Below are 115343 nucleotides of genomic sequence, written 5' to 3'. Positions count from 1 at the left end.
GCCTCGTACAGCGCCACCGGGAAGCCGACGGCGCCGTTGAGCTCCGTCAGCTTGGGCATGTCGACGTCCACCAGCGTGACGCCCGCGGCGCGCAGCTTCGCGAGCGCGGCATCGGTGGCGGCGCGGGTGTCGGCATCCAGATTGGCATAGAAGGCCGGCACCACGCCCAGGCGCACGCGCTTCAGCTCGGCCGGCTTCACGGGCTTGCCGCCGGCGATCACGCGGTCCAGCAGTTCGACGTCGGGCATCGACAGCGCCATCGGCCCGGCGGTGTCGCGCGTGTGCGATATGGGCGCGATGCCCTGCTGCGGGTAGCGGCCCATGCTGGGCCGCAGCGACGCGCAGCCGTTGAAGGCGCAGGGAATGCGCACCGAGCCGCCGGTGTCGGTGCCCACGGCGGCCGGCACCATGCGCGCGCCCAGCGCCGCGCCGTTGCCCGACGAGGAGCCGCCCGCCACGCGGGTGGTGTCGTAGGCGTTGCGCACGCCTGGCTCGGTGCCGCTCTGGAAGGCCGGGTTGAAGCCGGTGACGCCGAAGGCCAGCTCGTGCATGTGGGTCTTGCCCAGCACCACCGCGCCTGCCGAGCGCAGCTTGGCCACCACGGGCGCATCGGCCTGGGGCACGAAGTCCTTGAGCGCCGGCGTGCCGGCAGTGGCCGGCAGGCCCTTGACCTGGATATTGTCCTTGATGGCCACCGGCAGGCCCGCCAGCGGCTTGCAGGCGCCACCCTTCCTGCGCGCCGCATCGGCGGCGCGCGCTGCCTTCAGCGCGCCCGCCTCGTCGAGGGTGATGAAGGCATTGAGCTCGGGGCGGGCCTTGGCCTGGGCGATGTAGGCCGTCACCAACTGCTCGCTGGTGAGCGTGCCGGCGCACAGTTGCCTGGCCGCCTCGCTGGCGGTCAGCGTCGAGAGGTCCGTGCCGGCCGGCTGGGCCTGGGCGGCAGCGGCGAGACACAGGCCGAGCAGGGACAGGGCGAAGGTGGGTCTGGAGATGGGCATGGCAAGGGCTCGAAGCGAAGAGACCGCCATGCTGCGCCGTCGGCGCCCGCCTGTCTGTCATTCAAAGCGATGACAGCAGGGTCAAGTGCTTGCGCCCTTAGGCGGGTGCAGCGCCACCCGCCAGCAGCGCGCGCAGCACCTGTGCATCGGCCGGCTTGTAGAGCAGCGGGTAGCCGGCCAGCTCGACCTCGGTGCGGTTGGCGCTGTCCGTGTCGCCGGTGAAGATGACCACCTGGCGCACCTTGCCCACCGCATGCAGCGCCTGGGCGGCCGCCAGCCCCGACAGCCCGCCGCCCAGGCGCAGGTCGCCCAGCAGCAGGTCGAACTCGCCGGGCAGCTGCCAGGCCTCGTGCGGATGCGCGGCCAGCGCCACGTCGTGGCCCCAGCCGCTCAGCAGGGCATGCATGGCCTGGCGCACGGGCGCCTCGTCGTCCAGCACCAGCACGCGGCGCGACACGCCGTCGACCGCCTCCACGCGCACGGCCCCGGCTTCCGCCTCGGCCATCTGCGCGGCGGGCAGCGTCAGGCTGAAGGTGCTGCCGCGGCCCGGCGCCGAGCGCAGCGCGATATGCGAATGCAGCATGCGCGCCATGCTGGCCACCAGCGACAGGCCCAGGCCCAGCCCGCGGCTGCGGTCGCGGCCCGGGTTGTCGGCCTGGAAGAAGGGCTCGAACACCTGCTCGCGCAGCGCGTCCGCGATGCCGATGCCCGAGTCGCGCACCTCGATGCGCCAGCCGTCGCCGCCCTCTTCCGAGCGCGCACGGCGCACCGTCACCAGCACCGTACCGCCATGCGTGTACTTGATGGCGTTGTCGACCAGATTGGCCAGCAGGCGCGAGAGCACGCGGGCATCGGCCAGCGCCACCGCCCGGGTGGGCCGGAAACGCAGGCGCAGCTTCTTGGCGGCGGCGTCGGCGGCAAAGCGCTTGTGCAGGGCCTGCAGCAGCGGCGCCAGCGGCACCGGGCGCAGCTGCACCTGCGAGCCCTCGCCGTCGGCCTGCGCGATGTCCAGCAGCGCGTCCACCGAGGTGCGCAGGGCATCCACGCTGGCCTGCATGAACTGCAGGGTCTGCGCCTGCGGCGGCTGCCTGGGGCTGAGCGAGGCCACGAACATGGCCAGCGCGTGCATGGGCTGGCGCAGGTCGTGGTTGGCAGCGGCGAAGATGCGCGCGCGCTGCGCGGCCAGCTGCGCCACGTGGTCGAGCTGGCGCGACAGCGCATCGGCCAGGCGGGCGTTCTCGAAGCCGCTCTCGATGGAGCGCACCAGCAGCCGGTTCTGCTTGCGCGTGTGGTGCAGGGTGGCGATGAGCTGCCACAGCGCCAGGCAGCCCATGAGCGTGGGCAGCGTGCCGCCTTCCAGCAGCAGGCGAGCGGCCAGGCTCAGGTAGCCCGGCACCGCGAACAGCACCGCCGAGCGCCACCACTGGGCCAGCGCGGCGGCCGAGGCGCTGGTCATGGTGCTGATGAAGAAGTACATCAGCAGGATCAGCGGCAGGCTGCCGCTGGGGAAGAACAGCCACGGCGCCAGCGCCCACACCACGCCCGGGAAGAGCATGCGCGTCTCCAACCGGCTGCGGGTGACGAAGGCCTGCTCCACCCCATAGCCCTGCGGCTGCTCGCGCTGCAGGTGGAAATACATGTGCAGCTGCATCGCATGCACCAGCACCGCCCACACCAGCGTGCCCTTGTCGCCAGTCAGCACCAGGAAGGTGATCCAGAAGATGGCGGCGGTGAAGGCCGCGGTGAAAGGCGTATCGCGCGTGTCCAGGACGTAGGTGCGCGCCAGCGTCTGGTCGACCAGCGGGTTGGGGTGGGGGGTGTCGGCCCAGATCCGGCGAAGGGCGGCGAGTGTCCCGGTAGATGGCGCGTTGGCTTCAGGCATGCGGCAGGCGGATTGTGCACAAGCCGGACGACGGCTGCCGTCGCACGGGTGTCGCCGCCAGCCTTCAGGGCGCCCGGCGCGGGCCGGGCTTGTCAGGACGCGGCCGTTCCTGCGAGGCGATCGAGCCAGCGCCGCTCGGAAACGATGGCGATGGGGTGCCCGGCCTGCTGCAGGCTCAGGGCGTCCCTGATCGTCTGCCCCAGGGGGGTCTCGCTCCAGTCGGGCGCCACCTTGGAGCCCACGACGAGGAAACGGACGTTCGGGCCGACCATCGCGGCCGGCCATCCGCCGGCGCGCTCCAGCAGGCGCTCGCAGGCCGGCTTCGTTCCATGCAGGAAATCGCCCGCCAGGCACACCAGCGAGTCGCGCAACTGGATGTCGGTGGCGTTGTCGAACAGGAGGGCGAGCCCGGCCGCGCCGTCCTGCTCGTCGAGGGCGAGTTCGCCGGAGGCCAGTTGCCGGAGCGTGGCCACCAGGTAGTCGCGCTCGTCGGGGCTCACATGGCCGTCCGCCAGCACGGCCTCGATCGCGCCGCTGACGGCGTTGCCGGGCCATACCAGCGCGACGTCCGGGTTCTCCGCGAGCCAGGCCCGGAGGAACTCGATCTCCAGGTCGTGGAGGTCGCCGTCCGCAACCATGGCTTCAACGATGCCCATCAGCTTCTCGATCGCTTGTCTCACGGCTGGCTCTCCTTGAATCGCTGGCCTCGGAACGCAGTGGTGGACTGCGAAGTTGGGGAGGCAATGTACCAGCAGGGCGTGCCGCGGCGCCTTCGATCCTCCCGGGGGCGGGTTGGCGGGGAAGCAGCACGAAGCGCAGAATCCCCGTCTTCCCAGGAGGCATGCGATGACCCAGCATCCATCCGCAGAGTCCGTGAAGGCGGAACTCGGCCGACTCGTTTCAGAGTTCTTCGGCGCCGTGTCGTTCGAAGAGGGTGGGGCCCCGGCCTACGGCCGCATCCGCTCGCTCTTCATCGAGCAGGGCCTGCTGATCAAGAACGTCTCGCCCGTACCCGAGATCTCGACCATCCAGTCATTCATCGAGCCAAGGGAAGCCATGGTTCGCAAGGGCGAGTTGACCCGCTTCCTGGAAGAGGAGCTTTCCGAGGTGACGCAGGTGTTCGGCAACGTGGCGCAGCGCTTCAGCGCGTACTCGAAGGGCGGCACCATGAACGGCAAGTCCTTCACCGCCCGCGGGATGGTCTGCACGCAGTTCATCCTCACGCCCGCGGGCTGGAGGATGAGCTCGATGGCGTGGGACGATGAAAGGCCGGGCCTCTCGCTGCCAGCCGCGTAGGACGCCCGAAGGGGCTTCGGGGTCGCAGGGGCGGCGCGGCCCGGGCCCGTTCGCTTACAGCGCCCGCTGGATCAACAGTTTCTGGATGTCCGAAGTGCCTTCGTAGATCTGGCACACCCGCACGTCGCGGTAGATGCGCTCCAGCGGGAAGTCGTTGACGTAGCCGTAGCCGCCCAGGGTCTGGATGGCGGCGCTGCACACGCGCTCGGCCATCTCGCTGGCGAAGAGCTTGGCCATGGCCGCTTCCTTCAGGCAGGGCTGCCCGGCATCGCGCAGCGAGGCGGCATGCCAGATGAGCTGGCGCGCGGCCTCGATCTGCGTGGCGCAATCGGCCAGGCGGAAGCCCACGGCCTGCTGGTCGAAGATGCTGCCGCCAAAAGCCTGGCGCTCCTTGGCGTACTGCACCGCGAACTCGAAGGCGCTGCGAGCCATGCCCACGCTCTGCGCGGCGATGCCGATGCGCCCACCCTCCAGCGCGCCCAGGGCGATCTTGTAGCCCTCGCCTTCCTGGCCGATCAGGTTCTCGTGCGGGATGCGGCAACCGTCGAAATTGATCTGCGCGGTGTCGCTGCTGTGCTGGCCCAGCTTGTCCTCCAGGCGCGCCACGTTGTAGCCGGGCGCGTCGGTGGGCACGATGAAGGCGCTCATGCCGCGCTTGCCGGCCGCCTTGTCGGTCACCGCGATGACGATGGCCACCTGGCCGTTCTTGCCGCTGGTGATGAACTGCTTGACGCCGTCGATGACGTAGCCCTCGCCGTCCTTGCGGGCGGTGGTGCGCAGGCTCGATGCATCGCTGCCCGCCTGCGGCTCGGTGAGGCAGAAGGCGCCGAGCATCCTGCCCTGCGCCAGCGGCTGCAGCCACTGCTTCTTCTGCTGCGCATTGCCGTAGCGCATGAGAATGGCGTTGACCGGGCAGTTGGTCACGCTGATGGCGGTGCTGGTGCCGCCGTCGCCGGCGGCGATCTCCTCCAGCACCAGCGCCAGCGTGAGGTAGTCCAGGCCGGCGCCGCCGTCTTCCTCGGGCACGCAGATGCCGTAGGCGCCCAGTTCGGCGAGGCCGGCGTGCGCCTCCTTCGGGAAGAGGTGCTCGCGGTCCCAGCGCGCGGCGTGGGGCCAGAGCTGCTCCTGCGAAAAGGCGCGCACGGCGTCGCGGATGGCTTCCTGGTCGGGGGTCAGCAGCATGGCTTGTCTCTCGGGTCTTGGTTTTCTTGTTCGCGCTCAGGCCGAAGGGGCCTGCTCGCTGTCCAGCTGGGCGCGGTAGCGCACCAGCATCTCGTCCTGGGTCTCGGTCGCCACGACGGCGCCGATCTGGTCGCGCAGCATCTGGCCCATGCTGGGCATGGCGTCCCGCGGACTCCACGTTCCAGGCTGCCAGAGCTGCGAGCGCATGAAGGCCTTGGCGCAGTGCAGGTAGGCCTCGCGCACCGCGATCTCGATCACCAGCTTGGGACGCTGGCGCTCGTGCGCGAACGCGTCGCGGAAAGCCGGCTCTTCGCGAAGCCGCGCCGTGCCGTTGACGCGCAGCGTCTCGTCCATGCCGGGGATCATGAAGATCAGCGAAGCGCGCGGATCGGCCAGCAGGTTCTCCAACGTGTCCAGCCGGTTGTTGCCACCCGCGTCGGGCAGCAGCAGCGTGGCGCCGTCGTCCGCGACCTTCACGAAGCCGGGCGCGCCGCCGCGCGGCGAGGCGTCGAGCAGCGCACCGCCCTGCCCGCCGGTGGCGATCACGCAGAAAGGCGAGCGCGCAACGAAGCGCTGCCCATGCGTATCCAGGCGCTGAAGCTGCTTGCGCGCCGCGCGCTCGCCGGGAGCGGCGTACAGCGCGCGCAATTGGCCGAGGCTTTCGATCACTTGCTCAGACCAGCTCGATCGCCACGGCCGTGCCTTCCCCGCCGCCGATGCACAGCGTGGCCACGCCGCGCTTCTTGCCGCGGTTCTGCAGCGCGTGGATGAGCGTGACCATGATGCGCGCGCCGCTCGCGCCGATGGGATGGCCCAGCGCGCAGGCGCCGCCGTGCACGTTGACGATGTCGTGCGACACGCCCAGCTCCTTCATCAGCGCCATGGGCACCACGGCGAAGGCCTCGTTCACTTCCCACAGGTCCACGTCCTTCACGCCCCAGCCGGTCTTGGCGAAGAGCTTGTGCGTGGCGCCCACCGGCGCGGTGGAGAACCACTCGGGCTGCTGCGCATGCGTGGCATGGCCGACCAGGCGGGCGATGGGCCTGGCGCCCAGCTTCTTCGCGGTGGACTCGGTCATCATCACCAGCGCCGCGGCGCCGTCGTTGATGGACGAGCTGGAGGCGGCGGTGATGGTGCCGCCATCCTTCTTGAAGGCCGGCTTGAGCGTGGGGATCTTGTCCAGCTTGACCTTGCCAGGGCCTTCGTCGATGGCGACGATGGTCTCGCCCGAGCGGCCCTTCACGGTGACGGGCGTGATCTCTGCCTTGAAGAGGCCATCCTTGGTGGCGTGCTGCGCGCGCTGCACGCTGGCGATGGCGAAGGCGTCCTGCTCCTCGCGGGTGAAGCTGTACTTGGCGGCGCAATCCTCGCCGAAGGTGCCCATGCTGCGGCCGGGCTGGTAGGCGTCCTCCAGGCCGTCGAGCATCATGTGGTCGAAGATGCGGTCGTGGCCCATGCGGTAGCCGCCGCGGCCCTTGAGCATCAGGTATGGCGCGTTGGTCATGCTCTCCATGCCACCGGCGACCATCACCTCGTGCGTGCCCGCCAGCAGCAGGTCGTGCGCCAGCATCGCGGCCTTCATGGCCGAGCCGCACATCTTGCTGAGCGTGACCGCGCCCGCGCTGTCGGCCAGGCCGCCCTTGTAGGCGGCCTGGCGCGCCGGCGCCTGGCCCTGGCCGGCCATCAGGCAGTTGCCGAACAGCACCTCACCCACGGCGTCGGGCGCGATGCCGGCGCGCTCGACCGCCGCCTTGATGGCCGCGCCGCCCAGGTCGTGCGCGGAGAGCGAGCTGAAGTCGCCCTGAAAGCTGCCCATGGGGGTGCGGGCCGCACCGACGATGACGATGGATTCGGACATGAGGATCTCCTTGGAAATGAAGGTGTGGATCAGAAATAGGGGACGTGGCCGTCGTGCTGCAGGCGCTGCGCCTCGTCGTAGGGAAAGACGTCGAACATGTGGCCGGCCTTGATGCGCTCCTTGTGGCTTTGCCAGAAGGCCGCATCGAGCAGGTCGGCGTGGTGCGCCATGAAGGCCTTGCGCACCCGGTCGTTGCCCAGCAAAAAGGGCTCGAAGGTCTCGGGAAAGACGTCCTTGGGGCCGACCGAATACCAGACCTCGCCGCTCATCTCTTCTTCCTCGTTGCGCGGCTGCGGCACCTTGCGGAAGTTGCAGTCGGTGAGGTATTCGATCTCGTCGTAGTCGTAGAAGACCACCTTGCCGCCGCGCGTGACGCCGAAGTTCTTCCACAGCATGTCGCCGGGAAAGATGTTGGCCGCGACCATGTCCTTGATGGCATTGCCGTACTCGACCACCGCGCGCTCCAGCTGCTGCTGCGCATGCCCTGCCTGCGCCTCGCTCTCTGCATGCTCGATCTGGTCGAAGGTTTCCTGCAGGTAGATGTTCAGCGGGATCATGCGCCGCTCGATGTAGACGTGCTTGAGCACCACCTCCATCTCACCGTTGCCGTCACGGTCTCCGATGCTCAGCTGGCTGGGCGCGAACTTCTCGATCTCCTCGATCAGGTCGGGCTCGAAGCGGTCCAGCGGAAAGCCCACGTCGCTGTACTCCAGCGTGTCGGCCATGCGGCCCACGCGGTCGTGCTGCTTGACCAGCAGGTACTTGCCCTTGATCTGCTCGCGCGTGGTTTCCTTCTGCGGCGGGTAGTAGTCCTTGATGAGCTTGAACACGAAGGGAAAGGACGGCAGGTCGAACACGAGCATCACCATGCCCTTGATGCCCGGCGCGATGCGGAATTTGTCGCTGGAGTAGTTCAGGTGCGAGAGGAAGTCGCGGTAGAAAAGCGTCTTGCCCTGCTTGGCCAGGCCCAGCGCGTTGTAGATCTCGGCGCGTGGCTTGCGCGGCATGAGCGAGCGCAGGAACTGCACGTAGGCCGAGGGCACCTCCATGTCGATCATGAAATAGGCCCGTGCGAAGCTGAAGAGCATCTGCAGGTCGTCCTCGCCGAAGAGCACCGCGTCGACATAGAACTGGCCCTTGGCGTCGTGCAGCACGGGCAGCGCAACCGGCAGTTCCACGAAGCCGTTGATGAGCTTGCCCACCACGTAGGCGCCCTTGTTGCGGTAGAACAGGCCCGAGAGCACCTGCAGCTGGAAGTTGGCCCGCAGCTTCACCTGGTGGAAGCGCCCCCGCATGGCAGCGGCCACGCGGCGCGCGTCGCGGTGCAGGTCGGCCCACTTGCCCAGCAGGCCGAAGTCCTCCAGCATGCGCACGATGGTGTCGTCCAGCGTGTCCTGCGCCGGGTAGTAGGCGCGGTAGGTGGGCGCGTCGCGCGGCTCGATGTACTCGGTGCTGATGGCCGGGCGAACGAAGATGAAGTCGTTCTGGAAGTAGGCCCGGTGCAGGATCTTGGTGGTGACCGAGTTGAAGAAGGTCTCGGCCAGCTCGGGCTGGTGGTGGTTCACCAGGAGGCCGATGAAGTGCAGCTTGACCTGGTGCCACACCTCCATGGGCTGTTCGCCCGCCTTGAATTCCTTTTCCAGCCGCGCCACCGCCTCGTGCACCCGCAGGTCGTAGAACTCGATGCGCTCGCGCTGCGCCCGCTGCTGGCCGTGCCAGTCGGCCGTCTCGAAGCGGTGCTTGGCGCGGGCCGACTCGGCCCGGAACAACCGGTAGTGGCGGTTAAAGCCATCGGCCATCGCCTTGGCCACGGCATAGGCCAGCGGTGAGTCGAGGCGCTGCGGGAACATGGGTGGGCCGTCGCGCTGGTGCCGCGGGATCAGGCCGCCGGGCTCCACTTGGCTCGGATGCGTTCCACCGCCGACTGGTAGACGCCGTCGAGTTCCTCGGTGCTGCCCACCGTCATGCCCAGGTCGTTGAGCAGGCCGTCGTGCACACCGAAGGCCCAGCCGTGGATGCGCACCTTCTGGCCGCGGCTCCATGCGTCGAGCATGACGGTGCTCACGCAGACGTTCACAGCCTGCTCCACCACGTTGAGCTCGCACAGCGCGTCGGCGCGGTTGGCCTCGGGCAGGCCCTCGAGCAGCGGGCGGTGGCGGTCGCGCACGTCCTGGATGTGGCGGATCCAGTTGTCGGCCAGTCCCACGCGGATGTTGTCCAGCGCCGCCTTGACGCCTGCGCAGCCGTAGTGGCCCACCACCATGATGTGCTCGACCTTGAGCAGGTCGACCGCGAACTGGATGGTCGACAGCGCGTTCAGGTCCGAGTGCACCACCACGTTGGCCACGTTGCGGTGCACGAACACCTCGCCCGGCTCCAGGCCGGTGATCTGGTTGGCCGGCACGCGGCTGTCGGAGCAGCCGATCCACATGTACTTGGGCGTCTGCTGCTTGACCAGGCTGGTGAAGAAGCCGGGACGGTCGCGCTCGATCTGCGCCGCCCAGGTGCGGTTGTGGGCAAAGAGGTCGTTGAGGCTGTTTGGCATGGTGCGTGGGATGGTGGGTGGGGTGATGGGAAGTCAGGCCGCGGCCGCGGTGCCTCGCCGGGCCTTGGCCAGGGAGGCGCGGGCCTTGCGCTCGTGTTCGCGCACCTCTTCGAGGTTGGCCTGCACCTCGGTGAGCTGCGCTTCCAGCTGCTGGCGGTGGTCGCCGAGTACCTGCAGGAACTTCTCCAACTGCGGGACGGTGTCGCGCGGGCTGTCGTACATGTTCAGGATGTCCTTGGCCTCGACCAGGCTCAGGCCCAGGCGCTTGGCGCGCAGGGTGAGCAGCAGGCGCGCGCGGTCGCGGCCGCTGTAGACGCGCACGCGGCCGCCGGGGCCGGCGCGCTCGGGCGAGAGCAGGCCCATGTCCTCGTAGAAGCGGATCGCGCGGGTGGTAAGGTCGAACTCCTGCGCGAGCTCGCTGATGGTGTAGGTTGGCGCGGACATGTATCCGAATGCGTTTGGAGTGCCGTTGCCCGGGTGACAGCGCGAATCCGCGAGTCTCCCTACAATGGGCAAATCACATCTGACGTTTACGTAAACGTCAATCGTACATGAATCCTCTAGAACGCGAACTGCATTACCCCTTCGGCGACGAACTTCCCGAACCCGGCAGCACGATGGAAGTGGCGCCCGGCGTTCGCTGGGTGCGCATGGTGCTGCCCTTCGCGCTGAACCACATCAACCTCTGGCTGGTGCGCGACGAGATCGACGGCCGCCAGGGCTGGTCGGTGGTGGACTGCTGCATTTCCCGCGAGGAGGCACGCACGCAGTGGGAGCAGGTCTTCGAGACGCAGCTGCAGGGCCTGCCGATCCTGCGCGTGATCGTCACCCACATGCACCCCGACCACATCGGCCTGGCCGACTGGATGTGCACGCGCTGGAACGCGCCGCTGTGGATCAGCGCCACCGACTACAACGTGGCCCGCGTGCTGGTCAGCATGGGCGACAACGCCGCCGGCGGCGAGGCGGCGGCCGACTTCTTCGTCGCCCACGGCCTCTCGGACCCGGACTCGATCGCCAAGATCCGCGCCCGCACCAGCTACTACGCGAACATGGTGCCCAGCGTGCCCAGGAACTACGTCCGCATGATGGATGGCGACGAATTCCCGATCGGCGGGCGGATGTGGCGCTGCATCTCCGGCTACGGCCATGCGCCCGAGCACATCTCGCTGTACTGCGAGGAACTGAACGTGCTGCTGGGCGGCGACATGATGCTGCCGCGCATCTCCAGCAACGTGAGCGTGCACGCGGGCGAGACGGAATCCAATCCGCTGCGCCTGTTCCTGCAGAGCCTGCGCCGCTTCAACGAGCTGCCGGCCACCGTGCTGGGCCTGCCGGCGCACGGCAAGCCCTTCACCGGCGTGCACACCCGCGTGCGCCAGCTCGAAGACCACCACCGCGACCACCTGGCCGCGCTCATGGAAGCGTGCAGCCAGCGCGCGCTCACCGCGGCCGAGGCGCTGCCGGTGCTCTTCAAGCGCGAGCTCGACCTGCACCAGATGACTTTCGCCATGGGCGAGACGGTGGCGCACCTGCACTACCTGTGGTTTGCGGGCAAGCTGCGCCGCAACCTGGGCGAAGACGGCGTCTACCGCTTCGGCCTGCCCGGCCAGGCCTGACCCCTTCCACGTGAACGAGGCGACGGCCCGCACGCTCGAGCAGTTGCGCAGCGGCGCGCTGGCCGGCGCGACGCGCATCGATCTGTCGGGCGGGCTCACGGAGCTGCCACCCGAGCTCTTCGCGCTGGGCGACACGCTGGAAGCGCTCAATCTGTCGGGCAATGCGCTGGCCGATCTGCCGGACGACCTCGCCCGCCTGCGCAGGCTGCGCATCGTCTTCTGCTCCGACAACCGCTTCACCCACGTGCCCAAGGTGCTTGGCACCTTGCCCGCGCTGGAGATGGTGGGCTTCAAGAGCAACCGCATCCGTGAGCTGAGCGGCGCGTCGCTGCCGCCGCGGCTGCGCTGGCTGATCCTCACCGCCAACGAACTCGCGGACCTGCCGGATGAACTGGGCCGTCGCCCGCGGCTGCAGAAGCTGATGCTGGCGGGCAACCGGCTGTCGAAGTTGCCCCCATCGATGGCCGCCTGCGAGCGGCTGGAATTGCTGCGCATCGCCAGCAACCGCTTCGAGGAACTGCCGGACTGGCTCCTGGAATTGCCGCGACTGTCCTGGCTCGCCTTCGCGGGCAACCCGGTTGCAGAGGCCAGCGAGGACCGCGCGGTGCAGAGCCATCCGGTGCCGGACATCCCCTGGCAGGCGCTGCAGCTGCACGAGGTGCTGGGCCAGGGCGCCTCGGGCGTGATCCATCGCGCCTCCTGGCAGGGGCAGCGCGAGGTGGCGGTGAAGCTCTTCAAGGGCGAGATCACCAGCGACGGCTCGCCGCTTTCGGAGATGGATGCCTGCATCGCAGCGGGCGCGCATCCCGCGCTGATCGCAGTGCGCGGCCGCATCGCCGGCCATCCGGCGGGCACGCCGGGGCTCGTGCTGGACCTGGTCGATCCGCGCTTTCGCAACCTGGCCGGCCCGCCCAGCTTCGAAAGCTGCACCCGCGACGTCTACGAGCCCGCGCTGCAATTCGAAGGCGCCGGCGTGCTGGCGATGGCCGGCGGCATCGCCTCGGCGGTGGCGCAACTGCATGCGCGCGGCATCCTGCATGGCGACCTCTATGGGCACAACATCCTGTGGGACGGCCGGCAGCAGGCCTTGCTCGGCGACTTCGGCGCGGCGTCCTTCTTCGCGCCCGGGTCTGCGCAGGGCCAGGGCCTGATGCGCATCGAGGCGCGCGCGTTCGGATGCCTGCTGGAGGAGCTGGTCGAGCGCTGCGGCGATCTGACCGCGGATCAACGCGAAGGCCTGCTGCGGCTGCAGTCGCGCTGCCTGGACGCCGACCCGCGCCAGCGCCCCGGCTTCGACGAGATCGCGGGCAGCCTACAGACGCTGCAGCCCTGAGCGGCGCGCTGGAACCTTGGTGACGCGGGGCTGCCGCACGCGGTCTTAAAGTCTGCGGCTGCATTTCCTACACACGGAGACTTCCCATGGACACCCGCAACCTCTTCTCGCTGCAAGGCCGCACCGCCCTCATCACCGGCGGCTCGCGCGGCATCGGCCGCATGATCGCCGAAGGCTTCCTGGCGCAGGGCGCCCGCGTCTACATCTCGGCGCGCAAGGCCGAGGCCTGCGACGAGACGGCCAAGGAACTCTCGGCATTCGGCCACTGCGTGTCGCTGCCGGCGGACGTCTCCACGCTGGAAGGCGCCAAGGCCCTGGTCGAGGCGTACGCGAAGCACGAGAAGTCGCTGGACATCCTGGTGAACAACGCCGGCGCCGCCTGGGGCGCGCCCTATGCCGAGTTCCCCGAAAGCGGCTGGGACAAGGTGGTGGACCTGAACCTGAAGGCGCCCTTCTTCCTCACCCAGGCGCTCACGCCCATGCTGAAGTCGGCCGCCGCGGCCGGCCCGCTGGCCAAGGTGATCAACATCGCCTCCATCGACGGCGTGTCGGTGAACCCGCAGGAAACCTACTCCTACGCCGCCAGCAAGGCCGGCCTGATCCACCTGACCCGCCGCATGGCGCTGCACCTGGCCAAGGAAGGCGTGGCGGTGAGCGCCATCGCCCCGGGCGCCTTCGCCTCCAGCATGAACAAGGACGCGCGCGACCACGCCGACGAAGTGAAGCAGCGCATTCCGGCCGGCCGCATCGGCACGCCCGAGGACATGGCCGGCGCGGCCATCTTCCTGGCCTCGCGCGCCGGCGACTACGTGGTGGGCTCGACCCTGATCGTGGACGGCGGCGTGACGCACGCGCGCGGCTGAACCTTCGAGCAACCGCATGCGAAGATCGGCTCCCCGCCGATCGAGGAGACCCGCATGACCGACGCCACCGACTTCAGCGCCGAAGGCGGCTGCACTTGCGCACAGGTGCGCTATCGGCTCGCCTCGCGGCCGCTGTTCGTCAACTGCTGCCACTGCCGCTGGTGCCAGCGCGAGAGCGGCTCGGCCTTCGCGATCAACGCGATGATCGAGGCAGAGCGGGTCGAGTTGCTGGCCGGTGCGCCGGAAATGGTCGACACGCCCTCGCTCAGCGGCAAGGGCCAGAAGATCTGGCGCTGCCCGAATTGCCGCGTGGCCGTGTGGAGCAACTACGCGGGCTCGGGCGAGGCGGTGCGCTTCGTGCGGGTGGGCACGCTGGACGACCCCGACCTGCTGCCGCCGGACATCCACATCTTCACCGGGTCGAAGCAGCCCTGGGTGCAGCTGCCGCCGGACACGCCGGCGGTGCCGGAGTACTACAAGGCCTCGGCGCTGTGGCCGCAGGAAAGCCTGGAGCGGCGCGCGGTGCTGATCGCCCGCGCGAAGAAGCCCTGAAGTCCTGAAGCGCTGAAGCGCTGAAGCCTTGGAGCCCCGAGGGGCCTCAGGCCTGCTGGCTGGCAGGGCGCCCGCCGCGCTGCAGCAGCGCACGCAGGCGCCGCCACAGCCAAATGAGCGGCTCGGCCGGCTCCACCAGCATCAACTGCGTGTCGCCGGGGGAGGACGCGGCAGCAGCCTCCATTTCCAGCCAGCCGCCGTCTTCCAGCAGCAGCCACTCGCCTTCGCCCAGGCGCTGTGGGGCGCGGTACACGCTGCCGCCCAGCCAGCGGGCCGGGCCCAGGAGCCGCACCGAGCCGGCCAGCACCTGCACGGCCGTGCCGGCACGAACGGGGATGTGCATCGCCTCGCCCGCGCTCAGGCGCATGGGGCGGTAGGTGGCGTCGGGATCGAAGATCGTCGTCATGGTGGCACCTCTCGGATTGCGTGTGGATGGATGGAAAGTGCCTTCATCGTAGAAAAGGTGCCGATCAAAAAACAGGCACAAGGCAGGGCTATCTGATGCGATGCAGTTGGGGCGGTCGAAGCCCTGTTATGGTCGTTTTTGCGCTCAACTGCATCTGGCCGGCGCACGCGCCGCGCGCGACCATCACGGCGACCACACCATGGAAACGCAGCCCACCGCTCCCCTGTACAAGCGCCTCGCGGCGCACTACCTGGACGCGATCCGCGCCGGCACGCTGGCGCGTGGTGCGCGCATGCCCTCGCTGCGCAAGCTGATGCAGCAGCACGCCATCAGCCTGTCGACCGCAATGCAGTTGTGTCGCGAGCTGGAAAGCGCCGGCTGGCTGGAGGCGCGCGACCGCTCCGGCTACTTCGTGCGCACGCCGGCGCGCGCCAGCATCGCGCCGCTGAACGAGCCGGCCAGCATGGCGCCCGACCCGGCGCAGTACGTGGGCATCCACGCGCGGGTATCGGCCTTCGTGTCGAACCGGCGCAACCAGACGGTGAAGGTCAACTTCTCCATCGCCCGTGCCGCGCCGCAGCTCTACCCCGGCGAAGCGCTGCGCACCGCCATCACCAAGGGCCTGCGCCAGCGGCCCGAGCTGCTGACCACCGCACCTCAGCAGCGCGGCGAGGTGGGCTTCCGCTCGGTGGTGGCGCGGCGGGCGCTGGCCCATGGCATGTCGCTGGCGCCGGACGACATCCTGGTCACCAACGGCTGCATCGAGGCGCTGAACCTGGCGCTGCGCGCGGTGGCCAATGCGGGCGACACCATCGCAGTGGAGTCGCCCACCTTCTACGGACTGCTGCAGGTGCTGGAAAGCCTGGGCCTGCGCGCGCTGGAGATTCCCACCAGCCCGCAGACCGGCATCTCGCTGGAAGCGCTGGAGCTGGCGGCCGACACCTACGGCGACATCAAGGCCGTGGTGGTGGTGCCGCACCTGCAGAACCCGCTGGGCAGCTGCATGCCCGATGCACACAAGGAGCGGCTGGTGCAGCTGTGCGATGCGCGCGACATCGCGCTGATCGAGGACGACACCTACACCGCCCTCGTCGACGGCGACGCGCCGATGCGCGCCATCAAGTCCTGGGACCGCAGCGGACGGGTGATCCATTGCGCCTCGCTGCACAAGATCCTGGCGCCGGGCCTGCGGCTGGGCTGGATGGCCGCCGGCCGCTGGCAGGCGCGCGTGGAGATGCTCAAGTACGCCCAGACCCGCAACAACGAGAGCCTGCCCCAACTGGGCGCCGGCGAGTTCATGGCCACAGGCGCCTACGACCGGCACCTGCGCCGCCTGCGCACGACCCTGGCGACGCAGCGCGAACAGACGGCCGAGGCCATCGCCCGCTACTTTCCGCCGGGCACGCGCATGAACGTGCCGCCGGGCGGGCTGCAGCTGTGGGTGGAGCTGCCTGAGGGACTGTCGGGCAACCGGCTGTGCGAGGCGGCGCTGGCCGAGCACATCCTGATCGCGCCGGGTTCGCTGTTCTCCAACTCGAACCGCTTCGACCGCTTCCTGCGCCTGAACTGCGGCTGGCCCTATACCGAGGACGTGGATGCGGCGCTGCGCCGGCTGGGCGAGATTGCCAACGCGCAGCTGAAGGCGCAGCCGGCGCTGGAGTCGGCCGTGCCTGCCGACCTCAGGACCAGCGCGGCATCTGCTCTTCCTTGAGCTGGCGCCGCAGCTGGTGGTAGTCGGGCACCACGCTTTCCACCGTTTCCCAGAAGCGCGGGCTGTGGTCCATCACCCGCAGGTGCGACAGCTCGTGCGCCACCACGTAGTCGATGACCGGCATTCGGAAGTGCACCAGCCGCCAGTGCAGGCGGATGTTGCCGTCGGCGCTGGCGCTGCCCCAGCGCGTGCTGGCGTTGGACAGCGAAAGCTTGTTCCAGCGCACGCCCAGGCGAGGCGCGAAGTGCTCCAGCCGCTCGGTGAAGATGCGGCGCGCCTGGCGCATCAGCCAGGCCTGCGCCGCGTCGCGCACCTGCGTGCTGCTGGCGTTGCCGGCCAATGCGAGGCGCAGCACCTTCTCGCCGGTGCCAGGAAGGCCCGGGTCCAGGATGGCGCCGCCGCTATCGGTGAAACCGTGGGAGGGGTCCAGGCGCACCGTCACCGGCTCGCCCAGGAAATCGAAGGTGGCGCCGTCGCGCCAGTCGATGCGCGTCGAGTCCAGCCGGTGCTGGCGCTCGCGCGATTCATCGAGCTTGCGCACGATCCAGTCGGCCTTTTCCTGCAGTGCCGTGTCCACGTCGCGCAGCGCCACCCAGCGCGGGGCACGCACGCTCAGGCCCTCGACACCCACCACGAAGCCGATGGTGCGGCGCTGGGCGCGGGTGAACTCGTAGGCCACGCGGGCGTTGCCCAGCATCACCTGGCGCGAGGCGCGCGGATGCGAGAAGTTGGCCGGCGCCAGCGCATCGGCCAGCGCATCGGCCAGCGGCAGGGCCGGGACCGCCGGGCCGGCATCGGGCGCCGGCACCTCGACCGGCGCCACGGCCGGCGCAGGCTCGGTCGGCGCACCGAACAGGTCGAGCGTCATTTGCAAAAGGCCGCGCATGGAAAGAGCCTCGTGGTGCCTACTGGCCGACGTAGGCCTCGGGGTCGAGGCGGCGCATCTCGGCTTCGATCCAGGCCTCGACCTCGCGCATCAGCTCGTCGGGCTTGCGGCCCGCGCTGGAGATGGCCGGGCCGATGGACACGTCCACCACGCCCGGCTTCTTGATGAAGGCCTTGCGCGGCCACACCTTGGCCGAGGTGACGGCAATGGGAATGACCGGCGCGCCGGTTTCCACCGCCAGGCGCGTGCCACCCGACTTGTAATTGCCCGCCTGGCCGCGCGGGATGCGCGTGCCTTCGGGAAACATGATGATCCAGATGCCCTGCTCCAGCAGCCGCCTGCCCTGCGCCACCACCTTGTTGAAGGCCTGTGCACGCAGGCTGCGGTCGATGTGGATCATGTCCAGCCGGGCCATGGCCCAGCCGAAGAAGGGCACGTAGATCAGCTCGCGCTTGAACACGAAGGCCAGCGGATGCGGCATCAGCGTGGGCAGGTAGAAGGTCTCGAAGGTGGACTGGTGCTTGACCAGCAGGATGGCGCCGGCGCGCTGGTCCTGCGGCAGGTTCTCCATGCCCGAGACGCGCGTGGTGATGCCCAGGATGACCCGCGCGCCGCCCGTGGCCCAGCTGAGCCAGCGCACCGCCATCCAGTAGAGGGGTTCGCTCTTGGTCCAGAGGGAGGCGACCAGCATGATGATGGCCCAGGGCATGACGGTGACGAGCATCCACAAGGCATGAATGATGGAGCGGATCAGGGGCATGAAGGAAGGGTTCTTGTTTCTTGTGGTCAGTCAGGCAGCGTCCACGATGCCCGATTGCAGCGCGTCACGCGCCAGCAGGTATTCGACGAACGCCGGCAAATCGTCGTGCACACGGGTGCCCGGCGGGTAGTCGGGCGGCAGCGGGTCCACGCCGCGGCAGGCCGCGCCCATGCCGGTGAGCAGCAGGTGCGGCTCGCAGCCGGCCGCGTAGCCGGCCTGCAGGTCGCGCAGGCTGTCGCCCGCCGTGGGCATGCCGCGCACGTCCACGCCGTAGCGGTCGCTGATCTGCTCGAACAGGCCCGGCCTGGGCTTGCGGCAGCTGCAGCCTTCGTCGGGCGCATGCGGGCAGAAGAAGACGGCGTCCACGCGCCCGCCCACCGCGGCCAGCATCTTGTGCATCTTGGCGTGCATGGCGTTGAGCGATGCCATGTCGAACAGGCCCCGGCCCAGCCCCGACTGGTTGGAGGCGATGGCCACCACCCAGCCGGCGTGGTTGAGACGCGCGATGGCTTCCAGCGCGCCTGGCAGCGGCGTCCACTCGACGTCGCTCTTCACGAAGTCTTCGCGGTGCACGTTGATGGTGCCGTTGCGATCGAGGATGACCAGCTTCATGGCATGACCCTGCGCGGAGTGAAAACCCATGTGCCCCCGCGCGTGTCAGACGGCCAGGCGTTCCAGCTGCGCGACGCGGTTCATCGCGCCGTGCAGCTTGGACAGCAGGCCCAGCCGGTTCAGCCGCAGGTCGGCCTCCTCGGCGTTGACCATCACGTCATCGAAGAAGGCGTCCACCGGCGCGCGCAGCGCGGCCAGCGTCTGCAGCGAGGCGGTGTAGTCGCCGGCATCGAACTGAGCGTCGGCCTTGGGCACCACGTTCTGCATCGATTCGTAGAGCGCCACCTCGGCCGGCTCGCGCAAGAGCGCCGTGTTGACATGCGCATCCGCCTCGGGCGACTTCTTCAGGATGTTGCCGATGCGCTTGTTGGCCGCGGCCAGCGCCGGCGCCTCGGGCAGTGCGGCGAAGGCGCGTACCGCCGCCAGCAGTTCGGGCACGAGGGCCAGGCGCTGCGGCTGCGAGGCCAGCACGGCCTCTGCTTCCTGCGCGCTGGCGCCCTGCTCGCGCAGGCTGCCCGAGAGGCGGTCGAGGATGAAGGCCTGCAGGCCGTCGACGGCGCTTGCGCTGTCGAAGCCCTGGATGCCCGAGAACTGCTGCGCCGCGTTCGACAGCAGCGTCTTGAGTTCCAGCGGCAGCTTCTTCTCGACGAGCATGCGGATCACGCCCAGCGCATGGCGGCGCAGCGCGAAGGGATCGCGGTCGCCCGAAGGCAGGTTGCCGATGCCGAACATGCCCACCAGGGTTTCCAGCTTGTCGGCCAGCGCCACCACCACGCCGACCTCGCCGCGCGGCAGGGTGTCGCCGGCGAAGCGGGGCTTGTAATGGTCCTCGATGGCATCGGCCACTTCGGTCGCGAGGCCGTCGTGCTGCGCGTAGTAGCGGCCCATGGTGCCTTGCAGCTCGGGGAACTCGCCCACCATGTCGGTCACCAGGTCGGCCTTGGCCAGCTGCGCGGCCTGCGTGGCGTGGGCCGCCAGTTCGGCGTTGCCCATCTGCTCGGCGATGCCGCGCGCGATGTGCATCACGCGGTTGACGCGCTCGCCCTGGGTGCCCAGCTTGTTGTGATAGACCACCTTGCCCAGCTGCTCGACGCGCGAGGCTAGGGACTTCTTGCGATCCTGGTCGAAGAAGAACTTGGCATCGGCCAGGCGCGGGCGCACCACGCGCTCGTTGCCGCCGACGACGGCGCTGGCGTCTTCCGGGCGGATGTTGCTGACCACCAGGAACTTGTTCGTGAGGCGGCCGTGGGCATCGAGCAGCGGGAAGTACTTCTGGTTGGCCTTCATCGTAAGGATGAGGCATTCCTGCGGCACGCCCAGGAACTCGCGCTCGAATTCGCAGACGAGCACGTTCGGGCGCTCGACCAGCGCGGTCACCTCGTCCAGCAGTGCGTCGTCCTCGATGGGCGCCGAGCCGGCGCCGACCTTGACGGCGGCGTCGGCCAGCTGGCGTGCGATCTCGGCGCGGCGGGCCTCGAAGCCGGCGATGACGGCGCCTTCGTCGTTCAGCTGCAGCGCGTAGCTGTCGGCATCGCGCAGCGCCACGGGATCGACGCTGGCCTCGAAGCGGTGGCCGTGGGTCTCGCGGCCCGAGCGCAGGCCCAGGGCCTCGACGGCTACCACGTCGCTGCCGTGCAGTGCCACCAGGCCATGGGCCGGGCGCACGAAGCTGACGCTGGTCCAGCCGGGCATGGCGCCGGTCTCGAGCTGGTAGCTCATGACCTTGGGGATGGGCAGCTTGGCGATGGCTTCGGCCAGTGCCTTCTGCAGGCCGTCGGCCAGCGTGGCACCACGTGCGGTGCTTTCGAAGAACAGGGCCTCGGCCTTGCCGTCCTGGGCGCGCTTGAGGCCGGCGACGGCGGACGCGTCGGCGCCCAGCGAACCCAGCTTCTTCAGCAGGGCCGGCGTGGGCTGGCCATTGGCATCCAGGCCCACGCTCACGGGCATGAGCTTTTGCGAGACGGCCTTGTCGGCGGCCTGGCCAGCGACGTTGGTGAGGTGCGCGGCCAGGCGGCGCGGCGAGGCGTAGGCGCTGAGCACCGAGCCGGCATCGGCCAGGCCCTGGGCCACCAGCTGGTCGCGCAGCACGCTGGAGAAGGCCTCGCCCAGCTTCTTCAGGGCCTTGGGCGGGAGTTCCTCGACGAAGAGTTCGACGAGCAGGTTCTTCTTGTGGATGTCGGTCATGCTGTCAGGCCGCCTTCTTCGTCGTCATCTCTGCCACCCACTCGCGCGGGGCCATGGGGAAGCCAAGGCGCTCGCGGCTCTCGTAGTAGCTCTGCGCCACGGCGCGGGCCAGGTTGCGGATGCGGCCGATGTAGGCGGCGCGCTCGGTCACGCTGATGGCGCCGCGGGCGTCCAGCAGGTTGAAGCTGTGCGCGGCCTTGAGCACCTGCTCGTAGGCGGGAAGCGCCAGCTGCTGCTCCATGAGGTGCTTGGCCTGCTTCTCGTGCGCGGCGAAGGCGGCGAAGAGGAAGTCGGCGTCGGAGTGCTCGAAGTTGTAGGTGGACTGCTCCACCTCGTTCTGCTTGTAGACGTCGCCGTACGACAGGCCTTCGGTCCACTTCAGGTTGTAGACGTTGTCCACGCCCTGCAGGTACATGGCCAGGCGTTCCAGGCCATAGGTGATTTCGCCGGTGATGGGCCGGCAGTCGATTCCGCCGACCTGCTGGAAGTAGGTGAACTGGGTGACTTCCATGCCGTTGAGCCAGACTTCCCAGCCCAGTCCCCAGGCGCCGAGCGTGGGGTTCTCCCAGTCGTCCTCGACGAAGCGGATGTCGTTCTTCTTCAGGTCGAAGCCCAGCGCCTCGAGCGAGCCGAGGTACAGCTCCAGGATATTGGCCGGCGCTGGCTTGAGCACGACCTGGTACTGGTAGTAGTGCTGCAGGCGGTTGGGGTTCTCGCCGTAGCGGCCGTCCTTGGGGCGGCGGCTGGGCTGCACGTAGGCGGCCTTCCAGGGCTCCGGGCCGAGGGCGCGCAGGAAGGTGGCGGTGTGCGAGGTGCCCGCGCCGACTTCCATGTCGTAGGGCTGCAGCAGGGCGCAGCCCTGGGCGTCCCAGTACGACTGCAGTTTGAGGATGATCTGTTGGAAGGTCAGCATGGGCTGGCCGGCGTCTGGCCGGCGTGTATGGGCGCGGGGCCTTGTGCCCGCGGAATGGGCGATTTTACGGGGGCCTGCTCGATGTGCCCGATGGGTTGGCTTCATGGGGCGGTTGGGGGGTCGGGGCTCATTGCGGTTCGGGGCGCGCCGCTGTTCGAGGTGCATTGCGGTTCGGGGCGCACGGGGCGCGGCAGGCGGTCAGCGGCGGGGGCTCATCCGGGGCGGTCGATGCTTCGCATCGACTGCGTTGCGGTGCTCACGCTGGGGCTTGTGCCGAAGAACTCGCTCCTCGACCTTCGGTCGATGCGCTCAGACAGCTTCGGCAAGTCAGAAACGGTCGCATTCCTGCCTGCGGCAGGAACGCTCAAGCCCCAGCGTTCCGCTCCTCACCGCCCCGGAAATCGCCCCCGCCGCTGACCGCCTGCCGCGCCCCGTGGGAAACGGTGTGACGGTTTCAACAGCGGCCAAACAACCGAACGTTGACCACCGATAGCCCGGGTTGCACGACGCGTCGAGCGCCACCGCCGTGTCCAGGTCAAAGGCCTGTGTGCCGCTGTGTGTGCTGCATGCGTCTCGGGCGCCGAGCAGCGCAGCGGAGTCGGCCCGTTCTTGTGTGCCGAAGGACACACAAGAACTTCAACATCTGACTTGCGGCAGTTGTTTGAGCGACGGAGTCGCGAGTTCTGCCGCGGGCCGACTTCGCGAGCAGCGGAGGGGAGTCGGCGCCGCAGGCGCCGACCGCCCGAGTCGCATGCAGCGCACACAGCGGCACACAGGCCTTTGACCCGCTCCGAACGACACAACGAAAACAGAACAGCAGAAAGCCGACCAATCAGTACTCCCAGAAGATCCGCTGCAGTTCCTTGGTGTCCGACGTCTTCGTCATTGCCACCATCGCCAGAATGCGAGCCTTCTGCGGACGCAGGTCATGCGCCACCACCCAGTCGTACTTGTCGTCCGGCTGCTCGGCATTGCGGATCACGAAGCCATCCGGCACCCGCGAGGAGCGCACCACGATCACGCCGCTTTCGCGCGCCGCCTGCAGCCTCGGCACGATGCGGTCCGCCACCGAGCCGTTGCCCGGGCCGCCGTGGATGATCGCCTTCACCCCGCTCTTGGCCACCGCGTCCAGCGGCGTCGCGCTCACGCCCGCGTAGCTGTAGACGATCTCCACCGGCGGCAGCGCCGTGATCTGCTCGATGTCGAACTCCGAATTCATCGTGTGCCGCTTCACCGGCGCCCGGAACCAGTAGTTGCGCCCCTCCACCACCATGCCCAGCGCGCCCCATTGGCTGGAGAAGGCGCTGGGCACCACGTTGACGTTCTTGCTCACGTCACGCCCGCTCTGGATCGTGTCGTTCATCGTCAGCAGGACGCCCTTGGACCGCGCGTCCTTGCTGCCGGCCACCGCGACCGCGTCGTACAGATTGAGCGCGCCGTCGGCCGAGAGCGCCGTGCCGGGCCGCATCGAGGCCACCATCACGATCGGCTTGTCGGTGTGCACCGTCAGCGTGAGGAAGTAGGCCGTCTCCTCCACCGTGTCCGTGCCGTGCGTGATCACGATGCCGTCCACGTCCGGCTGCTTCGCCAGCTGCGACACCCGCTTGGCCAGCGCCAGCAGGTGCTCGTTGGTCATGCTCTCCGAGGCCACCTGGAAGACCTGCTCGCCCTTCACGTTGGCCACCTTGCCCAGTTCGGGCAGGCCGGCGATCAGCTTGTCGACGCCCACCTTGGCGGCCGCGTAGGTCGCGCTGTTGAGGGCCGATGCGCCGGCGCCGGCGATGGTGCCGCCGGTGGCCAGGATCATCACGTTGGGAAGCGCAGCCCGCTGCTGCTGCTGCTGTTGCGCCAGTGTCTGTGGCTGTTCCTGTGCCTGGGCGATGGCGCCGGCCGCCAGCAGGGCGGCGCCGGCGGCGAGGGCGCGGAATCTGGATGAGATGTGCACGATGGGCTCCTTGGCTTGGGGTTGTTGTGTTGCGCGCAGAAAGATAGCGGCAGGACAGGCACCGTGCCTGCCCGCCGCATGCGAAGGTCGCATGCCGCGATGCCGGCGTCTGTGACAGCCTGTACCATCGGCCCACGTCGGCTACCCGCCCAGCCCTGCCGAACAGCCGCCGGCCGAATCCCATGAACCCCGACACCGCCGCCAACGAAGCCGCCGAACAGCAGCAGCAGGAACAGCTGCTGATGCCCGCGCCCGAAGGCCCGCTGTCGCGCTCGCGCCCGGGGCGGGAGCGCATCCTGGCGGCCATCCGCGCCGCCGCCATCACCGAGTTCAGCCTCAACGGGCTCAAGGGCACCTCCACCCAGGCCATCGCGGACCGGGCCGGGATCACCAAGCCGCAGCTGCACTACTACATCGCCGGCAAGGACGAGCTCTACGTCGAGCTGCTCATGCAGCTGCTGCACGAGTGGAAGGTGGTGTTCTCCTTCGACGAAGGCTCCAGCGACCCGGGCCGGGTGCTCTCGGGCTACATCCGCCAGAAGCTGGACCACGCCTTCGACAAGCCGGAGATGTCGCGCATCTTCACCCGCGAGGTCCTCGACGGCGGCCGCAACCTGGAGCGTTTCTGGCCCATGTCGCGCCAATGGACGCAGAAGAAGATCGACATCATCAACGGCTGGATCGCCCGCGGCCTGATGCGGCCGATGGACGCCAAGCTGCTGCTGCAGCACATCTGGGCCATGACCCAATATCACGCCGACTACGCGCTGCAGGTGCGCGCCATGGGCGGCCAACTGGGCGACGAAGCCCCGCCCCTCGACCGCGAACCCATCGCCCGCGAGCTGATCGCCTTCGTGCTGACGGGCTGCGGCATCAAGTCGCCGGACTGATCCGGCCGCGCTGACGCCGCCGCCAAGGCGGTCGCGATCTCCGCCACCCACGCCGGGGCGGCATTTCCTCATTTCGGTGCACGGCCAGGCCTCTGGGACTGGCACGCAGTTTGCAATGTTTGACCAGTTGCTCTGATTAATCGGTCAAAACACACCATGCGCGTGCTTGTCGTCTACTGCCACCCGGTCGAAACCAGCTTTGCCGCCGCGCTGCACCAGGAAGTGCTGCGGAACCTGAAGGCGGCCGGGCACGAGGTGGACGACTGGGACCTGTACGCCGAGGGCTTCGACCCGGTGATGTCGCGCGAGGAGCGCCTGGGCTACCACGAGGTGCCGGCCAACCGCGAGAAGGTGCAGCCGCACATCGACCGACTGAATCGGGCCGAGGCCATCGTCTTCTGCTTCCCCACCTGGTGCTTCGGCCTGCCGGCCATGCTCAAGGGCTGGTTCGACCGCCTGCTGATGCCGGGCGTGGCCTTCGACATCAGCGACCCGGCCAACGTGCGGCCGATGCTCACCCACATCAGGCGCATCAGCGGCGTGGTCACCTATGGCCGGCCGCGCTGGATGGCCTGGTACATGGGCGATCCGCCGCGAAAGATCGTCACGCGCTACATGAAGCGCCTCACGGCCGCGCAGGCCCGCGTGGACTTCCACGCCCACTACCACATGAACGTGGCCACGCCCACGCAGCTCTCGCGCTTCAAGGAGCGCGTGGGCCGGGCCATGGCGCGCTTCGCCTGACAAGACAAAAAAAGGACTCCGACATGCTGCACGGCTACATCCCGCCCCATCGCTTCCTGCCCTACCTGAGCCGGACCGAGATCGACCAGTTGCCCGACCGCGAGAACACGGTGATCGTGCTGCCCTGCGGCGCCATCGAGCAGCACGGCCCGCACCTGCCCTGCTCGGTCGACAGCGTGATCTCCTCCGGTGTGATGGGCGAGGCGCTCAAGCGCCTGCCGCCCGAGGTGCGCGCTTTCGCGCTGCCCACCATCACCTACGGCAAGTCGGAGGAGCACCTGCACTTCCCCGGCACGATGACGCTGACGGGCACCACGCTGCTGTCGACCGTGATCGAGATCGGCGAATCGGTGTACCGCTCGGGCTTTCGCAAGCTGCTGTTCGCCAACGGCCACGGCGGCCAGCCGCAGGTGCTGGAGATGGCAGCGCGCGAGCTGCGCCTGCGCCACGGCGACTTCGTGATCGTGCCGCATGGCGTGTCGCGCCTGCCCAGCGCCGCCAGCAAGCAGGTGAGCGAGCAGGAGAAGAAGCTCGCCATGCACGCCGGCCATTCCGAGACCGCGCTGATGCTGGCCCTGGCGCCCGAAACGGTGCACATGGAGCGCGCGGCGGCCAACTACCCGCCCGCCTTCCCGATCAAGCTGCTGTCGGGCGACGGCCGCCCGGCCTGCGCCTGGACGGCGCGCGACTTCGGCCCCAGCGGCGTGATCGGCGACCCCACCAGCGCGACGCGCGAACAGGGCCTGGAGATCCTGGACACGCTGGCCGACAGCTGGGTGCAGGCGCTGACCGAGCTGCATGCCCTGCGCTGGGTCGTGCGAGAGGAAGCCACTTGGGAGCGCGGCCACCAGCGCGGCTTCATCCAGGGCGTCCAGGGCACGGCCTTCGCCGGCTGAGTGCCAGAGGCGCACTCCTTGCATCGCACCCCTTTCCATCCCCATTCCATCACCTGAGGAGAACCCCACCATGCGCAAGACCATCGCCCTCCGACTCGCCCCGATCGCCGCTGCGCTTGCGCTCAGCGTCGGTGCGCCGGCCCACGCCCAGGAAGCCTTCACCTACATGACCAACTGGTACGCGCAGGCCGAGCACGGCGGCTTCTACCAGGCGGTGGCCGAAGGCATCTACAAGAAGTACGGCCTGGACGTGACCATCAAGATGGGCGGCCCGCAGGTCAACATCGCACAGATGATGGCGGCCGGCCAGACCGACTGCATCATGGGCAGCAGCGACATCCAGGCCATGCAGATGCGCGAGGGCGGCCTGCCCATCACCACCGTGGCCGCCTTCTTCCAGAAGGACCCGCAGGTGCTCATCGCCCACGACGACGTGAAGGGCTTCGAGGACCTCAAGGGCAAGACCATCCTCATTGCCAACAGCGCCAACCGCGGCTACTGGCCGTGGGTGAAGATGAAGTTCGGCCTGTCCGATTCGCAGACGCGGCCCTACACCTTCAACATCCAGCCCTTCGTGGCGGACAAGAACGCGGTGCAGCAGGGCTACCTCACCTCCGAGCCCTACGCGATCCAGAAGGCCGGCGTGAATGCCAAGGTGCTGATGATGAGCGACCACGGCTACACCGCCTACGCCACCACGGTGTCGTGCATGGACAAGACGCTCAAGGACCGCAGCAAGGCAGTGGCCGCCTTCGTCAAGGCCTCGGCCGAGGGCTGGAAGAGCTACCTGGCCAACCCCGCGCCGGGCAACGCCCTCATCAAGAAGGACAACCCGAACATGACCGACGACCAGCTCGCCTACAGCGTGGCCAAGCTCAAGGAGATGGGCATCGTGGCCAGCGGCGACGCCGGCAAGCTGGGCATTGGCGTGATCACCGATTCGCGCTCGAAGCAGAACTACGACTTCCTGGTGGCCGCCAAGCTGCTGGACCCGAGCAAGGTGCAGCTGGCCAGCACCTACACGACGGACTTCATCAAGGACGCCAAGGTCCTTCCCTGAGCCTGCTTGCCAACGCCCTGAAATAGCGGGCGCTGGGAAGAAGAACAGCGCCCGCGCCACCGAAAGGCCCCCTGCATGAACCGAATCGACCCCGAGGTCTTCGCCCCGCCGCCCGACACCGCTCCGGGCGTGCCGGCGGTGGAGATCCTGTCCGCCCAGAAGACCTACCCCAACGGCACGCAGGCCCTGCTGCCGGTGGACATGCGCATTGCCGAAGGCGAATTCGTCACCCTGCTGGGCCCCTCGGGCTGCGGCAAGAGCACGCTGCTCAAGATGGTGGCCGGCATGCTCGATCCCACCGACGGGCGCCTGCTGGTGTGGCGCAAGCCCGTGCAGCAGATCGAGCAGACCGGCCGCAAGATGGCTTTCGTCTTCCAGGCGCCCACGCTCATGCCCTGGGCCAGCGTGCAGACCAACGTGCGCCTGCCGCTGGACCTGGCGGGCGTGCCGCGCAAGGAAGCCGATGCGCGCGTGGCCGAGGCGCTGGAGCTGGTCGGACTCTCGAAGTTCGCCGGTGCCTTGCCCCGCGCGCTGTCGGGCGGCATGCAGATGCGCGTGTCGATCGCCCGCGGCCTGGTCACGCAGCCCGACCTGCTGCTGATGGACGAGCCCTTCGGCGCGCTGGACGAGATCACGCGCCACAAGCTCGACGCCGACCTGCTGGAGCTGTGGCGCAAGAAGAAGCTCACCGTCATCTTCGTCACGCACTCGATCCACGAGGCGGTGTTCCTGTCCAGCCGCGTGGTGATGATGGCCGCGCGGCCGGGCCGCGTGGTGGAGGAGTTCCACATCGACGAGCCCTATCCGCGCACGCCCGACTTCATGGTGTCGCCGCAGTTCGCGCGCCATGCCAAGCGCCTGCAGGACAGCCTGCTGCGCGCGAGCAGCCTGAACGAGGAGGTGGACGCATGAGCACGATCGCCGCCAACGCGGCGCTGCACACCGGCGCCTCCAGCAAGCCGGCTGCCGCCAGGCGCACGCCGCTGCTGTCCAGGCCGAACGTGCAGCGCGTGATCTATCCGCTGGCAGTCGGCATCGTGCTGGTCGGAATCTGGCAGGCCCTGGTGACCGCGATGGAGCTGCCGCCCTACCTGGTGCCCTCGCCCTTCCTGATGGTGCAGACCCTCTTCACCGACTGGGCCGCGCTCGGTGGCGCGCTGCTGACCACGCTGAAGGTGACGGTGCTGTCCTTCGTGCTCGCCACGGTGATCGGCGTGCTGGTGTCCTTCCTCTTCGTGCAGAGCAAGCGCATCGAGACGGCCCTGTTCCCCTACGCAGTGCTGCTGCAGGTGACGCCCATCGTGGCGGTCGCGCCGCTCATCATCATCTGGGTGAAGAACCCGACGGCCGCGATGGTGGTGTGTGCCGCGCTGGTGGCTCTCTTTCCCATCATCAGCAACACCACGCTGGGCTTGCGCAGCGTGGACCCGGACCTGCAGAGCTACTTCAAGCTCAACCATGCGACGCGCTGGCAGCAACTGGTGCGGCTGCGCATTCCGAGCGCCCTGCCCTACTTCTTCGGCGGGCTGCGCATCTCCAGCGGCCTGGCGCTCATCGGCGCGGTGGTGGCGGAGTTCGTGGCTGGCACCGGCGGCCAGGGCGCGGGCCTGGCCTACCAGATCCTGCAGTCGGGCTTCCAGCTGAACATCCCGCGCATGTTCGCCGCCCTGCTGCTCATTTCACTCACCGGCGTGGCGCTCTTCGTGCTGATGGCCTGGCTCACCAAGCTGGCCCTCGGCTCCTGGCACGCCAGCGAACTTTCCCAGGACTGATGTGATGAACGCCCCGCTTTCCGCCATCGAGCAGCTGCACATGGAGTTGCCCGAGCTCGACTGGATCACCGACCCCAGCCGCATCGCGCGGCTCTCGCAGGACTTCGCCTGGTTCAGCCCGGTGCTGCACCGCCAGCTCAAGGACAAGGTGGCCGATGCCGTGGTGCGCCCGCGCACCGAGGACGAGATCCGCGCCCTGGTCTCGGCCTGCGCGAAGCGCAAGGTGCCCATCACCATCCGCGGCAGCGGCACCGGCAACTACGGCCAGACCACGCCGCTGGCCGGCGGCGTGGTGCTGGACATGACCGCCTTCAACGCCGTGTGCTGGGTTCGGCCGGGCGTGGCGCGCGCGCAGGCGGGTGTGCGGCTGTCGACGCTGGAGAAGCAGACGCACGAAAGTGGCCAGGAACTGCGCTGCATTCCCTCCACCTACCGCAGTGCGACGCTGGGTGGCCTGTTCGGCGGCGGCTTCGGCGGGGTGGGTTCGATCAACTACGGGCCCCTGGCTGCGCCGGGCAACGTGCTGGGCATCCGCGCGATGAGCATCGAGGCCGAACCGCAGGTCGTCGAGCTGCGGGGCGCCGAGGCGCTGCGCATGCACCACCTCTGGGGCACCAACGGCCTGGTGCTGGAGGTCGAGGTCGGCCTGGCACCCGCGCATCCCTGGCTGGAGACGCTGGTGGTGTTCGAGGACTTCGACCGGGCCCTGGAGTTCGGCGATGCGCTGGCGCATGCGCCGGGCATCGTCAAGCGCGAGGTCGCCTTCTTCGGCAGCCCCGTGCCCGATCACCTGGGTCAGCTGGCGCAGCATCTTCCGCAGGGTTGCCATGCGGTGCTCTCGCTGGTCGCCGAATCCTGCGAAGAGCCGCTCATGGAGCTGGTGGCCGCACGCGGCGGCACGGTGACTTACCGCAAGACGGCCGAGGAAGTGAAGAAGAGCAACCGCACGCTGATGGAGTTCACCTGGAACCACACCACGCTGCATGCGCTGAAGATCGACAAGTCGCTCACCTACCTGCAGAGCGCCTTCACGCCCGGCGAGCACGTGCGGCAGATCCGCGAGATGGAAGCGCTGCTGGGCGGCGAGGTGCTGATGCATGCCGAATTCCTGCGCAACCTGGAGGGCCGCATCACCACCAGTGCGCTGCAGCTGGTGCGCTTTTCCACCGAAGAGCGGCTGGACGAAATCATGGCGCTGCACCGGGAACGCGGCGTGCGCATCAACAACCCGCACGTCTACATCGTGGAAGACGGCAAGGCGGGCGGCGCTTTGCCGCCCGAGGTGGTGGCGGTGAAGAAGCGTTTCGACCCGCTGGGCCTGCTCAATCCGGGGAAGCTGCGCGACTGGCCTGCCGCAGGCGCCGCGCCCTGAGGCGCCCGGCGAGGGTGGCGGCGACGATCGACAGCGCGCCCACCCAGATCGGCCACAACCCGTACTTGGCCACCCAGCGCGCGTAGGGCGTGAGGCCGGTGCGGCCTTCCACCTGCGCCGTGAGCACGCCGCGCGTCATGCGCGGCAGCTCGTGCGTGACGCGGCCGCGATGGTCGATGACCACGGTGGCGCCGGTGTTGGTGGCGCGCACCATCGGCCGCTCGAACTCGATGGCCCGCATGCGCGAGATCGCCTTGTGCTGGTCGATGGCGATGGTGTCGCCGAACCAGGCGATGTTGCTCACGTTGAGCAGCACCGTGGGCGCATTCGCCTCGTCGCGGAAGTTGGCGCCGATCTCGTCGCCGAACAAGTCCTCGTAGCAGATGTTGGGCGCGATGCGCTGGCCTTTCCACTGGAAGGCCGGCTGCGCCAGGCCGCCGCTGCGGAAGTCGCCTAGCGGGATGTTCATCATGTTGGTGAACCAGCGGAACATCGAGGGCACGAATTCGCCGAAGGGCACCAGGTGCGCCTTGTCGTAACGGTAGGGCTGGGCGAGCCCCGGTGCGAAGCCGAGCACGGAGTTGGTGTAGTCGCGGCCATCACCCAGGGGCAGGCCGACGATGGCCGCCTGCTCGCCGCTGGCGTAGCGCTTGGCGATCGCATCCAGGTAGCCGGGCGGCAGTTGCGAGGGCAGCAGCGGGATCGCCGTCTCGGGCGTGATGACCAGTGGCGCGCGGTTGGCCATGAGCTGCTCGCCGTACCAGCGCAGGGCCGTGGCGACGCCGCCGCCGGGAATGAATTTCTCGTCCTGAGGGATGTTGCCCTGCAGGAGTGCCACGTCGATGGGGCCGGCGCTGCCCATGCTGGCCTGCGGCCGGCATTCAGTTCGCAGGCAGTTGGAGGCCACGCCGCCGTAAACGAGGAAGGCCGCGAGCGCCGCTGGAACGATCCAGGACTTCGCGCGACGCGGGTTCAGCGCCGGCACCCGGGCCAGCAGCACCGCGATGATCGCGGCCAGGGCGCCGATGCCGTAGACGCCCACGCTGCGTGCGAAGACGATCAGCGGGCCGTCGAGATGCGCATAGCCGCCGGCGCCCCAAGGGAAGCCGGTGAAGAGGCTGTTGCGCAGCAGCTCGGCCATTGTCCAAAGGGCTGCGAACAGCAATGCCGACGGCAGCAGCCTGCGTGGTGCCCACCTGGCATACAGCGCGCCGGCCAGCCCGTAGTAGAGCGACAGCGCCGCCGACAGCAGGAAGACCGCGAGGGCGGCCAGCGGGGCCGCCAGCCCGCCGTAGGTGTGCATCGACACGTACATCCACCAGGTGGCGCCGCACAGCCACGCAGTGGCGAAGGCCCAGGCACTGTAGCCGGCGCGCAGCCAGGCCCGCGGGTCGGCGTCGGCGCGCTCACGGTCGAGCAGCCATACGAGCAGGGCCAGCGAGACCAGCTGCAGCCACCATAGGGGCTGGCCGTTCCAGGGAGACGCGATGGACAAGGCCTGCGCCAGGCCGGCCAGCCAGGGCAGCAGGCGGGCCAGCCAGCGGCCTTGCGCCGTTGAAAGGAGAGAGGTCAATCCGCCGCGTCGCCGCCGCGCGCCGGCGAGACCTTGAACCAGCGCACCGCACCGCCCTTGGTGTGCAGCACGAAGAAGTCGAAGCCGCCGATGACGTGGTGCTCGCCGCGCTTGGGCACGTGGCCCATCTCGTGCGCGATCAGGCCACCGATGGTCTCGAAGTCCTCCGTCAGCTGCTCCGCGTCGAACTCGATGCCGAAGGCCTCGGCCACGCGTTCGACCGGCGTGTCGCCCGAGACGCGGTAGGTGTGGTCGGCCAGGCCGAAGATGTCGCCCTCGTCCTCGGCGATGTCGAACTCGTCCTCGATCTCGCCCACGATCTGCTCGAGCACGTCCTCGATGGTGATGAGCCCGGCCACGCGGCCGAACTCGTCGATGACGATGGCCAGGTGGTTGCGGTTGCCGCGGAATTCGCGCAGCAGGTCGTTCAGGCCCTTGCTCTCGGGCACGAAGGTGGGCGTGCGCAGCAGGGCGCGGATCGACAGCGAGGGCGAGCGCTGCAGCTTGAGCAGGTCCTTCGCCAGCAGGATGCCGATGATGTTTTCCTTGTCGCCCTCGAACACCGGGAAGCGCGAGTGCGCGGTGTCGATCACGGTGTGGATCAGCGTCTCGAGCGGATCGTCGATGTCGACCAGGTCCATGCGCGGAGCCGCCACCATCACGTCGCCGGCTGTCATGTCGGCCATGCGCAGCACGCCTTCGAGCATCACGCGGGATTCGGCGCCGATGACATCGTTGTCCTCGGCATCGGCGAGCGTTTCGATCAGCTCGTCACGCGAATCAGGCCCGGGATGGATGAACTCGACGAGCTTCTGGAGAAAACTGCGCTTGTCTTCCCGCTCGATGGAAGGGCGTTCAGGGTGGGGGTCTGCCACTGCAGGGGGCGATAGTTGGGAAGAGGCCAAGGATACCGGATTGCCCGGTCAGACCCGTGAATCTCCCCGTAGGCGCGGATCGCGGCCGAGCCGCGCGGGCGTCCGGCGTTTCAGGCGGAAGACTTGTCGCGCGCGTCGCGCACGCCCTGGCGGATTTCCTGCACGCCGGCCAGGAAAGCCCAGAACTGCTTGGCGCGGGTCTTCAGGCGAAAGTCGATCTCGGCGAAGTGGTCGAGGGCGATCTCGCTCATGCGGCTGTCCAGCGTGGCCTCGGGCAGCTCCAGGTGCGCCTCGGATTCGGAACCGCTGCGCACCACGTGGGCGCCGGCCTTTCGGGCGATCTTCAGCATGGCCGCGTTTTCGCTCAGCGCATGGATGAACAGCATGTGCACGCCGGCGTTGCGGGCGGTGACCTCGGCGCGCTCGAACAAGCGCGCCCCGTAGCCTCGGCCGCGGGCGTGCTTGGACACGGAGACGCCGAACTCGGCGCATTCGTTGGGCTGGCCCTCGGGCGCAAAGGCCAGATGGGCCATCGCGATGAGCTCGAGGCGGCGGTTGTAGATGCCGAAGATCTCGTCGCGCTCGAAGTTCAGTCCGTCAACGTAGCGGCGGATCTGCTCGTCCGAGGCGCTGTAGCCGAAGCGCAGGTAGCGGTCGTGCGTATCGAGCGCCAGGAGGTGGGTGGCGATGCGCTCGCGCTCGCCCGGGCCGATGGATCGGATGGGCACGAGGATCGGTTGCTGGGCCGCGCTGGTCGCGGCGGTGGTGCGCTGCTCAACCATCGGCATTCTGAGAAAGGTACCGGCGCCGAGCGAGGCTTTGAATAAGGCCATGGCTGGATGCATGACGCAAATATAAGGGTTTTCCCTTGGTCTTCAAGCGCGTGCGCGACATGCCCCGGCAGATACTGGGGGTTGTTCGAGGAATAGTTCTCAAAGGGCGGTCGCAGGGCACGGATTCGCAGGGGCGTGGGCTGGAATGCCCATTCCAACGCCGAAGCGACCGGCACGCGACCCGCGCTAACCCCAGTGTCGGATCCAGCGGATGGTCACATCCGTGACACGTTTGGAACATGGATCGCTGGAGGCTAGGACAAGCCCGCTGTGAGCTTGCAGTCCGCTTTCGGACAATGCGAGCCCAAAGGAGATTGCATGCAGACATCCGTGCTCAAGAACTATCCCGCCGGCGTACCGCACACGGTCGACCCGGAGCAGTACCGCTCGCTGGGCCAGCTTTTCGAGGAATCCTTCAAGCGCTACGCCGACCGGCCATTTTCAGTGTGCATGGAAAAGTGGATGTCGTACCGGGAGCTGGACGAGCTCTCGGCCGCGCTTGGCGCCTGGCTGCAGAGCCGAGGCCTCGAACCCGGGGCTCGGGTCGCCATCATGCTGCCCAACATTCCGCAATTCGCCGTGACCATGGCTGCGGTCCTGCGCGCGGGCTACACCTGCGTCAACGTCAATCCGCTCTACACCGCTCGCGAACTGGAACACCAGTTGAAGGACTCCGGTGCGACGAGCATCGTCATCCTCGAGAACTTCGCCCACACGCTGGAGCAGGTGATCGAACGCACCGGCATCCAGCACGTGGTGGTGACGGCGATGGGCGACCTGCTGGGCGGGCTGTATGGCCAGTGGATCACTTTCGCCGTGCGCAACCTGGCGAAGATGGTGCCTGCGTACAAGCTGCCGCTGGACAAGGGCCGCACGGTCACGCGTTTTTCCAATGCCGTGTCGGAAGGCCGTGGGCGCACGCTCGCGCCGACGAGCGACACGCTCGATTCGATCGCCTTCCTCCAGTACACGGGCGGCACGACGGGCTTGTCCAAGGGGGCCGTGCTCACTCATCGCAACATCGTGGCGGCGACGCTGCAGGCGGAGGCCTGGTTCACCCCGGCACTGGGGAAGGCGGGGGACCTGAGCAAGGTCAACAGCATCGCAGCACTGCCCCTGTACCACATCTTCGCGCTCACGCTGTGCCTGCTGGCGATCCGCCAGGGTTCGCACCTCACGCTCATTCCCAATCCCCGCGACATGCGCAAGTTCATCGCGGTACTGAAGAAGCGGCCGTTCCACATGCTGCCGGCGGTGAACACGCTCTTCAACGGCCTGCTGATGCAGCCGGACCTCAAGACGGTGGACTTCTCCACGCTCTTCGTCTCGCAGGCCGGGGGCATGGCGGCCTCGGAAGGCACGGCGCAGCGCTGGCAAGAGGCTACAGGCTGCGCCATGATCGAAGGCTGGGGCATGAGCGAGACCTGCGCCATCGGCACCAACAACCCTGTGATGAACACCACCTTCTCCGGCACCATCGGCCTGCCCTTGCCGGGCATCGAGATCGCCATCAAGGACGACGCCGGCCAGACGCTGCCCGAGGGCGAAGCGGGCGAGCTGTGCATCAAGGGGCCCAACGTGATGGTGGGCTACTACAACCAGCCGGCCGAGACGGCCGCGGCCTTCACAGCCGACGGATTCATGCGCACCGGCGACATTGCCGTCATGATGAGCGACGGCCAGAGCCGTATCGTGGACCGCAAGAAGGACATGATCCTGGTGAGCGGCTTCAACGTGTTTCCCAACGAGTTGGAGAACGTCATTTCACTGTGCCCGGGTGTCGTGGAATGCGCGGCGGTCGGCGTGCCGGACGAGCGGCAGGGCGAAGCCATCAAGGTCTTCGTGGTCCGCCGCGACGCGTCGCTGAGCGAGGAAGACGTGCTGCGCTATTGCCACGACCGGCTCACTGGCTACAAGCGGCCCAAGCACATCGAGTTTCGCGATGCGCTGCCCAAGACCAACGTCGGCAAGATCCTGCGCCGCGAGCTGCGGCCGGCGGCGCATTGAGGCCCGGGCCTGAGCCGGTGAGCATCCACGCCCGGCTCCCCGCCGATGTCCAGGTGCTGGAGCGGGGCTGGCTGTCTTCCAACAACGTATTGCTGATCGGCAGCGAGCAAGCTGCTCTGGTCGATTCCGGCTATTGCACACACTCGGCGCAGACGCTGGCACTCGTCGGCCAGGCGTTGGGGCATCGGTCGCTGGATCTCCTCGTCAATACGCATCTTCACAGCGATCACTGCGGTGGGAACGCGGCCTTGCAGGCCCGCTATCCCAGCCTGCGAACTCTGGTTCCGCCGGGCGAGGCCGAGGCTGTGCGCGTTTGGGACGAAGACAAGCTCAGCTATCGCGCCACGGGCCAGGAGTGTCCGCGCTTCAGGATAAACGGAACGCTGGAGCCGGGCACGACGGTGAGCCTGGGCGACGCAAGCTGGGAAGTCCACGCGGCGCCTGGCCATGATCCGCACGCAGTCCTGCTGTACAGGCCCGATGCCGGCCTTCTGATTTCGGGCGATGCGCTCTGGGAAAAGGGGTTCGGGATCGTCTTTCCCGAAATGTGGGGAGAGCCCTCCTTCGATGAAGTGGCAGCCACGCTGGACCTGATCGAATCCCTGAAGCCCGATTGCGTGATCCCTGGGCACGGCGCTGTGTTCGAGCAGGTCGATGCGGCCTTGGCCACCGCCCGCGAACGCCTGGACGCTTTCGTCCGATCGCCTCAAAAGCATGCGAGGCATGCCATCAAGGTACTGATCAAGTTCAAGCTGCTGGAAATGAAGAAAGTCTGCGCGGAGGACTTCCAGACGTGGCTATCTGGCGCCGCTTATCTTCGCGAGGTACACCAACGATTTGCCGCGGATCGCGACCTCCAGGAGTGGAGCGGCGAATTGCTGAACGAACTCGTTCGATCTGGCGCCGCCCGCCGCGAAGGCGATCTCCTGTTCGACGCACCCTGAGCTTCAATTCATTTTCAAAGCCAGAAAGCAAAAAAGCCCAACCATTTCTGGTTGGGCTTTTTTGGGCTGTAAGAGCCTGACGATGACCTACTTTCACACGGGAACCCGCACTATCATCGGCGCGGAGGCGTTTCACTGTCCTGTTCGGGATGGGAAGGAGTGGGACCACCTCGCTATGGTCATCAGGCATAACTTGTTGTCTGACTGATCACACGATCAATCAAACGGATTCATAGAGTTTGGAATCAGCTTTTGGCGAATTATTTTGAATGCGTCAACTTGGCATAACACCTTGATCTGACTGATCAAAGTTATAGGGTCAAGCCGCACGAGCAATTAGTATCAGTTAGCTTAACGCATTACTGCGCTTCCACACCTGACCTATCAACGTCCTGGTCTTGAACGACTCTTTAGGGGGCTCAAGGCCCCGGCAGATCTCATCTTGAAACGAGTTTCCCGCTTAGATGCTTTCAGCGGTTATCTCTTCCACACTTAGCTACTCGGCAATGCCACTGGCGTGACAACCGATACACCAGAGGTGTGTCCACTCCGGTCCTCTCGTACTAGGAGCAGGCTTCCTCAAATCTGCAGCGCCCACGGAAGATAGGGACCAAACTGTCTCACGACGTTTTAAACCCAGCTCACGTACCTCTTTAAATGGCGAACAGCCATACCCTTGGGACCGGCTACAGCCCCAGGATGAGATGAGCCGACATCGAGGTGCCAAACACCGCCGTCGATATGAACTCTTGGGCGGTATCAGCCTGTTATCCCCAGAGTACCTTTTATCCGTTGAGCGATGGCCCTTCCATACAGAACCACCGGATCACTATGTCCTGCTTTCGCATCTGCTCGACTTGTCAGTCTCGCAGTTAAGCACGCTTATGCCATTGCACTATCGTCACGATGTCCGACCGTAACTAGCGTACCTTCGAACTCCTCCGTTACGCTTTGGGAGGAGACCGCCCCAGTCAAACTGCCTACCATGCACTGTCCCCAGCCCGGATAACGGGCCTAGGTTAGAACCTCAAACACACCAGGGTGGTATTTCAACGTTGGCTCCACCAGAACTAGCGTCCTGGCTTCAAAGCCTCCCACCTATCCTACACAGATCTGTTCAAAGTCCAATACAAAGCTACAGTAAAGGTTCATGGGGTCTTTCCGTCTTTCCGCGGGGAGATTGCATCATCACAAACATTTCAACTTCGCTGAGTCTCAGGAGGAGACAGTGTGGCCATCGTTACGCCATTCGTGCAGGTCGGAACTTACCCGACAAGGAATTTCGCTACCTTAGGACCGTTATAGTTACGGCCGCCGTTTACTGGGACTTCAATCAAGAGCTTGCACCCCATCATTTAATCTTCCAGCACCGGGCAGGCGTCACACCCTATACGTCCACTTTCGTGTTTGCAGAGTGCTGTGTTTTTAATAAACAGTCGCAGCCACCGATTTTTTGCAACCCGTTCATGCTTCGTTGTTCACTACACACTAATAGGGCACACCTTCTTCCGAAGTTACGGTGTCAATTTGCCGAGTTCCTTCTCCTGAGTTCTCTCAAGCGCCTTAGAATACTCATCTCGCGCACCAGTGTCGGTTTGCGGTACGGTCGTATATAGCTGAAGCTTAGTGGCTTTTCCTGGAACCTCGTTCAGTCACTTCGCGAGCAAGCTCGCTCGATCGTTGGCCTCGGTATATGTGCACCGGATTTGCCTAATGCACGCCTACATCCAACTAAACCGGGATATCCAACACCCGGATGACCTATTAAGATCCGTCCCCACATCGCACTATATATCGGTACAGGAATATTGACCTGTTTCCCATCAGCTACGCATCTCTGCCTCGCCTTAGGGGCCGACTCACTCTACGCCGATGAACGTTGCGTAGAAAACCTTGCGCTTACGGCGAGGGGGCTTTTCACCCCCTTTAACGCTACTCATGTCAGCATTCGCACTTCTGATACCTCCAGCACGCTTTACAACGCACCTTCACAGGCTTACAGAACGCTCTCCTACCACTTGCAATAAATTGCAAATCCGCAGCTTCGGTAACTGGCTTAGCCCCGTTACATCTTCCGCGCAGGACGACTCGATCAGTGAGCTATTACGCTTTCTTTAAATGATGGCTGCTTCTAAGCCAACATCCTGACTGTTTTAGCCTTCCCACTTCGTTTCCCACTTAGCCAATTTTAGGGACCTTAGCTGGCGGTCTGGGTTGTTTCCCTCTTGAGTCCGGACGTTAGCACCCGGTGCTCTGTCTCCCAAGCTGTACTCATCGGTATTCGGAGTTTGCCTTGGTTTGGTAAGTCGCCATGACCCCCTAGCCAAAACAGTGCTCTACCCCCGATGGTAATACTTGAGGCACTACCTAAATAGTTTTCGGAGAGAACCAGCTATTTCCAAGTTTGTTTAGCCTTTCACCCCTATCCACAGCTCATCCGCTAGTTTTGCAACACTAGTCGGTTCGGACCTCCAGTACCTGTTACGGCACCTTCATCCTGGCCATGGATAGATCACTTGGTTTCGGGTCTACACCCAGCGACTGAACGCCCTATTCGGACTCGATTTCTCTACGGCTTCCCTATTCGGTTAACCTTGCCACTGAATGTAAGTCGCTGACCCATTATACAAAAGGTACGCAGTCACCCCTTACGAGGCTCCTACTTTTTGTAAGCACGCGGTTTCAGGATCTATTTCACTCCCCTCCCGGGGTTCTTTTCGCCTTTCCCTCACGGTACTAGTTCACTATCGGTCGATGATGAGTATTTAGCCTTGGAGGATGGTCCCCCCATATTCAGACAGGATTACACGTGTCCCGCCCTACTTGTCGTTAGCTCAGTACCACACAGGTCATTTCACGTACGGGGCTATCACCCGCTATGGCCAGCCTTTCCAAGCTGTTCCGTTATGTCTTGTGCTATCACTAACAGGCTCTTCCGATTTCGCTCGCCACTACTTTCGGAATCTCGGTTGATGTCTTTTCCTCGAGCTACTGAGATGTTTCAGTTCACCCGGTTCGCCTCGCATGACTATGTATTCATCATGCGATACCTTTCGGTGGGTTTCCCCATTCGGAAATCTCCGGATCAAAGCTAATTTGCCAGCTCCCCGAAGCTTATCGCAGGCTATCACGTCCTTCGTCGCCTATCATCGCCAAGGCATCCACCACGTGCTCTTATTCACTTGACCCTATAACTTTGACTTCTCTCACGAGAATTCATCGTTTATCAAGGAATTGCCAGGTCTTTCACCTGGCGCGTTATGCCGCTTCAAATCGATTTGACTCGAAATTGAAGTTTCTTTTGACGCAATCAAAAATTCTATGTTGCTGATGGCACGGTCTGCACTAAACCTTTACGAATGTGCAGTTTCCATCAGCAACGCTGATTCGACTCTATGAATTTTTAAAGAACAGCCGATTGATCGAACAATCTCGATCAACAACAAAGAGGCCTCGCTGAACGCAAAGCCGCTTTGGTGTTGAATTTTTTTAAGTATCGATTGATTGGTGGAGGATGACGGGATCGAACCGACGACCCCCTGCTTGCAAAGCAGGTGCTCTCCCAGCTGAGCTAATCCCCCAAACTCTCACACGAGAAATCAGAAGATTTGGTGGGTCTAGTTGGGCTCGAACCAACGACCCCCGCCTTATCAAGACGGTGCTCTAACCAGCTGAGCTACAGACCCAATCGAAGATCAATGACGATCTCGACTTCTTCCAACAACCGATAAGTGTGGGCGTTTAAATTAAATTGCGGTTTCCAGAAAGGAGGTGATCCAGCCGCACCTTCCGATACGGCTACCTTGTTACGACTTCACCCCAGTCACGAACCCTGCCGTGGTAATCGCCCTCCTTGCGGTTAGGCTAACTACTTCTGGCAGAACCCGCTCCCATGGTGTGACGGGCGGTGTGTACAAGACCCGGGAACGTATTCACCGTGACATTCTGATCCACGATTACTAGCGATTCCGACTTCACGCAGTCGAGTTGCAGACTGCGATCCGGACTACGACTGGTTTTATGGGATTAGCTCCCCCTCGCGGGTTGGCAACCCTTTGTACCAGCCATTGTATGACGTGTGTAGCCCCACCTATAAGGGCCATGAGGACTTGACGTCATCCCCACCTTCCTCCGGTTTGTCACCGGCAGTCTCATTAGAGTGCCCAACTAAATGTAGCAACTAATGACAAGGGTTGCGCTCGTTGCGGGACTTAACCCAACATCTCACGACACGAGCTGACGACAGCCATGCAGCACCTGTGTTACGGTTCTCTTTCGAGCACTAAGCCATCTCTGGCAAATTCCGTACATGTCAAAGGTGGGTAAGGTTTTTCGCGTTGCATCGAATTAAACCACATCATCCACCGCTTGTGCGGGTCCCCGTCAATTCCTTTGAGTTTCAACCTTGCGGCCGTACTCCCCAGGCGGTCAACTTCACGCGTTAGCTTCGTTACTGAGTCAGTGAAGACCCAACAACCAGTTGACATCGTTTAGGGCGTGGACTACCAGGGTATCTAATCCTGTTTGCTCCCCACGCTTTCGTGCATGAGCGTCAGTACAGGTCCAGGGGATTGCCTTCGCCATCGGTGTTCCTCCGCATATCTACGCATTTCACTGCTACACGCGGAATTCCATCCCCCTCTACCGTACTCTAGCTATGCAGTCACAGATGCAGTTCCCAGGTTGAGCCCGGGGATTTCACAACTGTCTTACATAACCGCCTGCGCACGCTTTACGCCCAGTAATTCCGATTAACGCTTGCACCCTACGTATTACCGCGGCTGCTGGCACGTAGTTAGCCGGTGCTTATTCTTACGGTACCGTCATGATCCCTCTTTATTAGAAAGAGACTTTTCGTTCCGTACAAAAGCAGTTTACAACCCGAAGGCCTTCATCCTGCACGCGGCATGGCTGGATCAGGCTTGCGCCCATTGTCCAAAATTCCCCACTGCTGCCTCCCGTAGGAGTCTGGGCCGTGTCTCAGTCCCAGTGTGGCTGGTCGTCCTCTCAGACCAGCTACAGATCGTTGGCTTGGTGAGCCTTTACCCCACCAACTACCTAATCTGCCATCGGCCGCTCCATTCGCGCAAGGTCTTGCGATCCCCTGCTTTCATCCGTAGATCTTATGCGGTATTAGCACAGCTTTCGCTGCGTTATCCCCCACGATTGGGCACGTTCCGATGTATTACTCACCCGTTCGCCACTCGCCACCAGGATTGCTCCCGTGCTGCCGTTCGACTTGCATGTGTAAGGCATGCCGCCAGCGTTCAATCTGAGCCAGGATCAAACTCTATAGTTCGATCTTGATTTGCGCCTGATCTCGCGATCAAGCAAAACTCACAAAAACGGAATTGAAGTGAACTTCACTTCTATTCTCATGAGCGTTTAAAGTCTTGCGACTTAGTTCCGAAGAACTTGGCAATTACCTTCAAACGCCCACGCTTATCGGCTGTATATTTTTAACGATCTCTTCGCGCCGCTCGACCTTTCGATCTTCTTGCGCCGTCCGCTGCGATCAGCGGAGCCTTCGATTATGACACAGTATTTAATACCCTGTCAAACCTGCGGGTCTTTCGACCTGCTTGCTCACCTCACACCACCCTCTCGAAGCACCCGCAGCCTTGGCTGCCTGGCACCCCTTGCAAACCTGACTTATCGTCTTGCCTGCCTCGGGCAGCTCGTTTTGAGCTGAGCCTTGAATTATGACACGAAATTTTCGTTTCGCGCAACTTCCAAGAAGTTTTTATTCAACTCTCAGCTGCCGGCCTTTCGATTCGAAGAATCCGACACCTCTTTTTGAGAGTCTCACACTTATATAGATAAAAAAGCCCAACCATTTCTGGCTGGGCTTTTTTGGGCTGTAAGAGCCTGACGATGACCTACTTTCACACGGGAACCCGCACTATCATCGGCGCGGAGGCGTTTCACTGTCCTGTTCGGGATGGGAAGGAGTGGGACCACCTCGCTATGGTCATCAGGCATAACTTGTTGTCTGACTGATCACACGATCAATCAAACGGATTCATAGAGTTTGGAATCAGCTTTTGGCGAATTATTTTGAATGCGTCAACTTGGCATAACACCTTGATCTGACTGATCAAAGTTATAGGGTCAAGCCGCACGAGCAATTAGTATCAGTTAGCTTAACGCATTACTGCGCTTCCACACCTGACCTATCAACGTCCTGGTCTTGAACGACTCTTTAGGGGGCTCAAGGCCCCGGCAGATCTCATCTTGAAACGAGTTTCCCGCTTAGATGCTTTCAGCGGTTATCTCTTCCACACTTAGCTACTCGGCAATGCCACTGGCGTGACAACCGATACACCAGAGGTGTGTCCACTCCGGTCCTCTCGTACTAGGAGCAGGCTTCCTCAAATCTGCAGCGCCCACGGAAGATAGGGACCAAACTGTCTCACGACGTTTTAAACCCAGCTCACGTACCTCTTTAAATGGCGAACAGCCATACCCTTGGGACCGGCTACAGCCCCAGGATGAGATGAGCCGACATCGAGGTGCCAAACACCGCCGTCGATATGAACTCTTGGGCGGTATCAGCCTGTTATCCCCAGAGTACCTTTTATCCGTTGAGCGATGGCCCTTCCATACAGAACCACCGGATCACTATGTCCTGCTTTCGCATCTGCTCGACTTGTCAGTCTCGCAGTTAAGCACGCTTATGCCATTGCACTATCGTCACGATGTCCGACCGTAACTAGCGTACCTTCGAACTCCTCCGTTACGCTTTGGGAGGAGACCGCCCCAGTCAAACTGCCTACCATGCACTGTCCCCAGCCCGGATAACGGGCCTAGGTTAGAACCTCAAACACACCAGGGTGGTATTTCAACGTTGGCTCCACCAGAACTAGCGTCCTGGCTTCAAAGCCTCCCACCTATCCTACACAGATCTGTTCAAAGTCCAATACAAAGCTACAGTAAAGGTTCATGGGGTCTTTCCGTCTTTCCGCGGGGAGATTGCATCATCACAAACATTTCAACTTCGCTGAGTCTCAGGAGGAGACAGTGTGGCCATCGTTACGCCATTCGTGCAGGTCGGAACTTACCCGACAAGGAATTTCGCTACCTTAGGACCGTTATAGTTACGGCCGCCGTTTACTGGGACTTCAATCAAGAGCTTGCACCCCATCATTTAATCTTCCAGCACCGGGCAGGCGTCACACCCTATACGTCCACTTTCGTGTTTGCAGAGTGCTGTGTTTTTAATAAACAGTCGCAGCCACCGATTTTTTGCAACCCGTTCATGCTTCGTTGTTCACTACACACTAATAGGGCACACCTTCTTCCGAAGTTACGGTGTCAATTTGCCGAGTTCCTTCTCCTGAGTTCTCTCAAGCGCCTTAGAATACTCATCTCGCGCACCAGTGTCGGTTTGCGGTACGGTCGTATATAGCTGAAGCTTAGTGGCTTTTCCTGGAACCTCGTTCAGTCACTTCGCGAGCAAGCTCGCTCGATCGTTGGCCTCGGTATATGTGCACCGGATTTGCCTAATGCACGCCTACATCCAACTAAACCGGGATATCCAACACCCGGATGACCTATTAAGATCCGTCCCCACATCGCACTATATATCGGTACAGGAATATTGACCTGTTTCCCATCAGCTACGCATCTCTGCCTCGCCTTAGGGGCCGACTCACTCTACGCCGATGAACGTTGCGTAGAAAACCTTGCGCTTACGGCGAGGGGGCTTTTCACCCCCTTTAACGCTACTCATGTCAGCATTCGCACTTCTGATACCTCCAGCACGCTTTACAACGCACCTTCACAGGCTTACAGAACGCTCTCCTACCACTTGCAATAAATTGCAAATCCGCAGCTTCGGTAACTGGCTTAGCCCCGTTACATCTTCCGCGCAGGACGACTCGATCAGTGAGCTATTACGCTTTCTTTAAATGATGGCTGCTTCTAAGCCAACATCCTGACTGTTTTAGCCTTCCCACTTCGTTTCCCACTTAGCCAATTTTAGGGACCTTAGCTGGCGGTCTGGGTTGTTTCCCTCTTGAGTCCGGACGTTAGCACCCGGTGCTCTGTCTCCCAAGCTGTACTCATCGGTATTCGGAGTTTGCCTTGGTTTGGTAAGTCGCCATGACCCCCTAGCCAAAACAGTGCTCTACCCCCGATGGTAATACTTGAGGCACTACCTAAATAGTTTTCGGAGAGAACCAGCTATTTCCAAGTTTGTTTAGCCTTTCACCCCTATCCACAGCTCATCCGCTAGTTTTGCAACACTAGTCGGTTCGGACCTCCAGTACCTGTTACGGCACCTTCATCCTGGCCATGGATAGATCACTTGGTTTCGGGTCTACACCCAGCGACTGAACGCCCTATTCGGACTCGATTTCTCTACGGCTTCCCTATTCGGTTAACCTTGCCACTGAATGTAAGTCGCTGACCCATTATACAAAAGGTACGCAGTCACCCCTTACGAGGCTCCTACTTTTTGTAAGCACGCGGTTTCAGGATCTATTTCACTCCCCTCCCGGGGTTCTTTTCGCCTTTCCCTCACGGTACTAGTTCACTATCGGTCGATGATGAGTATTTAGCCTTGGAGGATGGTCCCCCCATATTCAGACAGGATTACACGTGTCCCGCCCTACTTGTCGTTAGCTCAGTACCACACAGGTCATTTCACGTACGGGGCTATCACCCGCTATGGCCAGCCTTTCCAAGCTGTTCCGTTATGTCTTGTGCTATCACTAACAGGCTCTTCCGATTTCGCTCGCCACTACTTTCGGAATCTCGGTTGATGTCTTTTCCTCGAGCTACTGAGATGTTTCAGTTCACCCGGTTCGCCTCGCATGACTATGTATTCATCATGCGATACCTTTCGGTGGGTTTCCCCATTCGGAAATCTCCGGATCAAAGCTAATTTGCCAGCTCCCCGAAGCTTATCGCAGGCTATCACGTCCTTCGTCGCCTATCATCGCCAAGGCATCCACCACGTGCTCTTATTCACTTGACCCTATAACTTTGACTTCTCTCACGAGAATTCATCGTTTATCAAGGAATTGCCAGGTCTTTCACCTGGCGCGTTATGCCGCTTCAAATCGATTTGACTCGAAATTGAAGTTTCTTTTGACGCAATCAAAAATTCTATGTTGCTGATGGCACGGTCTGCACTAAACCTTTACGAATGTGCAGTTTCCATCAGCAACGCTGATTCGACTCTATGAATTTTTAAAGAACAGCCGATTGATCGAACAATCTCGATCAACAACAAAGAGGCCTCGCTGAACGCAAAGCCGCTTTGGTGTTGAATTTTTTTAAGTATCGATTGATTGGTGGAGGATGACGGGATCGAACCGACGACCCCCTGCTTGCAAAGCAGGTGCTCTCCCAGCTGAGCTAATCCCCCAAACTCTCACACGAGAAATCAGAAGATTTGGTGGGTCTAGTTGGGCTCGAACCAACGACCCCCGCCTTATCAAGACGGTGCTCTAACCAGCTGAGCTACAGACCCAATCGAAGATCAATGACGATCTCGACTTCTTCCAACAACCGATAAGTGTGGGCGTTTAAATTAAATTGCGGTTTCCAGAAAGGAGGTGATCCAGCCGCACCTTCCGATACGGCTACCTTGTTACGACTTCACCCCAGTCACGAACCCTGCCGTGGTAATCGCCCTCCTTGCGGTTAGGCTAACTACTTCTGGCAGAACCCGCTCCCATGGTGTGACGGGCGGTGTGTACAAGACCCGGGAACGTATTCACCGTGACATTCTGATCCACGATTACTAGCGATTCCGACTTCACGCAGTCGAGTTGCAGACTGCGATCCGGACTACGACTGGTTTTATGGGATTAGCTCCCCCTCGCGGGTTGGCAACCCTTTGTACCAGCCATTGTATGACGTGTGTAGCCCCACCTATAAGGGCCATGAGGACTTGACGTCATCCCCACCTTCCTCCGGTTTGTCACCGGCAGTCTCATTAGAGTGCCCAACTAAATGTAGCAACTAATGACAAGGGTTGCGCTCGTTGCGGGACTTAACCCAACATCTCACGACACGAGCTGACGACAGCCATGCAGCACCTGTGTTACGGTTCTCTTTCGAGCACTAAGCCATCTCTGGCAAATTCCGTACATGTCAAAGGTGGGTAAGGTTTTTCGCGTTGCATCGAATTAAACCACATCATCCACCGCTTGTGCGGGTCCCCGTCAATTCCTTTGAGTTTCAACCTTGCGGCCGTACTCCCCAGGCGGTCAACTTCACGCGTTAGCTTCGTTACTGAGTCAGTGAAGACCCAACAACCAGTTGACATCGTTTAGGGCGTGGACTACCAGGGTATCTAATCCTGTTTGCTCCCCACGCTTTCGTGCATGAGCGTCAGTACAGGTCCAGGGGATTGCCTTCGCCATCGGTGTTCCTCCGCATATCTACGCATTTCACTGCTACACGCGGAATTCCATCCCCCTCTACCGTACTCTAGCTATGCAGTCACAGATGCAGTTCCCAGGTTGAGCCCGGGGATTTCACAACTGTCTTACATAACCGCCTGCGCACGCTTTACGCCCAGTAATTCCGATTAACGCTTGCACCCTACGTATTACCGCGGCTGCTGGCACGTAGTTAGCCGGTGCTTATTCTTACGGTACCGTCATGATCCCTCTTTATTAGAAAGAGACTTTTCGTTCCGTACAAAAGCAGTTTACAACCCGAAGGCCTTCATCCTGCACGCGGCATGGCTGGATCAGGCTTGCGCCCATTGTCCAAAATTCCCCACTGCTGCCTCCCGTAGGAGTCTGGGCCGTGTCTCAGTCCCAGTGTGGCTGGTCGTCCTCTCAGACCAGCTACAGATCGTTGGCTTGGTGAGCCTTTACCCCACCAACTACCTAATCTGCCATCGGCCGCTCCATTCGCGCAAGGTCTTGCGATCCCCTGCTTTCATCCGTAGATCTTATGCGGTATTAGCACAGCTTTCGCTGCGTTATCCCCCACGATTGGGCACGTTCCGATGTATTACTCACCCGTTCGCCACTCGCCACCAGGATTGCTCCCGTGCTGCCGTTCGACTTGCATGTGTAAGGCATGCCGCCAGCGTTCAATCTGAGCCAGGATCAAACTCTATAGTTCGATCTTGATTTGCGCCTGATCTCGCGATCAAGCAAAACTCACAAAAACGGAATTGAAGTGAACTTCACTTCTATTCTCATGAGCGTTTAAAGTCTTGCGACTTAGTTCCGAAGAACTTGGCAATTACCTTCAAACGCCCACGCTTATCGGCTGTATATTTTTAACGATCTCTTCGCGCCGCTCGACCTTTCGATCTTCTTGCGCCGTCCGCTGCGATCAGCGGAGCCTTCGATTATGACACAGTATTTAATACCCTGTCAAACCTGCGGGTCTTTCGACCTGCTTGCTCACCTCACACCACCCTCTCGAAGCACCCGCAGCCTTGGCTGCCTGGCACCCCTTGCAAACCTGACTTATCGTCTTGCCTGCCTCGGGCAGCTCGTTTTGAGCTGAGCCTTGAATTATGACACGAAATTTTCGTTTCGCGCAACTTCCAAGAAGTTTTTTCGGTTCGTTGCATCAACCTTAATTGGTCAAATCGGGAATCTGCGCATTGCACTGAATCCCGCTGCAATCAGTTCACTTGTTGTGTACTGCCGAGCCCACGATTCTATGCCAGTTTTTGGGCCCTGGGAAAGTACCTATGAACATTTTTTTGCGGCGGCCGCTGACACGCCGTTCGAACACGACTGGGCAGGATGCCGGGGCACGCTTTGGATAATCCCGGCCCATGGCTTTACTTACCTTACTAGATGCCCAGCTGGCCTACGGCCACGTTGCACTGCTCGATCATGCGGAGTTCTCCCTTCAGTCGGCGGAGCGTGTGGGCCTCATCGGCCGCAATGGCGCCGGCAAATCCTCCCTCCTCAAGATCCTGGGGGGACTGGAGACCCCGGACGATGGCACCCTGCAGTTCCAGCAGGGCGTGCGCGTCGCCTACGTGGCGCAAGAACCCCTCCTGGATCCTGAAGCCACTGTCTTCACTTCCGTGAGCGAGGGCCTCGCCCATGTGATCGCCTCCCGGGACAAGTACCTGAATGCCCCTGAGGGCGCCGACCTGAACGCCCTGCAGGCAGAGATCGAGGCTTTCGACGCCTGGAACTGGGAGCAGCGGGTCGAGGAGGCGCTGGACCGCCTCCATCTGAATGCCGACGCCATCGTCGGCTCCCTCTCGGGCGGCACCCGCAAGCGGGTCGCCCTGGCGCAAGCGCTGGTGACGGCGCCCGACGTGCTTTTATTGGATGAGCCCACCAACCACCTGGACCTCGACTCCATCGAATGGCTGGAGCAGTTGCTGATCGACTTCAAGGGCAGCGTGGTCACCATCACCCACGACCGCACCTTCCTGGACCGTGTCGCCACCCGCATCGTGGAGCTGGACCGGGGGCTGCTGCGCTCCTACCCCGGCAACTTCGCCCAGTACCAGCTGCAGAAGGAAGAGCAGCTGGCCCAGGAGCAGGTGATCAATGCCAAGGCCGACAAGCTGCTGGCCCAGGAGGAAGTGTGGATCCGCAAGGGCGTGGAAGCCCGTCGCACCCGCAGCCAGAGCCGCATCGGCCGCCTGGAAGCCCTGCGCCAGCGTCGCGTCAGCCGCCGGGAGTCCCTGGGCAGCGTCAACATGGATGTGGCCTCCGGCCTGCCCAGCGGCAAGATCGTGGCCGAGCTGACCGAAGCGACCAAGGCATTTGGCGAGAAGGTCGTGGTGCGCCAGTTCAGCGCCACCATCCTGCGCGGGGACAAGGTGGGCCTGATCGGACCCAACGGCGCCGGCAAGACCACGTTGCTCAAGCTGATCCTGGGCGAGCTGGAGCCCGACACCGGCAAGGTGCGCCGCGGCGCCAACCTGCAGGTGGCCTATTTCGACCAGATGCGCGACGCCCTCGACCTGGATGCCACGCTGGAGGACTTCATCAGCCCCGGCAGCGAATGGATCGAGATCGGCAAGCAGCGCAAGCATGTGAAGAGCTACCTGTCGGACTTCCTCTTCTCGCCCGCCCGCGCCACCTCCCCCGTGCGCTCGCTCAGCGGCGGCGAGCGCAACCGCCTGCTGCTGGCCCGCCTGTTCGCCCGGCCGGCCAACGTGCTGGTGCTGGACGAGCCCACCAACGACCTGGACATCGACACCCTCGAGCTGCTGGAAGACCTGCTGCAGAACTACGACGGCACCGTGTTCCTGGTGAGCCACGACCGCACCTTCCTGGACAACGTGGTCACCAGCACCATCGCCTTCGAGGGCGAGGGCCGCTGGCGCGAGTACGAAGGCGGGGTGCAGGACTGGCTGACGCAGTCGCAGCGCTCGCGCGAGTTCGCGGCCCAGCGCGCACCCGCGCCCAAGCCGGTGGCGCCCTCTCCCGTGGCACCGCCCGCCGCCCAGACAGCCGTCGCCCGCCGCAAGCTCAGCTACAAGGATCAGCGCGAGCTCGAGGCGCTGCCCGGCCTCATCGCCCAGCTGGAAGAAGAGCAGAAGCAGATCTCCGAGACCCTGGCCCAGGACGGCGGCGCCATCTATATGAACGAGGCGGGACGTGCCGCCGAGCTGGGAGAGCGCCACGCCCGCATCGATGACGAGCTGATGGCCGCCCTCGAGCGCTGGGAGGAACTCGGCAGCGCCACCCGATAACCGCCCGGCGACCACGCCAAAGCATTCACAACCCACCAGAAGATGCCCTCCATGAACGTCCCGTTAGCGCTCCCCCTGCCTTCCCTCCGGTTTTCGGGCCGCCGCTGGCTTGCACTGGCAACGGCGCTCATCCTGTTCGTGGGCGGCTGCGCGGAGCTGCCGGCACAGGTTGAACGACCGGTCTCCAAGGCCTTCGCAAACCCGGAAAGCACCGATCTGGGCGCGCTCACCCAGTCGGCACGGCGTGGCGCGGGCGCCGGCGAGGTCTCGGGCTACCTGCTGCTGGCCGGCGCGCAGGACGCCTATGCCGCCCGCCTGGCGCTGGTGCGCGCGGCGCAGAAGACGCTGGACCTGCAGTACTACGCCATCCACGCCGACGCCAGCTCCGGCCAGTTGCTGCGGGCCGTGCACGAGGCGGCGGGGCGCGGCGTGAAAGTGCGCATCCTGCTGGACGACTTGCACAGCACCGGCCGCAATGCCTCGGTGATGCGCCTGGCCTTCGAGCCGAACATCGAGATGCGCATGTTCAACCCGCTGGCGGGCTCGCGCAGCTCGGTCGCCGCCCGCATGCTCAACGCCGTGGACGACGCCGGCCAGCTGCAGCAGCGCATGCACAACAAGCTCTTCCTGGCCGACAACGCGATGGGCGTGACCGGCGGACGCAACCTGGGCGATGCCTATTTCGGCGCCGGCACGGACGCCAACTTCGTCGACGTCGACGTGCTGGCCGCCGGGCCGATCGTGAAGGACCTGTCGCGCAGCTTCGACGACTACTGGAACAACCAGCTCGCCTACCCAGTGCAGTCCCTGGTCTCGCGCGAGGAAATCGACAAGATCCGCGCCGACGCGAAACGCGAGCGGGAGGACGAAGAGAAGGCCGGCAAGGACAAGCCCCCGGCTCCCGACGACACGCCGATGGACCTGCGCAAGGTCCGCTTCGTCTGGGCGCCGGCGGTCATGCTGGCGGACAAGCCCGGCAAGATCCCGGCCGGCAGCGGTGGCCAGACCGGCAGCGCGGCCCAGCCGGGGCTGGTGGTGCGCGGCAGCGGCAATACCGCCGGCCCGATCAAGGCGGCGGCCAGCGACGATGACAGCGTGGTCGACGGCCTGCTGAGCCTGTTCGACCGTGCGCGCACGGAACTCAACATCGTCTCGCCCTATTTCGTGCCGGGCACCGACATGAAACGGGCACTGGCCGCTGCCCGCGCGCGCGGCGTGAAGGTACGGGTGCTGACGAACTCGCTGGCGTCCAACGACGCGGTCGCCGCTCACGCGGGCTATGCACGGCATCGAGAGGAGTTGCTGGCGATGGGCGTGGAGCTCCACGAAATGCGCAGCGACCCCGAGGCGGCGGCGGCCATGAGCAAGTCGGGAAGCGGCAGCGGGATGTCGGGCTCCTCAAGCGGCGCCGGCAAGTCTTCCAGCCCCTTCGGCAGCTCCGGCAGCTCCGGCAGTTCGGCGGTCGGCGGCGCCTCGCGCTCCATGCTGCATTCCAAGCTGCTCACCATCGACGGGCGGCTGATCGTCATCGGCTCGATGAACCTGGACCTGCGCTCGCAGCTGCAGAACACCGAGATCGCGCTGCTGATCCGCAGCGACGAGCTGGCGCGCCAGGCCAACGAGCGCATCGAGGCCAGCTTTCGCACCGGCTCATGGCGCGTGGAGAAAGTGGACGGCAAGCTGGTCTGGCGCGCGCCGGAGGGCAGCGGTCTGAAGGACAGCAGCACCGAGCCGCAGACCACCTTCAAGCAACGCATGATGGTGCGGGTGATCGGGCCGCTCGCGCCCGACCGCCTGCTCTAGGCGCCTGGGCGGCAGACGCAGCGTCGGCTTCAGCCGCCCGGTCTTCTAGCGCAGCTCGTCGCGCACCCGCGCGAAGGTCTTCCAGAAGGCCGCGTCCTGCGCGGTGGCGAAGTTCACCCGCATCAGGGTGCTGGGCGGGCGGCGCGCATGGAAGAGCGAGCCCGGCGCGATGAGGAAGCCCTCGTCCAGCATGCGCTGGGTCATGGCGTCGGTGTCAATGCCGGTCTCCACCCAGCCGAACAGGCCCGCGGGCTCGGCCGCGAAGGAGCAGCCGGCCGCCAGCGCCAGCTTGACGGTGCGGGCACGCGCCGCATCCAGCCGCGCGCGGATGCGCTCGCAATGCCGGCGCAGCTGCCCCTGGTCGATGCACCAGGCCAGCGCCCGTTCGAAGATGGCGGGCGTGGTGAGCGTGGCCATCAGCTTGGTTTCCAGCAGGCGCCCGAACACCTGCGGCGGCGCGGCCATGAAGCCGATGCGCCAGTTGGGCGCCAGGATCTTGGCGAAACCGCCGACGTAGATCGTGCGCTGCAAACCGTCCATGGCGCTCAGGCGCGTGGCGTGGTCCGGCGCCAGGTGGCTGTAGGTATCGTCCTCGACGATGTGGAAGTCGTGCTGGTTGGCCAGTTGCAGCACCCGGTGCGCGCTGCCCGGCGTGAGGCTGTAGCCGGTGGGGTTGTGCAGCACGCTGACACTCACGAAGAGCTTGGGGCGGTGGCCCTCGCCGGCCTCGCAGTAGCGCGCCATTACCTCCAGGTCCGGCCCGTCGGCGCGGCGGGGCACCGGCAGGATGCGCATGCCCAGCGATTCCAGCCGCGCGAACTCGATGGCCCAGCCCGGCTCCTCCACCATCACCGGGTCGCCGGGCCGCAGCAGCGTGCGGCTGACGATGTCCAGCGCATGCGTGGCGCCCACGGTGGTGATGATCTGGTCGGGCCCTGCCGGGACGTTGATGCCCATGAGCTTCTGCGACAGGCTCTGGCGCAGCGCCAGGTCGCCGGCCGGGTCGCCGTACTGCAGCGACAGTTCCTGCAGCATCGGCCCGCTGGTGACGCGGCGCACCGCGGCCGGCATGAAGGTCGATTCCATCCAGTCGGGCGGGAACACGCCCATGCCCGGCTGCGGCTTGTCGCTCTGGCGGTGGAACATGCCGCGGATGAGGGAGCTGGCATCGGCCGCCACCGGCGCCGCAGGCATGCCGCCGGCGCGCGGGACGGTGGCCGCTGCGGCCTGCGGCGGCGCGACGTCGCGCACGAAGAAGCCGCGTTGCCGACGTGCCTCCACCAGGCCCTGGGCCAGCAGCTGGTCGTAAGCTGCCACCACGGTGTGCGGGCTCACGCCCTGCTGGCGGGCGCATTCGCGCACCGAAGGCAGCCGTGCGCCCGGCGGCAGCAGGCGCGTGCGGATGCGCTCGGCGAAGCGGGCGGAAAGCTGGTCGGTGAGCGATAGGCCGGAGGTGCGGGTCAGCATGGCGCCAATCTGTGTCTAGCGGAGAACCGATACAGCTCGGGACGTTGTGTGCCCGTCTGTACTGGTACTGTAATGGTCACCAAGTTTAAAGTGTGCCCAATGAACTGGCAAGAATTCACCGCGCTGCTGGTGCTGGCCACGGCGATGAGTTTCTCGCCCGGCCCCAACACCACCTTGTCGACCACCCTGGCCGCCAACGGCGGGCTGCCGCGGGCCATGCGCTTCATCTTCGCGGTGCCCGTGGGCTGGACGCTGCTGCTGGCCCTGTGCGCCGCCGGCGTCGGCGCCCTGGTGATGGCGGCGCCGGCGCTGCGCATCGCCGTACAGGCCGTGGGCATCGCCTACCTGCTCTACCTGGCCTGGAAGCTGGCGGGCAGCGGCTCGCTCGCTTCGGCCAAGGACGCGCCGCTGCGGGTGGGCTTCTGGCAGGGCGTGGCGCTGCAGTTCCTCAACATCAAGGCCTGGCTGCTGGCCCTCACCATCGCGGCCGGCTGGATCGTCGGGCAGCCCGATGCGCTGCACCGCTTCGTCATCGTGGCGCCGGTGATGCTGATGTACGCCTTCACCAGCAACTTCACCTACGCCCTGGCCGGCGCCCTGCTGCGCAACTGGCTGGCGCAGGGCCGGCGCCTGCTGTGGTTCAACCGCGCGATGGCGCTCGTGCTCGTGCTCACCGCCTACTGGATGGCACGCGTATGAGCGGCACCACCGTGAGCCCCCGGCGCAGCGCCGGCCTGCGCGATGAAACGCTAGGCATGTGGCTGGGCGTGCTGGGCGTCGCGATCTTCGCGCTCACCCTGCCGATGACGCGACTGGCCACCGGCACGCAGGCCGCACCCCAGCTCTCGCCCTGGTTCGTGACGCTGGGCCGCGCGGCGCTGGCGGGCGTTCTTTCGCTCGCGTTCCTGCTGGCGACGCGCTCGCCGCTGCCCAGGTCCCATCACTGGAAGCCGCTGTCGCTGGCGGTGCTGGGCAATGCGCTGGGCTACCCGCTGCTGCTGGCCTACGCCCTGCGCGTGGTCAGCGCCAGCCATGCGGCCGTCGTCACGGCGCTGCTGCCGCTGGCCACCGCCGCCGTCGCGGCCTGGGTGCTGCACCAGCGCGCCCGCCTGGGCTTCTGGCTGTGCGCGGTGGCGGGGAGCGCGCTGGTGGTGGCCTTCTCGCTCATCCGCGCCCACCAGGGCGGCGCGGGTGCTTCCTTCTTCGAGTGGGCCGACGTGCTGCTGGTGGCCGCCGTGCTGGCCGCTTCCTTCGGCTACATCTACGGTGCTCAGGTCACGCCCGAGTTGGGCGCGGAACGGGTGATCTGCTGGGTCTGCGTGATTGCACTGCCCTTCACCCTGCCTGGCGCGATCTGGCTGTGGCCGCAGCAGCCGGTGGCCACCTCGGCCTGGCTGGCCTTCTGCTACGTGGGGGTCTTCTCCATGTGGATGGGCTTCTTCGCCTGGTATCGAGGCCTGGCCCTGGGCGGCGCGCTGCGGGTGAGCCAGACGCAGTTGCTGCAGCCCTTCCTCTCGATCCTGGCGGCCTTGCCGCTGCTGGGAGAATCCATCGACATGCTCACCATCGGCTTCGCCGGCGCCGTGGTGGCCACCGTGGTGGCCGGCAAGAAGCTGTCCCAGGCGCGCCCATCGCTGCCATCCGAATCCCCGACGACCGCAACCCCCAAGGAAAAGCCATGAACTGGAAACTCGCCGCACGCGCCGAAAAGATGAACCCCTCGGTGATCCGCGAAATCCTCAAGGTCACCGAGCGCCCCGGCATCATCAGCCTGGCCGGCGGCCTGCCCTCGCCCAAGACCTTCCCGGTGAAGGCCTTCGCCGAGGCCTGCGCCGCGGTCCTGCACAACGACGGCGAGGCCGCCCTTCAATACGCGGCCAGCGAAGGCCATGCGCCGCTGCGCGAGGCGGTCGCGAAGATGCTGCCCTGGAAAGTGGACCCCGACCAGGTGCTGATCACCACCGGCTCGCAGCAGGGCCTGGACCTGATCGCCAAGGTGCTGCTGGACCCGGGCAGCCGCGTGCTGGTGGAAACGCCCACCTACCTGGGCGCGCTGCAGGCCTTCTCGCCGATGGAGCCGCAGGCCGTCTCGGTGGCCAGCGATGCCGAAGGCGTGATTTCCGAGGACCTGGCCGCCAAGGCCGAGGGCGCGCGCTTCGCCTACCTGCTGCCCAACTTCCAGAACCCCACCGGCCGCACCATGACCGAAGCACGCCGCGTGGCGGTGATCGCCGCCGCGAAGAAGGCCGGCCTGCCCATCGTGGAAGACAACCCCTACGGCGAGCTGTGGTTCGACGAGGCCCCTCCGCTGCCGCTGACGGCGCGCAACCCCGAGGGCTGCATCTACCTGGGCTCCTTCTCCAAGGTGCTCGCGCCCGGCCTGCGCCTGGGCTTCATGGTGGCGCCCAAGTCCATCTACCCCAAGCTGCTTCAGGCCAAGCAGGCGGCCGACCTGCACAGCCCCATCTTCAACCAGCGCATGGTGTGCGAGGTGATGAAGGACGGCTTCCTGGAGCGCCACGTGCCCACCATCCGCGCCCGCTACAAGGGCCAGCGCGATGCCATGGTGGCCGCGCTGCGCCGCGAGATGAAGGGCCTGGACGTGGAGTTCAATGTTCCCGCCGGCGGCATGTTCCTGTGGCTGCGAATGCCCGAAGGCATGGACACGGTCGCTTTGCTGCCCAAGGCGGTGGACCGCGGCGTGGCCTTCGTGCCAGGCCTGCCTTTCTACGCCGGCGAAGGCGATGCGCGCACCATGCGCCTGTCCTTCGTCACCGCAAGCGAGGAAGAGATCGACAAGGCCATTGCCGCCCTGGCCGGTGCCGTGCGCGAGCAGCTGGCCCACGTGGTGGCCGCAAAGACGGAACAATTGCTGGCGGCCACGCCTTGAGCCGCCACACACTCATCCAACACACGAGGAAACGCACGCCATGCTGAAGATCTGGGGCCGTATCAGTTCGATCAACGTCCGCAAGGTGGTCTGGTGCGCGCAGGAGCTCGGACTGAGCTTCCAGCGCACCGAGGCTGGCGGCAAGTTCGGCGTGGTGCAGACCGACGAGTACCGCCAGATCAACCCCAACTCGCTGGTGCCGGCCATCGAGGACGGCGAAGGCGCGCAGCGGGTGGAGCTGTGGGAATCGAACGTGATCGTGCGCTACCTGAGCGCCAGGTACGCGCCCGGCGGGCTCTATCCCAACGAGCTGCCCGCGCGCTTCGACGCCGAGCGGTGGATGGACTGGCAGCAGACCACGCTGAACCGCGCCGGCAGCCCCGGCTTCATCCAGCTGGTGCGCACGCCGGCCGACAAGCGCGACGCCGCGGTGCTGGCGCAGTCGATCGCCGCGACCGAGCCGCTTTTCGCACTGCTGGACCGCCACCTTGCGAAGAACGAGTACATGCTGGGCGACAGCTTCACCATGGCCGACATCCCGCTGGGCTGCGAGGCGCATCGCTGGTTCGGCCTGCCGCCCACCGAGTACACCCGGCCCTCGTGGCCGAACGTCGAGCGCTGGTTCGGCCAGCTGCGCACGCGCTCGGGCGCGCTGGGCGTGCTCGACCTCACACTGGAATGACGGCCATGGCCCGCTCCCGCCCCTTCACGCAGCTCGACGTCTTCACCGACACGCCCTTTTTCGGCAACCCGCTGGCCGTGGTGTTGGACGGCAGCGGCCTGTCCGACGAGGAGATGCAGCGCTTCGCGCGCTGGACCCACCTGTCGGAAACCACCTTCGTGCTGCCGGCCACCGAGGCCGGCGCCGACTACCAGGTGCGCATCTTCACGCCCGGCGGCGAGCTGGGCTTTGCCGGCCATCCGACGCTGGGCACCTGCCACGCCTGGCTGGCCGCCGGCAACGCGCCGAAGAATCGCAACCTTGTCGTGCAGCAATGCAAGGTCGGCCTGGTGCGCATCCGCCGCAATGCGGGCGAGGCGAACAGCCTGGCCTTCGAGGCGCCGCCGTTGCGCCGCAGTTCGCCCAGCCCCACGGTGCTGGCCAAGGTGGCGGCCGCGCTCGGCCTGAAGGCGCACCAGGTGATCGCTGCGCAGATGCTGGACAACGGCACCACCTGGCTGGGCCTGCTGCTGGAAGACGCCGACACGGTGCTGGCCCTGTCGCCGGACCACCGCGTGCTCAAGGACATCGGCCTGAAGATCGGCGTGGCGGGCCTGCCGACCGCCACGCTGGACGAAGCGCCCGCCCTCATCGGCCGCTCCAACCGCGAGGCCCGCGCCTTCGCCGGCGGCGCCGGCCGCAGCGGCAAGCAGCATGCGCTGCCGCCGGCCTGCACCGCCGACCTGGAAGTGCGCGCATTCGCCGCGGCCACCGGCATCGACGAAGACCCGGTCACCGGCAGCCTCAATGCCAGCCTGGCGCAGTGGCTCATCGCCGACGACCGCATGCCGCTGTCCTACGTGGCGGCGCAGGGCCAGTGCCTGGGGCGCGACGGCCGGGTGCGCATCGAGCGCGACGAAAGCGGCCAGGTGTGGGTGGGCGGCGCCTCGGTCATCTGCATCGACGGCCACGCCACGCTCTGATTTCAGGAACAAGGAAGCGCCCATGCGGTTCACGCCCGAGGAGATCGCAGACGCCCAGCGCACCGTCTATTCGGTGATGCCGCCCACGCCGCAGTACGCCTGGCCCCTGCTGGCGCAGCGCCTGGGCAGCCGGGTGTGGGTCAAGCACGAGAACCACACGCCAGCCGGTGCCTTCAAGATGCGCGGCGGCCTGACCTACCTGCAGACGCTGCGCCGCGAACAACCTGCGCTGCGCCACGTGATCAGCGCCACCCGCGGCAACCACGGCCAGTCCATCGGCCTGGCGGCGGCGCGCGAAGGTCTAACCGCCACCATCGTGGTGCCGCACGGCAACTCGGTGGAGAAGAACGCGGCCATGCGCGCCCTGGGCGTGGAGCTGGTGGAGCACGGCGAGGACTTCCAGGCCTCGGCCGACCATGCGCGCCAGCGCGCGGCCGACGAAGGCCTGCACATGATTCCCTCCTTCGCGCGCGAACTGGTGCGCGGCGTGAGCACCTACTGGGTGGAGTTCTTCGAGCACCTGAAGAAGGCGGACGCGGTGCCGGACGTGGTCTTCGTCCCCATCGGCATGGGCTCAGGCTTTGCCGCCGCGGCGGCGGCACGCGCGCATTGCGGCGTGATGTCGACGAAGTTGGTGGGCGTGGTGTCGGCGCACGCGCCGGCCTACCTCGAATCCTGGCGCAGCGGCCAGGTGGTGCGGGCGCCAGCCAACACCGCGCTGGCCGACGGCATGGCCTGCCGCTCGCCGGATGCGCAGGCGCTGGAGATCGTGCGCAGCGAGGCGGAGGAAGTGATCGCCGTCACCGACGAGGAAGTCGCCCACGCCATGCGCGCCCTCTACCGCGACACCCACAACCTGGCCGAGGGCGCAGGCGCCGCCGCCCTGGCCGGCGCGTTGCAGCAGCGCGCACGATGGGCCGGCAAGACCGTGGGCATCACCGTGAGCGGCGGCAACGTCGATGCCCCGGTGTTCGCCAAGGTTCTGCAGGCCAGCTAGTCCGCGGCGGGCGTGGCGCTGCCAGAATCGCCGCCATGTCCAAGCCCGCCACGCCGCATGCCGAAGTCGACCACCTGGTGGTGGCCGGCCGAACGCTCGATGAATGCGTGACGTGGTGCGAAGCCACGCTGGGCCTGCTGCCCGGGCCGGGCGGTACGCACCCGCTCATGGGCACGCACAACCGGCTGCTGCTGTGCTCGGGCCAGGGCTTTGCGCGCACCTACCTGGAACTGATCGCCATCGAGCGCGGCAAGCCGCCGACGCGGGCCAAGGGGCTCAAGCGCTGGTTCGACCTGGATGACGAGTCGCTGCGTGCCACCCTGCAGCGCGAGGGCCCGCGCCTGATCCATTTCGTTGCCCGCGTGGGGGATGCGCAGCGTGCCGTGCAGGCCCTAGCCGGCGGTGCGCCGGGCATCGACCGCGGCACGGTGATCGAGGCTGCGCGCGACACGCCGGCTGGCCGGCTCGAATGGCGCATCACCGTGCGCGATGACGGCCAGCGCCTGATGTACGGCGCGCTGCCGACGCTCATCGAATGGGGCGCGGTGCATCCCACCGACAGCATGCCGGTCTGCGGGCTGGAACTGGTGTCGCTGGCCGCTCGCCATCCACGCGCGGAACTGCTGCGCGAGGCCTACGGCCGCATCGGGCTGGCTGGCGTGGACGTGCAGCGCGGGCCACCCGACCTGGTGGCCACGCTGCGCACGCCGCGCGGCCTCGTCACGCTGGAGTCGCAGGGCCACTGAGGCCCCGCACCCATCGCTTACCAGCGCACCCGCAGCCCGGCCGAGCCTTCGACCGAGGACTTCACGCGGGTGTCGCCACCCACGTCGAACAGCCGTCCCAGTTCGCCATAGACGCTGATGCTCTGGTTCAGCGTCAGCGTCAGGCCGCCCGCCAGCTCGGCCGAAGTGGAACCCGTGGCGCTGGAGACGGTGGTGCTGGCCGCCGCCGTGCTGAAGCGCACCAGGTCCTGGCCGCTGGAGGTGCGGTAGAGGTTCACGCGGGCATAGGGCTGCAGCCGGCCGATGCCGGTGCTCATCTCGCCCTTGATGCGCACGCCGGCGCGGCCGATCCAGCCGCTGTCGGCGTCGCTGTTGACCTGCGTGCCGGCCAGGTTGACGCCGTCCAGGTTCAGCTGTTCGTGGATCAGCTGCAGCTGCGGCTCGATGAACCAGCCGCCGCCGAGCGGGAAGGACTGGCCCACTTCGATCGAGGCCTGGACGCCATCGCCCTTGCCGGTGACCGGCGAGTTGCCGTCCGGATGCAGGGTGTAGTCGTGGCGGCCGTACTGCAGCACCGCGTCGGCGTAGAAGCCGGTGGGCGCGGCGTAGGTGGCATAGGCGCCGACGTAGCGCGAGCGCAGGTCGGTCTTGCCGACCGCGCCCCAGCCGTCCCGCGCCAGGCCGCTCACGTCGGCATCGCCGTCCATCTGGCCGACGTAGATGCCGGCGCGCCAGTTGCTCGAGGGCATGGCGAACAGGTCGGTGCCGGCCTGCAGGCCCTGCAGGTGGCCGCTGCTGGCTTGCGACACGGTGCCTTCCTGGCGGACGTCCAGGTCGGCGCCGATCAGGCGCGCCCAGGCGCGGCGCTCGCCGAAGTCCACGCCCGGCAGGCGCGCATCGTCGTCGCCGATGCGGCGGTGCAGGTTGCCCAGCATCGCCAGGTCGGCCTGGCGCAGCTGCGCGGGCACGGCGGCGAACAGCGGCACCTCGGCGCGGTAGCGGGGCGTCTCTTGCGGCGAGACGCCGGGCGCCTGGTTGGGGTTCACCGACGGGTCGGTGGGCGGGACCGCCGTGGAATGCGAGCGCAGGTACCAGCTTTCGCCGGCGCCGTTCTGGTCGGCGGCCTGCAGTTGGTACTCGTAGGCGCCGGCGTCCACGTGGCCGCCCACCAGGGTGAAGGCGTCGCGGGTGGATTGCGCGGTGGTGGTGGCGCCGTTGCGGGCGGCGATCACCTCGATGCCGGCGCCCGTGGTCAGCGCGCCCAGGCCGCCCAGGTTGGTGACCTGCACGTTCGTGCGGCCGCTCGCCGAGGCCGTGGCGCCGTCGATCACCAGGCGGTCCGAGGGACCGGTGGCGTTGAGGGCCGTGCCCACGCGCAGCAGGCCGTTGTTGCCCACGTAGGCGCCGCGTACGGTGAGCGAGGAGCCCGGCGCGCTGCCCAGCAGCGACACGGTGCCGCTGTTGCTCAGTGACGCGACCGTCTGGCTGAAGCCGCCGGTGTCCAGCACCGCGCCGCTGGCCACGCTGTGGGCCGAGTTGGCGCTGAAGGCATTGGCCGCGCCGGCCTGCAGGGTGCCGCCGGTGACGGTGGTGGCGCCGCTGTAGCTGTTGGCGCCCGACAGGCGCAGCACGCCGCTGCCGACCTTCTCGATGCCGCCGCCGACCGCGCCGTTGTCGCGGATCTGGCCGCCGAAGTCGCCGCTGCCCACCACCAGCTTGCTGCCGGCCAGGCCGACGTTGCCGCTGCCCATGAGCGTGCCCACGGTTTCGGTCAGGCCGGCGCCGGCGAACTGCAGGGCGTCGTTGCCGCCCTGGCCGCTGCCGTTGAGCGTGACGGTCGCCGTGTTGGCGATCTGTTCGCTGCCGTTGAGAAGCACGGCGCCCTGCCCCGCGACGTTCAGGTCGCCTGCGACCGCCGTGGCGCCGCCGGTGCGTGCCAGTTCCAGAACCGCATTGCCCTGCACCGTGGTGGCGCCGGTGTAGGTGTTGGAAGCGCTGCCCGAATAGATGTAGCGCGCGCCGGCCGCCGTGGCGTCCAGCGTCAGGCCGTTGCTGCCGCCGCTGATGACGCCGGCGAAATCCACCGTGCCGGCGGTCGTCTGCGTGACCTTGGCCGTGACGTCGAGCGCCACGTTGCCGGCCAGCGTGAGGCCTGGCGTCGCGCCAGCGTTGGCGACCGCGAAGTCGCCGGCCACCGCCACGCCGTTGGCCAGCACGGCGTGGGTCTGGCTGCCCAGCGTGCCGCCCTGGATGGTGAGCGTGCCGGTGCCCAGTGCCTGGTTGTTGTTGGCCAGCAGCGTGCCTTCGTCCAGGTGCGTGCCGCCGGTGTAGTCGTTGGTGCCGGACAGCACGAGCGTGCCCAGGTCCTGCTTGACCAGGCCGCCGCTGCCGGTGACCTGCGCGCTGACGGTGGCCGTGTAGCCCGCGCCAGCCGCAGTGCCGTCGCCCACGCGGATGATCGTGGCCGGCGTGTTGGTGGTGATGGGGGCACCTGCCAGGGTGTAGCCGTCCACCGCGAACTGCGCGCCGCTGAATTCGACGGCGCCGCCGGCATTGCTCACCGTGACCGTGCCGGGCGTGCCCTGGAAGATCGCGAAGCCGCCGTTGAGCCAGGGCGCGTTCATCGCGCCGCTGGCGGTGGTCCAGCGGTCCAGGCCTGCGCCCAGCTGCATCACGCCCGAGCCGCCGTCGACCTGGCCGTTGTTGATGCTGGTCAGGTTGCTGCCGTCCCAGAAATTGAGCTGCACGCCGGTGCTGTTGACCAGGTTGACCTGCTGGGCGACCGAGGTCTGCAGGTACAGGTCGGCGGCCGAGCCGGGCACGGTGCCGAAGCTCACTCCGTTGTTGACCAGGGTGCCGCCGTAATTGAAGAGACGGTACAGGCCCGGACCGAAAGTGCCGCCCGACGGGGTGGCCACATTCAGCGTTCCGGCCAGCGTGAGGTTGCCCGTGACGTTGACCAGGTCGTTGAGCGGACCGCCCGGCACCCCGGCCTGGCCCAGTTCGAAGTCCATCTGCGAGCCCGGGACCAGCGCCAGCGAGCCCAGGGTGAGGGTGCCGGGACTGTTGCCCGGCGCCAGGTGGCCGCCGCTGGCAATGCTGACGGCGCCCAGCACCGTGCCGCTGCCGGCCAGCGTGCCGCCGCCCAGCACGTTCACCGCGCCACCGACCACGCCGGTGCCGCTGCTGCTGAGCGTGCCGCCGCTGTTGACCGTGGTGGTGCCGGTGGCGGCCGACTGGTCGCCTTCGACGCGCAGGGTGCCGGCGTTGACGGTCGTGGTGCCTGTGTAGTCATTGCTGCCGCTCAGGGTCAGCGTGCCGGCGCCCACCTTCACCAGAGAGCCGCCGGCGGCGGCGGCCGGAATCACGTAGGTACCGCCGAAGATGTCGAGGTAGCCGCTGCCGGCGTCCGAGATGCGGCCGCTGATGGCAGCGCTCTGGCCGAGCCCGCCCACGGTCAGCTGCTTGCTGCCCAGCGCCACCGCGCCCGCGCCGCTGAGCGAGCCGATCGCCACGCCGGTCGTCGCGTTGCTGATGAACACCGTGCCGGCGTTGTTGACCACCGTGGTTCCGGACATGTCGGCATCGCGCAGGTCGACCATGCCGCCGATGGCCGGGCTGCCGGTGACCGCGCCGTTGGTGATGGTGGCGTTGCCGCCGCTGCTGCCGTTGAAGAAGTTGACACGGCCGCCGAAGTTGTCGATCCGTGCGTTCGCGGCGCTGGTGCCGGTGTCGAACATGACGTAGCTGCCCTGGGCCTGGTTGGTGAGGTGGGCATTGCCGGCGTTCGCCCCCCCTTCGAAGTAGACGCCCGAGTTGGTGCCCAGATGGTTGCTGGACTCGTGGGTGGTGATGCTCAGGCCGCTGGCGCTGGAATCGCTGCCGTAGAACTTCAGCTCGCTGTTGAAGTAGATGTTCACCGGGCCCGTGCCCAGGGCGCTGGCCGAGTTCCACACCCGCGCGTTGGTGCGCGCGTCCAGCACGCCCTGGATGCCGATGCGCGTGCCGCCGGTGTAGTCGTTGGTCTTGCCGCCGACCGTGATGCGCAGGGTCTCGTCGAACACCGCCGCACCCGTGTTGACGAGCGCCAGGGAGCCCGCGCCCGTGATGCGCCCGCCCAGCCAGTTGTCCTGAGTCGCGTTGACGTCGATGACGCCGGCGCCCGTGAGTTGCACGGTGCCGTCGGATGCAAAGTTGCTGGCGTTCAGGCGCAGGGCGCCGCCGTCGAAGGCGAGGCCGGCGGTGGGGCCACCGATGTTCGCGGTGCTGGAAACATCGACCGTTCCGCCGGTAATCGTTGTGCCGCCGGTGTAGTTGTTGGTCCCGGAAAGCACCAGCGTGCCGGTCCCGGTCTTTTGCAGGCCCTGGGTGCCGGCAATGCCGGAGTCGATGCGCAGGGTTCCGCTGGCCACATCGACTTGGGGGATACCGGTGTTGGCGGCCAGGGTGAGCGTGCTGCCGGTGAGCGTGAGTTGGCTGCTCGGTGCAGCGTTCCGATAGAAGACCGCACCGGCCGACACGTTGTCCACCGTGACGGTGTAGTTGCCGACTGCGTCGGCGCCAGCGGAGAAAACTGCGTGTGAGCCGTTGTTTACCCAGAGCGCGGAGGTGCCGGTGGTGCCCGTGGCGGATTCCGTCCAACCGCCGGTGCTGGTGCTCCAAGTCCCAGTCGGCACGGCACCGGACCCGGATGCAATGCCGTTCTGATCCCAGTAGACCGTGCTCTGTGCGCCTGCCGGCGTGGCGGCGAGCAGCGCCAGCGCTGCGGTCAATCCGACAGCGCAGCCGGCGCGCTTGCCATGCGCGCGCGTGTTTTCTGCAACTGCGACCCAAGTACCTAGAACGTGGCTATAAATGCTGCGATAAGAAGTGTTCATTCGTTTTTCCTTCCCGTGCCGAGAACGCCGGGAGGTCAGCGGACCCGCATGGGATGCCGTCGGGCGAAGGCCGGCGGCATGAATCAATTAGTACTAAGTGTTAACTATCGCACTAACAGATACGAATGAAACGTCTCGTATCTACGGATGTGGGTCAAAAGTTCTCATGCGTGAACATTGTCACGAAATGTGATAGATCTTCCGGTCGCAGAAGAGACCGACTTGGCGTTGGCCCTTTGCCAGAATTCCCGGCATGGGAACCCTCTACCTCGTGCGCCACGGCCAGGCCTCCTTCGGCGCCGACGACTACGACCAGCTCAGTGACCTCGGCCGCCGCCAGAGCGAGCGCCTGGGCGAGTACTGGCGCGAGCGGGGCATGCAGTTCGACGCTGTCATCACCGGCACCCTCAAGCGCCACCGCCAGACCTGGGAGGGCATCGCCAAGGGCCTGGGCCTCACGCGCGACGACGTGCTGCCCTGGCCGGGCCTGAACGAGTACGACAGCGAGGCGGTGATCGCCGCCATCCACCCCGAAAAGCTGGCCAGGCCCGACACGCCGGAGATGTACAGGCACCACTTCCGCCTGTTGCGCGACGGCCTGGGCGCCTGGATGCAGGGCAGGACCGCCCCAACGGGCATGCCCAGCTACCTGGACTTCCTGACGGGGGTGACTTCAGCCCTGGACCACGTGCGCGACCGCCACCACGGCGCGAAGGTGTTGGTGGTTTCCAGCGGCGGGCCGATCAGCACGGCTGTCGGGCACGTGCTGGGCACCAGCCCGGAGACGACCATCGAGCTGAACCTGCGCATCCGCAACACGGCGGTGACCGAATTCGCCTTCACACCCAAGCGCCACATGCTGCTGACCTACAACACCCTGCCGCACCTGGACGGTCCGGCATGGGAAGACTGGGTCAGCTACGCCTGAGGAGGCTTGCCGGGGGTGGCCTCGAGAAGCCAGCGCAGGTAGTCGGGCGAGCCGCCGCTGACGGGTAATTGCAGGATCTCGGGCAGTTCGTAGCTGTGCCTCTCGCGGATCAGCGCCTCGATTTTCTCGAAGAGCGCGCTGCGGGTCTTGACCAGCAGCACCCATTCGGGCTCGCGCTTCACCTCGCCTTTCCAGCGGTAGATGCTGCGAACCTGCATGACCTGCACGCAGGCGGCCAGGCCGGCTTCCACCAGCGCGCCCGCGAGCGACTCGGCCTCGTCCTCGGTGCCGAGGGCGGTGGTGACGACACAGGGATGGTCCGCGGGGGCAGCGCTCATGGGCTCAGGACCTGTTCTTCGCGATCAGGCTCCAGAGGAACAGCAGCACGATGGCGCCCACCACCGAGGCGATGAAGCCGGCGCCCTGGCCGGCGGTGTACCAGCCCATGGCCTGGCCTAGATAGGTGGCAGCCAGCGCGCCAAGGATGCCGACGACGGTGGTCATGATGATCCCCATCGAGTCGTTACCCGGCTTGATGGCGCGGGCAATGAGCCCCGCGACGAAGCCGATCAGGATGGTCCAGACAATGCTCATGACTGCGGCCCTTCTTAGAGGTAGCCGGCTGCGGTGCGGCCGGTCCGGGCCATCATAGCGGCGGCTTCGGATCGGTCCAGCGTGGCGCGTCCACCAGCGTTGTCAGCGGAAGCCGCGACACCTCCGCAAGCAGCAGCGCCAGCTGCCGCGCGGCCGCATCCACCAGGGCCTGGCCCTGCTGTGGCGTCGCCGCGGCGGCGTTGCCGGCGGCGCCCTCGGCGTTGTAGTCCTGCATGGCCCAGCCCAGCTTGGCGCTGCGGCCATTGCCCAAGAGCGGATAGGCGTCGGCCCGATGCTGCGAGGTGGAATCGAAGTTCTTCGCGGCGCCCATGCGCACCAGCTGCGGCGCCAGTGCCAGCATCATGGCCGTCTCGGATTCGCCGGCGTGCACGTCGAAGCGCCCTGGCGCCAGCTCACCCAGCGGCAGGTTGAACCAGCTCACGCTGTAGACGATGAGGTCGTGAGCCTCGCGCAGTTCGCGCGCCACCACGTCCATGGCGCCCACGTGGCCGCCGTGCGCATTGAAGAGCACCAGCTTGCGCACGCCGGCGCGGGCTACGCCGGCGCCAATCTCCTTCCACATGCGCATCAGCGTCTCGGCCGAGAGCGTGAGCGTGCCGGGGAAGCGCGCGTGCTCGGGACTCAGGCCGATCTGCTGCGTGGGCAGGAAAAGCACCGGCAGTTCGGCAGGCAGCTGAGGCAACGCCGCCTGCACGATGCCATCGACCAGCGCGCTGTCCACCCCCAGCGGCAGGTGCGGCCCGTGCTGCTCGGTGGCGCCCAGGGGCAGCACGGCCACCGCGGTCGCCGGGTCGAGGGCGGCGAAGTCGCGGGTGCCCAGCTGGGCCCAGAAGCGGTGGCGCGGTGCAGTCATCCCCGCATCTTAGTGAGCAGGGGCAGCGGGCGCGTGGCCGGCGGCAAAGCACGCTATCAGGAAGTCGATGAGGGCGCGCACCCGCGCCGGCACGAAGCGGCCGCTGGGCAGCAGGGCATGCAGCGGATAAGGCTCGGTGTCCCATTCGGGCAGCAGTTCCACCAGTTCGCCGCGGGCCGCCTCGGCGCGCAGGTCCAGCTCCGACTTGAAGGTGATGCCCTGGCCCGCCAGCGCCCACAGCCGGGCCAGCGAAGCGTCGTCGCTGCTGCGGTCGCCCTGCACCCGCACGTCGACCCACTGGCCCTTGAGGCCGAAGCGCCAGACCTGCTGGCGCCGCCCGCCGCGGTGGAAGGTGAGGCAGTTGTGTGAAAGCAGGTCCTGCGGCGTGCGCGGCGGCGGATGCCGCGCCAGGTAAGCAGGCGAGGCGAACAGGCGCGGGCGCGACTGCTGCAGTGGCCGGGCGACCAGGCGCGAGTCGGCCAATGGGCCGTAGCGCAGGGCAACATCGACCTCGTCGCGCGTCACGTCCAGGGGGCGGTCGCCCACCGACAGGGCAAGCTCGACGCCGGGATGCAGCGCCAGGAAGGCATCGAACCAGGGCAGCAACACGTTGCGCGCGAGGTCCGAGGGCGCTGCCACGCGGATGCCGCCGACCAGCGCACCGCGGTCGGCCACCACCAGGGCTTCGCCCTCGGCCAGCAATTCGAAGGCACGACCGGCGTAGTCCAGCAGCGTCTGGCCCTGCGGGGTGATCCGCATGGCGCGGGTCGAGCGCTCGAACAGGCGCGCGCCCAATTGCGCCTCCAGCCGCTTGAGGGCGGCGCTGGCCGCCGCGGGCGTCATGCCCAGCGCCCTCGCGGCGGAGCTGAGGGTACCGGTGCGCGCGGTGTGCAGCAGCACCTGCAGGTCGCCCAGATTATCAATTTTCATTTGAAGATGATCTCGATTTTGACCAACTTATCAACCATCCATTGCGAGCATACGCTCCGGCTTCATCGATTCACGCACTACAAAGGTTTGCCATGAAAGCCATCGGCTACTACCAATCCCTTCCCATCGACGATCCGGCAGCCCTGCAGGACCTGGACCTGCCAGAGCCGGTCGCCGGCCCCCACGACCTGCTGGTTCGGGTGGGCGCCGTCTCGGTCAACCCGGTCGACACCAAGGTGCGCCGCCACAGCCAGCCGGAGGCTGGCCAGGCCAAGGTGCTGGGCTGGGACGCAGTGGGCACCGTGCAGGCCGTGGGTCCGCAGGTACAGGGATTTGCGCCGGGTGACCGCGTCTACTACGCCGGCTCCATCGTGCGGCCGGGCGCCAACTCGGAGCTTCACGTCGTGGACGAACGCATTGCGGCGCGCGCTCCAGCCAGCCTGGACGACGCCCAGGCCGCCGCCCTGCCGCTGACCACCATCACCGCCTGGGAGCTGCTCTTCGACCGCCTGGGCGTGGCGCGCGGCGGCGGCTCGAACCAGACGCTGCTGGTGGTGGGCGGCGCCGGCGGCGTCGGCTCCATCCTGATTCAGCTGGCGCGCCACCTCACCCAGTTGCGCATCGTGGCCACGGCCTCGCGGCCGCAGACGCGGGAGTGGTGCCTGGCGCTGGGCGCGCACATCGTCATCGACCATTCGCGCCCGCTCACCGAGGGCCTGCGCGCAGCCGGCATCGGCGAGGTGGACATGGTCGCCAGCCTGACGCAGACCGCCACGCACTACCCGCAGATCGTCGAGGCCCTCAAGCCGCAGGGAAAGATCGCCGTGATCGACGACATGCCCACGCTCGACGCGATGCCGCTGAAGGCCAAGAGCCTGTCGCTGCACTGGGAAATGATGTTCGCGCGCTCGCGCTACCAGACGTCCGACATGGCCGAGCAGGGCAAGCTGCTGGCCGAGGTGGCCGCGCTGGTGGACGATGGCCGCATCCGCAGCACCGCGAGCGAGAACTTCGGCGTGATCAACGCGGCCAACCTGCGCCGGGCTCATGCGCTGGTCGAGAGCGGCCGGGCGCAAGGCAAGGTGGTGCTTCAGGGCTTCTGATCAGACGGGGCGCCGCTTTTTCCCGAGCAACACCAGCCCGATTCCACCCAGGATGGCCACGCCCGCCAGCACCAGGCGCGGCCCGGGCTGTTCCGCCATGAAGAGAACGCCACCCAGGGCGGCGATCAGGGGCACCGACAGCTGCACGGTGGCGGCGCGCAAGGCCCCCAGCCTTGGCAGCGCGGCATACCAGATGACGTAGCCCAGCCCGGAAGTGATGGCGCCCGACGCGACCGCCAGCAGCGCGCCCCTCAGGTCGGCATGCGCCTGCAATGCCAGCAGCAGGCTCAGCAGCAGCGCCAGCGGCGCCGCCCGCAGGAAGTTGGCGGCGGTGGCCGCCAGCGGATCGGCCACGCCACGCCCACGCAGCGAATAGATGCCCCAGGCCACGCCCGCGAGCGCCATCAGCGCGGCACCCGTCGGCGCAGGCGCGCTGACGCCGGGCGCCACCAGGCCGACGAAGCCGCCGGCCGCGAGCACGAAGCCCAGCCAGCCCGCCCGGCCGAAGCTTTCGCCCGCGCGCAAGCCGGCGGCGAGCATGGTGAGCTGCACCGCACCGAACAGGATCAGCGCACCGGTGCCCGCCGGCAGGCTCAGGTAGGCGAAGGAGAAGAAGGCGACGTAGGCGAAGAGCATGGCCGATGCCAGCCAGTCCGCGCGTGCTCCGCTGGCAGCCAAGGCCGGGCGCAAGCGCAGCACCAGCAGCAGCATCAGCGCGCCTGAGACCAGCCGAATGCTGCCGAAGCTGGCCGGGTCGATTGCGCCCTGCGCCAGCGCGAGGCGGCACAGGATGGAGTTGGCGGCAAAGGCCAGCATGGCCGCCGCGGTCAGCAGGGCGGTGCGGAGCACGGGCATGGCCGCTTTATAGGCCCGTCACGCCAACCTCGCCCAAGGTGTTTGGCGCGGGCGCCTCTGGCGGGGGATGGGCCTCGCGCTCCCGCCATGGCCGCCTCGGGCCACGGCTTCGCTGCTGGATGCGTCGCCTGGACGGTCGCTGCGGACAGCCAGTCGTCCGCCGCCCTGATCACTGCGCGCGCGACACGCGCCAGACCACGTTGCCCACGTCGTCCGCCACCAGCAGGGCCCCGGACTTGTCCAGCGTCACGCCCACCGGGCGCCCCTGGGCCTTGCCGTCCTCGCTGAGGAAGCCGGTGAGCACGTCCACCGGCGGCCCGGACGGCCGCCCGCCCTGGAAGGGCACGAACACCACCTTGTAGCCCGACTGCGGACGGCGGTTCCACGAGCCGTGTTGCCCGATGAAAGCGCCGGAGGCGAAGGCCGGCGGCATGCCGCGGCCATCGGAGAAGCTCAGGCCCAGCGCCGCGACGTGGGTGCCCAGTGCGTAGTCGGGCACCACGGCCTTGGACACCATGTCGGGCCGCTGCGGCTTGACGCGCTCGTCCACGTGGCTGCCGTAGTAGCTCCAGGGCCAGCCGTAGAAGGCGCCGTCGCGCACCGATGTGAGGTAGTCAGGCACCAAGTCGCTGCCGATCTCGTCGCGCTCGTTCACCACCGTCCACAGCGTGCCGCTGGCCGGCTCCCAGGCCATGCCATTGGGGTTGCGCAGTCCGGAGGCGAACAGGCGCTTGCTGCCGGTCTTCGGGTCCACCTCCCAGATCGCGGCACGGCCTTCCTCGGCTTCCTGACCACGCTCGCCGACGTTGCTGTTGGAACCGACCGTCACGTAGAGCTTGCGTCCGTCGGGGCTGGCGACCACGTTCTTGGTCCAGTGGTGGTTCACGCCGGCCGGCAGGTCCGTCACCTTCACCGGCGCGGCGCCGGCGGTGGTCTGGCCGGCGCTGTAGGGCACCTTCACCAGCGCATTCGCATTGGCGATGAACAGTTCGTTGCCCACCAGCGCCATGCCGAATGGCGAATGAAGGCCCTCGAGGAATACGGTGCGCGAATCGGCCACGCCGTCGCCATCGGTGTCGCGCAGCAGGGTGATGCGGTCGGCGCTGGGCACCTCGGCGCCGGCCCGCTTCATCACCGCACCCTGCACCATTCCACGCACCTTGGCGAACAGCGACTGTTCTTCCTTCGGCTTGGGCGGCTTGTTGCTCTCGGCCACCAGCACATCGCCGTTGGGCAACACGTAGACCCAGCGCGGATGGTCCAGCGCGCGCGCCATCGGCGCGACCTTGAAGCCGGACGCGGGGGTGGGCGCCGCCTTGTCCGTCCAGCCGATGGCGGTCGACACCTTCATGGTGGGCAGCAGGGTCTTGTTCGGCGGTGGCAATTGCGGGCTGGGGCCGACCCCGGCGTCGAAGGGCAGCTTGGCGGTTTCGCCGCAGGCGGCGAGCGCCAGCGCCATCGCCGACAGGCAGGCGAGGCGGACGGGAAGATGCAGGGTCGACATGGCAGGTTCCTTGGGTGACAGCCAGACGATGATGGGCGCCGGGCGGCCAATTCCCTGTCGGCAGGAAGCCCCTGGGCGCGTCGGCGCGCCCAAACAGAGAGCCCGCTACCATCCTGTTCCATGACCGAGGATCTGTTCCGTTCCGATGCCTACCTGCGCGAATGCGCGGCGAAGGTGTTGCGTATCGACGAAAACGGCATCGTGCTGGACCGCACGGTGTTCTATCCCCTGGGCGGCGGCCAAGCCGGCGACGCCGGCAGTCTGGACGGCCCCGACGGTCTGGCCGTTGCCATCGCCGACACCCGCAAGGCCAAGGACGCGGAAGGCAAGCCCACGGCGGACATCCTGCACGTGCCGGCCCCGGGGCAGGAATCCACCCTGGCAAAACTGCAGGTTGGCGACACCGTGACCGCACGCATCGACTGGGAACGCCGGCACAAGCTGATGCGCTTCCACACGGCCACCCACCTGCTGTGCCACCTGGTGCCCCAACCGGTGGACGGCTGCTCCATCACGCCGGAGTACGCGCGGCTGGACTTCCACATGACCGATGCGCTGGACAAGGACGCCTTGAGCGCCGGCCTGGCCCGCCTGGTGGCAGAAGCACATCCGCTGCTGGTGGGCGCGATCAGCGACGCCGATCTCGACGCCAATCCGGCCCTGGTCAAGAGCATGAGCGTGCAGCCGCCCCGCGGCACCGGCCAGGTGCGTACCATCCGGATCGGCGGCGACGGCGCCCAGGCGCACGTCGACTTCCAGCCCTGCGGTGGCACCCACGTGGCCAACACCCGCGAGATCGGCCCCGTCGTGGTCAGCAAGATCGAGAAGAAGAGCGCCCGCACCCGCCGTGTGGTGCTCGGCTGGGGCGCCGAGGGCGCGCCGGAACTTCAGTGACCGCGCACGCTCCGACCCAGCGCATGCTGTATTCCTTTCTTCGCCGGGCGCTAGGCGCGTCCGTCCTGATCGCCGCTGCCGCCGCCGCGCTGCCGGCGGTCGCCCAGTTGACGGGCAGCCAGGCCTCGCCAGTGGTGAACACCCCGCGGGTGCGAGCCGAACTCATGGCCTACGCGCCCGATGGCGTCGCGCCCGGAGCGCAGGTGTGGGTGGGCCTGCAGCTGCAGCACCAGCCGCAGTGGCACACCTACTGGAAGAACGCCGGCGATTCGGGCCTGCCCACCGAGCTGAGCTGGACGCTGCCGGCCGGCGTCACGGCCGGCGAGATCGCCTGGCCCACGCCGCACAAGATCCCGGTGGGCAGCCTGGCCAACTTCGGCTACGAGGACACGGTGCTGCTGCCGGTGCCGCTCACCGTCTCCCCTGATTTCAAGGCGCCCACGTCTTTGACCGGGGGCGCCAGCCTGGACGTGCGCCTGAAAGCTACCTGGCTGGTGTGCAAGCAGGAGTGCATCCCGGAGGAAGGCAGCTTCTCGCTCAAGGTGCCGGTGCAGGGCACCACGGCCCTGAACCGATCCGCCTTCGAAGCCGCCTTCGACGCGCAGCCCGCTGCCGTTGCGCAGTCGGGCCAGATCCAGGTCGAGGGCCAGCAGCTCAAGCTGCGCATCGGCGGACTGCCGGCCTCGGCCCAGGGGCGCAAGCTGGAATTCCTGCCGGAAACCGGCGAGGTGGTGCACAACGCCGCCGTGTCCGGCCGCGACTGGACGCAGGCCTGGGAAGGCAGCACCTGGAGCGCCACCTACCCGCTGGCCGAGCAGCGCAGCGAGAGCCCCGCGGCCATGCCGGTGGTGCTGGCCCTGGCCGAGCCCCGGGCCGGAGAGAAACCGGTGGCCTGGCGGGTCGAGGCCCCCGTGTCGGGCACGTGGCCGACCGTGTCCGCGCCCGCCGCCCGCGCGGAAGTGTCTGCGGCCCTGCAGGCGGCCCTCAACGAGAACGCAACCCGCGCCGCGCCCATGACTACGCAGTTCGCCGCCAGCAGCATGGCGATGGCGCTGGTGGGCGCCCTGCTGGGCGGCCTGCTGCTCAACCTGATGCCCTGCGTGTTCCCCGTGCTGGCGATCAAGGTGCTGAACTTCGCCCGGCAGACCGGCGACCACGGCGCCCACCGGCGCGCCGCGCTGGCCTACACCGCCGGCGTGATGATTTCGCTGCTGGCCCTGGCGGGCGCCATGCTGGCGCTGCGCGCCGCAGGTGCGCAACTGGGCTGGGGTTTCCAGCTGCAGTCGCCGGCCGTGGTGGCGGGCCTGGCGGCGCTGTTCACGCTGATCGGCCTGAACCTGGCGGGCGTCTTCGAGTTCGGCCGCGTGGCGCCGGCCGCCCTGTGCGGGGCGCAGTCCAGCCGGCCGCTGGTCAATGACTTCCTCTCGGGCGTGCTGGCGGTGGTCATCGCCTCGCCCTGCACCGCACCTTTCATGGGCGCCTCGCTGGGCTTCGCCATCACGCTGCCGGCCGCGCAGGCCATGCTGCTGTTCGCGGCCCTGGGCTTGGGCCTGGCGCTGCCCTACCTGCTGGCAGGCTTCATCCCGGCCGTGGCGCGCCTGCTGCCGCGGCCCGGCCCCTGGATGCAGACGCTGCAGCGCCTATTGGCCTTCCCGATGTTCGCCACCGTGGCCTGGCTGGTGTGGGTGCTGGGGCAGCAAAGCGGCATCGACGGCGCCGGCGCGCTGCTGGCGCTGCTGGTGTGCCTGTCGGCGCTGGTCTGGTCCTTCACGCTGCGCGGCCGCTCGCGCATGGTGATCGCCTCGGTGCTGCTGGTCTTCACTGCCCTGCTGGCCGGCAGCATCGGCGGCAACATCGTGCAGGGCACGCCCGCGGCTCCCGCGGTGGCCGGCGCACAGGACCGCTGGCAGCCCTGGTCCACCCAGCGCGTGGCGCAGCTGCATGCCGAAGGCCGCCCGGTGTTCGTGGATTTCACCGCGGCCTGGTGCGTCACCTGCCAGTACAACAAGAAGACCACGCTGGCCGACGCCGAGGTGCTGGCGCAGTTCAAGGCCAGGAACGTGGCGCTGCTGCGCGCCGACTGGACCCGGCGCGACCAGGCCATCACCGCCGCGATCACCGCCCTGGGCCGCAGCGGCGTGCCGGTCTACGTGCTGCAGGCTCCGGGCAAGTCCCCGGTGGTGCTGAGCGAGATTCTGCGCAAGGATGAACTCGACGCCGCCCTGGCCGGCTTGTGAGCAAGAGAGAAGTCGGGCAGCGCTTGACCATGGGCACTTACTGGTTGTAGCAGGGACTTCAAAAAACCGGTCTAAGCTCTCGCGGCAATTGAATTTTCGAAGGAGTCGAATCTCAGATGTCGAAGCTTTCCTCCTCCGCGGACCGATCCCTTCGCGCCGCCCGCCAGGCCCGCGCCGCCCTCACCCGAGCCTCGCGCCGCGCCATCATGACGGCCGCCGTGGCCCTGGGCGCCACGCTGCTGATGGGCAGCGCTGCCCATGCGGCACCGGGCGTAGGCCAGCCCGCGCCCGATTTCGTGGCAGTGGACACCAAGGGTCAGCAGCACAAGCTGTCGGACTTCGCGGGCAAGTACGTGGTGCTCGAATGGACCAACCCCGGCTGCCCCTTCGTGCAGAAGCACTACAACAGCGGCAACATGCCGGCCACGCAGAAGTCGGCCACGGCCAAGGGCGTGGTGTGGCTGTCGATCAACTCCACCGAGCGTGAGTCCTCCGACTACCTGCAGCCGGTGGCATTGGACAACTGGCTCAAGGAGCGCAAGGCCGCTCCCACCGCCACCCTGATGGACCCCGACGGCGCCATCGGCCAGGCCTACGGTGCGCGCACCACGCCGCACATGTTCATCATCGATCCCAAGGGCGTGCTGGTGTATGCCGGCGGCATCGACAGCATCGCCTCGGCGCGGCAGGACGACATCAAGGCCGCCACCAACTACGTGAACCAGGCGCTGGGCGAAGCCTACGGCGGCAAGCCGATCTCGGCCGCCACCACGCGCGCGTACGGCTGCTCCATCAAGTACAAGGCCGCCTGAGCCAGCCTGGCAACCCGCCTGCGACAATCGCAGGATGGCTTTTGCTCCGCTGAAGAACGACACTTTCCTGCGCGCCTGCTGGCGCCAGGCCACCGACTACACCCCCCTGTGGCTGATGCGCCAGGCCGGGCGCTACCTGCCCGAATACGTGGCCACGCGCGCCAAGGCCGGCAGCTTCATGGGCCTGGCCACCAACGTGGACTACGCAACCGAAGTCACCCTGCAGCCGCTGGCACGCTTTCCGCTGGACGCGGCCATCCTGTTCTCGGACATCCTCACCGTGCCCGACGCCATGGGCCTGGGCCTGTCCTTCGAGGCGGGCGAAGGCCCGCGCTTCGCCAGGCCCTTGCGCGACGAGGTCGCCGTCAAGGCGCTGGCCGTGCCCGACATGGACAAGCTGCGCTACGTCTTCGACGCCGTCGCCTCCATCCGCCGGGCGCTGGACGGCCGCGTGCCGCTGATCGGCTTCTCGGGCAGCCCCTGGACGCTGGCCTGCTACATGGTGGAAGGCGCTGGCTCCAGCGACTACCGCCTGGTGAAGTCCATGCTCTACGGCCGCCCCGACCTGATGCACCGGGTGCTGGCGGTCAACGCCGACTCGGTGGCCGCCTACCTGAATGCCCAGATCGACGCCGGCGCCCAGGCGGTCATGGTCTTCGACAGCTGGGGCGGCGTGCTGGCCGACGGCGCCTTCCAGGAGTTCAGCCTGGCCTACACCGCCCGCGTGCTGAAGCAGCTCAAGCGCCAGGGAGCGGACGGCCAGCCGGTGCCGCGCATCGTCTTCACCAAGGGCGGCGGCCTGTGGCTGGACGACATGCGCCAGCTCGACTGCGAGGTGCTGGGCCTGGACTGGACGGTGAACCTGGGCGAAGCCCGCCGCCGCGTGGGCGAAGGTCCGCAGGGCAAGGCGCTGCAGGGAAATATTGACCCGAATGTGTTGTTTGCGCCCCCCAAGGCCATCGCCGAAGAGGTGGGCAAGGTGCTCGCAAGTTTCGGAAAGCCGCACGCGGAGGTATCGCAAAGCGGCCCGACGCACATCTTCAACCTGGGGCACGGCATCAGCCAGTACACGCCGCCCGAGCACGTGGCTGCCCTGGTGGAAGCGGTGCACAGCCAGTCGCGTGCCCTGCGGGCATAGCGACCACTCACGCAGTGTTGCCGGTTGTAAGCCGGGAGGGCCGGATCTGCCTTTGTCAAGACCGAAAAGGTAAGGACCGACTGACTTATGCACAAAGATCTTGCTGCGGCGCGCCATTGCCCAGCGCCGCTTCGTGTCCTTGCTCCTAAACCGATAGCGCGGCTAAGTTGTTGATTTATATATGCTTTGAACTTTGCCCTTTTTGAAGGCAATCCAGCTCGGGCCTTGATTTTTCGGGGCTTGGGGGCGCATCGAGGCCCAATATCAACAAAGTTATCCACAAAAACTCTGGACGGTGTGCAAAACACAATCAGATCAAGGGCTTAGTCCATCTTCTTACAAGCATTTTTAAGAATCGTTCGCACCTTGCACCCCCATGACCTGGCGCCTTGAGATTGCGCTGCAAACCCCGGCGCACAGCGCCCTGGGCGACCTGCTGAGCTACGCCAGCCCCGAGCCGCTGGCGGCCGGCACGCTGGTGCGGGTTCCGCTGGGCCGGCGGGAGGTGCTGGGGGTGGTCTGGTCGGCCGAGGCGGCGGCCCCCGCACCGGAGGCCGAACGCGTGGCGCTGCGCGAGATTGCCGCGGCCCTGGAAGCTCTGCCGCCCGTAAGCGCAGCCTGGCGCGAGCTGGTGGGATTTGCCGCCCGCTACTACCAGCGCTCGCTGGGCGAAGTGGCGCTGGCCGCCCTGCCGCCCCAGCTGCGCGACCTGAGCACGGTGCAGCTGGCGCGGCGGCTGAAGCGGCGCGCCGCGGAAGGCGACACGGCCGCAGCACCGGCCGGGCGCGGGGACGTGCCCACCCCCACCGCCGAGCAGGCGCAGGCGCTGGAGCGCATCGCCGCGGAGCCCGGCCCCTTCCTGCTGTTCGGCAGCACCGGAAGCGGCAAGACCGAGGTCTACCTGCGCGCGGTGGCCGATCTGCTGGAAGGCGACCCGCAGGCCCAGGCAATGGTGATGGTTCCGGAGATCAACCTCACGCCCCAGCTTGAGGCGCGCTTCGCCGAGCGCTTCGGCGCCGGCGCCGTGGTCTCCATGCACAGCGGCATGACCAATCCGCAGCGCCTGGCCAGCTGGCTGGCAGCGCACCATGGCACCGCCCGGATCGTGCTGGGCACCCGCATGGCGGTGTTCGCCTCGATGCCGCGCCTGCGGCTCATCGTCGTCGACGAGGAGCACGATCCCAGCTACAAGCAGCAGGAAGGCGCCCGCTACTCGGCGCGCGACCTGGCGGTGTGGCGCGGCCGGCGCGAGGAGGCCAAGGTGATCCTCGGCTCGGCCACCCCTTCGTTGGAAAGCTGGCATCAGAGCCGCCCGGCCACTGCCGGGGAAGCCGCCGGGCGCTACACCCGGCTGGAGATGCCCTCGCGCATCCGGGCCCAGGGCGGCGACGCGGAAGGCGCGCTGCCCGCAGTGAAGCTGGTCGACATGAACCTGCAGCCGGCCAAGACCGTGCTCTCGGCCGCCCTGCTGGACGCCATCGGCCAGCGCGTCGCGCGTGGCGAGCAGAGCATGGTCTTCCTCAACCGGCGCGGCTACGCCCCGGTGCTGGGCTGCGGCGACTGCGGCTGGAAGAGTGAATGCCCGCACTGCAGCGCCTACCGCGTCTTCCACAAGATCGACCGCAGCCTGCGCTGCCACCACTGCGGCTTCGCCGAGCGCGTGCCGCGCGCCTGCCCGGGCTGCGGCAACCTGGACATCGCGCCCATCGGTCGCGGCACCGAGCGGCTGGAGGAGCACCTGGCCGAGCTATTCGCAGACGTGAAACGGCCCGATGGCAAGGCAGTGCGCATCGCGCGCATTGATGCCGACAGCACGCGCAAGCAGGGCGCGCTCCAGGAACAGCTGGCCGCCGTGCATTCGGGCGAGGTCGACATCCTGGTGGGCACGCAGATGATTGCCAAGGGCCACGACTTCCGCCGCATCACGCTGGTGGCTGCGCTCAACCCGGACGGCGCGCTGTTCTCCAGCGACTTCCGCGCGCCCGAGCGCCTGTTCAGCCTTCTGATGCAGGCGGCGGGCCGAGCCGGGCGCGATGCCGCCTACGTGGCGGCCCAGGGCAGCGCAGCGCAGATGTGGATACAGACGCACCATCCGCAGCACCCGCTGTTCGGCGCACTGCGCCGGCACGACTACCCGGCCTTCGCCGCACAGGAACTGGACGAGCGCCGCGCCGCCGGGATGCCGCCCTTCGCCTTCCAGGCGCTGCTGCGGGCGGACGCGCGCACACAGGAAGTGGCGCAGGCCTTCCTGCAGGCGGCGGCCGAGCGCGCGGCATCGCTGCCAGAGGCGGCGCAGGTGAGCGGCTTTCCGGCGGTGCCCCTCACCATCCAGCGCGTGGCCAACGTGGAGCGGGCGCAGATGCTCATCGAGAGCGGCTCGCGCGCCGCCCTGCAGAAGTACCTGGCGGGCTGCGTGCCCATCCTGCATGAGCTGCGCCAGGGGCCGGCGGGCAAGGGCGTGGTGCGCTGGCTGGTGGACGTGGACCCGCAGGCCATCTGATTGCACTGGCGTTCATGGGGGCTTAGGACTATCGTGTCGGCCACCATGAAGCACCCCACCCAACCCTTCGCGCGGCGCCTGGGCGCCGGCCTGCTGTTCGCTTTCATGCTGGCGCTCGGCGCGCAGGCGCAGACGCAGGCACCGGCCGAGCCCGCCGCGGGTGGTGGCGACGGGGCCGCGACGCTGAAGGCCAAGTACCAGTCCCTGCAGCCGCAACTGGCGAACAACCCCTTCAAGCGGCGCATCTCGCTGGAATCCACCGAGAGCTCCAGCAGGCTGGCCGGCGACATCTACGCGGTGGTGGACCATCCCTTCGAGCGTGTGCGCGACGGCCTCAAGAGCGGCGCCAACTGGTGCGAAGTGCTGATGCTGCACCTCAACACCAAGCAATGCCTGGTGAAGAACGAGGGCGGCAATGCCGTGCTGTCGGTGGCGCTGGGCCGCAAGTTCGACCAGCCGCTGTCCGACGCGCAGGTCGTCAAGTTCAACTACCGGCTGGCCGCCGCCACGTCCGACTACCTGGATGCCCGGCTGAGCGCCGACGAAGGACCGCTCTCCACGCGCAACTACCGCATCGAGCTGACCGCCACGCCCATCGACGCCGGCAAGTCGTTCATCCACCTGAGCTACTCCTATGCCTACGGCACCGCGGCGCGGCTGGCCATGCAGGCCTACCTGGCCACGCTGGGCAGCGACAAGGTGGGCTTCACCGCCACCGGCAAGGAAGGGGACGGCAGCGCGCAGTACATCGGCGGCGTGCGCGGCGTGGTGGAGCGCAACACCATGCGCTACTACCTGGCGATCGATTCCTTCCTCGACTTCCCCACCGCGCCCGAGCAGGACAAGCGTTTCGCCAGCTGGTTCGATGCGACCGAGCAGTACGCCAAGCAGCTGCACGAGGTCGAGCGCAACGACTACATCACCATGAAGCGCAACGAGTACCGCCGCATGAAGGAAGGCGGCAACTAGCCATTGCAGCGGTTGAGCGAAACGGCCCGACGTTCGCGCGGCCGGTATCAGCGACGCACCGCGGAGCCGGCTCCGCCGGGCCGCAGCTGCGGTCCCCTCCTCTGGAGTGGCGAACTACACGCAGCGAAGCGAAGCGAAGTGAGTAGCCGGGGAGGCTAACTGATAGGCTGCTTGGCCATCTCGACGTAGCGCAGCTCGCCGCCGCGTCGCCGGCGGGTGGTGCTGCCGGGCCATGCAAACAGGCCCAGGCCAAGCGCGCCGGCCGTGAGGGCCATGCCCGCGCCCATCATCTGGGCCGACCACAGCCAGCCCATGGCGCCGCACCAGACGGCCCACAACACGAGTCGAAAAAGTGTTGTCATGGAGAAGCTCCCGTTCATTGAACCCCACTCTAAGTGATTTTGAGTACCTTAGAACTAGCCTAAAGCTCTAGAGCCGACCCGGTCGAAGGTGGGGACGTTGGCCCAGGCGCAAGATAGTGAAACAGCAGTTGACGTCCTGGCTGCACACTGCGAGCTTCGAGCCAGGGAATTGGTACGCATTTGTCCAGCCTGATGGGGAGAAAAATGAGAACCCTGCACAGACTCTGCTTGGGCTTGGTATTCGTCGGCACCGGTGTCGCGGTGCAGCCGGCGGAAATTTCCATGGAGGGCCGCCGCTTGCTGGTGGAGGGCATGCTCGACGGCAGCGCGGTGCAGGTCTTCGTCGAGAACCTGCGCCGTGGCAACGTGCAGACGGTGGTCTTCGTCGATTCGATGGGCGGCACTGCCGAGGCGGCCGGCCTCTACGCGCAGGCCATCCGGGAGACCGGCGTCAACACCGAGGTGATCGGCCAGTGCCATGCGGCCTGCGCCTACGCCTATCTGGCAGGCAAGGTGCATCGCTTCGGCGAGGGCGAGCAGGTCAACGCCCTGCTGATCCCGGTGGGCACGCGGCCCAAACCGGCCGAGCTGGCATCGCGCTGGCGCGGCGAGGAGTCCTACCGGACCCTGGCCGAGTTCACCGAACCCCCGCAGGACGGCGAAATGGTGGACGCCACCGACGCGCCGCCCAAGGAAAAGTGGCGGCCCGAGCACGGCGTGCTCTTCGTGGCCAGCCCCACCCTCTTCGGCCGCGTCTACAACACCTACTACTGCGACGGCTCGCAGGGCCGGGATTTCACCCGCTGCGAACTGCTGGCGGATGCCGACCCGCGCAAGCTGGGCGTGATCTCCGACTGAGCCTGCGCGCCAGCGCGTCCGGTCAACGCAGGCGCTCCGCCTGGCCCACCACCAGCGGGAAGGTGAAGAAGGCCGCCGCCGTCGTCCACAGGATGATGCGTGCGATGCGGCCGTTGTCCGCACCGAAGCGCTCCGCCAGCATGGAGACATTGCTCGCGCTCGGCAGCGCCGCCACCAGCACCAGCGCCACGCAGGCCGGCAGGCTCAGGGGCAGGCCCATGGCGCGCGCCGCCAGCGCCACCGCGCACACGAGCAGCGGATGCACCACCAGCTTGACCAGCACCACTGGCAGCACGTCGCGCACGGGCGCGCGGCCGCGGGCATGCGCCGCGAGCATGGCCGAGCGCGCCAGCACCGCGCCGATGGTGAACAGAGCCACCGGCGAGGCGGCGTCGCCCAGCATGGTCACCGTGCGGTCCACCGGACCGGGCAGCTCGTAGCTCGCGGCCGAGGCCACGCCGCCCAGCAGGATGGACCACGGCATCGGGTTGCGCAGCACGCCCGCCAGCGCCTTGCGCATGGCCTGCGCGGCACCGTGCGATCCGGCGGCGTCCAGCCGCGAGAGCGCGATGCACAGCGAGGAGGTCACCACCATGTCGAAGGTGATGGTGATGATCACCGGCCCGGCCACCTGCGTGCCCAGGATGGCGGTGAGCAGCGGCACGCCCATGAAGCCGGTATTGGGGAACGCCGCAACCAGCGCCCCGAAGGAAGCGTCGTTCCAGCGGATGCGCTCGTTGCGGCTGAAGGCCACCACCGCGGCCACCGTGGCCAGCCCGCACAGGCCCCAGACCAACGCCACGCTGCCGTCCAGCAGCTGCGCGATGGGCGTGTTGGCCCCGAAGCGGTACAGCATGCAGGGCAGAGCGAAGTACAGGACGAAGGCGTTGAGCCCCGGAATGGCCTCCAGCGGCAGCACGCGGCTGCGGGCGGCCACGTAGCCGGCGGCAACCAGTGCAAAGAAGGGGATGGTGACGAGGAAGATCTGCAGCACGAGGAGGCGGATTGTCGCCGCCCGGCCCCTTCGTCATGCGAAAAGCGCCCCCCGTATGATTGACCGGACTCCCATCCCCTGCTTCGCGCGTTCCCGTCTTTTCCATGTCCGGCCTCAATCTTTCGCAACAGGAAGCTGTCAATTACATGCACGGGCCCTGCCTCGTGCTGGCCGGCGCGGGCTCGGGCAAGACGCGGGTGATCACGATGAAGGTGGCCCGGCTGATCCAGGCCGGCCTGGCGCCCGAGCGCATCGCAGCCATCACCTTCACCAACAAGGCGGCGGCCGAGATGCGCGAGCGGGCCAAGGGGCTGATCGGCAAGGACGCGCGCAAGGTGGTGATCTGCACCTTCCACGCCCTGGGCGTGCGCATGATGCGCGAGGACGGCGAGGTGCTGGGCCTGAAGCGCCAGTTCAGCATCCTCGATTCGGACGACATCATCCGCATCCTGAAGGACGCCGGCGGCACCACCGACGCGGCCACCGCACGCATCTGGCAGTGGACCATCAGCAAGTGGAAGAACATGGGCCTGAACGCGGCCCAGGCCGAGGCGCAGGCGGCGGACGACAGCGAGCGCATCTGCGCCCGCATCATGGCGCGCTACGAGGAACGCCTGGTGGCCTACCAGAGCGTGGACTTCGACGACCTCATCGGCATGCCGCTCAAGCTGCTGGCCGAGCATGAGGAAGTGCGCAACAAGTGGCAGGCCGCCCTGGGCCACGTGCTGGTGGACGAATACCAGGACACCAACGCCACCCAGTACGAGGTGCTCAAGGCCCTGGTGGGCGAGCGCGGGCGCTTTACCGCGGTGGGCGACGACGACCAGTCCATCTACGGCTGGCGCGGCGCCACGCTGGACAACCTGCGCAAGCTGCCCATCGACTTCCCCGAGCTCAAGGTGGTGAAGCTGGAGCAGAACTACCGCAGCACCAGCGCCATCCTGGACGCGGCCAACAACGTGATCGGCCCCAACCCCAAGCTCTTTCCCAAGACGCTGTTCAGCGAACTGGGCGCGGGCGAGCCGGTGCGCGTGGTCGACTGCGACAACGAGCAGCACGAGGCCGAACGCGTGGCCGCCCGCATCACCAGCCTGCGCGAGAGCTCGCAGCACAAGGAATTCCGCGACTTCGCCATCCTCTACCGCGCCAACCACCAGGCCCGGGTCTTCGAGCAGGCGCTGCGCAAGGCGCAGATTCCCTACAAGGTCTCGGGCGGCCAGAGCTTCTTCGACCGCGCCGAGATCAAGGACCTGTGCGGCTGGTTCCGGCTGTGGGTCAACAACGACGACGACCCGGCGTTCCTGCGCGCCGTGACCACGCCCAAGCGCGGCATCGGCCACACCACGCTGCAGAGCCTGGGCGTGTTCGCCACTCAGTACAAGCTGAGCCTGTTCGAGTCGCTGTTCAGCGCGTCCCTGCCCAGCGTGATGAACAAGCGCGCGCTGGACGGCCTGCTCGAGTTCGGCCGCTACATCAACGACCTGGAATACCGCGCCCGCCAAACCATGGGCGCCGAGAACGCACTCGCCTTCCTCACCACCTGGCTCAAGGAAATCGAATACGAGAAGCACCTTTACGACGGCGAGGACAGCGAGCAGGCCGCGGCCAGCCGCTGGACGAACGTGCTGGAGTTCTGCGACTGGATGTCGCAACGCTGCGGCGGCCAGATCGACGACGCGGCCGGCGTCACCGCGGCCGACCGCGAGCAGAAGAGCCTGATGGAAGTCGCGCAGACCATCTCGCTGCTGTCCACCATCAGCGAGCGCGAGCAGGACCAGAACGTGGTCACCCTCTCTACCCTGCATGCCTCCAAGGGCCTGGAGTGGCCGCACGTGATGCTGGTGGGTGTGAACGAAGGCCTGCTGCCCTTCAAGCTCGACGACGACGAGGGCCGGCAGGAAAAGGTGGCCGAGAACACGCTGGAGCGGCTGCAGGAAGAGCGCCGCCTGATGTACGTGGGCATCACCCGCGCCCAGCGTACCCTCGCGGTGAGCTGGACCAAGCGGCGCAAGAAGGGCCGCGAGATGGTGGCCGCGCAGCCCAGCCGCTTCATCGCCGAGATGGCGCTGGACAAGGCCACGGTGCGGGAAGACCCGCGCGAGAAGCTCAAGGCGCTGCGCGCCGAGTTCGCCAAGCGCGCGGCGGACACCGCCGCCGCGACGGCCGCCTCCTCTGCCACGCCCCCCGCGGCGCCCAACCAACCATGACGCGGCGGCATCTCCTGGTCGCCGCCCTGGCGTCCTGCTTCCTCGCCGTGCCCGCGGCATGGGCGCAGGACAAGCCGGCTGCCGCCTGCCCCGAGAACGCACGAGACATACCGACCCAGTCCTTCTATGGCAGCTGGGAGGCGCGCATCGAGGGCCAGGCCGGCATCGCCACGATGGTGCTGGAGCGCCACCCCGAATACGACGGCTTTCGCGGCACGCTGAAGCGCGCCGGGCAGCCGCCCGCGCAACTGGCGGGCGACATCGACCCTGATGGCCAGCTCGCGCTGGACGAGTCGCAGGACGGCAAGTCGATCAGCGCCAGCTGGTCCGGCGCGCTGGTGCCCGGCACCTGCGGCAAGGAATTCAAAGGCACCTGGTATCGCTCGTCCGACGACAGCAGCCACGACTTCGTCCTGCACCGATCCGGCAGCTGGCGATAAGGAACCCGACCCCTATGCAAACCAGCCTCCGCGGCGACGTGGCGGCAGCTGGCCTGTTGGCCACGAGCTGCGCCTTTCTCATTCTTTCCGTGACACCCGCCAGAGCGCAGGCGCAGGACGCATCGTCCGAAGACCTGGGCTGGCAGCAGTGCCAGCGCATCACCGGTGACAAGGACGCGCGCCTGAATTGCTTCGACCGCTGGTCGAACCGGCAGATGCTCCAGCCCTCCGCCGGCACCACGGCCGCGCCGGCCGCAGCGCGGTCCACGCCGCCGCCGGTGGTCAGCGCGCCAGCGACATCGGCCGCATCGGCGAACGCTGCCTCGGCCGAGGCGAACCCGATCCCGGTGGATGCGAGCCAGCCCGTCACACGCATCGTCGAGGCCAGCGGCGATGCCTGTCGCGACCGGCAGTACTCCACCTTGTCGCGCTTCTGGGAACTGGAAGACGGCACCAGCTGCGGCACCTTCGGTCTTCGCGGCTACCGCCCGATCGACGTCACTTTCGCGATGGCCACCGACCGTCCGCAGACGCCCACCTCGCCCGCGCCCAACCACACCGGCACGCCGCAGGACTACCAGCCGGGCGAGATGCGGTTGAACCTGTCGCTGCGCACCAAGGTTGCCCAGGGCCTGCTCACCGGCGCCGACCCGACGCGCAAGGATTCGCTGTGGTTCGGCTACACGCAGCAGTCGACCTGGCAAGTGTTCAACTCCGAGCTGTCTCGGCCCTTCCGCACCACCGACCACGAGCCGGAGATGATGTATGTCTATCCGACCGACCTGAAGCTGCCCGGCGGCTGGCGCTGGCGCTACGCGGGCGCCGGCATCGCACACCAGTCCAACGGCCAGAGCGACCCGTACTCGCGCAGTTGGAACCGCATCTACCTGATGGGCGGCATCGAACTTGACAACCGCTTCGTGTTCAACGCCCGCGCGTGGAAGCGCATCAGCGAGGACCCGGAGAACGACGACAACCCCGACATCACCGACTACATCGGCCGCGTCGAGCTGTCGGGCTGGTGGTATCCGGACGCGAAGAACGCCATCGGCCTGACCTGGCGCACCTGGGGCAAGGGCTCGCAGCGCCTGGAATACACCCGCGCCATCGGGGACCCGGCCACCACCAACCTGCGCTTCGTGGCGCAGATCTTCCACGGGTATGGCGACACGCTGGTGGACTACAACCGCAGCCGCACGGTGTTCGGCGTGGGGCTGCGGCTGGTGGACTTCTGAGCTGCCGAGGGCTGGCGACCTTGTTGCGCGCCCATCAACCCGCCGGCCGCACCGCCCCCCGCGTGTTCAGGTACACCGAGTACAGCGAGGTCGTGCCGCAGATGAAAAGCCTATTGAGCTTCTGCCCGCCGAAGCACACGTTGGCCACCACCTCGGGCACGCGCACCTTGCCCAGCAGCGTGCCGTCGGGCGCGAAGCAGTGCACGCCGTCGCCGGCACTGGTCCACAGGTTGCCGTGCACGTCGATGCGAAAGCCGTCGAAGAGCCCCGCCTCGCAGTCGGCGAACACCTCGCCGCCCTGCACGCTCGCGCCGTCCGCGCCAACGGTGAAGCGACGGATGTGGCGCGGCCCGTTGTCCACGTGCGTGGCGCCGGTGTCGGCCACGTAGAGCAGCCGCTCGTCGGGCGAGAAGGCAATGCCGTTGGGCTGCACGAAGCCCTCGGCTACGCGGCGCACGCTGGCCAGGTCGGGCGCGATGCGGTAGACGCACTGGGCGCCGATCTCGTTGGGCGAGGCGTCGCCTTCGTAGTCGCTGTCGATGCCGTAGCTCGGGTCGGTGAACCAGATGCTGCCGTCGGACTTCACCACCAGGTCGTTGGGCGAACTGAGGCGCTTGCCCTCGACGTGCGAGGCCAACACCCGCCGGCTGCCGTCGTGCTCTGTGCGCGAGACGCAGCGGCCGCGGTGCTCGCAGGACACCAGCCGGCCCTCGTGGTCCACCGTGTGGCCGTTGGTGTTCATGGCCGGCTGGCGGAATACTGCGACCGAGCCGTCGCACTCGTCCCAGCGCAGCATGCGGTCGTTGGGAATGTCGGACCACAGCAGGTAGCGGCCTGCCGCGAACCACACCGGCCCTTCGGCCCAGCGGCAGCCGGTGTAGAGCTTCTCCAGGTGCGCATTGCCGAAGAAGAGCTTGCGAAAGCGCGCATCGCGCACCTCGAAGGTGGTGGGGCTGGGGTCGAGGGCCAAGGTCTCCGTCCTTTCTTCTGATCTGTTGTTGTCGCTACTGTGCCAGCCGCTGGCCACGCCCGTAGACCAGCAGCATCGAGATGATGACCACGCCGTAGATCACCTGCCGCCCCATCTCCGGAATCTGCATCACCGACAGGATGGACTGCAGCAGCGTGATGAGCAGCACGCCGACCACCGTGCCCAGGTACGAGCCTCGCCCGCCGAGGATATGCGTGCCGCCCAGCACCACGGCGGCAATGGCGGGCAACAGGTAGGCATCGCCCATCGCCTGGTAGGCCTTGGTGGCATAGCCGGTGAGCAGCACGCCGGTGGCGGCCGAGCAGCCGCCCGCGATCAGGAAGCACAGGAAAGTGACGCGACGCGTGTCCACCCCCGACAGGTAGGCCGCCCGCTCGCGGTTGCCCACGGCGTAGATGGCGCGCCCCAGCGTGGTTCGATGCAGCAGGAACACGGTGCACGCCCCCACCATCAACCACACCAGCAGCGCATTGGGAATGCCCAGCAGTGCGCGCCCCGTGGCCAGCACATGCATGGCGGGCGTAGACCGGTCCTGCGGCGCGAAGCCGCCGGTCTGCACCACGATCAGCCCCTGCGCCACCGCGTTCATGCCCAGTGTGAAGATCATCGAAGGCACGCGCAGATAGGCCACGCCGATGCCATTGATGGCGCCGAACAGGCAGCCGCAGGCGATGCCGAAGGGAATGGCCAGCATCTCGCCCGTGCTGCCCCACCAGCCGGCCGCCGCCGCGGACATCACGCCGCCCACCGTCACCACCCAGGGCACCGACAGATCGATGCCGCCCAGCAGGATCACCAGCATGGCGCCGGTGGCGACGATGCCGAGGAAGGACGCAATCTGCAGCTGCTGCAGCAGGTACTGCGCCGACAGGAAGTTTTTCGAATAGAGGCTGCCCAGCAGCAGCAACGCCAGCGTGCAGGCCGCCGCCGCCAGCACCGGCAGGTGCCCCGATTGGCGAAGCCGCAGCACCAGGGCCTGCATGGCGTGCGCCTTGCTCACTTGAAGAGTTCGAGCCGGTTGCTCACCTTGAGCAACTGCACCGCACCCAGGCTCACCGCCGTCAGCAGGATCAGCCCCTGGAACAGTGGCTGCCACAGCGGCTCCAAATCAAACACGAAGAGCAGGTCGCCGATGGTGCGCAGCACCATCGCGCCGAACACCGAGCCGATGGCGCTGCCCGCCCCGCCAGCCAGTGAGGTGCCGCCGATGACCACCGCCGCGATCGAGTTGAGCGTGTAAACCCCGCCGATGGCCGAGGAGGCCTCGCCCGAGTAGGTGACGAAGGTGAGCAGCACCCCGCCGATGGCCGCCAGCAGCCCGGCCAGCGTGTACGTGAGCAGCTTGGTGCGGCCGATGTCCACGCCCGACATGTAGGCCGCGCCCTCGGCCGAGCCGATGGCCAGCGCGGCGCGTCCCAGCGCCGAGCGCCGGTAGGGCAGCCACACCAGCAGGATCACGGCCACGAGCACCACCACCATCGCCGGCACACCGCCGGGCAGCGCGCCGGTGAGCGCATCGGCCAGCTCCGCGTTGACGTCGCCGCCGGGCACCGGCCGCAGGCCCAGCGCGATGCCGAAGTAGATCGTGCCGGTGGCCAGCGTGGTGATGATGGGCTGCAGCCGCCCCCACACGATGATCGCGCCGTTGATGAAGCCGCACAGCGAGCCCACCGCCAGCACCACCACCACGCCGAAGGCCGCCTGCGCCGGCGTGCCCACCACCAGGTGCGAGGCCAGGCAGTTGGCCAGCACGAACACCATGCCCACCGACAGGTCGATGCCCGAGGTGAGCACCGGCAGCGTCTGCGCCATGGCCACGACGGCCAGCAGCACGCCCTTGTTGGTCGCCGTGACGAGCACCGGCACCGTGAGCCCCGAGGGATGCTTGGCGATGTAGAGCGTGAAGATCAGCACGAACATCGCCACCGCCGCCCAGGTGCCGCGCTGCTCGTGCAGGCGGTAGCGCCAGTCGGGAAGCCAGTCGGTTGTCCGCTGCGTGGCGGGCTTGTCGTTCATGCGCTTTCCTCCTCTTGCACTTGGTTCGTTGCCGTCGTCGACTCGTCGCCGAGGTTGAGGGCGCTGGCCACCAGTGCGTGCTCGGTCAGCGCCTCGCCGGCCAGCCAGCGCACGATGCGCCCGTCGTAGAACACGGCCACGCGGTCGCAGCAACCGATGAGTTCGGCGTAGTCGGTGGAATACAGCAGCACCGCAGCGCCCTCCTGCGCCAGCTGGCGCAGCAGCACGTAGATCTCCTGCTTGGTGCCCACGTCGATGCCGCGCGTGGGGTCGTTGAGCAGCACGATGCGCGGCGCGTTCATCAGCCACTTGGCGATCACCACCTTCTGCTGGTTGCCGCCCGAGAGCTGGCCCACCGGATCGTCCAGCGCCGGCGCCTTGATCGACAGCCTGCGCACCATCTCGGCCACCGCCTGCGACTCGCGGGCACGGCTCACCACGCCGCCGCGCGACAGGCTTTCCAGCGCCGCGAAGCTGAGGTTGTCCTTCACCGACATGGGCAGCATCAGGCCATCGGTCTTGCGGTCTTCCGGCACCAGCGCGATGCCGATGCGCGCAGCCTTGGCGCGGCGGGGGCTCTTCACCGAGGCCGGGCGGCCCGACAGCTGCAGCTCGCCGCTCACGCCGCGCAGCACGCCGAACAGGGCGAGGAAGAACTCGCGCTGGCCCTGGCCGTCGAGCCCGCCCAGGCCCACGATCTCGCCGGGGCGCAGCTGCAGGTCGATATCGTGCAGGCGGTCATTCCACGACAGGCCACGTACTTCCAGCGCGGGCGCCGCTGCATCGTTGGCAGCCGTATCGGCCACCTGCGACTTGGGCGGGAAGGCATGGGCGATGTCGCGCCCGATCATCATCTCCACCGTCTGCGCATGGCTGCGGCTGCCGGCGGGGAAGGTGGCGACGTGGCGGCCATTGCGGAACACCGAACAGTCATCCGCCAGCGCCGCGATCTCCTTCATACGGTGCGAGATGTAGACGATGGCCATGCCCTCGCCGCGCAGGCGCTTGAGCAGCGCCTGCACCCGCTCCACGTCGGCGGCGGTAAGCGCCGAGGTGGCCTCGTCAAGGATGAGGATCTTGGGCGAGCGCGCCAGGGCCTTGGCGATCTCCACCATCTGCCGGCGCGAGAGCGAAAGACTGCCCACGGGCGCCAGCGGATGGATGTCCTCCGCGCCCGCGCGGGCCAGTGCCGCCTCGGCGATGCGCCGCTGCGCCTTGCGGTCGATGAAAGGCCCGAAGCGGCGCGGCGGGTTGGTGATGCAGATGTTGTCGGCCACGCTCAGCTCGGGCATGAGCGACAGCTCCTGGAAGATGCAGGCGATGCCCGCGGCCACCGCGTCCTGCGGGTGCGCGAAGCGGCGCGCCTGCCCTTCCAGCAGGATGCGGCCCGCATCGGGCTGCACCACGCCGGCCATGATCTTGATCAGCGTGGACTTGCCCGCGCCGTTCTCGCCCAGCAGCGCGTGGATGCGCCCCGGCGCGCAGGCGAACTGCGCGCCCTCGAGCGCGCGCACGCCGCCATAGCGCTTGGAGACGTCGACCAGCTGAAGAAGGGGTTGCTGCTGCGGATCCACGCGCACGCCCGATCGGCTTCTTCTTGCTTCCTGTTGTTCAGCTGTTCTTCTCGTCCTTCGACATGATGTCGATGGCCTTCAGGTTCACGCCACAGGGCGGGAAGTCGTTGGTGGTGAAGAAGTTGTCGGTAAGGTCGGGGAAGTAGTTCTCGCCCGCCTTGAAGTCGGGGTGCGCTGCCATGGGGATGGGCACCGAGATCATCTGCGGCATGACCTTGCCTTCCAGCGCCGAGAGGGCCGCCTTCATCGAGATGGCCACCAGGCCCGGCGACTGGCCGAGCGAGGCGCACAGCAACCCGTCCTTGGCGCGCTCGGCGCACAGCTTGCGGAAGCCGTTCTCGGCCTCGCCCGCCACAGGAATCATCTTGTGCTTCGCGTCGATGAGTGCGCGCACCGCGCCGGTGGAGCCGCCCTGGACGAACATGCCGTCGAAGTTCTTGTGCACTGCCAGCGCGTCGGCCACCACCTTCTGCGCGGTGCCGTCGTCCCAGTTGCCCACCACCTCGACCACCTCGAACTTGTTGCCCGGCGACTCGACGACCTTGCGGAAGCCCAGGTGCCGGTCGCGGTCCACCGAGTTGCCCGGCACGCCGCGCACTTCCAGCAACTTGCCGCTCTTGGCCGGGATGTTCTTCACCACCCATTCGCCCGACTGCACACCCATGGCCAGCTGGTCTTCATTCACCATCATCACGTCGGTGCTGTCGAGCACGTTGTCGAAGGGCACCAGCACCACGCCGGCCGCGTTGGCGCGCTTGATCACCGGCGCGAAGGCGGTGGGGTTGACCGCGATGGTCACGATGGCGTCGTAGCCCGAGTTGATGAAGTTGTCGATGGCCGCGATCTGCGCCGCTACGTCGGTGCCGGTGGAGACGATCTTGAACTCCTTGATCTGCGGCTTGATCTCGGGCGTGGCCGCATAGGCCTTGGCCATCTTGATCATCTGGATGCGCCAGGTGTTGCCAACGAAGCCGTTGGCCAGGGCAATGCGATAGGGGCCCTTCTTGGCCGGCCACTGGAAGTACTTGGTGTTGGCGTCCCAGGGCTTGAAGCAGGCCGGGTTCTCGCCGGGGCCCTTGACGACCGAAGGACCGGCGGCCGAGGCTGCGAAAGAGGCCAGACATGCCGCAACCGCGGCCGCAATGCCAGTGCGAAGGCTCATTGTTGTCTCCTGTCGTTGGTGACGAACCCACGGAGCGCGGACAGCGCCGCGACGAGGGCGGATCGGCGCACATCCCCATCTGCAACCTGCCCTGCGCCCATGACAAGTTGCCCGATCATCATACAAATTCGTTTGTCAATAGTGTGTTGTGATGAACACTTGGTTACGGAGTGTTCTGCTCGGATAGCGGGGCGGCGCCGCCTGAGAGAAGCAGGCCGGCAGCGTGACAGATGCGAGTGGAATGCGCCCGTGGTCGGGGATCAATCGGGCCGCATTTCCAGCTTCGACAACCAAGACAGACGCAGGACCGAAAGTGCCGAGTCGAAGAGGCGTTTGTCGATTCCGCTGAGGCGCCTGGCGTCGAGCGACCGACCCAGGTCGGAGATCCATAGCAGTTGCAGGGTGCCGTGCAACACGTCGCACTTCTGCCCGTCGCCATCGAGTTCCGACTCGCGGATCGCCTTGGCCAGCGCGCCCGCCGCAAGCAGGACCGGCGCCGGCTTTTCCGGACCATCGGCGACCTTCGGGATCGTGCGCCACAGATCCATGACCAGTGCAGCACCCTTCCCCTTTGAACCGACTGCGATCGGATTGGCGCCTGCAAGAAGCTGCAGATTCCTGTCGATGAGTTCTGCCGCGAGCGCGATGGCCTCGGCCGCTCGGAACTTGTTCAGAAAGCGCATCACCTCCTCCTCCCTGTCGCTTGCAGTTTGTGTGGCGCGGAGTGTCGATCCTGATTCGGGTTATTCCGAATCAGGATTCACGCTGGGGAAGTGCCGCGCACTCTGTCCTCGTCTGAATACCGCAAGCTCCAGCGGCTGCTGGTGGCTGCGCGCAAGGCGGCGGGGCTGACGCAGATGCAGGTCGGCGAGCGGCTCGGACGGCCGCAGTCCTATGTGTCGAAGTACGAAAACGGGGAGCGGAACCTGGATGTGATCGACTTCGTCACGGTGTGCCAGGCACTGGGGGTGTCACCGGCCGCGTTGGTGGAGCAGATTGGGAGGGAACTGCTGCCGGTGCTTGGTGGAAACCGTAGAGCGAGCCGGTTGAGTGGATGAATTCTCGGGAAGGCGACGTTGGCGCGGCGTCGGCGCCCGTTGAACGCTGGTGCCAAGTCGCGGGCCTTTCAACCGGGCCGAGGGAGCTTCTACGCGGCGCGTAGCGCTCGCGAAGCCGGTGACTGGCTCAGACTCCCTGGTCGCCGACTTTCACAGACTTGAATTCAGCAGGGACGGCTCTCCCCTGCACTTAAGTAGACTAGCCGAGATCGGATTACGGAAACTGCGGGAAGTGTCCCAAATGGGCCCCTTGCGGACGTAGAAGCGGCCCGGTCGAAAGGGCCGATTTCTGAGGGCTAAGCAGTCAACGATCGAGCTCAGGCACTTTGGCCCCTGCTCGTCCTGATCGGACACTTGGCTAACCTCCTAAAAGGGCCTCGCCGCGTTTCCGGCATGCCGACGCATGTGTGGGCGAGCGCGGGCGCTTCGAGAGTGGCGGCCTACTGTGCAGCTCTTGCGGGCGGCGCCACCGCGGCGCCCTGGATGCCATGCCGGGCTAAGGCTTCGGCCACGAAGCCATTGCGCTTGCATTCCTCGACGAAGTCCTTCAGGGCCTGCTCCGCGCCCGGGCCGCGGCTGGCCGGCGTGCCCATGGCCTGCTGGATCAACATGAAGCGACCGGGCAGCAAGCGAAGCCCGCCCAGGCGCCGGGCGTCGGCCTCGAGTTGCTGCTTCACGCCCGCGGCCACGTCCGAGCCCTGCTCCAGGAAGGTGTCCACCACGGCAGGGGAGGTGGGCGCCCGCTCGATGGACGCGGCCTTCATCGCGCGCGTGAGATAAAGGTCGTAGGCGCTGCCCTTGCCCACGGTGACCCGCGTGCCCGCACGGTCGACTTCCTCGTTGTCTTGCAGGGGCGAGTCGCTGCGTACCAGGTACGCGCCTTCGATCAGCACATAGGGCGCGGTGAAGCGGATGCCCTGGCCGCGAAGCGGGTCGATGGCGAAGAATCCGATGTCGGCCTGCTCGGCGGTGACGGCCTCCACGGACTTGCCGGCAGCGTCGAAAACCACCAGTTCCACGGCCACGCCCAAGTGGCTGGCGAAGGCCCGGGCCAGGTCCACCGAGACGCCACCCACCGCCGCCGTCTGCGGATTCCAATTCGCGAGGATCGGGTTCCCGAGGTTGATGGAGGCGCGAAGCACGCCGGTGGGCGTGAAAGCTTTGACGATGTCCGGAGAAACAGGCATGGAAGGGGCTCAGGGGGTCAGGATCTCGCGGATCTTCGTGTGGTTGCGCAACGTGATCCTCAAGTGTTCGCGCATGGCCTCGGCCGCCTCTTCGTTGCGCTCGCGCTCCAGCAGGTCCAGCAGCTGCAGGTGCTGCTTGCAGTGCTCCTTGTAGCGCGTGCGGTTCTGCATCGAGCGGTAGGACAGCAGGCGGCGCACGCGGTTGACGCGCCGGATGGTGTCGATGAAGAAGGCGTTTCCCGAGCCCTCGACAAGCGATTCGTGGAAGCGCACCCCGCGCTCGTGCAGCGCGTCGGCGCTGTCGGTCTCGATGCCACCGTCCAGCAGGTGCTTTTCGGCCGCGCGGCAGCGCGCGATCACCTCGGGCGCAAGCCGGTAGTTCGGCTCCAGCAGCGCCGCAGGCTCGAGCGCCAAACGAAGCCGGTAGGACTGCAGCAGGCTGTCCGCGGTCGTGAGCATGGAAGAGAAGATCCAGCCGTAGCCCGGCTTCTTCTCCGCCCAGCCTTCGTTGGCGATGCGGCCCAGCACGCCGTTGAGCTGGGCAGGCGTGAGGTTGTAGCGCTGCTTGATCAGGGTCTCGGTGAACTCGGCCGGCAGCAGGCCGCGCAGGCGGTCGTCGGCGATGCGGAAGTACACCTCGGTGATGACGTCCGTCTCGTCGATGCCCAGCTTCTCCGCGAAGTCCTTGGCCGTCGAGTCGACCGTCTGGGCAAGGAAGTAGCCGCGATTGGGCTCGCGCTTGAGCACGCCTTTCTCCGCCAGCAGCGACAGGGCGTCGTTGATCGGCGAGCGGGACACCCGCAGCCGGTCCGCGAGCAATTGGGCCGGCAGGTGGCTGCCCACGGGCATGGCCTCGGCCTTGATCAGGTCGATGATCTGGGTGGTGATGGGTTGTTCGGGCCGCATGGGCCTGAATTGTCCATTCAACTCGGTCATGGCTGCGCCGGCTTGCCGTGCTCGGCCACCATGCGCCGGAGGGTGGAGGGGATCACGCCGCCCTTGCGCAGCAGGTCGACTTCGAGCTGGGTCTCCACGGCCGCCGTCGCCGAGAGCGCTTCGCTCCTTCCATCGGCGCGCAGAACCCGGACTTCGACGGTGCAGCGCGGCGAGATGTCCTGGGGCTTCGCATCGACCGAGATCCGGTCGCCAGGGACCAGGTCCAGGGAAGCGGGGGTGATGCCGGCCGGGAACTTCAGCGGCAGGATCCCCATGCCGATGAGGTTGGAGCGGTGGATGCGCTCGAAGCTGTTGGCCAGCACGGCGCGGATGCCCAGCAGGCGCTGGCCCTTGGCGGCCCAGTCGCGCGAAGACCCCGTGCCGTAGCGCTCGCCGGCCACGAGCACCACGGCCTCGCCGTCGCCCGCATGGCGGCGCGCCGCGTCGTACAGGGGCATGACATCGCCGCTGGGCGCATGGATGGTGTGGGCCACCGGCACGCCCGGTGCCAGCAGGTTCTTCAGCGTCTTGCTGTGGAAGGCCCCGCGCACCATCACTTCCCAGTTGCCGCGGCGCGAGGCGAAGACGTTCAGGTCGTCGCGGTCGTCGCCGCGCTCGACCAGGAAGTCGGCCACCATGCTGTTGCGGGGGATGGCGCTGGCCGGCGAGATGTGGTCGGTGGTGATGTCGTCGCCCACCACCAGCAGCGGGTAGGCGGTGTAGTTGCCCAGCAGGCTGCCCTCGTCCATGGCGGCAAAGGGCGGGCGCCGCAGCGCGGTGGATTTTTCATCCCAGGGATAGAGCGCCGAATCGGGGGCGGGCAGCTGGTGCCACAGGGGGTTCTGGGAGGCCAGCGTGAAGGCGCGGCGGTAGTCGGCCGGGTCCTGGGAGGCAGCTAGGCAGGCGTCGATCTCCTCGGGCGTCGGCCACAGGTCCTTCAGGAAAATTGGCTGGCCCGCCGCTGTGATCTGGACCGGGTCGGTGCGGAAATCCTTCTCCGCGTCGCCGGCCAACCCGAAAGCGATAACCAGGGGCGGAGACATCAGGAACCCGAGATCCAGGTCCGGGTGCACTCGGCCCGGAAAGTTGCGGTTGCCCGAGAGCATGGCCACCGGATGGATCGCTTCGGCTGCCATCGCCGCCTGCACCTGCGGCAGCAGTTGCCCCGAATTTCCGATGCAGGTGGTGCAGCCGTAGCCCACGATGTCAAACCCGACAGCGGCCAGATCTTCCGTGAGCCCCGCCCTCAGCAGATAGGCAGCGGCCGCAGGAGAGCCCGGCCCCGTGGACGTCTTCACCCACGACGGCGCCTTCAGGCCGAGGGCCCGCGCCTTGCGGGCGACGAGCCCGGCGGCGATCAGTAGGCGAGGGTCCGAGGTGTTGGTGCAGCTGGTGATCGCAGCAATCGCCACCGGATGCCTGGGCATGCCGCCAGCAGCCGGCGCCTTGGGTTGGAAGCCCAGGGCGCGGAGTTGTGCGGCCGTGTCGCCGTAGCCATGTAGGTCCTGCGGGCGGCGCGGGCCGGCCACGTGCATCTGCACGGCATCCAGGTCGATCTCGATGCTGCGCGTGTAGCGGGGGCTGGCCGAGGGATCGAACCAGAGGCCGGTCGCCTGCGTGAGCACGCGCACCCTCTCGACCGCCTCGGCGCTTCGGCCCGTGCCCCGAAGGTAGGCGAGGGTGTGCTCGTCCACGGGAAAGAAGCCGGTGGTCGCCCCGTATTCGGGTGCCATGTTGGCGACCACGCAGCGGTCGCCCGCACTGAGCGCCGCCACGCCCGGCCCGAAGAACTCGACGAACTCACCGGAGACGCCGGTGGCGCGCAATCTGCTGGTGACCGTCAGCGCCAGATCGGTGGCGAGCACCCCGGGCCGCAGGCGGCCCGAGAGGCGCACGCCGATCACGTCGGGGATGCGCAGCATGGTGGGCATGCCGAACATCACCGTCTGCGCTTCCAGGCCGCCGACGCCCCAGCCCAGCACGCCGATGCCGTTGACCATGGGGGTGTGGCTGTCGGTGCCGATCATCATGTCCGGTACCAGCCAGTGGGCACCGTCGCGCTCCTGCGTGGTGACGACGGTGGCGAGCTGCTCCAGGTTGATGGTGTGCATGATCCCCGTCCCCGGCGGATTGATGCGCACGCCCTTGAGGACCTTGGACGCCCAGCGCAGGAAGCCGTAGCGCTCGGCATTGCGGCGGATCTCGAACGCCATGTTGCGCTCAGGCGCATCGGGGCGGCCGAAAGCTTCCACCGCCAGCGAGTGGTCCACCGAGACGTCCACGGGAAGGCTGGAGTTGAGCAGCGCAGGGTCGATGCCTGCCTCGGCCAGCGTGCTGCGCATGGCGGCCAGGTCCACCAGCGCCGGTGTGCTGGTCGTGTCGTGCATCAGCACGCGGCCGGGCTGGAACGCCACCTCGGCATCGCTGGTGCCGTGGTCCGCCCACGCCAGCAAGGCCTCGATGGCCGCATGCCGTTCTTCGCCGCGCATGTTGCGCGCCACGTTTTCCAGCAGCAGCCGCAACACCACGGGCAAGCGATCCAGACGCGCTCCTGCCAGGCGGGCAAGGTTGACCGCCTGATAGCCCCTGCCGCCCACCTTCAAGCCAAGCCTGGGAGGCATCTCAGTGTTTTCCATGATTTGGATTTTGCATTTGCCGTTCATAAAATGCAAACCAGTGCAAACCCTCAGATTCCTCCGCGGCGCCGCACTGCGCCCGGCAATGAGCCCTCCCAGTGACTTCTGACATCTCGCGAAACAAGGTCGCGCAGGCGCTGCCCAGCAGGCGCCGCGCGCTGCAGCAGTGCGGCGTCGGCCTTGGGCTGACGCTGACAGGCCCGGCCGTGGTGGGCGTATTGGCCGGTTGCGCCGGGCTCGGCGCCACGCCTGCGACCACCTCTACCGCTTCCAAAGGATTTCCCATGTACGCCTATGTCGGCAGCCGAACCACCAAGGAAAGAAACGCGCGCGGCGAGGGCATCAGCATCTTCCGCTTCGATCCCGAGCGCGGAACGCTGCAACTCGTCGGCATCGAGAAGGGGCTGGTCAACCCGTCCTTCCTGGCGCTCAGCCGCGACGGCAACTTCCTCTACACCGTGCACGGCGACGAGAGCGAAGTCAGTGCCTTCAAGGTCGATCGCCAGACGGGCCGCCTGGACTTCCTCAACCGGCAGAGCACGCAGGGCAAGAACCCCGTGCACCTGGCCTTCGACCCGAGCGGCCGCTACCTGGTCATCTCCAACCACATCGGCGCCAGCCTGGCGGTGGTGCCGGTCAATGCCGACGGCACGCTCGCGCCGCTGACTCAACTGGTGAAGCTCGAGGGCCCGATCGGCCCCCACCGCGCCGAGCAGAAGCAGGCCAAGCCGCACTTCAATCCCTTCGATCCGTCCGGACGATTCGTGGTGGTGCCCGACAAGGGCCTGGACCGCGTTTTCAGCTTCCGGTTCGAGCAGGGGCAACTCGTGCCGGCGGAAAAGGCCTTCGCGGTCACACGCGAGACGGCCGGGCCGCGCCACCTGGCCTTCCATCCGAAGTCGCCATGGGCCTACGTCGTGAACGAACTCGATTCCACCGTCACCGCCTACCGCTTCGACGCAAGCACCGGTGCGCTCGACGCCTTCCAGATCGTCTCGTCGCTGCCGGACAGCTTCATCGGCAACAGCCGGGCATCCGAGATCGAGGTCGACGCCAGCGGCCGCTTCCTCTACGCCTCCAACAGGGGCTACGACTGCGTCGCCGTGTTCGCCATCGACAGCGCGACTGGACGCCTGAGCTTCCAGGGCGCGCAGCAGACCTCGGGCAAGACCCCGCGCTTCTTCGCGCTGGCGCCCGACGGGCGCTTCATGTTTGCTCTCAACGAGGACAGCGACTCGATCGAAACGCTCGCAGTGGATTCGAAGACCGGACTGCTCGAACCAACCGGGGCCCGGGTGAGCTCCGGCAGCCCGGTGTGCATGGTGTTCTCCGCCTGAGGGGCACCGCCTCTCCCATCCGAACCGTTCAAGGACCTCTCATGACTTTCAAACGCTCCATCCTCGCACTCGGCCTCGCCGCTGCCGCAACGACCTCGACCTTTGCGCAGGGCGCCGACTATCCCGCCAAGACCATCACCATCGTCGTCCCGTTTTCGGCTGGCGGTGGCGTGGACAACATTGCGCGTCTGTTGGCCGAACAGTTGCGCACCACACTCAAGCAGACGATCGTGATCGACAACAAGCCGGGTGCCAGCGGCATGCTGGGCGCGCAGGCGGTGGTCAAGGCCGCACCTGATGGCTACACGCTGCTGCTCGGCTCGGCCGGTGAAACAGCAATCAACCCTTTCGTCTACAAGGGTCGCATGCAATACGCGCCTGAGAAGGATCTGGCGCCGATCACGTTGGTCACGCGGGTGCCGAATGTGCTGGTGGCTAACTCGGCGCTGCCGGTCAAGAACGTCGAGGAGTTGATTGCCTACGCGAAGAAGAACCCGGGCAAGGTGTCGTACGCGACCAGTGGCGTGGGGAACCCGCAGCACCTGAATGGCGAGCTGTTCAATTCGCTGGCCGGTATCCAGATGAATCACATTCCTTACAAGGGTTCAGCCGGACAACTCGTCGACGTCGCTGGTGGCAACGTCGACCTGAGTTTTGTCAGCATGGCCGGCGCGGCGCCGTTCATCAAGGGCGGCCGGCTGAAGGCGCTGGCCGTGACGTCGGCCAAGCGCGCCAGCTTTGCGCCTGAAGTTCCGAGCATTGCCGAGTACAAGCCGATGGCTGCCTACAACCTGGACAACTGGTTCGGACTGTTCGCGCCTGCCAAAACACCGCCAGATGTGCAGCAGAAGCTCAACGCCGCAGTGACGCAGGCGCTGCGTGACCCCGCTCTGGCGAAAAAGTTGAACGATCAGGGCGGCGAGCCCGCACCCATGACCATCGATCAGTTCCGCACGTTCATCAAGGCCGAGTCGGTGCAGTACGCCCGTATCGTCGAAGCCGCAAAGATCACCCCGGAAAACTGAGAGGCCTTGCAGGCCGCTCTTGCCACAACCTCGCTCAACCCAAGGAGACAACATGCATCGCAGCACATTCCTGAAATCTCTCGCAGCGCTATCGGTCACCGGTGCGCTTCCCCTGTCAGCCTGGGCCGCCGCCGACATCAAGACGATGATCCCCGCCAACCCTGGAGGAGGCTGGGACACGACCGCCCGGGCTCTGGGCAAAGCCATGCAGGAGGCCGGGTTCGCCTCGTCGGTCAACTACGAAAACAAGGGCGGCGCCTCCGGGACGATTGGCTTGGCGCAGTTCGTCAACAGCACCAAGAAGGATCCGAACGCGATCATCATGACCGGCGCAACAATGGTAGGCGGCATCATCGCCAGCAAGCAAGCTTCGCAGTTGCAGGCGGCCACGCCGCTGGTGCGACTCATGAGCGAATACCAGGTGTTCGTAGTGCCAACCGACTCGCCCATCAAGACGATGAAGGATGTGGTCGATCAGATGAAGAAGGACCCTGGCAGCGTCAAATGGGCCGGCGGCTCGCGTGGGACGACGGAGCACATCGCCGCGGTCATGATCGCGCGGGAAGCTGGCATCGAACCCACCAAAGTGAACTATGTCGCGTTCCGGGGCGGCGGTGAGGCCGTCGCCTCCATCCTCGGGGGCAACGTCACGGTGGGCGGAAGCGGCTACACCGAGTTTGGCGAATACATCAAGGCCGGCAAGATGCGCGCCATCGCAGTGACCTCCGATGCGCGCTTGAAGGGCGTCGACGCACCAACCCTCAAAGAACAGGGCCTGAACGTCGTGATCGGCAACTGGCGTGGTGTCCACGGCGCTCCAGACATCACCCCGGCGCAGCGCACGGCGCTCATCGAGGGCATCGTGAAGGCGACCAAGACGAAAGCCTGGCAGCAAGCCGTTGAACAGAACGGGTGGACACCCGCGTTGCTGACTGGCGACGAGTTCAGCAAGTTCGTGGAAGACGAATTTGCAGGCTTGCGTGCCACCATGACCAAGGCCGGAATGATCTAAAGCATTTCGACTGGCAGGGAGCGCAACTTCGCCTTTTGCAAATGCTCATGCACACCAGCTCGCGCGCCCTGCGTCAGATCCTGCTCCCAAGTTCGTTCAGCCGCCGCGCGGCTGTCGACTAGAAAGACGTCGGACGGCTCATGGTCCTTGGATGGACTGTGTGGTTCACCGCTCGAGGAATGCCACGAACTCGCCCAGCTGGATCGGCTGGCGAAGAACAACCTGATCGACAGACATCGTGACGGCGCAGCATGCCGAGTACGGTGCCGCGCAGGCGTACGCGACTGCCTGAGAATGGTCTCCACGGCCGTCAATATCCGCTTGGAGCACATTCCTGCAGAACGGGTCCCTATCTTGAGACTGCTTAACGCCAGTCACCGGACATCGGGGGCCCTGAGCTGAAAGACTGCTCCTGGCCGTTCACGGCTCAACGGGAATGCCTTGAAATTTTAGGTTGCAGCGGAGTTCTCGCATCTCTGCTTGCTTCTCGGGCTGGCTAGTCAGACGCAGGTTATCCCGGTGGGCAAAGGCGCTTCGCCTCTGGTTCAGGGGCTGTCGAACCTTTTCGGAACAAAGGACGGACTACCCGTCTACCATGCAGTCTATGGAACGGGGCACTTCTGGCATGGGTCGGGTTCAGAATCTTGTGCGGGCTGGCCTCTAGTCCTCACTGCCTGGATTGCCCGCCCGACAGGATGACCATGAGCATTCCTCCAAGCATCTCGACGTTCTGGGCAGCCTTCTGCGCTGAGGTCGGAGCCGATTGCTCCGACCGGTTCTACGAAGCGTTCCATTTCGCCGACAACGAATCTGACGCCAATGCACTTGCGACCCTCGTACTCGCGGGCGGAAAGCGGGCAACAGCCAGCCTGGTCTGGTCCTTCGAGAACGACAAACGCCCGCTACCCAAGCCGGGCGCTCTCAGCGTCGTCACCGACTGGGATGGAAGGCCGGCGTGTGTGATAGAGACCCGGGAGGTCGAGGTCTCAACATTCGAGCAGGTCAGTACCGAATTCGCGGCCTGCGAGGGGGAAGGCGACGGGACGCTCGCGTATTGGCGGCGCGTTCACTGGGCTTACTTTGGCCGCGAGTGCATGCGCTTGGGCCGAGAGCCAAGTCTGGTCATGCCTGTTGCGTGCGAGCGATTCCGCGTCCTGTTCAGAGGCGGCACTTGAATGCGGATGCCTCAAGGCGCCAGTCAAGTGCCTCGGCCGGCTTCAGTCGGCCACCAGCGGAAGCTCAGAAAACCACCCGCTAATGTCGCCTTTCGGAAGGGCAAGCAGCCAAACCCCGGGTGCGCCCGGTTAGACATGAACACGCCGTATAGACAGCGACGTTCGCCACGTGCCGGATGCCTGAGCCGACGGGCACCGCGATCGGGTCCCCTCACCAGTTCGGCATGTGAGCGAGAAGCAGCGCCATGACGGCTTGCACGCGCATCGGCTGCCTGCGTCGCGGCGCATGAACCAGATGCGCCGTCTGGGAAGGACCCGTCCATTGCGGTAGTACGCGCACGAGCGACCCGTCGCGCAGAAGCTCATTGACCATCCAGCTCGGCTGCAACGCAATTCCGGCGCTTGACTGAACGGCCTGCAGCAAGGCCACCGCGCTGTTGACCCGATAGCGGCTCGAGATGACGACGCTCACGTCCCCGGCACGCCCTGTGAGGACCACGGCGTCATCGCGCCCGCCGTATCGGAGGTAGCGGTGTTTGGCCAAGTCCTCTGGGCGCCTCGGGCGCCCATGCTGCTTCAGGTACTCGCGCGTGGCGACCAGGTAGCGCGGCCAGATCGCCAACTGCCGGGCGACGAGGTCAGGCGGCAAAGCGCCTCCGATGCGAACCGCAAGGTCGATGCGTTCCTCCACGGGGTCGACGAAACGATCTTCCAGCACCAGCTCGATCTGCAGCAGTGGAAATTCCTCCAAGGCCTGCAGCATGAGGCTGTTCAGGCGCAATTCGCCCAATGCAACGGGGGCTGCGACGCGTACGGGGCCGCGGGGCGTTCGCACCCGATCACCAAGGTCGGATACGGCCTCGTCGTAGGCCTCCAGCAGTTGCTTTGCGCTGACCAGAAAGCGCACACCTTCGTCCGTGGGCAGCACCCGGAAACTGCTGCGCTCGAGAAGCCGAACGCCAACCGAGCCTTCCAGGGCGGCGACGAGCTTGCTCACGGTGGGCTGCGTCGTGCCCATCTCCCGGGCCACCGCGGAGATGCTGCCCAGTTCAACGGCCCGCACGAAAGCGCCCATTGCTTTCAATCGATCCACGTCATTCCAGTTTCTTTGAGGTCGTCTTCCATTTTGCCGCCTTCACATCAAAGTTGGAATCATCGACAGTGAGGCGACCGATACATCCAAGGTGAACTTCATGACGACACGCGTGACTCATTTCGCACTCGGCGCAGCGCTCGCCGTCTGCGCGGCCATGAGCTCGGCACAAGCGGTGCGACCGACCGACCAAGCCCAGCGCAAGCACTGGACGACCAGTTGGATCGCCCCCGCCGAGCCCACATGGGACAAGGACTTCGCCCTGCCCCTTGGAATGGCCGAGGAACTGAAGGACTCCACGCTGCGCCAGCACCTGCGCGTGAGCCTCGGCGGCGAGCGCATCAGGCTCGTGATCAGCAACGAGTACAGCGGCCAGCCGCTCAAGGTCGGCGCCGTGCACGTCGCAGTCGAGGGCCATCCCGTCGGCGCTGACGTCCTTTTCCAGGGCGCGCACGGAGTCTTCGTGGCGGCCGGCGCGAAGGCTTTGAGCGACCCCATTGACCTCCAGGTGCGGGATGGATCCCGCCTGAAGGTGGACATCTACCTTCCAGGCGCTGCACGCATCGGCGGCTTTCACTGGGATGCGCGGGATCTCTCGACCCTGCTGACCGGCAACGTCGCCGGAAAGGTCGGTCCGGCCCAGGGCCAGGCGCTCGGTACCCGCGCATTCCTCTCGGCCGTGCAGGTCGAGTCCAGCCGCGAACCGGCCACGGTCGTGACGCTGGGGGACTCGATCACCGATGGCAACGGCTCCACGCCGGGTGCCGACCACCGCTGGCCAGACTTCCTGGCCCGTCGCATGCAATCGCACGGCGTCGCCGTGCTCAATGCCGGCATCTCGGGCAATCGCCTTCTGCGGCCCGGCATGGGCGAGAGCGCCATGGCGCGCCTCGAGCGCGACGCGCTCCAGCAGACGGGCGTGCGAGGGGTGGTCGCCCTGCTCGGAACGAACGACATCGGCTGGCCCGGCGCGGCCTTCGCGCCCGGCGAGGCGTTGCCGGACCTCGATGAGCTGACGCAAGGCTTTCGCCAGTTCGTTGCGCAAGCGCACGTGCGCGGTGTGCGGGTGATCGGCGCGACCTTGCCGCCTTTCGAAGACGCGCTGAAAGGGACGCCGTTCGAAGGCCACTACAGTCGCCAGAAGGATGCACTGCGCAACGCACTCAACCAGTGGATCCGCACCTCTGGCACCTTTGACGGGGTGGCCGACTTCGACCGGTTGCTGCGCGACGAAAGCCGCCCGAGCCGGATGCGCGAGGCCTACGACTCCGGCGATCATTTGCATCCCAACGATGCGGGCTACAAAGCGATGGCGGAACTGATTGATCTCCAAGGCCTGCTCGGCGGCAGTTAACGAAGTATCTGCCGAATGATCTTGAGGGCTCGCGCCATGGTCGCAGGCGAGGTCGTCGACCGAGAGCATCCGACACCCTTGCCTTCGCGGTTTCTCAGCGGATCGAGGATCCCCAAGCCATAGACGCTGTCCGCAACCTTGCCGCGAGCGCAACCTAAGCCAAGTCTTGGAAGATCCAGCAGTTGCGCCCTGCCCTCTCTATCGGCTGCTCTCGCTACAAAGCGGGCGCACGCCGGCGGAACAGAAGTGGCGTTCAGTTCCACCGGGAGCGATTCGCCGATCTGTCCCGCCTGGGATCTGTAGGCGTTTTTGTTTCGTGGTCCGTCGGGCCTACGGCAGAATCCTCAGCCAGTGGCAATGCCGGAACCTAAGGAACATCACACATGGGCGCGCAATGGAAAGCCAAGCACAAGGACCTGGCGGCCAATGCCCGGGGACGCTTGTTCGGGAAGCTTGCGAAGGAAATCATGATCGCCGCCCGCAATGGGGCAGATCCGGCATCGAATGCTCGGCTGCGGCTGGTGGTTGAGCAGGCGCGCAAGGTCTCGATGCCCAAGGACACGCTGGAGCGAGCCATCAAGAAGGGCGCCGGCCTGACCGGCGAGTCGGTGCATTTCGAGCATGTGGTCTACGAAGGCTTCGCGCCGCACCGGGTGCCGGTGATGGTCGAATGCCTGACCGACAACGTGAACCGTACCGCGCCGGAAATGCGCGTGCTGTTCCGCAAGGGCCAGTTAGGCGCTTCAGGTTCGGTTGCCTGGGATTTCGACCATCTCGGCATGATCGAGGCCGAACCGCAGCAAGCAGGGGCCGACCCTGAAGTTGCCGCCATCGAGGCGGGTGCACAGGATTTCGAGCGCGGTGAGGAGGGGGTCACGGTTTTCCTGACCGACCCGGTCGATCTCGACCTGGTTAGCCGGGCGCTGCCGGCGCAGGGCTTCCGCGTGCTTTCGGCGAAGCTGGGCTACAAGGCCAAGAATCCGATCGATCCGAGCAGCCTGAGCGCTGAGGCGTTGGAAGAGGTCGAGACCTTCCTGGCCGCCATCGATGCGAACGACGACGTGCAGAACGTGTTCGTGGGCCTTTCAGGGTAGTCGCCGACGTCCCCCCGAAGCTGCTAGTCACCTGCATGCTGGCATGTCTAGTCGTGGTTGTCGCAAGGGACCCGGACGATCGACGCCGACAATGCTGCCAAGCACGTTCCTCGCCCGAGACGACGCCCCAGCCCGGACCGAATGTCAGGCACCGTCTCGGGCGCCTGGGGCCTGCACGCGAGGTGCTTGCGACACTTCACCCGGACAGTGCGATCCATCGCCAATGGATGCGTACGTCAGACAACCCTCGATGGCTTTCGCTGATTCGGGAGCACTACTTCGGCGCCCTCATCGAGTCCGGATTTCTCAGCGAGGCGCGCGCGCAGGAGTGGGCGGAGCAGGTGCAGCGTACTGCTGCACGCGTCCGAGCGGGCCAGCCCCCTGCCTCACCATGAGACTTTGCCTCTACCGCAAGACGATCCGCCCCGCCAGGTAGCCCGCATCCTCATCCGCCCCGAACAAGAAGCCCGACTTCCACTTGTGGAGCCAAGGCAAGCCCAGGAAGTAGAGACCGGCTTCGGAGGTCACGCCGCGCTCATGCACAGGTGTTCTCTTGGACGCAGGTGATTCGCCGAATACAGGAAGGTCGATCCAGCTGAACTCCGCGTGTGCACCGTTGGCCCAGATCACAGCGCCGATACCTTCGCGAGCGAGATCGAGGGTGCGGATGGGCTCCTTGAGTTCCGGCGGATCCGGCAAGGGGTCTTCCGGCGAATCCTCCGCAGGTTCCACATCCAGTTGCTGCGCCCGAACCACCTCGTCGCACCGAAGTGTGAACGCCTGCAGCGATTCGTCGCCATGAGCGACGCTGGCAGCAAGGTCGTCGGCAATCTCGATCCTGCCGTCCCGGGCGGCCCTGACGCGCCCGAGCAGCACGACGCCGTCGGCGGCCAACTGGCGCAGGTCGATGTCATGCCCGCCGTTCACGCCGGTCATCAGGCGGGACAGGCGGGCGCCCTTCCACTCGCGAAGCGTTGAATCGGCCGAGCCCGTTGCGATCAGCCACCAGATGCAGTCCTTGCCGCGATAGCTGCGCCGGATCCGCTCGTGCGAGCTGACGGACAGGAACACGCGCCGGCCGGCGCGGCACAACTCCTCGGCAATCTGCACGCCGGAGTTCCCGGCGCCGACCACGAGCACGGCGCCCGATGGCAGCTGCCCCGGATTGCGGTACCCGGTCGAATGAAGCTCGAACACGCCCGCGCCCAATGACGCTGTCGCCCGCGGCACCTGGTAAGGGCCCGTCGCCACGACGACGTTGCGTGCGACGAAAAGAGTGCCGTCGGTCTGCACTTGCAACTCGCCCGACCCCGGCTTGCGCGCAAGCGAAAGCGCTGCGCACTGGGTTCGCACGGGCGCGCGGATGGCCGCTGCGTAGCGCTCGATGTAGTCGGTCACCTCGCGCAGTGGCGAGAAGGCATCGGGGTCGGCGAGCGGGTCGGCCGTCATGCCGGGCCAGCCCGGAAGGTTCATGTTCCAGTTGGGCGACTGGAAGTGCAGCGAATCCCAGCGCTCGCTGCGCCAGCGCTCCGCCAGCTGTCCGCGCTCGAGCACGAGGTGTTCGCAGCCCAGGCGGCTCAGGTGGTAGCTCATCGCCAGGCCAGCCTGGCCACCACCGATCACGACGGTTTCGACTTGCTCAACGGACATGGAGAACCCCCGGAACCTTGCGACAGCGGGCGTTGGCTGCGCCCCGGCGGAGTATGCGCGCAGCGTGCGGGTGCGCACGTTGCCCCGGACCAGGTCGACTCACGCCGCCGGCGGGGGGCTCCTTCGCAGCACGTCCAGCAGCGGGCCGACGATGTCCAGCGGCAGCGGGAAGACGATGGTGGAGTTCTTGTCGGCCGCGATCACCGTGAGCGTCTCCAGGTAGCGCAGCTGCAGCGCCTGCGGCTCGCGTGCGAGGACCTGCGCCGCCTGGGCGAGCTTCTCGGAAGCCTGCAATTCTCCTTCGGCATGGATCACCTTGGCGCGCCGCTCGCGCTCGGCTTCTGCCTGGCGGGCGATGGCCCGGATCATGGAGTCATTCAGGTCCACGTGCTTGATCTCGACATTGGTCACCTTGATGCCCCAGGCGTCGGTCTGGCTGTCGAGGATCTTCTGCAGGTCGAGGTTGAGCCGTTCGCGCTCGGACAGCATTTCGTCCAGCGTGTGCTTGCCCAGCACCGCGCGCAGCGTGGTCTGTGCCAGCTGGCTGGTGGCTGCCAGGTAGTGTTCCACCTGGATGACTGCCCGCTCCGGAACGACCACCTTGAAGTACAGCACGGCGTTGACCTTGAGCGTGACGTTGTCGCGCGAGATCACGTCCTGCGAAGGAACGTCCAGGGTCACGATGCGCAGATCGATTCGCACCATCTGCTGGATGCCGGGAACGAGGATCACCAGGCCCGGTCCTTTCACGCGCCAGAAGCGGCCCAGCTGAAACACCACGCCGCGCTCGTACTCGCGCAGGATGCGTAGCGAGCTGGCTGCCAGCAGCACCAGCAGCAGGATGAGCAGGGGCGGGACGATCAGGTGGGTCATGGTGCGCTCGCTGGTTGTTGCTGTTGTTGGGAAGCCGCGTCCGCGCCAACGATGGGTTGCACCTCCAGGCGCAGCCCGTCCATGCGCACGACTCGAACGATCTGGCCCGGCGCCAGCGGCTGGCCGGCGTGAATGCACCAGCGTTCGCCGTTCAGCAGGGCCCAGCCTTCGCCGTCCCGGGGGTCGAACTCGATCACCACTGCATGCGTGCCGAACAGTTGCGGAGCGCCGGTCACCACCGGTCGAGCGTGCGCCTTGACGGCCATTCGGATCAGCGCGACAAGGGCCAGGGCGAAGAGCCCGGCAAGCGTCGCCACAAAAGGCAGCGGTACGCCGAACCCGGGCAGTTCGCTGTCGATCAGCAGCAGCGCGCCGAACACGAAGGCAGCAATGCCGCCCAGGCCCAGCGCGCCATAGCTGGGCACGAAGGCCTCCGCCACGAAGAAGGCGATGCCCAGAAGGAGCAGCGCCAGGCCGGTGTAGTTGATCGGCAGCATCTGGAGCCCCCACAGGGCCAGCAGCAGGCACACGCCGCCGATCACGCCCGGCGCGACGAAACCCGGGTTCATGAACTCGAACACCAGGCCGTAGATGCCCACCATCATCAGGAGGAGCGCCAGGCTCGGATCGCTCAATGCGCCGAGCAGCCGGTCGCGCCAATTGAGTTCCATCACCAGCACCGGGGCCTGGGTGGTGGCCAGCTTCACGGCGGGCCCCTCGGGCTTGCCGGCGCCGCCCAGGCGAACTTCACGCCCATCGAGCTGGCGCAGCAAGTCGGTGCGATCGGCCGCCACCAGGTCGACGACCTTGCGCGCCAGCGCCTCGGGGGCCGCCAGGCTGGCGGATTCCTTCACCGCCTGATCGGCCCATGCCGCGTCGCGGCCGCGCAGCTGCGCCAGGCTGCGCAGATAGGCGCTGGCGTCCTGCACCCGCTTGGCGCTCATCGTGTCCTGCGATTTGTCGGCGGCGGGACCGGTGGCGCTGTCCTTGCCCTCCTTGGCGTCCTTGCCATCCCTGGGCTCCTTGTCCGGGCCGACGCCTGGTATTCCGACAGCGACCGGGGTCGCGGCCCGAGGTTCGTGGCCGGTGCCATCGCTGCGACATGGCAGGCGTAGAGGATGTAGGTGCCGGCGCTGGCAGCGCGGGCACCTGGCGGTGCCACGTAGCCGGCCACCGGCACCGGCGAGGCCAGGATGGCCTGGACGATGCTGCGCATCGCGGTGTCCAGTCCACCCGGTGTGTTGATCTCCAGCACCACCAGCCGAGCCTGCTCGCGTGCGGCGCGGTCCAGGGTGCGCTGCACCCGATCCACGGCGACGGGGCCGATGGCGCCGTCGATCTGCAGCACCAGAACCGGGGGTGAGGCAGCAAGGCTGCTGTCTTGTTGCTGTCCCTGCTGCCGCTGCTGTGGCGCAGCGGCACCCCATGGCAGCAACAGCGCCAGCAGCGCACCCAGGAAGCACAAGCGGATCGTCACGGCAGCCTCCGCGGGCAGCCTACACCTGCCACAGGCGCGTCGCTGCCGGGCCGGGGATTCCAGCGTCGAGGCAGGTGTTACGCCAGGCCGATGGGGAAGGCGACCGTGTCAACGAGCGGTTTCGGCCGGCTTGAACCTTACAAGTAGGTCCACAACATCTTCGTTGCCAGTGCGTACAGCAGGCAGGCGAAGACCCGCCGAAGGATGCCCAGGGGCAGTCGATGGGCAGTCCGGGCGCCGATGGGTGCCGTCAGCACGCTGCCGGCCACAATGCCGACGAGCGCGGGGGCATACACGAATCCGACGGCCAGAGGCGGAAGACCAGGGACATTCCAGCCGCTGAACACATACCCGAGCGTGCCCATCACGGCCACCGGAACGCCGAGCGCGGCGCCAGTGCCGATCGCGGTGGTGATGGAAACACCGCAGAACAGCATGAACGGCACGGTGAGGAAGGCGCCACCCGCTGAAACAAGGCCGCAGATCACGCCGATGACGACCCCGATCGCGATCAGCACCGGCGTGCCAGGCAAGGTCCGCGCAGCCGATGGCTTCCGACCGAGCAGGATCTGCGTCGCACCCGCGAACACGATCGCGCTGAAGGCCAATGCGAGCGCGCGCTGAGGAATCCACGCCGAAAGCGCAGTGGACAGCAGGGTCCCGACGACCATCGCCGGACCCACGCGGCGGACCAGGGACCAGTCCACGCCGCCCAAGCGATGATGTGCGCGCACGCTCGCACTGGAGGTGAACATGATGGACGCCATGCCCGTTCCCAAGGCGAGATGCACCACGTGGTCCGGCGCGAATTTTTGCGCAGCGAACATCGACGCCAGCACGGGCACCAGCGTCATGCCGCCGCCAATTCCGAGCAAGCCGGCCAGAAAGCCGATAAAGGCGCCAACGGCAAAGTAGATCGCTATCCAGGTCATCCCCGGAGTATGAAGCGATCGGGCCTGCGCTTCGGTGCGCCGGTGCGCGGATGCGCAGATGCCCGGCGACACACCCTTGCCGATCGGTTTCGATGAACTCGTACTCGTCGATCAAGCCAAGCTCCGCCAACGCCATCGGAAGCTTCACGCCGCCCGCGAACAGAGCCTGCCGGGCTGCTGCCCGAGTTGCCGGACGGTGTGCTCCAGTTGATTGCCGCGCACGACCTGGGCGTTCCAGTCCACTTGCTCCAGCGCAATTGGCCGCGCCGCCTCTACGGCACAACCTATTCGATGCCCGGTCCAGCCTGGAGACCAGGGCGCGACTGTGCTCGCTCATGCCGACGACCTCCACGGTGCTGCCGTGCTTGCGAAGGCGCTGGCAGATCTTGTCCAGGGCGTTCACTGCGGTGATGTCCCAGAAATGGGCGTCGCTGAGGTCGATGCGATGGTCGTCAGCCGTGGCAAGCCATAGATGATCAGCAGGCCGGCGCCCGCCATTGCGCCGACGTCGTGGCCACTGCCAAGCGCGACCTGCAGGCGGGCGAGATGCTGGACGGCGAAGGCGGCTACACGGTCTGGGGCAAGCTGCTGCCAGCCGAGACCTCCCTTCGCATCGGCGGCGCGCCGCTGGGCCTGGCCCACGGCATCAAGCTCGTACGGCCGGTGAAGGAAGGGCAGAGCCTCAGTTGGAGTGACGTGGCAATCGACACGTCGACAGGCGCCTATCGACTGCGCCAGCAACTGGAGAAGTTGCAGGTGCCGGCTAATTGAAGAGAGGAGGCTCGTGTTGTCGAGGCCCCTCCTGCCTCATTTGCCGGCGCGGTAGCCCTTGCCCTGCATGCACAGGTTGCGCAGTTCGTCCTGCTCACCCTTCGGTGTCTTGTTGAGCCGGATCTGGTATTCGCATTCGGACATGGCCGTCTTTGCGTCTTCCTCGCCGACGCCCTGTTTGGCGTAACGGGGCCCGGATGAGCCGCAGGCGACGAGCATCAGTGGGACGGCGATGACGAAAGAGGCAGAGCGAATTGCGCGCATGGAATGACCCAGGATGTAGATCGACGCTGCCAACTTATCCCGCGGGAGCGCGCACAGGCGCGCGTGTTTTGCTCCCAGTCGAGTAGGAAAGCGGTGCACGGGCGTGCAGGATGGAGCGCCGCGGAAAGTCGCGACGCCATTCTTCGCGGATCGCGATGAACCTCCGACTCGCTTGCACGTCCAAAAGCCATGCCTCCGATGTATCAGGAATGATTCGACCACTCCTCTTCCTCGTCGGGTTGCTCGCCATCACGGGCGCCGCTGCCCAGGTCCCGATTGCGGGGTCAGGCGCGGGGGCACCGATCGCAGTCCCACCCGTGCAGATTGGCCGCCCCGCCGACGGTGCGGCGATCGACGGGAAGCCGGCGCGAGCCGAGAACCGGACGGCGCAACCCGCAGTGCCGCAATCCAGCCCGCCGCCGGTGCCCATGGGCACCTGCAATGCCGGCGGCTGCTGGGACAGCCAGGGCAATCGATACAACAGCACCGGGGAAGGTTCCAGGCTCGTGAGCCCGGAAGGACGGCCATGCCAGTCCGTCGGCAAGTTCATTCACTGCAACTGACGGGCGCGAGAGCCCCGCTCAGGGGCTGCCGCAACTGATCCGGATGCCGGCGTAGTTTCCAGTTGCCTGGGCGCCGGTGTTGTCCGTGTCCGTCATCACCGCGACCCCCAGCACCGGCCCCGGCTCGGTGCCCCAGGCCTTCCTGTAGTCGTCGGCCACGTTGCGCTGCACAGACTGCCAGCGGCCCAGGCCACCGGGCCCCGAGGCCACCACCATCATCTTCACCTGGCTCGTATGCGCGGAAGGAATCACCGTGCCCACGGGGACATGGTCGGACCAGATGTACATGAGCACCGCGTAAGGCAGGTCGCGACGGGCCAGGTTCTTTGCCCGGCTGAAGCGCTTGCGCTCCACCTCGGGCAGCGTGGCGACGTCTCCGTCGAAGGCCACCAGTACGCGCAGCGGCGCGTCCTCCTTGGTCTTGTCCCGGTTGTCGGCGCCCGGCACCAGGGCGTCGGTCATCCAATCCCAATGGATCGTCATCGGCGTGCGCTGCGCGGCTTGCAGCCGTGCCACGTAGAGGGAGGCCGATCGGTCTGCCACGGCCCTGAGCACGGCGCGGCCGTTTTCTTGTGCCACGCTGTATTCGGTGTCTCGCTTGAGCCTGGACAGGGGCACGGCAGACCAGCCTGCAGCCTTGGCATCGAAAGCGAGATCGCGTGCCTGGCATGCCTCGCCCGCGTCCGGGGCGGCGGCGGCGGCCGAAATGCAAGACATCGCCAGGAGCCAGGGGAATATGCGCGAGATAGTCAAGGCGGGTTCGATCGTCGCAAAGTGGTGGCCACAATGTACCGACTCAACCGATCGGCGCAAGGGCGGCCGACCCCAAGGGCGGGCGGTTCGCGTACTTCAAGGTGCCGGCGCGGCCCTTCGCGTGGCAATGCCCGAGATGAAGCTCGATCCCTTTGAACGTGTGGACGACACGCCGTTCGCACTCTCGAAAGAGGCCTTGTTGCGCGACCGCGGTGAGCCCTGGCGCGCGCTGCGCAACGACGTCGGCCTGAACGAGATGGACTACGGCGACGTGGTGTACCGCTTCCAGGACTGCGGCCGCCTGGAGGAGATCACGCTGCAGGCCGAAGTGCTGAGCATCGGCAACCTGGCCGTTCCCTTCGCCTGCCTCGCCGCCTTCGTCCGCGCCCACGACCCGGCGGCGTTCGAGCGCGCCGGCTTCCTGGTCAGCCCCGGGTTCGGCCTGGCCTTCGACCCCTCGGAGCCGTCATGGGTGACTGCGCTGGCACGGCATTGCTTGCCGCAATGGAAACGCCTGAGTTGACGCGCGGACCTTCGCCATCATCTTTCGTGACCTGCAGATGGATTCCTGGTCAACCTCTCGCCGAACCGGGGATGATGTACTCCAGAGGCTGGTCTTGGCCAGTGCTGTAGAACATGCATGAGCATTTCCTCGCGCGACATCTGCCCAGCGGCCCCGTCAGTGAATGCGAAGTCGCGGCTTGTGACCAGCTATCTGCAGGACTGGCGCGAAAGCCGTCTTGCCGGAAAGCCTAGTCCGGAACGAACCTTGCCTTGAACCTGGCGACGTCATCCGGCTGTTCCAGGGTCACGAGTTGACCCATCTTGCCGTCCGACAGCCGGCATGCGGCGAAGAGGCTGTAGCGGCCACGCAGGTCATAGCTCGGGAGGTCGATGAGCGCATACGGCTGCGGCACGAACACCTGGTGTTCGAACACCATCCGATGCACGTTGCGTGGCGAGGGGAAGAGCTTGTAGTCGATGGTCTCGAAGGACTTTGCAGTAGCCATGCTGCAATTCTCGCTCTTTCGGCTCCTGCGCCCGCGAACCTTGAGGACACTAACTTCAACGGTCCGATGATCGGGGCGACGTTTCGCTGGTAGCGGGACGTTCGCGTGCCCATTCTTGGCGCGGTGAAAGCCGCCGTCGCGGCTATGCGGCCCTGTCGGTCGCTTCGACGGAGGCTTCGGCGCGGACCACGCAGACCCGGGGCTCGACCGCATCCGGACTGCGCTCCCTGTCGAAGGAAAAGCGCAAGGGCGCTTCACTGTGCCACCCGAATCGCAGGTACAGCAACACCATCCCCACTGCGAATCCATACATCAGGAGAGAAGGAACTGCATTGCCGAGGAGCTCGCCGCTACCGCGTGCCAGCAGTCGCGGAACGACGCTGAACGGCGCGATGACTGCAGCACCAACGATGAACCAGGAAAGCCAGAAACGCGGGGCCAGGGCCGCGTACACAATGCACCAGACGAAGAACCAGCAGAACACGTGGCCTACCGCGCCCATCAGAACGGCCGTGAGCACGGCGAGTTGGGCGCGGGCCAGATTCTCGGAAGTGGTGTCTTTCCAAAGCCGGTAGATTTCGATCGCGGCAATGCCGACGAACAGCAGCATGAACGCGAAGGATGCGCCCGGAATCTGTACTCCCCAGAGGTGTTCCAGAATCAGCAGCGCGTCCACGGGCCGCAGGAATTTCCACTCCACCATCGACGCCGTCTGCTGCAAGCCGCTGAGCGACCGGAACAGGAACAGGCCGGCCACGGCCATGATGACAATGGCCGGAAGCACGCGCCGCACATACTGCGCGACGGACAACATTCGTGCGCCCCGGTGGTAGATGGCGTCGGCCAGTGCAAGGGGCGCGGTCACGTACTTTGTCAGCACGGACATGGCCAGCATGAGCGGGCCAGCTGCCAATTGTGAACCCAGGAGGGCCATCCAGAGCAGCGCGGCAGCGATCATGGTCACGTCGTTGTGCCCCTCGGCAACGCTGCTGTGGACACCGAGGGGCAGCCAGCCGACGACCGCGATGGCCATGCACCTGCGCCAGGCCGGCCAGGGGGTCGTCAGCTTCCCGGTGAGCAGCAGACAGGCAATCCAGGACGCCGCCAGGATCAACTTCAGAATCAACCAACTGGCCCACGGTACGCCGCTGGTTGCGAGCACGACGGCCGAGGAGATCAAGGCCCACAGCGGCCCGTACGTCATGGAGAACGAGTCGTGGTTCAAGGGGAGATCGCTCGCCAGCCCCTGCGGGAAGGGGATCGCGAAAGGGTTGGCGCCATGGACGATCATCCTGCTCCAGACGACGGACTGTTGATTTCCATCTAGAAGTGACCCACTAACCCCGGCGATTTCCATCTAAATCTGACCCACGTAAGAACCCTAACCTGCTGCTTTTAGTG

The 115343-nt window shown here is 66.4% G+C and carries 92 protein-coding genes, 4 tRNA genes, 6 rRNA genes and 3 pseudogenes (1 of these 105 running past the window's edge); 45 read left to right on the top strand and 60 right to left on the bottom strand.

All coding sequences use genetic code 11. The annotated features are described in order from the left end of the window. The 3 genes from iaaH to BM345_RS24805 all read right to left on the bottom strand — a co-directional run. Positions 1-998, bottom strand: the 5' portion of a protein-coding gene (gene iaaH / locus BM345_RS24815; protein ID WP_093385076.1) for an indoleacetamide hydrolase. 514 nt of this gene lie to the left of the window's left edge; only the first 998 of its 1512 coding nucleotides appear in the window; its start codon is at positions 996-998; the stop codon falls past the left edge of the window. 97 nt (positions 999-1095) lie between these two features. Continuing rightward, positions 1096-2880 carry an ATP-binding response regulator gene (locus BM345_RS24810; RefSeq protein ID WP_093385073.1) on the bottom strand — a complete coding sequence of 595 codons (1785 nt, stop codon included), beginning with the start codon at positions 2878-2880 and terminating at the stop codon, positions 1096-1098. A gap of 92 nt (positions 2881-2972) precedes the next feature. Beyond that, positions 2973-3560, bottom strand: coding sequence for a BRCT domain-containing protein (locus tag BM345_RS24805; RefSeq protein WP_093385071.1), 588 nt, complete (start codon positions 3558-3560; stop codon positions 2973-2975). Positions 3561-3726: 166 nt separating this feature from the next. Between BM345_RS24805 and BM345_RS24800 the strand changes: the two genes are divergently transcribed. Then, positions 3727-4176: a hypothetical protein gene (locus BM345_RS24800; RefSeq protein WP_093385068.1), complete on the top strand. Its 450-nt coding sequence runs from the start codon at positions 3727-3729 to the stop codon at positions 4174-4176. A 54-nt stretch (positions 4177-4230) separates the two neighbouring features. Here BM345_RS24800 and BM345_RS24795 read toward each other — a convergent pair whose 3' ends face one another. Genes BM345_RS24795 through BM345_RS24770 form a run of 6 tightly spaced genes read right to left on the bottom strand, consistent with a single transcriptional unit; the run spans position 4231 to position 10205 of the window. After that, positions 4231-5358: an acyl-CoA dehydrogenase family protein gene (locus tag BM345_RS24795; RefSeq protein ID WP_093385066.1), complete on the bottom strand. Its 1128-nt coding sequence runs from the start codon at positions 5356-5358 to the stop codon at positions 4231-4233. Between the two features lie 36 nt (positions 5359-5394). Next, positions 5395-6027, bottom strand: a complete 633-nt coding sequence (locus tag BM345_RS24790; RefSeq protein ID WP_093385063.1) for a pyridoxamine 5'-phosphate oxidase family protein — start codon at positions 6025-6027, stop codon at positions 5395-5397. Positions 6028-6031: 4 nt separating this feature from the next. Further along, positions 6032-7216 (bottom strand): acetyl-CoA C-acyltransferase, encoded by a 1185-nt coding sequence (locus BM345_RS24785; RefSeq protein WP_093385061.1) that lies wholly within the window; start codon positions 7214-7216, stop codon positions 6032-6034. A gap of 29 nt (positions 7217-7245) precedes the next feature. Further along, a complete protein-coding gene (aceK, locus tag BM345_RS24780; protein ID WP_093385129.1) occupies positions 7246-9066 on the bottom strand; it encodes a bifunctional isocitrate dehydrogenase kinase/phosphatase in 1821 nt (606 codons plus the stop codon). A gap of 29 nt (positions 9067-9095) precedes the next feature. Beyond that, positions 9096-9761, bottom strand: coding sequence for a carbonate dehydratase (can, locus tag BM345_RS24775; RefSeq protein WP_093385058.1), 666 nt, complete (start codon positions 9759-9761; stop codon positions 9096-9098). Between the two features lie 33 nt (positions 9762-9794). Continuing rightward, positions 9795-10205, bottom strand: a complete 411-nt coding sequence (locus tag BM345_RS24770; protein ID WP_093385056.1) for a MerR family transcriptional regulator — start codon at positions 10203-10205, stop codon at positions 9795-9797. Positions 10206-10312: 107 nt separating this feature from the next. Between BM345_RS24770 and BM345_RS24765 the strand changes: the two genes are divergently transcribed. The 4 genes from BM345_RS24765 to BM345_RS24750 all read left to right on the top strand — a co-directional run bounded on the left by BM345_RS24765 (position 10313) and on the right by BM345_RS24750 (position 14128). Further along, entirely contained in the window at positions 10313-11380 is a 1068-nt protein-coding gene (locus tag BM345_RS24765) for an MBL fold metallo-hydrolase (protein WP_093385053.1), read from the top strand. A 10-nt stretch (positions 11381-11390) separates the two neighbouring features. Continuing rightward, positions 11391-12713 carry a leucine-rich repeat-containing protein kinase family protein gene (locus BM345_RS24760; protein ID WP_093385050.1) on the top strand — a complete coding sequence of 441 codons (1323 nt, stop codon included), beginning with the start codon at positions 11391-11393 and terminating at the stop codon, positions 12711-12713. 86 nt (positions 12714-12799) lie between these two features. Then, the gene (locus tag BM345_RS24755; protein ID WP_093385048.1) at positions 12800-13576 is read left to right on the top strand and encodes an SDR family oxidoreductase; all 777 of its coding nucleotides are present in this window, start codon (positions 12800-12802) and stop codon (positions 13574-13576) included. Between the two features lie 54 nt (positions 13577-13630). Then, positions 13631-14128 (top strand): GFA family protein, encoded by a 498-nt coding sequence (locus tag BM345_RS24750; RefSeq protein WP_093385045.1) that lies wholly within the window; start codon positions 13631-13633, stop codon positions 14126-14128. Positions 14129-14174: 46 nt separating this feature from the next. On the opposite strand, the gene BM345_RS24745 is transcribed toward BM345_RS24750, so the two are convergent. Further along, positions 14175-14534 (bottom strand): hypothetical protein, encoded by a 360-nt coding sequence (locus tag BM345_RS24745; protein WP_093385042.1) that lies wholly within the window; start codon positions 14532-14534, stop codon positions 14175-14177. Positions 14535-14733: 199 nt separating this feature from the next. Here BM345_RS24745 and BM345_RS24740 point away from each other — a divergent pair, with 199 nt between their 5' ends. Next, positions 14734-16245, top strand: coding sequence for an aminotransferase-like domain-containing protein (locus tag BM345_RS24740; protein WP_093385039.1), 1512 nt, complete (start codon positions 14734-14736; stop codon positions 16243-16245). Here BM345_RS24740 and BM345_RS24735 read toward each other — a convergent pair. The 6 genes from BM345_RS24735 to BM345_RS24710 form a co-directional block, all read right to left on the bottom strand. Further along, on the bottom strand, positions 16214-17131 hold the full coding sequence (locus BM345_RS24735; RefSeq protein WP_093385037.1) for a M48 family metallopeptidase: 918 nt from the start codon (positions 17129-17131) through the stop codon (positions 16214-16216). The genes BM345_RS24740 and BM345_RS24735 overlap by 32 nt on opposite strands. Before the next feature lie 19 nt (positions 17132-17150). After that, a complete protein-coding gene (locus tag BM345_RS24730; protein ID WP_093385034.1) occupies positions 17151-17891 on the bottom strand; it encodes a lysophospholipid acyltransferase family protein in 741 nt (246 codons plus the stop codon). 30 nt (positions 17892-17921) lie between these two features. Continuing rightward, entirely contained in the window at positions 17922-18503 is a 582-nt protein-coding gene (gmhB, locus tag BM345_RS24725; RefSeq protein WP_175545136.1) for a D-glycero-beta-D-manno-heptose 1,7-bisphosphate 7-phosphatase, read from the bottom strand. 45 nt (positions 18504-18548) lie between these two features. After that, positions 18549-20678, bottom strand: a complete 2130-nt coding sequence (gene glyS / locus BM345_RS24720) for a glycine--tRNA ligase subunit beta (protein ID WP_175545138.1) — start codon at positions 20676-20678, stop codon at positions 18549-18551. A 13-nt stretch (positions 20679-20691) separates the two neighbouring features. Beyond that, positions 20692-21600, bottom strand: coding sequence for a glycine--tRNA ligase subunit alpha (glyQ, locus tag BM345_RS24715; protein WP_093385026.1), 909 nt, complete (start codon positions 21598-21600; stop codon positions 20692-20694). An 832-nt stretch (positions 21601-22432) separates the two neighbouring features. Further along, positions 22433-23545: an asparaginase gene (locus tag BM345_RS24710; protein ID WP_093385024.1), complete on the bottom strand. Its 1113-nt coding sequence runs from the start codon at positions 23543-23545 to the stop codon at positions 22433-22435. Positions 23546-23787: 242 nt separating this feature from the next. Between BM345_RS24710 and BM345_RS24705 the strand changes: the two genes are divergently transcribed. From BM345_RS24705 to BM345_RS24675, 7 genes are all read left to right on the top strand, one after another. Next, positions 23788-24435 (top strand): TetR family transcriptional regulator C-terminal domain-containing protein, encoded by a 648-nt coding sequence (locus BM345_RS24705; protein WP_093385127.1) that lies wholly within the window; start codon positions 23788-23790, stop codon positions 24433-24435. 156 nt (positions 24436-24591) lie between these two features. Beyond that, a complete protein-coding gene (locus tag BM345_RS24700; protein ID WP_093385021.1) occupies positions 24592-25179 on the top strand; it encodes an NAD(P)H-dependent oxidoreductase in 588 nt (195 codons plus the stop codon). Between the two features lie 23 nt (positions 25180-25202). Then, complete coding sequence (locus BM345_RS24695; protein ID WP_093385018.1) at positions 25203-26075, top strand: creatininase family protein; 873 nt, start codon at positions 25203-25205, stop codon at positions 26073-26075. 70 nt (positions 26076-26145) lie between these two features. Beyond that, the gene (locus BM345_RS24690; RefSeq protein WP_093385016.1) at positions 26146-27135 is read left to right on the top strand and encodes an ABC transporter substrate-binding protein; all 990 of its coding nucleotides are present in this window, start codon (positions 26146-26148) and stop codon (positions 27133-27135) included. 75 nt (positions 27136-27210) lie between these two features. Then, complete coding sequence (locus BM345_RS24685) at positions 27211-28047, top strand: ABC transporter ATP-binding protein (RefSeq protein WP_093385013.1); 837 nt, start codon at positions 27211-27213, stop codon at positions 28045-28047. Next, positions 28044-28907, top strand: coding sequence for an ABC transporter permease (locus BM345_RS24680; protein ID WP_254789986.1), 864 nt, complete (start codon positions 28044-28046; stop codon positions 28905-28907). Before BM345_RS24685 ends, BM345_RS24680 begins: the two co-directional genes overlap by 4 nt. 4 nt (positions 28908-28911) lie before the next feature. Continuing rightward, positions 28912-30279, top strand: coding sequence for an FAD-binding oxidoreductase (locus tag BM345_RS24675; RefSeq protein ID WP_093385011.1), 1368 nt, complete (start codon positions 28912-28914; stop codon positions 30277-30279). Here the strand turns inward: BM345_RS24675 and lnt are convergent. The 3 genes from lnt to BM345_RS24660 all read right to left on the bottom strand — a co-directional run bounded on the left by lnt (position 30230) and on the right by BM345_RS24660 (position 33509). Next, entirely contained in the window at positions 30230-31852 is a 1623-nt protein-coding gene (lnt, locus tag BM345_RS24670) for an apolipoprotein N-acyltransferase (protein WP_093385008.1), read from the bottom strand. The genes BM345_RS24675 and lnt overlap by 50 nt on opposite strands. Further along, positions 31849-32727 carry an HlyC/CorC family transporter gene (locus tag BM345_RS24665; RefSeq protein ID WP_093385005.1) on the bottom strand — a complete coding sequence of 293 codons (879 nt, stop codon included), beginning with the start codon at positions 32725-32727 and terminating at the stop codon, positions 31849-31851. The genes lnt and BM345_RS24665 overlap by 4 nt, the downstream gene beginning before the upstream one ends. Before the next feature lie 110 nt (positions 32728-32837). Beyond that, positions 32838-33509, bottom strand: a complete 672-nt coding sequence (locus tag BM345_RS24660) for a GNAT family N-acetyltransferase (RefSeq protein ID WP_254789984.1) — start codon at positions 33507-33509, stop codon at positions 32838-32840. Between the two features lie 369 nt (positions 33510-33878). Here BM345_RS24660 and BM345_RS24655 point away from each other — a divergent pair, with 369 nt between their 5' ends. Next, the gene (locus BM345_RS24655) at positions 33879-35567 is read left to right on the top strand and encodes an AMP-binding protein (protein ID WP_093385000.1); all 1689 of its coding nucleotides are present in this window, start codon (positions 33879-33881) and stop codon (positions 35565-35567) included. Positions 35568-35584: 17 nt separating this feature from the next. Continuing rightward, entirely contained in the window at positions 35585-36511 is a 927-nt protein-coding gene (locus BM345_RS24650) for an MBL fold metallo-hydrolase (protein WP_093384997.1), read from the top strand. A gap of 74 nt (positions 36512-36585) precedes the next feature. On the opposite strand, the gene rrf (BM345_RS24645) is transcribed toward BM345_RS24650, so the two are convergent. The 10 genes from rrf (BM345_RS24645) to BM345_RS24600 form a co-directional block, all read right to left on the bottom strand. Beyond that, a 5S ribosomal RNA gene (gene rrf, locus BM345_RS24645) occupies positions 36586-36698 on the bottom strand. A 128-nt stretch (positions 36699-36826) separates the two neighbouring features. Then, a 23S ribosomal RNA gene (locus BM345_RS24640) occupies positions 36827-39699 on the bottom strand. 317 nt (positions 39700-40016) lie between these two features. Then, positions 40017-40092, bottom strand: a tRNA-Ala gene (locus BM345_RS24635). A gap of 28 nt (positions 40093-40120) precedes the next feature. After that, positions 40121-40197: transfer RNA gene (locus BM345_RS24630), tRNA-Ile, on the bottom strand. Positions 40198-40275: 78 nt separating this feature from the next. Further along, positions 40276-41810, bottom strand: a 16S ribosomal RNA gene (locus BM345_RS24625). Positions 41811-42377: 567 nt separating this feature from the next. Then, positions 42378-42490: ribosomal RNA gene (gene rrf, locus BM345_RS24620) — 5S ribosomal RNA — on the bottom strand. Positions 42491-42618: 128 nt separating this feature from the next. After that, positions 42619-45491, bottom strand: a 23S ribosomal RNA gene (locus BM345_RS24615). 317 nt (positions 45492-45808) lie between these two features. Then, positions 45809-45884 (bottom strand) — tRNA-Ala (locus BM345_RS24610). A gap of 28 nt (positions 45885-45912) precedes the next feature. Beyond that, positions 45913-45989 (bottom strand) — tRNA-Ile (locus BM345_RS24605). A gap of 78 nt (positions 45990-46067) precedes the next feature. Next, a 16S ribosomal RNA gene (locus tag BM345_RS24600) occupies positions 46068-47602 on the bottom strand. The 16S, 23S and 5S rRNA genes sit together here with 4 tRNA genes alongside, the layout of an rRNA operon. A 670-nt stretch (positions 47603-48272) precedes the next feature. Between BM345_RS24600 and BM345_RS24595 the strand changes: the two genes are divergently transcribed. Continuing rightward, a complete protein-coding gene (locus BM345_RS24595) occupies positions 48273-50162 on the top strand; it encodes an ATP-binding cassette domain-containing protein (RefSeq protein ID WP_093384995.1) in 1890 nt (629 codons plus the stop codon). 51 nt (positions 50163-50213) lie between these two features. Then, positions 50214-51965 carry a phospholipase D family protein gene (locus tag BM345_RS24590; protein WP_093384992.1) on the top strand — a complete coding sequence of 584 codons (1752 nt, stop codon included), beginning with the start codon at positions 50214-50216 and terminating at the stop codon, positions 51963-51965. Between the two features lie 45 nt (positions 51966-52010). Here the strand turns inward: BM345_RS24590 and BM345_RS24585 are convergent, their stop codons facing one another. Then, entirely contained in the window at positions 52011-53432 is a 1422-nt protein-coding gene (locus tag BM345_RS24585) for an aminotransferase-like domain-containing protein (RefSeq protein WP_093384989.1), read from the bottom strand. Positions 53433-53531: 99 nt separating this feature from the next. Between BM345_RS24585 and BM345_RS24580 the strand changes: the two genes are divergently transcribed. From BM345_RS24580 to BM345_RS24550, 7 genes are read left to right on the top strand one after another with little or no spacing between them, the layout of a single operon-like run. After that, the gene (locus BM345_RS24580; RefSeq protein ID WP_093384987.1) at positions 53532-54131 is read left to right on the top strand and encodes a LysE family translocator; all 600 of its coding nucleotides are present in this window, start codon (positions 53532-53534) and stop codon (positions 54129-54131) included. Beyond that, complete coding sequence (locus BM345_RS24575) at positions 54128-55114, top strand: DMT family transporter (RefSeq protein ID WP_093384984.1); 987 nt, start codon at positions 54128-54130, stop codon at positions 55112-55114. The genes BM345_RS24580 and BM345_RS24575 overlap by 4 nt, the downstream gene beginning before the upstream one ends. Continuing rightward, complete coding sequence (locus tag BM345_RS24570) at positions 55111-56322, top strand: aminotransferase-like domain-containing protein (RefSeq protein ID WP_093384981.1); 1212 nt, start codon at positions 55111-55113, stop codon at positions 56320-56322. The genes BM345_RS24575 and BM345_RS24570 overlap by 4 nt, the downstream gene beginning before the upstream one ends. A 40-nt stretch (positions 56323-56362) precedes the next feature. Then, complete coding sequence (locus tag BM345_RS24565; RefSeq protein ID WP_093384979.1) at positions 56363-57004, top strand: glutathione S-transferase; 642 nt, start codon at positions 56363-56365, stop codon at positions 57002-57004. Beyond that, entirely contained in the window at positions 57001-57966 is a 966-nt protein-coding gene (locus BM345_RS24560) for a PhzF family phenazine biosynthesis protein (RefSeq protein WP_093384976.1), read from the top strand. The genes BM345_RS24565 and BM345_RS24560 overlap by 4 nt, the downstream gene beginning before the upstream one ends. Before the next feature lie 22 nt (positions 57967-57988). After that, positions 57989-58963: a threonine dehydratase gene (locus BM345_RS24555; RefSeq protein ID WP_093384973.1), complete on the top strand. Its 975-nt coding sequence runs from the start codon at positions 57989-57991 to the stop codon at positions 58961-58963. 35 nt (positions 58964-58998) lie between these two features. Next, the gene (locus BM345_RS24550; RefSeq protein ID WP_093384971.1) at positions 58999-59709 is read left to right on the top strand and encodes a VOC family protein; all 711 of its coding nucleotides are present in this window, start codon (positions 58999-59001) and stop codon (positions 59707-59709) included. A 17-nt stretch (positions 59710-59726) separates the two neighbouring features. On the opposite strand, the gene BM345_RS24545 is transcribed toward BM345_RS24550, so the two are convergent. Next, entirely contained in the window at positions 59727-64565 is a 4839-nt protein-coding gene (locus BM345_RS24545; RefSeq protein ID WP_093384968.1) for an autotransporter outer membrane beta-barrel domain-containing protein, read from the bottom strand. Positions 64566-64818: 253 nt separating this feature from the next. Here BM345_RS24545 and BM345_RS24540 point away from each other — a divergent pair, with 253 nt between their 5' ends. After that, positions 64819-65493, top strand: a complete 675-nt coding sequence (locus tag BM345_RS24540; RefSeq protein ID WP_093384966.1) for a histidine phosphatase family protein — start codon at positions 64819-64821, stop codon at positions 65491-65493. On the opposite strand, the gene cutA is transcribed toward BM345_RS24540, so the two are convergent. Genes cutA through BM345_RS24520 form a run of 4 tightly spaced genes read right to left on the bottom strand, consistent with a single transcriptional unit; the run spans position 65484 to position 67891 of the window. Then, on the bottom strand, positions 65484-65831 hold the full coding sequence (cutA, locus tag BM345_RS24535; protein ID WP_093384963.1) for a divalent-cation tolerance protein CutA: 348 nt from the start codon (positions 65829-65831) through the stop codon (positions 65484-65486). The genes BM345_RS24540 and cutA overlap by 10 nt on opposite strands. A gap of 4 nt (positions 65832-65835) precedes the next feature. Continuing rightward, a complete protein-coding gene (locus tag BM345_RS24530) occupies positions 65836-66087 on the bottom strand; it encodes a GlsB/YeaQ/YmgE family stress response membrane protein (protein ID WP_093384961.1) in 252 nt (83 codons plus the stop codon). A 52-nt stretch (positions 66088-66139) separates the two neighbouring features. Continuing rightward, positions 66140-66961 (bottom strand): creatininase family protein, encoded by an 822-nt coding sequence (locus BM345_RS24525; RefSeq protein WP_093384958.1) that lies wholly within the window; start codon positions 66959-66961, stop codon positions 66140-66142. 9 nt (positions 66962-66970) lie between these two features. Further along, positions 66971-67891, bottom strand: coding sequence for a LysR family transcriptional regulator (locus BM345_RS24520; protein ID WP_093384955.1), 921 nt, complete (start codon positions 67889-67891; stop codon positions 66971-66973). A gap of 92 nt (positions 67892-67983) precedes the next feature. Between BM345_RS24520 and BM345_RS24515 the strand changes: the two genes are divergently transcribed. Next, positions 67984-68994 (top strand): zinc-binding alcohol dehydrogenase family protein, encoded by a 1011-nt coding sequence (locus BM345_RS24515; RefSeq protein ID WP_093384952.1) that lies wholly within the window; start codon positions 67984-67986, stop codon positions 68992-68994. On the opposite strand, the gene BM345_RS24510 is transcribed toward BM345_RS24515, so the two are convergent. After that, positions 68995-69849, bottom strand: a complete 855-nt coding sequence (locus BM345_RS24510; RefSeq protein ID WP_093384949.1) for a DMT family transporter — start codon at positions 69847-69849, stop codon at positions 68995-68997. Between the two features lie 169 nt (positions 69850-70018). Continuing rightward, positions 70019-71353, bottom strand: a complete 1335-nt coding sequence (locus BM345_RS24505; RefSeq protein ID WP_093384946.1) for a PQQ-dependent sugar dehydrogenase — start codon at positions 71351-71353, stop codon at positions 70019-70021. Positions 71354-71473: 120 nt separating this feature from the next. Between BM345_RS24505 and BM345_RS24500 the strand changes: the two genes are divergently transcribed. The 6 genes from BM345_RS24500 to BM345_RS24475 all read left to right on the top strand — a co-directional run bounded on the left by BM345_RS24500 (position 71474) and on the right by BM345_RS24475 (position 79903). Beyond that, the gene (locus BM345_RS24500) at positions 71474-72247 is read left to right on the top strand and encodes an alanyl-tRNA editing protein (RefSeq protein ID WP_093384944.1); all 774 of its coding nucleotides are present in this window, start codon (positions 71474-71476) and stop codon (positions 72245-72247) included. Positions 72248-72270: 23 nt separating this feature from the next. Continuing rightward, the gene (locus tag BM345_RS24495) at positions 72271-74484 is read left to right on the top strand and encodes a protein-disulfide reductase DsbD family protein (protein WP_093384941.1); all 2214 of its coding nucleotides are present in this window, start codon (positions 72271-72273) and stop codon (positions 74482-74484) included. Positions 74485-74600: 116 nt separating this feature from the next. Further along, positions 74601-75296, top strand: a complete 696-nt coding sequence (locus BM345_RS24490; RefSeq protein ID WP_093384938.1) for a thioredoxin family protein — start codon at positions 74601-74603, stop codon at positions 75294-75296. Between the two features lie 34 nt (positions 75297-75330). After that, positions 75331-76434: a uroporphyrinogen decarboxylase gene (gene hemE, locus BM345_RS24485; RefSeq protein WP_093384935.1), complete on the top strand. Its 1104-nt coding sequence runs from the start codon at positions 75331-75333 to the stop codon at positions 76432-76434. Between the two features lie 376 nt (positions 76435-76810). Beyond that, positions 76811-78934, top strand: a complete 2124-nt coding sequence (priA, locus tag BM345_RS24480) for a replication restart helicase PriA (RefSeq protein ID WP_175545134.1) — start codon at positions 76811-76813, stop codon at positions 78932-78934. A 45-nt stretch (positions 78935-78979) separates the two neighbouring features. Next, a complete protein-coding gene (locus tag BM345_RS24475; RefSeq protein WP_093385119.1) occupies positions 78980-79903 on the top strand; it encodes a hypothetical protein in 924 nt (307 codons plus the stop codon). A gap of 155 nt (positions 79904-80058) precedes the next feature. Here BM345_RS24475 and BM345_RS24470 read toward each other — a convergent pair whose 3' ends face one another. Beyond that, complete coding sequence (locus tag BM345_RS24470) at positions 80059-80265, bottom strand: hypothetical protein (protein WP_093384932.1); 207 nt, start codon at positions 80263-80265, stop codon at positions 80059-80061. A gap of 282 nt (positions 80266-80547) precedes the next feature. On the opposite strand from BM345_RS24470, the gene BM345_RS24465 reads away from it, so the two are divergent. After that, complete coding sequence (locus BM345_RS24465) at positions 80548-81123, top strand: hypothetical protein (protein WP_093385116.1); 576 nt, start codon at positions 80548-80550, stop codon at positions 81121-81123. Between the two features lie 22 nt (positions 81124-81145). Here BM345_RS24465 and BM345_RS24460 read toward each other — a convergent pair whose 3' ends face one another. Beyond that, on the bottom strand, positions 81146-82117 hold the full coding sequence (locus BM345_RS24460) for an AEC family transporter (RefSeq protein WP_093384929.1): 972 nt from the start codon (positions 82115-82117) through the stop codon (positions 81146-81148). 104 nt (positions 82118-82221) lie between these two features. Here BM345_RS24460 and BM345_RS24455 point away from each other — a divergent pair, with 104 nt between their 5' ends. The 3 genes from BM345_RS24455 to BM345_RS24445 are packed head-to-tail and all read left to right on the top strand — an operon-like array spanning position 82222 to position 85999. Further along, positions 82222-84324, top strand: a complete 2103-nt coding sequence (locus BM345_RS24455) for an ATP-dependent helicase (protein ID WP_093384926.1) — start codon at positions 82222-82224, stop codon at positions 84322-84324. Further along, positions 84321-84764 (top strand): hypothetical protein, encoded by a 444-nt coding sequence (locus tag BM345_RS24450; RefSeq protein ID WP_093384924.1) that lies wholly within the window; start codon positions 84321-84323, stop codon positions 84762-84764. The genes BM345_RS24455 and BM345_RS24450 overlap by 4 nt, the downstream gene beginning before the upstream one ends. 14 nt (positions 84765-84778) lie before the next feature. Then, positions 84779-85999, top strand: a complete 1221-nt coding sequence (locus BM345_RS24445; protein WP_093384921.1) for a phospholipase A — start codon at positions 84779-84781, stop codon at positions 85997-85999. 34 nt (positions 86000-86033) lie between these two features. Here the strand turns inward: BM345_RS24445 and BM345_RS24440 are convergent, their stop codons facing one another. The 6 genes from BM345_RS24440 to BM345_RS24415 all read right to left on the bottom strand — a co-directional run bounded on the left by BM345_RS24440 (position 86034) and on the right by BM345_RS24415 (position 92425). Continuing rightward, positions 86034-86936, bottom strand: a complete 903-nt coding sequence (locus BM345_RS24440; protein ID WP_254789989.1) for an SMP-30/gluconolactonase/LRE family protein — start codon at positions 86934-86936, stop codon at positions 86034-86036. 67 nt (positions 86937-87003) lie between these two features. Further along, positions 87004-87990 (bottom strand): ABC transporter permease, encoded by a 987-nt coding sequence (locus BM345_RS24435; protein WP_368086503.1) that lies wholly within the window; start codon positions 87988-87990, stop codon positions 87004-87006. Further along, complete coding sequence (locus BM345_RS24430; RefSeq protein ID WP_093384916.1) at positions 87987-89006, bottom strand: ABC transporter permease; 1020 nt, start codon at positions 89004-89006, stop codon at positions 87987-87989. Before BM345_RS24430 ends, BM345_RS24435 begins: the two co-directional genes overlap by 4 nt. Then, positions 89003-90586, bottom strand: a complete 1584-nt coding sequence (locus tag BM345_RS24425; protein ID WP_217654029.1) for a sugar ABC transporter ATP-binding protein — start codon at positions 90584-90586, stop codon at positions 89003-89005. Before BM345_RS24425 ends, BM345_RS24430 begins: the two co-directional genes overlap by 4 nt. Positions 90587-90617: 31 nt before the next feature. Next, positions 90618-91742 carry a sugar ABC transporter substrate-binding protein gene (locus BM345_RS24420; RefSeq protein ID WP_093384913.1) on the bottom strand — a complete coding sequence of 375 codons (1125 nt, stop codon included), beginning with the start codon at positions 91740-91742 and terminating at the stop codon, positions 90618-90620. A 260-nt stretch (positions 91743-92002) separates the two neighbouring features. Further along, positions 92003-92425, bottom strand: coding sequence for a hypothetical protein (locus BM345_RS24415; RefSeq protein ID WP_093384910.1), 423 nt, complete (start codon positions 92423-92425; stop codon positions 92003-92005). Between the two features lie 90 nt (positions 92426-92515). On the opposite strand from BM345_RS24415, the gene BM345_RS24410 reads away from it, so the two are divergent. Further along, positions 92516-92800 (top strand): helix-turn-helix domain-containing protein, encoded by a 285-nt coding sequence (locus tag BM345_RS24410; RefSeq protein WP_093384908.1) that lies wholly within the window; start codon positions 92516-92518, stop codon positions 92798-92800. A gap of 440 nt (positions 92801-93240) precedes the next feature. Here BM345_RS24410 and BM345_RS24405 read toward each other — a convergent pair whose 3' ends face one another. Genes BM345_RS24405 through acnA form a run of 3 tightly spaced genes read right to left on the bottom strand, consistent with a single transcriptional unit; the run spans position 93241 to position 97559 of the window. After that, a complete protein-coding gene (locus tag BM345_RS24405; RefSeq protein ID WP_093384906.1) occupies positions 93241-93987 on the bottom strand; it encodes an ABC transporter substrate-binding protein in 747 nt (248 codons plus the stop codon). A 9-nt stretch (positions 93988-93996) separates the two neighbouring features. Continuing rightward, the gene (locus BM345_RS24400; RefSeq protein WP_093384903.1) at positions 93997-94893 is read right to left on the bottom strand and encodes a GntR family transcriptional regulator; all 897 of its coding nucleotides are present in this window, start codon (positions 94891-94893) and stop codon (positions 93997-93999) included. 26 nt (positions 94894-94919) lie between these two features. Further along, positions 94920-97559: an aconitate hydratase AcnA gene (gene acnA / locus BM345_RS24395; RefSeq protein WP_093385109.1), complete on the bottom strand. Its 2640-nt coding sequence runs from the start codon at positions 97557-97559 to the stop codon at positions 94920-94922. A 284-nt stretch (positions 97560-97843) separates the two neighbouring features. Here acnA and BM345_RS24390 point away from each other — a divergent pair, with 284 nt between their 5' ends. From BM345_RS24390 to BM345_RS24380, 3 genes are read left to right on the top strand one after another with little or no spacing between them, the layout of a single operon-like run. Then, positions 97844-98896 (top strand): lactonase family protein, encoded by a 1053-nt coding sequence (locus BM345_RS24390; RefSeq protein ID WP_093385106.1) that lies wholly within the window; start codon positions 97844-97846, stop codon positions 98894-98896. Between the two features lie 41 nt (positions 98897-98937). Then, positions 98938-99921, top strand: a complete 984-nt coding sequence (locus BM345_RS24385; RefSeq protein ID WP_093384900.1) for a Bug family tripartite tricarboxylate transporter substrate binding protein — start codon at positions 98938-98940, stop codon at positions 99919-99921. Positions 99922-99973: 52 nt separating this feature from the next. Continuing rightward, the gene (locus BM345_RS24380; protein WP_093384898.1) at positions 99974-100933 is read left to right on the top strand and encodes a Bug family tripartite tricarboxylate transporter substrate binding protein; all 960 of its coding nucleotides are present in this window, start codon (positions 99974-99976) and stop codon (positions 100931-100933) included. 157 nt (positions 100934-101090) lie between these two features. On the opposite strand, the pseudogene BM345_RS30680 reads toward BM345_RS24380, so the two are convergent. Then, positions 101091-101218 (bottom strand): annotated as a pseudogene (locus tag BM345_RS30680) (acyl-CoA thioesterase); the annotation flags it as partial. A gap of 416 nt (positions 101219-101634) precedes the next feature. Here BM345_RS30680 and BM345_RS24370 point away from each other — a divergent pair. Beyond that, entirely contained in the window at positions 101635-102108 is a 474-nt protein-coding gene (locus BM345_RS24370) for an ASCH domain-containing protein (RefSeq protein ID WP_093385104.1), read from the top strand. 211 nt (positions 102109-102319) lie between these two features. Here BM345_RS24370 and BM345_RS24365 read toward each other — a convergent pair whose 3' ends face one another. Then, the gene (locus BM345_RS24365; protein ID WP_093384893.1) at positions 102320-103201 is read right to left on the bottom strand and encodes a LysR family transcriptional regulator; all 882 of its coding nucleotides are present in this window, start codon (positions 103199-103201) and stop codon (positions 102320-102322) included. A 100-nt stretch (positions 103202-103301) separates the two neighbouring features. On the opposite strand from BM345_RS24365, the gene BM345_RS24360 reads away from it, so the two are divergent. Together BM345_RS24360 and BM345_RS24355 are read left to right on the top strand one after the other, a co-directional pair. After that, a complete protein-coding gene (locus tag BM345_RS24360; protein ID WP_254789980.1) occupies positions 103302-104555 on the top strand; it encodes an SGNH/GDSL hydrolase family protein in 1254 nt (417 codons plus the stop codon). A gap of 383 nt (positions 104556-104938) precedes the next feature. Further along, a complete protein-coding gene (locus BM345_RS24355) occupies positions 104939-105649 on the top strand; it encodes a YebC/PmpR family DNA-binding transcriptional regulator (RefSeq protein ID WP_093384890.1) in 711 nt (236 codons plus the stop codon). A gap of 405 nt (positions 105650-106054) precedes the next feature. On the opposite strand, the gene BM345_RS24350 is transcribed toward BM345_RS24355, so the two are convergent. The 6 genes and pseudogenes from BM345_RS24350 to BM345_RS29860 all read right to left on the bottom strand — a co-directional run. Further along, on the bottom strand, positions 106055-107299 hold the full coding sequence (locus BM345_RS24350) for an NAD(P)-binding domain-containing protein (RefSeq protein ID WP_093384888.1): 1245 nt from the start codon (positions 107297-107299) through the stop codon (positions 106055-106057). Positions 107300-107398: 99 nt separating this feature from the next. After that, on the bottom strand, positions 107399-108172 hold the full coding sequence (locus tag BM345_RS24345) for a slipin family protein (RefSeq protein WP_093384885.1): 774 nt from the start codon (positions 108170-108172) through the stop codon (positions 107399-107401). Continuing rightward, on the bottom strand, positions 108169-109116 hold the full coding sequence (locus BM345_RS30675; protein ID WP_254789978.1) for an NfeD family protein: 948 nt from the start codon (positions 109114-109116) through the stop codon (positions 108169-108171). The genes BM345_RS24345 and BM345_RS30675 overlap by 4 nt, the downstream gene beginning before the upstream one ends. Beyond that, positions 109113-109649: a Clp protease/crotonase-like domain-containing protein gene (locus tag BM345_RS30670; RefSeq protein ID WP_254789976.1), complete on the bottom strand. Its 537-nt coding sequence runs from the start codon at positions 109647-109649 to the stop codon at positions 109113-109115. The genes BM345_RS30675 and BM345_RS30670 overlap by 4 nt, the downstream gene beginning before the upstream one ends. A gap of 137 nt (positions 109650-109786) precedes the next feature. Then, positions 109787-110581 (bottom strand): sulfite exporter TauE/SafE family protein, encoded by a 795-nt coding sequence (locus tag BM345_RS24335; RefSeq protein WP_093384882.1) that lies wholly within the window; start codon positions 110579-110581, stop codon positions 109787-109789. A gap of 304 nt (positions 110582-110885) precedes the next feature. Continuing rightward, positions 110886-111026: pseudogene (locus BM345_RS29860) on the bottom strand (STAS domain-containing protein); the annotation flags it as partial. A gap of 56 nt (positions 111027-111082) precedes the next feature. On the opposite strand from BM345_RS29860, the pseudogene BM345_RS24330 reads away from it, so the two are divergent. Continuing rightward, positions 111083-111352 (top strand): annotated as a pseudogene (locus BM345_RS24330) (SAF domain-containing protein); the annotation flags it as partial. 36 nt (positions 111353-111388) lie between these two features. Here BM345_RS24330 and BM345_RS29855 read toward each other — a convergent pair. Next, the gene (locus tag BM345_RS29855; protein ID WP_175545133.1) at positions 111389-111715 is read right to left on the bottom strand and encodes a hypothetical protein; all 327 of its coding nucleotides are present in this window, start codon (positions 111713-111715) and stop codon (positions 111389-111391) included. Positions 111716-112197: 482 nt separating this feature from the next. After that, positions 112198-112896, bottom strand: coding sequence for a DUF3047 domain-containing protein (locus BM345_RS24325; RefSeq protein ID WP_093384879.1), 699 nt, complete (start codon positions 112894-112896; stop codon positions 112198-112200). A gap of 172 nt (positions 112897-113068) precedes the next feature. On the opposite strand from BM345_RS24325, the gene BM345_RS24320 reads away from it, so the two are divergent. Next, a complete protein-coding gene (locus BM345_RS24320; protein WP_093385098.1) occupies positions 113069-113455 on the top strand; it encodes a hypothetical protein in 387 nt (128 codons plus the stop codon). A gap of 229 nt (positions 113456-113684) precedes the next feature. Here the strand turns inward: BM345_RS24320 and BM345_RS24315 are convergent, their stop codons facing one another. Next, positions 113685-113942, bottom strand: a complete 258-nt coding sequence (locus BM345_RS24315) for a hypothetical protein (protein WP_093384877.1) — start codon at positions 113940-113942, stop codon at positions 113685-113687. A 142-nt stretch (positions 113943-114084) separates the two neighbouring features. Continuing rightward, the gene (locus BM345_RS24310; RefSeq protein WP_093384874.1) at positions 114085-115233 is read right to left on the bottom strand and encodes a hypothetical protein; all 1149 of its coding nucleotides are present in this window, start codon (positions 115231-115233) and stop codon (positions 114085-114087) included. Between the last annotated feature and the right edge of the window lie 110 nt (positions 115234-115343).

Origin of the sequence: Variovorax sp. OV329 (assembly GCF_900114785.1) — a bacterium.
In the GTDB taxonomy this organism is placed as follows: Bacteria; Pseudomonadota; Gammaproteobacteria; order Burkholderiales; family Burkholderiaceae_C; genus Variovorax.
This window is presented reverse-complemented; position numbering and strand designations above follow the sequence as displayed.

Coding starts and splice junctions, on each gene's coding strand:
- BM345_RS24810 (WP_093385073.1), bottom strand. CDS start 2,880: ATGCCTGAAGCCAACGCGCCATCTACCGGGACACTCGCCGCCCTTCGC.
- BM345_RS24800 (WP_093385068.1), top strand. CDS start 3,727: ATGACCCAGCATCCATCCGCAGAGTCCGTGAAGGCGGAACTCGGCCGA.
- BM345_RS24795 (WP_093385066.1), bottom strand. CDS start 5,358: ATGCTGCTGACCCCCGACCAGGAAGCCATCCGCGACGCCGTGCGCGCC.
- BM345_RS24785 (WP_093385061.1), bottom strand. CDS start 7,216: ATGTCCGAATCCATCGTCATCGTCGGTGCGGCCCGCACCCCCATGGGC.
- aceK (WP_093385129.1), bottom strand. CDS start 9,066: ATGTTCCCGCAGCGCCTCGACTCACCGCTGGCCTATGCCGTGGCCAAG.
- can (WP_093385058.1), bottom strand. CDS start 9,761: ATGCCAAACAGCCTCAACGACCTCTTTGCCCACAACCGCACCTGGGCG.
- BM345_RS24770 (WP_093385056.1), bottom strand. CDS start 10,205: ATGTCCGCGCCAACCTACACCATCAGCGAGCTCGCGCAGGAGTTCGAC.
- BM345_RS24765 (WP_093385053.1), top strand. CDS start 10,313: ATGAATCCTCTAGAACGCGAACTGCATTACCCCTTCGGCGACGAACTT.
- BM345_RS24755 (WP_093385048.1), top strand. CDS start 12,800: ATGGACACCCGCAACCTCTTCTCGCTGCAAGGCCGCACCGCCCTCATC.
- BM345_RS24750 (WP_093385045.1), top strand. CDS start 13,631: ATGACCGACGCCACCGACTTCAGCGCCGAAGGCGGCTGCACTTGCGCA.
- BM345_RS24745 (WP_093385042.1), bottom strand. CDS start 14,534: ATGACGACGATCTTCGATCCCGACGCCACCTACCGCCCCATGCGCCTG.
- BM345_RS24740 (WP_093385039.1), top strand. CDS start 14,734: ATGGAAACGCAGCCCACCGCTCCCCTGTACAAGCGCCTCGCGGCGCAC.
- BM345_RS24735 (WP_093385037.1), bottom strand. CDS start 17,131: ATGCGCGGCCTTTTGCAAATGACGCTCGACCTGTTCGGTGCGCCGACC.
- BM345_RS24730 (WP_093385034.1), bottom strand. CDS start 17,891: ATGCCCCTGATCCGCTCCATCATTCATGCCTTGTGGATGCTCGTCACC.
- gmhB (WP_175545136.1), bottom strand. CDS start 18,503: ATGAAGCTGGTCATCCTCGATCGCAACGGCACCATCAACGTGCACCGC.
- glyQ (WP_093385026.1), bottom strand. CDS start 21,600: ATGCTGACCTTCCAACAGATCATCCTCAAACTGCAGTCGTACTGGGAC.
- BM345_RS24705 (WP_093385127.1), top strand. CDS start 23,788: ATGCCCGCGCCCGAAGGCCCGCTGTCGCGCTCGCGCCCGGGGCGGGAG.
- BM345_RS24700 (WP_093385021.1), top strand. CDS start 24,592: ATGCGCGTGCTTGTCGTCTACTGCCACCCGGTCGAAACCAGCTTTGCC.
- BM345_RS24695 (WP_093385018.1), top strand. CDS start 25,203: ATGCTGCACGGCTACATCCCGCCCCATCGCTTCCTGCCCTACCTGAGC.
- BM345_RS24690 (WP_093385016.1), top strand. CDS start 26,146: ATGCGCAAGACCATCGCCCTCCGACTCGCCCCGATCGCCGCTGCGCTT.
- BM345_RS24685 (WP_093385013.1), top strand. CDS start 27,211: ATGAACCGAATCGACCCCGAGGTCTTCGCCCCGCCGCCCGACACCGCT.
- BM345_RS24680 (WP_254789986.1), top strand. CDS start 28,044: ATGAGCACGATCGCCGCCAACGCGGCGCTGCACACCGGCGCCTCCAGC.
- BM345_RS24675 (WP_093385011.1), top strand. CDS start 28,912: ATGAACGCCCCGCTTTCCGCCATCGAGCAGCTGCACATGGAGTTGCCC.
- BM345_RS24660 (WP_254789984.1), bottom strand. CDS start 33,509: ATGGTTGAGCAGCGCACCACCGCCGCGACCAGCGCGGCCCAGCAACCG.
- BM345_RS24655 (WP_093385000.1), top strand. CDS start 33,879: ATGCAGACATCCGTGCTCAAGAACTATCCCGCCGGCGTACCGCACACG.
- BM345_RS24595 (WP_093384995.1), top strand. CDS start 48,273: ATGGCTTTACTTACCTTACTAGATGCCCAGCTGGCCTACGGCCACGTT.
- BM345_RS24590 (WP_093384992.1), top strand. CDS start 50,214: ATGAACGTCCCGTTAGCGCTCCCCCTGCCTTCCCTCCGGTTTTCGGGC.
- BM345_RS24585 (WP_093384989.1), bottom strand. CDS start 53,432: ATGCTGACCCGCACCTCCGGCCTATCGCTCACCGACCAGCTTTCCGCC.
- BM345_RS24580 (WP_093384987.1), top strand. CDS start 53,532: ATGAACTGGCAAGAATTCACCGCGCTGCTGGTGCTGGCCACGGCGATG.
- BM345_RS24575 (WP_093384984.1), top strand. CDS start 54,128: ATGAGCGGCACCACCGTGAGCCCCCGGCGCAGCGCCGGCCTGCGCGAT.
- BM345_RS24570 (WP_093384981.1), top strand. CDS start 55,111: ATGAACTGGAAACTCGCCGCACGCGCCGAAAAGATGAACCCCTCGGTG.
- BM345_RS24565 (WP_093384979.1), top strand. CDS start 56,363: ATGCTGAAGATCTGGGGCCGTATCAGTTCGATCAACGTCCGCAAGGTG.
- BM345_RS24560 (WP_093384976.1), top strand. CDS start 57,001: ATGACGGCCATGGCCCGCTCCCGCCCCTTCACGCAGCTCGACGTCTTC.
- BM345_RS24555 (WP_093384973.1), top strand. CDS start 57,989: ATGCGGTTCACGCCCGAGGAGATCGCAGACGCCCAGCGCACCGTCTAT.
- BM345_RS24550 (WP_093384971.1), top strand. CDS start 58,999: ATGTCCAAGCCCGCCACGCCGCATGCCGAAGTCGACCACCTGGTGGTG.
- BM345_RS24545 (WP_093384968.1), bottom strand. CDS start 64,565: ATGAACACTTCTTATCGCAGCATTTATAGCCACGTTCTAGGTACTTGG.
- BM345_RS24540 (WP_093384966.1), top strand. CDS start 64,819: ATGGGAACCCTCTACCTCGTGCGCCACGGCCAGGCCTCCTTCGGCGCC.
- cutA (WP_093384963.1), bottom strand. CDS start 65,831: ATGAGCGCTGCCCCCGCGGACCATCCCTGTGTCGTCACCACCGCCCTC.
- BM345_RS24530 (WP_093384961.1), bottom strand. CDS start 66,087: ATGAGCATTGTCTGGACCATCCTGATCGGCTTCGTCGCGGGGCTCATT.
- BM345_RS24525 (WP_093384958.1), bottom strand. CDS start 66,961: ATGACTGCACCGCGCCACCGCTTCTGGGCCCAGCTGGGCACCCGCGAC.
- BM345_RS24520 (WP_093384955.1), bottom strand. CDS start 67,891: ATGAAAATTGATAATCTGGGCGACCTGCAGGTGCTGCTGCACACCGCG.
- BM345_RS24515 (WP_093384952.1), top strand. CDS start 67,984: ATGAAAGCCATCGGCTACTACCAATCCCTTCCCATCGACGATCCGGCA.
- BM345_RS24510 (WP_093384949.1), bottom strand. CDS start 69,849: ATGCCCGTGCTCCGCACCGCCCTGCTGACCGCGGCGGCCATGCTGGCC.
- BM345_RS24505 (WP_093384946.1), bottom strand. CDS start 71,353: ATGTCGACCCTGCATCTTCCCGTCCGCCTCGCCTGCCTGTCGGCGATG.
- BM345_RS24500 (WP_093384944.1), top strand. CDS start 71,474: ATGACCGAGGATCTGTTCCGTTCCGATGCCTACCTGCGCGAATGCGCG.
- BM345_RS24495 (WP_093384941.1), top strand. CDS start 72,271: ATGCTGTATTCCTTTCTTCGCCGGGCGCTAGGCGCGTCCGTCCTGATC.
- BM345_RS24490 (WP_093384938.1), top strand. CDS start 74,601: ATGTCGAAGCTTTCCTCCTCCGCGGACCGATCCCTTCGCGCCGCCCGC.
- hemE (WP_093384935.1), top strand. CDS start 75,331: ATGGCTTTTGCTCCGCTGAAGAACGACACTTTCCTGCGCGCCTGCTGG.
- priA (WP_175545134.1), top strand. CDS start 76,811: ATGACCTGGCGCCTTGAGATTGCGCTGCAAACCCCGGCGCACAGCGCC.
- BM345_RS24475 (WP_093385119.1), top strand. CDS start 78,980: ATGAAGCACCCCACCCAACCCTTCGCGCGGCGCCTGGGCGCCGGCCTG.
- BM345_RS24470 (WP_093384932.1), bottom strand. CDS start 80,265: ATGACAACACTTTTTCGACTCGTGTTGTGGGCCGTCTGGTGCGGCGCC.
- BM345_RS24465 (WP_093385116.1), top strand. CDS start 80,548: ATGGAGGGCCGCCGCTTGCTGGTGGAGGGCATGCTCGACGGCAGCGCG.
- BM345_RS24455 (WP_093384926.1), top strand. CDS start 82,222: ATGTCCGGCCTCAATCTTTCGCAACAGGAAGCTGTCAATTACATGCAC.
- BM345_RS24450 (WP_093384924.1), top strand. CDS start 84,321: ATGACGCGGCGGCATCTCCTGGTCGCCGCCCTGGCGTCCTGCTTCCTC.
- BM345_RS24445 (WP_093384921.1), top strand. CDS start 84,779: ATGCAAACCAGCCTCCGCGGCGACGTGGCGGCAGCTGGCCTGTTGGCC.
- BM345_RS24430 (WP_093384916.1), bottom strand. CDS start 89,006: ATGAACGACAAGCCCGCCACGCAGCGGACAACCGACTGGCTTCCCGAC.
- BM345_RS24420 (WP_093384913.1), bottom strand. CDS start 91,742: ATGAGCCTTCGCACTGGCATTGCGGCCGCGGTTGCGGCATGTCTGGCC.
- BM345_RS24415 (WP_093384910.1), bottom strand. CDS start 92,425: ATGCGCTTTCTGAACAAGTTCCGAGCGGCCGAGGCCATCGCGCTCGCG.
- BM345_RS24405 (WP_093384906.1), bottom strand. CDS start 93,987: ATGCCTGTTTCTCCGGACATCGTCAAAGCTTTCACGCCCACCGGCGTG.
- BM345_RS24400 (WP_093384903.1), bottom strand. CDS start 94,893: ATGCGGCCCGAACAACCCATCACCACCCAGATCATCGACCTGATCAAG.
- acnA (WP_093385109.1), bottom strand. CDS start 97,559: ATGGAAAACACTGAGATGCCTCCCAGGCTTGGCTTGAAGGTGGGCGGC.
- BM345_RS24390 (WP_093385106.1), top strand. CDS start 97,844: ATGTACGCCTATGTCGGCAGCCGAACCACCAAGGAAAGAAACGCGCGC.
- BM345_RS24385 (WP_093384900.1), top strand. CDS start 98,938: ATGACTTTCAAACGCTCCATCCTCGCACTCGGCCTCGCCGCTGCCGCA.
- BM345_RS24380 (WP_093384898.1), top strand. CDS start 99,974: ATGCATCGCAGCACATTCCTGAAATCTCTCGCAGCGCTATCGGTCACC.
- BM345_RS24370 (WP_093385104.1), top strand. CDS start 101,635: ATGAGCATTCCTCCAAGCATCTCGACGTTCTGGGCAGCCTTCTGCGCT.
- BM345_RS24360 (WP_254789980.1), top strand. CDS start 103,302: ATGACGACACGCGTGACTCATTTCGCACTCGGCGCAGCGCTCGCCGTC.
- BM345_RS24355 (WP_093384890.1), top strand. CDS start 104,939: ATGGGCGCGCAATGGAAAGCCAAGCACAAGGACCTGGCGGCCAATGCC.
- BM345_RS24350 (WP_093384888.1), bottom strand. CDS start 107,299: ATGTCCGTTGAGCAAGTCGAAACCGTCGTGATCGGTGGTGGCCAGGCT.
- BM345_RS24345 (WP_093384885.1), bottom strand. CDS start 108,172: ATGACCCACCTGATCGTCCCGCCCCTGCTCATCCTGCTGCTGGTGCTG.
- BM345_RS30675 (WP_254789978.1), bottom strand. CDS start 109,116: ATGAGCGCCAAGCGGGTGCAGGACGCCAGCGCCTATCTGCGCAGCCTG.
- BM345_RS24335 (WP_093384882.1), bottom strand. CDS start 110,581: ATGACCTGGATAGCGATCTACTTTGCCGTTGGCGCCTTTATCGGCTTT.
- BM345_RS24325 (WP_093384879.1), bottom strand. CDS start 112,896: ATGTCTTGCATTTCGGCCGCCGCCGCCGCCCCGGACGCGGGCGAGGCA.
- BM345_RS24320 (WP_093385098.1), top strand. CDS start 113,069: ATGAAGCTCGATCCCTTTGAACGTGTGGACGACACGCCGTTCGCACTC.
- BM345_RS24315 (WP_093384877.1), bottom strand. CDS start 113,942: ATGGCTACTGCAAAGTCCTTCGAGACCATCGACTACAAGCTCTTCCCC.
- BM345_RS24310 (WP_093384874.1), bottom strand. CDS start 115,233: ATGATCGTCCATGGCGCCAACCCTTTCGCGATCCCCTTCCCGCAGGGG.